Here is a 115,343-nt window from a genome sequence, read left to right on the forward strand (position 1 = left end):
TTAAGCTGATATCTTTACTTTTTCAGAATTTTTTTATTTACCAGTTCCCCATCTTGAAATTGAATCTGAATCATATAAGCTCCTTTGCTTAAGTCGGAAACATCGTTATTATCACTATTTAATTTCTTAAGAAATCTTCCGTCTATGGAAAATAAATTAATAGATTGGACTTTTCTATCTGATATATAATTAAGTTTTGTAGATACTGGATTTTCAACGAAGAAATTTTCGGGTCTTGATTTTTCAACAGTTGATAAAGATGCTACAGTATTGTACTTTGCGACAAATTTTTTGCTATTATTTACATCTGAAAAACTACCTGAAACCAAAATGTTATTAGGATTTACAACCATACTTTCAATAAATTTTAAATTAAGATTAGGCTCTACATAATAACTAAATTTTGAAGATAACTTACCTAGCTGATTAACTGCAGAAATAAATAAACTTTTTAGTTCATTATTATTATCAACTTCAGCACCTCCAATGTAATATAAATCTCCCACTTTATTAATAGTTGTTATAAGTATTGGATGAGATACGAAATCAAAAACAAAATTATTATCAAAATTCCCATCTGAATTAATTTTATATAAAACTCCATCATTTGAACCTGCAGAAAAAATGATATTATCATCATTATCTAAATACGCCTGAAATATACTGTCAAAATTTCTAGAAGTAGTTATATTTAGAATCCCACTAATGCCAAAATTGGTTAATGGTTGTCCATTGTTATCAAATTTTTGAATGGAATATTGATTGTTTGAAACACCTTTCAATCCAACAATATTTTTAGAAGAGTCTATAAAAATCTGATCTGCTATTGTCGAAGCAGAACCATTTAAACCAAAAGAAGAATCAATTGTTCCATCAGAATTTAGTCTAAATATTTTATTATCAGGAATACTTGTATAAACTATTATTTTATCTCCTTGTATCAAAAGATTTTGATTATCAAAGGTTGAGTTCGTCCCACTCCCCATCAAAGTAGTTTTACCATTATTCCCAAATGTTAGATCAACTTGCCCTGTAGGTAAAATCCTCATGATTTTAGTATCGATAACACCTCCTGCAACAATTAATTTACCATCATTTTGCAGTCTCATCGCCAAACCATTATCAGCTACATTATAGCCTAAATTTATTTCACCATTGACTCCAAAGGAAGTATCAATATTTCCGTTAGGAGTTAACTTTGTTATTATATCTTCCTCTTTATTCGTTACTGAATTTGTTCTTTGTCTGATAAAATACAAACTCCCATCATCTAATTGTAATAACTTAGAGTTATCCCATTGTTTAGAAGATTCATTTTGAGTATAAATTCCGTTAATAGCAAAAGTGCCATCCAATGAAGATATTTGTGAAAAAGCAATATTAGAGGAGATTAAAGTAAGAAAAAATATTTTCTTTATCATAATTTATTTCTTTAAGTTAATATAAAAAGTCAATAGTGTCCTAAATATTTAAGTAATTGATTAACAATGAAATTACCTATGTTAAAAATATATAATATGTTAAATATCAATATTTTAAGTATGTGTTAAAAATTTATTTAGGACGCTATTGTGAAAATAGTAATAGCTAAGTAAGGCTGATATTATAGAGTTATAACTGTTCTATCTTATCCGTTAAGTTATTGATGAAGTTTTGAAGTGGCTTCTCTACCATCATTTTGATAAAAGGATTAAATTTTCCTTCAAATAAAAGCTGAACTTCTGTTTGGTTTTCGTTAATAGCGTTCATCATTCCTGTAAGACCAAAGTCTAAGCTAGAACTAGCAGACTTTAATACTACTTTTTCGCCTTCTTTTACTTCGTCTATTTTAAGGGCGATTTCTGGCATACCCTTAAGTCCGAACTTAAAACCATCAGCTACGGTTTCAAATTTTTGTAGTCCTTCAGGCATCAGTTCTTTGTAATCTTCTGGGCGTTTTAACATTTCAGATAACTGTTTTGCTGATTTATTTACGATAATTTTTCTTCCTTCTAAATTCATTTCTTATTTTTGTTAAATTATTAAACTTCCGCAAATGTATAAAGTTTTTATCAATGAAAAAAGATTAATCATCAGTAATCAACCCGAAAGTACGGAGCATAACATAATATTTACTGATGAGAAAAATATAGAAGAAGGGATAGAGCTACTAGAAAAAACTTCTACAAGAGAGGTTTGTGTTTACGCTTCTAATGTAGACGAATTGTGGAAGTGCTTTAAATCTTTATTTCATATTGTAGAAGCGGCAGGAGGTTTGGTAGTAAATAAAGAGGATAAAATTTTATTTATACACAGGCTAGGGAAGTGGGATTTGCCTAAAGGTAAACTAGAGAAAGGCGAGGGTGTAAAAGAAGCTGCTGTAAGAGAGGTAGAAGAAGAAACAGGGATTACAGATTTAGAGCTGTTAGATTTCTTACAAGAAACTTATCACATTTATACCGAAAAAAAGAAAAGAATACTCAAGAAAACCTATTGGTTTACGATGAAATACAACGGCTCTGAAGTGCCTTCTCCACAGATAGAAGAAGGTATAAGCAAAGTAGAGTGGAAGTCGCATAAGGAAATACAAGAGCGTATTTATCCTCAAACATTTAAGAATATACAACTACTAATCAATCTTTATTTTAGATTAAATAATATCGTCTAATATTTTCTCTAGAGCAATACCTCTTGAGCCTTTTAGTAGAATGTTTTTGGTAGTTAGCGGTTGGGTTTTAAGATATTCGGAGAGTTGTTGAGTGTTAAGAAATGCTGTACCTTGTGTATTTACACTAGAGAAATGTTTCCCAACAGTAATGATTTCATCAAAATTAAGAGACTGTGCTTTTTGAAGAATAGTTCTGTGTTCTTCCTCAGAAGCATCGCCTAGTTCTAGCATATCCCCAATGATTACGGTTTTACTGCCATTAAACAAAGCAAAATTCTCTAAAGAAACTGCCATACTACTAGGGTTAGCATTGTAAGTGTCTAACACCAAGGTTTTATCTCCTTTTTGCATAATTTGAGAACGCATATTGGTAGGCGTGTACTTTTGTATGGCTTCTTTAATAAGGTTTTTATCAATGCCAAAATGTAGTCCTAGACTTACAGCTGCTGATATGTTGGTAAAGTTATAAGCTCCTGTAAGTTGCGAAATCATTTTTTCGCCTTCAAAAATAAGTCCCACTCTTTGATTATCATAGAATAATTGGAAATCATAGTCAGATTGAGGTGTTCCAAAACAAATGATTTTAGAGTAGTCTTTTGTTTTTTCTACCTGTATGGTATCGTTGGCATTAACTAAGATTTGTTTATTTTCTTTTTTAAGATAATCATATAATTCTGATTTTCCTTTGATAACACCTTCTACACCTCCGAATCCTTCAAGATGTGCCTTTCCAAAATTGGTAACATAGCCATAGTCAGGCTGAGCTATTTGACATAAAAGTTCAATTTCTTTCTGATGATTAGCACCCATTTCTACCACTGCAATTTCGTGCTCTGGCTTTATAGAAAGTAGAGTAAGAGGAACGCCTATATGGTTATTAAGATTGCCCTTAGTGAATTGTACATTGTATTTCTTGGATAATACCGCAGCTATGAGTTCTTTAGAAGTGGTTTTTCCATTACTTCCTGTAAGAGCAATAATAGGAATGTTAAGTGTATTTCTATGAAAGATAGATAACTCTTGTAAAAATTTTAAAGTAGAAGGAACATAAAAAATATTTTTACCGATATTTTCGTACTCCTTTTGTTCTACTATTACGGCTAAGGCTCCTTTGTTAATAGCATCTTCTGCTAATGTTGCTGCATTGAAATTCTCGCCAGAAAAAGCAAAAAATAAATCACCTTCAGCAATAGTTCTACTATCAATGGAAACTTTATTGCTTTTTAAATATGTTGGATAAAACTGTTCTACATTCATAGCCCAAAAATAAAAAAACCTTTCCAATAAAGAAAGGTTTTTTTAGAGTTTAGGAAGTTGTTTATCTTTTACTTCTTTTGTTCATATTGTCTTTAGCGTCTTGTGCCACACGGAAGCCAACCCAACCGTAAGCTCTTGCTTCATCTCTATATCTTCTTTGCCCTGGGTCTAGCCAATATGCGGTATCTTTCCACGAACCACCTTTAACTACTCTAGAGCTATTAGAAACATTAGAGGTTCTAAACTTTTTATCTTTCTCTAGGATAACTTTCCCTTTGGCATCTACAAAGAATCTTCTCTTAGTAGAGTTATACATATTAAACTCTTTAGATGCAGCACTGTCAAGTTCTCTTCCGTTTCCAGCACCTAGAGAAGACATGAAATCTCCATCACGGAAGTTTCTTTTATCATCAACAATTTCTCTTTCATATTGTCCTGGTAAGCCTCTGTAGACTCTTCTACCATCTGCTAAAGTATCATATTTGATATTATTACCATCAACTTTAGAGAAGGTGCCATCACTATTTTTAACTACTTGTTTATAAACATTACCTCTGTAATAGTTAAAATCACTAGCTTCATCGTCTATAATTGGTCTGTAAACATCAGCTGTCCATTCAGCTACATTGCCATACATACCATAAATACCTAAGTCGTTAGAAGGATATTGTCTTACATCAGCAGTGGTAGGAGAGCCGTCGTTATTCCAACCAGCAGGACCCGAATAATCTCCTCTACCATACTTAAAGTTTTCAAGAAACATACCTCTATTTCTACCTTTGTTACCTCTTAATTTGTCTATTTCTGGAATTTTGCCTGTATAAAGATTGTACTCTCTATTTTTTTGTAAACCTAGAGCTGCAAATTCCCACTCTACTTCGGTAGGAAGACGATATTTAGTAACCACTGCAGGACCATTACCTTTATTGGCAGCTAAGATTCTAGAGTTAGCAGTTTTGATTCCAGACTTTTGTTTCAGTCTTTGCTCATTGATGTAACTCTGCATTTCAGGATCGTTCGCTTTATACTTGTCTAATGTAAAAGAGGATTGCCCTTGGTTATTACTTTCGTTGGTATATAAATCTTTAGAAATAACTCCTTGATCCATTAGTATTCTTTCTCCAACTCTGTCCGTAAGCCATTCACAATACCTGTTAGCTTGTAACCAAGATACCCCAACGACAGGATAATTGTTATAGGCTGGAGAACGGAAATATGTTTCTGAATAATCATTTCTAGATAGTTCGTTATTCCAAACTAAAGTGTCAGGAAGAGCTCCTTTATAAATATCTTTGAAACTAGGGTCAGAAGAAGGGAAAACAAACTTTAACCAAGTTACATAGTTACGGTAATCGTAATTGGTAACTTCGGTTTCGCCAATGAAGAAAGAACTTACTTGCATTCTTCTAGGAGTGTTGTTCCAGTCGTGCATCACATCATCTTTCACTAATCCCATAGTAAAAGTACCGCCTTGTACGAATACCATTCCTGGTTGTCCTTTCTGTTTTTCTTCTTTTCCAGAGAAGAACCAACCTTTTTGGTCGTTTTCTTTCCAGCCTGTAAGGCTTGTAGTTTTACCTGAACCTCCACCTTTTTTGGTATTGCCACTACCACAACTAATTAAGGTTAAAGATGAACCTAAAACACATAATGAAAATAACTTTAGTTTTTTCATTCGATATAATATTTTTCTTTTATTTAAACAATAATGATGAGGACTAACAAAATGTAATCTCAAAACATTTTCAGCTTACAAAGAAAGTTAAATTATTCTACTTTACAAAATAGATTTTAACCTTTTTTGCTAAACGAAAAGAATTAAATTTTATTGTTTTAATTTTTTACTTTTACTTTGCAAAGAAAACAGATTTATTCTAAATATATTAGAAATATTCATTATGAAATTATTACTTAATAAGAATATACTACTAGCAATAGTTTTGGTGTGTAATTTTTTTGGAGCTCAAACCACTCAAATACAATGGCAAGGTAGTACAGAACTAAGTTATGGCACGAATAAATCGGTTAAATTACCTAGTTTTATCAATAAAGAATTAGTATTTGATAATAATCAAATATACCTTCAAAATACCACAAAGGTAGCCCAAGATGAAAGTTATATTGTTACAAATTTGGTGTGGGAAAAACTTCAAGATAGCCAAAGATTTGATTTAGATGCTTCTTTAATAACATCAGAGGAGGAAGCGGAAGTAAATGTGCAAAAAAACTCCTTTGGAGAAGGTTTTCTTCTTAATTTAAGGATTAAAGCTATAAAAAAGGAAGGTAATGAGCTCAAAAAATTAGTTTCATACACTTTAAAAAAAGAGGGTAAAGTTTTAAGAGCTAATAACAATTCGAATAAGATTTTATCCACTTCAGGAACTAGTCCATTAGCTTCAGGAACTTTTTATAAAATAAAGGTAGATAAATCAGGTGTATTTAAAATTACTAGTCAGTTTTTGAGGGATAATGGTATCAATCCGTCTTCCATCAATCCTAAAAATTTCAGAATATATGGTAATGGCGGGCTTATGTTGCCTGAATATAATCTAGATAAATATTATAATACTTTACAAGAGAATGCGATAGAAGTAGTAGGAGAGGAAGATGGACGATGGGACGAAGGAGATTATGCTCTCTTTTATGCTCAAGGTGCAGACGGCTATGCCTTTTATAATAGGAATAATCGTAAGTTTGATACTCGAACAGATAGACCTTCTCACTACAAAAATATCTACGAAGATAACGCTTATTATTTTATCAATTTTGACATAGGGGCTGGTAAGAGGATTAGTACAGTTCAAGATACCCCACCCACAACCGACCTTATCACAGAATACGATGCCTATCAGTTTATCAATGAAGATAAAAATAACCTTAGAGGGATAGGTAGATTATGGGTAGATGATGCTTTTAGTAGTACAAAAGAAGTTACTTTTAATCTAACGGACGCTCCATCGGATTCTAGAGTTAAATTTAGAACAAGATTAATTGCTAAAGATGCTCAAAGTACTAAAATTACTTTAAATATAGGAGGTAATACTTTTGAACAAAGTATTTCTGGACAAGGTGTTTCTGGACAAAGTGTTTCTGGACAAAGTGGATATAATTCTGTTTTATTCCTCTCTTCTATATCTTCAGACACTAATAAAGTAACGTTTAATTATACTCCAAATATAAGTACTAATCCTAATGCTGTATTTTATCTAGACTATGCAGAAATAGAGTACAAACAGCCTTTAAAATTCAATGGTTCTCAATTGATTTTTAGAGATTTTGCACTTATGGAAACCTCAATGCAAAACTATGGTTTTCAAATTAGTAATTCTGAGTCTATTGATAGAGTTTGGGATGTGTCTGATGTAACTAATGTTAAGGGCAAAAAGAATCTCAACTCTGCAAATAACCTTTTTACTTTAGCTTATTTTGCTGATAGTGATATTTTTAATAATGAGTTTGTAGCGTTTAAAATAGATGCCGCTTATACGCCTAGTTTTGTGGGTAGGATAGAAAATCAAAATTTACAGGCTCTTACAGATGTAGATTATCTTATTATTACAAGCTCTGATTTCGCAACAGAAGCCAAGAGATTGGCAGATTATCACACTCAAAAAAATGGATTTAAAACAGCGATTGTAGAACCTAGCAAAATATATAACGAGTATAGTTCAGGTGGACAAGACATTACTGCTATAAGAAACTTTATTTCTTATCTTAAAAATAATGGTAGATTAAAATATGTCCTATTGTTGGGAGATGGTTCTTACGACTATAAAAACCGTACAGGTAGTAATTCTAATATTGTACCTACCTATGAAAGTGAAAGCAGTTTAGATTTTAATAATTCCTATGTTACTGATGATTATTTTGTAATGACTTCGCCACAAAGAAGCACTTCTTTGAGCAATGTTTTACCTGACCTACCTATTGGAAGAATTCTCGCTAAAAATATAACAGAAGCTAAAATAGGGATAGATAAAACTTTAGCATACTACAACGCTTTGCCTAACCAATCTACACCTTTTGGCGAGTGGCGAATGAATATGGATTTTGTTGTAGATGACGATAGAGATGGAGGGGCTCCTTTCCACGATGAAATTAATTCGGCTTTAGTTAATTTGTTTGAAACTAACACTTCAGATAAAAAGGAGTATCATATTAGAAAACTTTACTTAGATTCATTCTCTCCAGAAGCTACTGCAGGAGGGCAGAGGTTTCCTCAAATCACACAGGGGATTAACACAGCTATGGGGAATAGTTTATTTTTGTTCTATTTTGGGCATGGTGGCGTTAATGGTTGGGCTCAAGAGAGAGTGCTTACACTTAATGAAGTTAACCAATTTAACAACTTCAGCAGTACTTATAGTCGTTTTCCACTTGTTTCTACTATTACTTGCGAATTTACCCTTTGGGACGACCCAAATACACCTTCTCTAGGAGAAATTTTATTTAAATTAAAATCGGGAGGTCCAGCTATGATGATTACCTCTAGTAGGGAGTTAGGAGTGTCTTATGGAAGAAGATTTACCAATACATTTTTAGCCTCCATTCTTAAAAAGGAAAATACAGAACGCTTCTATACTTTAGGAGATGCTTTTCTAATGGCAAAGAACAGTTTTGGGGTTCACCCAGACCATTTAAAAGTTAATATGTTAGGAGACCCTGCAATGAGGCTTAGCCGACCAGCTCCTAGAATTGTGATTGACCAAATAGAAAAGCCAACTCAGGAAAGTATAAGAGCTTTGGATTTTGTGAAAATTAAAGGTCATGTTAATGCTATTTCAGGGAATTTAGATGAAACCTTTAATGGTAGAATAGTAGCCAATATATTTGATAAAATACAAGATAAAAAAACACGAAATAATGATGGTGACTTAACTCCGATACTCAACTATAAAGAGGAAGGAAATCCTATTGTTAAAACTTCAGGAACGGTTAAAAATGGGGTTTTTGAGATAGAGTTTTATATGCCTAAAGATATTGATTTTAGCTTAGGGGACGGGAGGCTACTCTTATATGCAAATAATAAAGAGATAGATGTTTACCAGTCCGAAATAGTTAAAATAGGTGGTATTAACCCTAATGGTATTAAGGATAATGAACCTCCTAAGGTTAAATTATACATGAATAATACTAATTTTGTTAATGGAGGTATCACAAATGAAAACCCTGTGCTTTTAGCTTGTGTTACAGATGATACTGGTATTAATGCCACAGGAGCTGGTATAGGGCATGATATCACAGTTACTCTAGATGGAGAAGTTATCAATACCATTGTTCTTAATGACTTCTATACTCCAGGAGAGGAAAATGGGTGTGTAAATCCTAGTCTCAAAGAGTATCAGAAAGGTAGTGTGAGTTATCCATTCAGAAATCTAAAGGCAGGAGAACATCAGTTGGTATTTAAAGTTTGGGATATTAACAATAATTCATCAACTACATCGTTAAATTTCGTAGTGAGGCCTCAGGCGGAGGAAAATTTAGTAGTAAAAAGATTATTAAATTGGCCTAACCCATTTACTAATAAAACTTATATTCAGTTTGAACATAATTGTCCTGATGTTTTAGAAGTAGGAGTTCAGATTTATACTATCACAGGGAAACTTGTTAAAACTCTACGTCAGACGGTAAGTTCGGAGCCTTTTAGAGAAGGATTTAGAACGGGAAGACAACAAATAGAATGGGACGGAACAGATGATTATGGTGCAAATGTGGGAAAAGGTACTTATATTTACAAAGTTTTTGTAAAAAGTGCCAATCAGGAGACTTGCAAAGGCTCTTCTACTCAAATAGAGAAAATGATAATATTAAAATAAAAATATGAAAATTACAAAAAAACTACTTTTAGGATTAGGAGTAACGGCTAGTACCTTAGCATTAGCACAGCAAAAAGGACAAGTGCTTACAGGAGCTCCTTTTCTTAGAATTTCTCCAGATGCAAGAGCAGGAGGTATGGGAGATCAAGGGGTGGCAACTTCTTCAGATGCATTTTCGCAGTTTTGGAACGCAGCAAAATATCCTTTTAGTAAAACTTCTTCGTCTGTAGGCGTAAGTTACACACCTTATATGAGTAAGTTAACTAATGATGTTTTCCTTCTCTATGCTGGGTATCATACCTTTTTAGGAGAAGAAGAGCGTTCTACATTAGGCGCTAGTATCTACTACTTTAATATGGGGCAGGTAGATTTAACCAAATTAGTCGGAAGCCAAGTAACAAAAGAGGGAACTGTAACTCCAAACGAATTTGCGATTGATTTATCTTATGGTTTAAAACTGTCTGATACTTACTCTATGGCGGTTACAGGGCGTTATATTCGTTCAGATTTTGGTAGCTTTAATTCAGATAATACTCTTAAGCCAGCTAATAGTTTCGCGGTAGATGTTTCTGGTTTTTATCAATCTCCTAAACATCAGAGTTTTGGTGACTATGAGGGGCAGGCGAGAGCAGGTTTTGCAATCCAAAATTTAGGTCCTAAGTTAGACTATACAGGAGATGATACTTCTCGTTCTTACTTGCCAACTACTTTTAGAATTGGTGGAGGTTATGATGTATTTTTAGACGATGTTAATAAAGTAGGGCTTAGTGTAGAGGCTTCTAAACTGTTGGTGCCAGGCTCTGAAATTCCTGCAGGTAGTACCACGCCTCAAATTCCTAATGTGGGTGTAATGGAAGGGATAGGGAAGTCTTTTAGCAATCCACAAAGTTTGATGCTAAGTGGAGCGTTAGAATATTCTTATGACAATGCCTTTGCGGTAAGAACGGGTTATTTTAGAGAAAGTCAACTTCAGGGAGGAAGACAGTTTGCTACGGTAGGTATTGGTTTTAATTATCAATCTTTCGGATTAGATATTTCTTATCTTATCAATACATCTAAAGTTAATACGGCTTTAGATAATACATTGCGTTTCGGGCTTACTTGGAACATAGGAGACGATACTTCTAATGCTGACCGCTAACATAGGTTAAAATAGATACAATTTCTTTAGGCTAATCTTTATCATAGGTTAGCCTAAATTTTTATATAAAAATCATATTTCAGAATTAAAAATAAGATAGACTACTGCCCTAAAATCCTTATCTTTGCACTATGCCAGTGATAACACTTACATCTGATTACGGACTTGTAGACCATAGGGTTGGTGCTATTAAAGGGAGTATTTTGGCTCTAAAATCTGATGCTAGGCTTATAGACCTTAGCCACGATGTAGAACCTTATAATCTTCTTCAGGCGGCGTATATCGTTAGGAATGCTTATGCTTATTTCCCTAAGGGTACGGTGCATCTTATCGCAGTAGATAGTTTTTATCATAAAGATAGGAAGGCGGTGGTTTACAAAGTAGACGGACATTATTTTGTAGCGGCAGATAATGGCATTCTTAGTCTAATTTTCTTCAATATCAATCCAGAGGAAGTTTATGAAATTACTTTGAATAATAGATTTGATGACGAAGTTAATTTCACAGCTACTGATGTTTTAGTTCCTGCAGCGGTTCATCTTCATAATGGCGGTTTGCCAGAAGTGATAGGGCGTGTTTATAATGAGCCTAAAAAAATATCTTTCCCTAAGGCGATAGAAACAGATAACCTCATTGTGGGGCAAATTATGTATGTAGATAATTTTGGTAATGCCGTGTCTAACATCAGTAAAGCATTTTTTGAGAAGAAAGCGGCAGCTTATGATGAGTTTGTTGTAAAATTTAGGAGCTATGCTCTGTCAAAAATTTATAATCAGTATACAGATGTTGTAAAAGATTGGGAAAATGAGAGACAATATCATGGTAAGCCTTTAGTCTTATTTAATGATGCAGATTTGCTGGAAATTAGTATTTATAAAGGAACTAAAAATAACGGTGCAAAAACCCTATTAGGCGTAAGTGTGGGCGAAAAAGTGTATGTAGAATTTAACAAAAATTAAATCATAAGTTATGGCATATTTAATCATAAAGGCATTACACATTATATTTATGGTAAGCTATTTTGCGGGGATTTTTTATTTGGTGAGATTGTTTGTGTACTATAAGGATACCGATGATTTTGATGCTCCAAAGCAAACCATTCTTAGAGAACAATATTTGTTTATGATGAGGCGATTATGGAACATTATTACCGTTCCTGCTGGAGTGTTGATGCTTATTTTTGGAGTCATTCTTATCATGATGAATCCTTATCTGATGAAAATGCCTTGGTTTCATCTGAAACTGACTTTTTTAATTGGTTTAGCGGTATATCATTATTGGTGTTGGAAGAAAATTTTAGTGGTAAAAAATCTTAATTTTTCGGAACTTTCTACTCCTAATATTAAATTAAGACAGGCAAATGAAATTGCTACTTTCCTACTGTTTTTAGTAGTATTCACAGTAATTTTAAAAGTTTTTGTGATAGATTATTGGTGGCAGTTGATAGTGGGCTTCATAGTTCTTGTAGTGGTAATTATGCTCACAGTAAAGTTAGTCAATAAAAATAAAAAATAATCGTTTCTAATAAAATGATAGCATTATTTAAAAAAGATTTTAAAGCCTATTTTGGCGGTTGGTCGGCGTGGCTAATTATCGCTGTGTATAGTCTTATTGGAGCTTTGTTTCTGTTTTTCTTTGATAATAGTTTTAATATTTTAGAAATAGGAACTGCCTCTTTGCAAAGCTACTTTGTTTTATCGCCTTGGTTGTTAATGTTCATTATTCCAGCGTTGAGTATGAAATCCTTTGCAGAGGAGCAACAAAACGGCACGCTCTATTGGCTATTTTCTCAACCTTTAAAAACTTTTGAAATTATAGGAGGGAAGTTTTTAGCCGTTTTTTTAGTGGGGATTTTATGTTTGTTGCCATCGTTATTTTATATGTATACGGTCTATACTCTTGGTATGGCGGAAGGTAATTTGGATTTAGGAATGACGCTAGGAGGCTACATCGGATTATCGGTTTTAATTGCAGCGTTTTCTAGTGTGGGTGTTTTGGCATCTACCTTATCGTCTAATCAAATTATGGCGTATCTGTTAGGTGTGTTTGTTAATTTCATATTGTATTTTGGGATTGAACAATTGGCAAGTTATAAACTATTGGGAGCAGCAGATTATTGGCTTCAAAGTTTAGGCTTTTACCATCATTTTATGGCATTTACGAGAGGTTTGATAGATACCAAAGATGTATTTTATTTTCTGTTGATAATAATGATTAGTTTGTCTCTTTCCACATTTTTTATTGATAAAAAGAAGAAGATTTAAGTATGAAAAAATGGCTTCAAAATAATATCACCATTATAGTAGCAGGAATAGTAATTCTATTGGGCGTTTTTGGTATATTTCAAACGAGGTTTGACCTAACAGAAGAAAAACGCTACACACTTAATGAGGCTACCATAAAGACTTTAGAATCGGTTAAGAAACCTTTGGTGATAGATGTTTATTTGGACGGAGATTTCCCTGCATCGTTTAAACAACTCCAAAGCGAAACCAAATTTATGCTAGAAGAGTTTAGGAAAATCAATCCTAAAATTGACTATAAATTCATAGACCCTATTAAGACTAAAATGTCAAAAGATACGCTAATGGCTATGGGAATACAACCGTCTATTCTTCCAGATATGAAAGATGGGAAGGTATCAGAAATTGTGCTGTTTCCCTATGCAGTAATGCGTTATGCAGATTATGGGACTTCCGTTCCGTTGATTATAGATCAAGTAGGGCTAGATGCGAGCACTCAGCTTAATAAATCTATAGAAAATTTAGAGTACAACCTTATTTCTAATATAAAAGCTCTGACTACTGAACATAGAAAAAACATCGGTATCATCGTTAATCATAGTGAGTTAAAGCCTGATGCATTCCAAGGATTTGTGGATATGGCGTTAGAAAACTATAACATAGGAGCTATCATTCCTGAAAAGGAAACAGGGCTTTCTGCTACCGATATGCCTAAACTTAAAAAGATGGACGCTCTTGTGGTTGCCAAACCTAGAAAACCTTTCTCCGATGAAGAAAAAGTAGTGTTAGACCAATACATTATGAATGGTGGGAAGATGCTATGGATGCTAGATGCAGTAAACGCTGAAATGGATACACTTTTCCAAGCAAAAAAGATTATGGCATATCCTGTAGATCTTAATCTTACCGATTTTTTCTTTAATTATGGAGTAAGAATTACGCCAGCTTTAGTGAAAGACTTTAAGAAAACAGCATTTATAAGGCTAGGTGCAGGAGAAATTGCAGGAAATCCTCAATATAAAAACTTCCTTTGGCCTTATTTTCCGTTAGGTATATCAGAAACGCCTCATGTCATTACTAAAAATATCAACCCTGTAAAGTTTGAGTTTCCTACTGCGATAGACACCCTCTCTAGAGAAGGGGTAAAAAAACAGGTTTTGTTTGAGTCTAGTGAAAGAACTTCTAGCAAGGCAGTGCCTAACTATGTGGCTCTCTCCGAAATTGTGAATGCGGACTCTCTAGGAGCAATGGAACGACCTAGCACTCCCAAGATTTTTGCAGTAAGTTTAGAAGGTAAATTTAGGTCTGCTTATGCTAATAGAAGTGAGCGAAGTAGTTTTCCTAATTTTAAAAATCAAAGTGCTGAAAATAAAATGCTTGTAATCGCAGATGGAGATGTAGGTAGGAATCAAATTCTTAAAGGGGAGCCTTTGCCTCTAGGCGTAGATTTGCTGACCAACCAAAAATATGGCAACGAACAATTTTTGAGAAATGCTTTAGATTGGCTTTTGGACGACTCTAACCTTATGAGCCTTAGAAACCGAAACATAGAAGCTCGACTTTTAGATGCTAGAAGAATAGAACAAGAAAGAACCGAATGGCAGTGGTTTAATTTACTATCTCCTTTAGTTCTAATAGCTATATTGAGTGCTTTGTTTTATTGGTGGAGGAAACAGAAGTATGTAAAATAAATCTGTAATTTTATTAGTTTAACAAATTGACATATTGCTTTAAAATCACATCTTTGGAAAACAGAGAGTAGATGTGGTTTCTTATATTTTCTTTAGGATAATCTCCTTGAGATAATACTGACTTTATTTTTTCTGAAAACTCTTTGTGATTTTCTATGTTTGCAACTTCTCCATTTACACCGTGTTTTATAATTTCGTTGATTCCTCCAGGGCAGTTATTGGCAAGGGCATAAGTACCACACGCTCCAGCCTCTAGTAATACATTAGGGAAGCCCTCGTACCTTGAAGAGAGAATAAATAAGTCGGCATACTTTAGAAACTGATAAGGGTTCTTTTGCTTTCCGTGGAATATCACATTAGACAGCCCCAAATCTTCTTTCATTTGGTGGAGAAGCTCTTTATCCTTACCATCGCCTAAAATATGGAGTTTTATCGGTTCATTTTTAAGAAAAGAAAAGACTTTGAGTAGATTATCAAACCCCTTTCTTTCAGATAGATTACCTATGGCAACCACATTTTTAGCCTCGTTTGAGTATAGCTCAGGTCTTTTTGAAATAGAAAACTGTTGGTCTATAAATTCAAAATCAACAGGATTGTTGATTTTGGTAATTTTGTTAGGTTTTATATTGAAATTTTTAATTAAATCTTCCGCCATATCATCACTTTGAGCAATAATAGTATGGAAGTTATTATAAAATTTATAGAAAAATTTAATTTCTTTTCTTGTAACATGTTTAGAAACTACATTGGTCTCCCTAGCGATAAATTTCATCTTAGGAAAAAGTCGTGTAAATATTGATAAATAAGCATTTACCTCGCCAAATCCAGAGAATACAATGTCTGGCTTTCTCCTCCATATTTCTCTCAAAATAGGTTTTAGAGAGTGGCGTATTCTAGGTGTTTTTAAATCTATAACTTCTATATCCTTTTTTAGAAAATCTAAATAACCGCCTTCTTTTCTAAGAAGCATTATTTTAGGAGTGAATTTTTCTCTCGGTAGATGATTAGCAATGGTAGTTACAATTCGTTCTGCGCCACCCATTTCCATATCTGGAAGAATAAAAATAATCTCCTTTTTCTTCATAAAATTAGTTGGCTACATCGCTAATAAACTTAATTCTAAGCAGGCGAACTTCGTCATCACTCAATTCCTCTCCAAACTCCGCTAGAAGCACTTTCATACTATCGCTTTCAGATTCTTTCATAAACTCCATAAAATCATCTACCATTTCCTCGTCAAAATTATCTTCTATGTAGTAATCTATATTAAGTTTTGTACCTTGGTAAACAATACTTTCCATTTCGGAAATGAGTTCGTCCATCGAAAGGTTTTTAGCATTAGCAATATCTTCTAAATCTATCTTTTTATCCGTATTTTGAATGATGAAAACTTTGTGACTAGATTTGTTAGCTACCTTTTTTATCACCATATCATCAGGGCGTTCTATGTTGTTATCTTCAACATATTTTTTGATGAACTCGGCAAACTCTTTTCCAAACTTTTTAGCTTTCCCTTCGCCTACACCATAAACTTTTGCAATTTCTTCTATAGTGATAGGGTATTGCACCGTCATATCCTCTAAACTGGGGTCCATAAATACGGTGTAAGGAGGAATGCCTTGTTTTTGAGCGATTTTCTTTCTTAAATCCTTAAGCTGATTAAATAGAACTTTATCCAATCCACCGCCACTTTGGAGCTGTACTTGGTCAGAGTCTGCTTTAGTCTGAGCCAAATCGTACTCTCTATCTTCAGCAATTAAGAAAGGTTCTTTGTCTTTTCCAGAAATAATATTCTGTCCTTTCTTGCTCACCCTAAGTACTCCATAGGTCTCTATATCTTTAATAATATAGCCTCTTACCGTAGCCTGTCTGATAATAGATTTCCAATAATTATCCGAAGTTTCTTTACCTATACCAAAGAACTCGGATTTTTCTAACTTATAGGATTTGGTAGTTGGTGTTTCTTTGCCTAGAAGAACGGCGATTAAATCTTTTGTTTTAAACTTTTCTTCTAAACTTTTAATGAGATTTATTACCGTTTTAAAATCGTTTGTAACATCTTTTAGCTTAGGTGGATTTACAGAGTTGTCGTCCATTTTGGCACCAGCACCGTTAATTGGGTCAAATTCCTCACCAAAGTAATAAAGTATATATTGCCTTCTACTCATAGAAGTTTCGGCATATCCTACTACTTCGTTTAGCAATTGTAAGCCAACTTCTTTCTCCGAAACAGATTTTTGAGCTAAAAATTTCTCTAGTTTCTCAATATCTTTAGGGTCGTAGAATGCTAAGCAATGTCCTTCGCCGCCGTCTCTACCAGCTCTACCTGTTTCTTGGTAATAACTTTCTAAAGATTTAGGGAAATCATAATGTATCACAAAACGAACATCAGGCTTATCTATCCCCATACCAAAAGCGATAGTAGCTACGATGACATCACATTCTTCCATTAAGAATTTATCTTGATTAGCCACTCTTGTTTTTTGGTCTAATCCAGCGTGATAGGGTAGAGCATTGATGCCATTAACTTGTAAAGTCTGTGCAAATTCTTCTACTTTTTTACGGCTAAGGCAGTAAACTATCCCTGACTTCCCTTTATTTTTATTGATGAATTTTACAATTTCCTTTTCTACATCTACTTTTGGGCGTACTTCGTAAAATAGATTTGGTCGGTTAAAGCTTTCTTTAAAAACTACCGCATCAGACATACCCAATGTTTTCTGAATATCGTCTTGTACTTTAGGAGTAGCTGTTGCTGTGAGAGCAATAACAGGAACATTAGCTATTTTATCTATAATACCTTTTAAATTTCGATATTCTGGACGAAAATCATGTCCCCATTCAGAGATACAATGTGCTTCATCTATGGCTACGAAAGAAATATTAGCTTGTTTTAAAAAATCTAAATAATCTTCTTTTATCAATGATTCGGGAGCGACATATAATAGTTTGGTTCTTCCGCTATTGATATCATTGAAAACTTGCTTTATCTGCGTTTTATTAAGAGAAGAATTAAGTACATGAGCCACTCCTTCCTCAGAGGAAAGCCCATTAACTGCATCTACTTGGTTTTTCATCAGAGCAATAAGTGGAGATACCACAATAGCTGTACCTTCTGAAATAAGTGCAGGGAGCTGATAACAAAGAGATTTACCTCCACCAGTAGGCATAAGTACAAATACATCTTTACCTCCAAGAAGTGTACTGATAATAGCCTCTTGCTGTCCTTTAAAGGTGGAAAATCCAAAATATTTTTTGAGCTCTCCTGCTAAATTGTATGTTTTTTTAGTCATTTTTAGTTTAGTTTACTAAATTTGCAACTTACCAAAGGTAAGAAAAACTTTTGGTTTTAAATTAAATTAGTTAATAAAATAAAACTTTGTTTTCTAATCTAAGTTAGGTTCTGAGGTACGAAAATAAATAAAAAATAATAAATAATGAAATCTACCGCTCTTATAGATATTGCTAAAAAGGCTATTGATACAGAAATAGCAGAATTGGAAAGGCTAAGAGATAATCTGAATGATAGTTTTTTAGATGCGGTAGAACTCATCAATAAATCAAGCGGTAAGTTAATTGTGGTAGGGATAGGTAAGTCTGCTCATGTGGGGAATAAGATTGTGGCAACGCTTAATTCTACGGGAACACCTGCACAGTTTCTGCACGCAGCAGAGGCTATCCATGGAGATTTAGGAGTGGTTCAAAAAAATGATGTTGTTTTATGTATTTCTAATTCTGGTAATTCACCAGAGATAGTTAATCTCGCCCCATATCTTAAGCAATATTCGGCGGGGCTTATAGGTATGACAGGAAATTTAAAATCCAAACTAGCAGAACATTCGGATATTGTGCTTAACACTTTTGTAGAGAAAGAGGCGTGTCCTAATAAATTGGCTCCAACAAGCTCTACCACAGTGCAAATGGCGTTGGGAGATGCTTTGGCTGTGTGTCTTATGGAAATCAATCATTTTAAAGATACCGATTTTGCAAAGTTTCACCCTGGTGGAAGTTTAGGTAAGAATCTTACGGCTAAGGTAGGTCAGTTTTTATCTTCACAAAAGCCTCAAGTTTCAGAGGAGGCTTCCATTAAGGAAGTGATAATTTCCATTAGTGCGTCTACCCACGGAGTTACAGTAGTTACGGAAGGAGAAGCTATAAAAGGTATTATTACTGATGGAGATTTAAGGAGAATGCTCATGAGTAATGATGATATTAAAGAGATTAAAGCTAAAGATATAATGAGTTTAACTCCGAAAACAATAGATAAAGAAGCGTTAGCAAAAGAAGCTATGAAGATACTAAAACAGTATAACATAGGTCAGCTGATTGTAACGGATAAAGGTAACTATTTTGGGATTATAGATTTGCATACTTTGTTAGACGAAGGAATCTTGTAACTTTGTAAAAAATAAAACTAGTGAGTGAAGAAAAAGAAATGTCCTTTTTAGGGCATATAGGAGAGCTTAGAGGGCATTTGGTGCGTTCTATAATAGCCATTGTAGTAGGTGGATTTTTAATTGGCTTTAATATTAATTGGATTATGGATCATATTATCTTCGGTCCTACTCGTCCAGATTTTCTCACTTTTAGAGTGGTTAATTATTTTTCTAGAATGTTTGTGGGCGAAGATGTTATTGTGATGCCGCATTCGTTTCCGATACAAGTAAGGCGACTGTTTGAACAGTTTAATATGATGATGGCTGTTTCTGTAGTTGGAGGGCTTATCATCGCATTTCCCTATGTTATTTGGGAGCTTTGGAAATTTATCAGTCCAGCACTTAAAGAATCCGAAAGAAAAAACTCTATTTTCATCATCAACGGAACTTGGGTGCTATTTGTGATGGGAGCATTATCAGGATACTTTTTGGTAATGCCTTTTGTTATCAATTTTGGTTATTTTTTTAGTATTTCGGATTTTGTAAGGGTAGATATAGATTTATCAAGCTATGTTACCATTTTACTTCAAGTTGTTTTGGGTATGGCGGTAATATTTTTATTCCCGATGATTGTTTATATACTTACTTCTATAGGCATACTTACTCCTATGTTTTTAAGGACTTATAGGAGACACGCTATTGTGGTAATTATGGTGGTGGCGGCTTTTATTACACCCGCAGATATTATCAGTATGTTGGCGGCAGCATTTCCACTAGTAGTTCTTTATGAAATATGCATCTTGATGTCGGCATTAGTTTACCGAAAAATTAAAAAGGAAGAAGCTCTTAATTTACCGTTACCAAAGTAAGTAATGAATTTTATAAAGTAATACCAGGTAATATAAAGACAAGGATAAAAGCAAACTCTCCTTGTCTTTTTCTTTTATAAATAGATGAAAAACATTATTTTCGCACCAAAGTTTAAAAAATATGATGAAGCACTGGAGTTTTAAAAAATGGAACACCATTTTAGGCTGGATAGTTTTTGGGATAGCCTTAATAACCTATCTATCTACCATAGAACCTAATTTTAGCTTTTGGGATTGTGGCGAGTATATTTCCTCTGCCGTGAAATTAGAGGTTACACACGCTCCAGGAGCGGCATTGTTCCAGCTGGTGGGTGCGGTGTTTGCGATGTTCGCCTTTGGTAATGGGGCTTATTATTCTTTGGTTATCAATGCAATGTCAGCCTTGTTTAGTGCCTTTACCATTTTATTTTTATTTTGGACAATCACTCATTTGGTTAGACGACTATTGCATAAAGATTTTGAGGAAGTTACCGAAAACGAGAAATGGGTTATTCTATTTTCAGGATTGATAGGTGCTTTGTGTTTCACTTTTTCGGATACTTTTTGGTTTTCTGCTGTGGAAGGAGAGGTTTACTCTATGGCATCATTATTTATAGCGTTAATCGCTTGGCTTATAACCAAATGGGAGAACGAATATCAATCCTCTGATAACGAGAGATGGATTATCCTTATCTTTTTCCTAATAGGGCTTTCCGTGGGAGTTCATATGATGGTAATGTTGGTAGTGCCATTTATCTGTTTGGTTTATTACTCTAGAAATTATGATTTCTCTTGGAAATCTTTTGCGATAGCCAATGTAATTACATTATTTGTTCTCGCTCTTGTGTTTAAAGGGATTTTTCCTTTTGTGATGACGATGTTTGGTAAGTCGGAGATATTCTTCGTTAATGGTTTAGGATTGCCTTTCCATTCAGGGACTATCTTTGCGTTTTTAGTACTCATTGCTTTAGGGTACTTTGCTATTAACTATGTTCGTTCCAAAGGAAATAGATTGATACAAATGGCGGTGCTATCTATGGTTTATATGATTATTGGTTTTTCTTGTTGGTTGATGATACCTATTCGTGCCAATGCTAATCCACCAATGAACCTTAATAATCCTGATAACGCCATTGGTATGCTTGATTATTATAATCGCGAGCAATATGGAGATTGGCCTACTTTGTATGGACAAAACTATACCGCCCATTTAGACTGGAACGGAATGGAAAAGAATGAAGATGGAAGTTTAAAAACGATAAAAACAGGCGAAACTTACGAAAAGGACGAAACTACAGGACGTTACATTAAAGTAGGAGATAAAACCAATTATGTTTATAACAAGGCACATGTAGGCTTTATGCCAAGAATGTTTGTGCAAGATAAGAATGTAATGTCTAATTACATTTCTATGTATGGTGCTCCAGACTTTGAGTTTAACTATGCCGACGAAGATATAGCAAATAATCCTGAGGCTCATAAGTATTTTGATGAACTTAGAAAAAAATATGATAACGGTACCATTACCGTTGATGATTATCTACAAGCAAAACAGTACCACTTAATCAATCTTAAAAAGCCTACATTTGGACAGAGTTTAGACTACTTCATTACTTTCCAAAATGGACATTATTTTGTAAGATATTTAATGTGGAATTTTGTTGGTCGTCAAAATGATTTGGAAGGTCATATGGAAAACACCAACGGAAATTGGATATCAGGGATTCCTGTGATAGATAATTATCTGTACGGCAGCCAATCGGATATGCCTGAAAAGTATAAAAATGAAAGTACAGTTTATTTCTTTTTCCTTCCGCTTATTTTAGGTTTATTGGGAGCGTTCTTTCAGTATACTAAAGATTTTGGGAGGTTCTATGCTTTGTTATCCCTTTTTGTCCTTACTAGTATTGGAATTGTTTTCTATACAGGTGTAAAACCTTTTGAAGTAAGAGAAAGGGATTATGCTATGGTGGGAGCTTTCTATGCCTTTACGATTTGGATAGGTTTAGGAGCCGCTTTTATCTTACAATTATTGAATCAAAAAGTTAAAAAATCTAGTGCAATTTTAGGTGCCGGAGTTTTACTTTTAGGAGTTCCGTTAATGATGGGCTTCCAAAATTACAATCCACACGATAGAAGTGGAAGATATGCCGCTTATGATTATGCTTATTCTACATTAAAATCACTTCCTAAAGATGGCATTCTCTTCGTATATGGTGATAATGATACTTATCCACTTTGGGCAATACAAGAGACAGAACAGTTTAGAGATGATGTAAAGGTGGTAAACTTTACCCTTTTAGCTACGCCTTGGTATATAGACCAAGTAAAAAGACGTACCTACAACGCAATGCCTGTAGCATCGGCACTTAAACACGAGGAGTATAGAGAAGGTATAAATGAACAAATCTATACTCTAAGCACTGAAGATTGGAAAAATATATTTGCTAATCTGAAAGAAAGCGGTGCTCCTGATAATGTGTTAAAAGGCTTTGAAAAGTATATGACGCAAGATAGTATGACTTTAAAAGAAGCTGTGGCATTCTTAAAGAATAAGTCTCCTGAGAAGGATATGGTACTAAAAATGATTTACGGTGAAGAAAAATACGAACAGTACAATGTTTTACCAGTGTCTAAATTCATACTTCCTGTTAATAAGCAAAATGCAGTTAAGGCTGGTATTATTAAACCTCAAGATGTAGCTTTAGCAGAGGATTATATTGTGATAGACTATAAAAAATCTACACTATTCAAAAATGATTTAATGATGCTAGATATCTTAGCTAATTTTGATTGGAAAAGGTCTATCAACTTCTCTGTTGGAGGTATTTATGATGCGAGTAATATTTTCTTTTTGAAAGATTATTTACAGTATGATGGTTTCAGCTACCGTCTTGTACCTATAAAAACTCCTGAAAAAGAAGATGGAGAGTTAGGTAGAGTAGATGCTGATGACCTTTATAGAATAGTTAAAAACTTTAGATGGGGCAATTTTAAAGATGTTAATGTTCACTTTGATGAAACTTGTACTTCTAATATCATCAGTTATAGAAGTTCTGCAAGTAGAGCTGCAGAGGCTCTAATGGCGAAAGGAGAAAATAAAAAAGCTCAAGAGGTATTAGATTTGGTAAATAAGGAAATACCTGTATCTAAATATAATGACCCTCGTTCACTTAATTCCATTGTTTATGGTTATATTGTGTCTGGACAAGAGAAGAAAGGTTTAGAATTGGCAGAAGAACTTAAAAAGTCTATTTTCAAAGAGTATGATTATTACTTGTCTTTAACACCAGAAAATCAAAGATATGTTAAAAGAGAAATGAGCATTCAGCCATTGCTGTACTCTATGGTAGTAGCTTCTGTGTCTGATGCTTATAAGAAAATAGGACAGGAACAGAAGGCGTATAATTACTTAGTAAGTTCTATAAAACCTATTGATAGTAGATTTAATTCATTTATAAATCAGCTAAAAGCTATGGGGAAAGAAAAGGCATACCAAGAATCTGAAAATGTGCAGAAAATAACACCTTTTTATCAGTATCTTTTTGAGGTAATGAAGCCTTATGATAGTACCTACACTTCAGAAAAAACAAACCAAATTACCGATGCTGTTATAAAAGCAACACAGTAATTTAAGAACTTATAGAATATAGAAAAATAGGCTACCCTAAAAAGAGTAGCCTATTTTCTATTAGGTTTTGCCATAACAATATGATGTACAATTACAGGATTGTAATTCATACCTTTTATTTTGTTAGAATCTTTAATAATGATGATGGATAGATTCTTTTTATTACTAGCCAACTTCACAAATTGCTGTTCCGAAATTTCTCTTTTTTTATACAGAAATACTGTGTTTTTTGAATTGTTTCCCAAACTAAGCTTAATAGAGCTAGGATAGCAATCTACAACCTAATCATTATTTCTATTTATAATATCCCTTATAAACTCATTGGGAGTATTTACACTCAGCAAATATTTTTTCTTAGATGTAGAAATATTCACCATATTTTTTCTATCATTAACAAAAGTTACTGTATCATCCATTAAGACTCCATTAAAGCCAAAAAAACCTTTTGAACTGAATGTAGCTGTAAGATTTGAGAATTCAGTTTTATTAACAGACTTTATATCACCAAGAGGTATCATCTGATAACCTATATTTTTTTGTAAAATAAGGTACTTGTCTGTAATTTTAACTTTCTTTAATGAATTTGCATAAAAGTAAATAGCTACTAGTAAAATTATCAACAAAACTCCGAACTTAAAATAAACATTAACATATTCACCTATATTATTGTAAAATAAGGTAACTATGAGTAAACTTAAAATGATTAAGGTTAATCCTGTTATGATATTTACTTCGGTAGAATTAGAGCTTTTAAAAACTTTCATAAATTTTATTAAATTTTAGTGAGACAATAGTTAAACTCTTCCTATTCTACTAAATTAAACAAAATTTCAGAATTGAAAACTATTTCACCATCTTTTTCTTTCTTTATTTTAGTAATGAAATTTATAAAAAACTGAGAGCTATAAAAACTCTCAGTATTCTATTTTTAAAGTCAAAAAAATATTAGCTTCTTTTAGAAAGCCTCTATTATTTTTGAGAAATCTTCTATATTCAAAGCTGCACCACCTATAAGACCGCCGTCTACATCAGGCTGAGAGAAAATTTCTTTAGCGTTGCTTGGCTTTACAGAACCTCCATAAAGGATAGATACTTCATCTGCCACTTCCTTGCCATATTTTTCTGCTATCATATTTCTAATAAAAGCATGTACCTCTTGTGCTTGTTCTGCGGTGGCAGTTTCTCCTGTGCCTATTGCCCATACAGGCTCGTAAGCTATAACCACTTTCTTTATTTCTGCAGCAGTTAGAGTAAACAAAGCCGTTTGTGTTTGATTTTTGATAACTTCTAAATACTTACCAGACTTTCTTTCTTCCAAATTTTCGCCATTACAATAGATAGGAATAAGTCCTTTATCTAATAAGGCTTTTACTTTTCTATTAGCATGGCTATCGGTTTCTCCGTGGTATTGTCTGCGTTCAGAATGAGCAATAATACTACCATCTAAGTTTACAGAAGCTACCATAGCAGCAGAGATTTCTCCTGTATAAGCTCCAGATTCGTGTTCGGAAATATCCTGAGCATATACTTCTACCTCTTTATTTTTAAAAATATCTTTAGCTGTGGTAAGGTAAAGAGCTGGTGGCGCTATCATTACCTTACAGTTAGGCGTATGCTTGCTAGTATAATCGGATAGTTGTTGCATAAGCTCTTTAGCTTCCGAAAAATTCTTATTCATTTTCCAGTTTCCTGCTACAATGTTTTTTCTCATAATATCAATGCTTTAAGATTAGTCTAATTTCCAAATAGTTTTCATCAGTTTGTAGAACTGATGTTCTCTTTCTGTAACCTCATTATCTGCTTTAATGAGTGTTTTTGCAAACTTTGCAAATTTCTTTCTTTCTGCTTCGGTAGAATCATCTAGGAAACAACGAGCATGAAACTCAAAATGGTCTTTCCACGCTTCTGGTTGTAGTGTTGCAATGACTTCCAATTCGTTATCTAAATTGATTCTGAACGGAAACTCATCAGCAAGGTACTTTTGGATAACGATGCCTTCCTCTGGTTGTACTTCGTAGTCCACGGCAGAGAGAATCATTAACAAATGATAACCTGCTATAGATTTGTTTGATTTTTGCATTTTATTTTTATTGTATAGTTAATTTAATGTTTAGTTGATATAATCTTTTGCACTTTTTTTATCGGTAATTTTCCCATTTTCTAAAACGAGTACGAAAGGATTGCTCCTCGCTATGGTCTTGATGGCTGTGCCGTCCATCATTGCATTTGGTAGCATTTTAAATGTATTTTGTGCCGTAGAAACTCCATAAACTACTGTTTTGCGGTGCTTGGAAACTTTATTTTCTACCGCTTCTAAGAGATTAGTATCTACCTCGGTGGGTTTATAGCTAAATACCAAAACCGTTTTTGGAGCTTGTATAAGGCTATCTGTAATATCATTACCGTGCAGGTCTTCTATTTTAAATTTTACAATTTCAGACGCATAGCCCTCTTTCACTACCTCGGAAGTGGTTTTGTCTTCTTGGATTACCCAATCAGGATTTTGCCAATAGTTTTGGTTGATGTAATCGTCTTGGTTAACTTTTATAATCTCTTTAGTTTTTTTATGTTCAAGGGTATAAAAAGTCTTGTATTCGGACGGATTTTCTTCAATCTTTTTTTTTTCAGACTTTAAATCTGTTCCTATTTTATAATCTCTGAAATCAATAATAGGCTCATGTTTAATCCCGTGAAGCATTATCCATAGAGAAACTATTGTTCCTAAAAACAGTACAGAACCTCTTGTTCTCATGAAAGAAATGGAAATCTTATCTTTGTACGCAAAGTAGAGTAGAAGGAGCAAAGCAAGAAGCACGATATCTTTCCAGAAACTTTGCCAAGGTGTAAATTTAATAGCATCTCCAAAACAACCACAATCTGTAACTACATTAAAATAAGCTGAATAGAAAGTGAGAAAAGCAAAGAATACACACAGCCCAATCAGTGCTAGAAGTACTTTTTTTACTGAAATTTTTAATAGTAATAAAATCCCTAAAATAAGTTCCAAAATCACTACAAAAAAAGCGAGTGGAAGAGCCCAACTCTCTAGTATCTCAATATTAAAGACTTGAGGAGAAAAATATTCTTCTAATTTGAATGAAAACCCCTTAACATCTACTGCTTTAACAAAACCTGAAGCAATAAAAATAAGAGCAACAATAATTCTTAGTAAGCGTTTAAGCATTTTGTTCGTTTATTTTTATAAGACAGAATACAGCGTAATTAAGCATATCAAAATAGTTAGCATCTAGCCCTTCCGACACTAAGGTGTGTCCATTATTGTCTTCTATTTGTTTAGTACGAAGTACCTTTTGATAGATTAAATCTGTAATAGAGGAAATTCTCATACTTCTCCACGCTTCACCATAGTCGTGGTTTTTTCTCTGCATTAGGGCTTTTGCTTCGTTGGTGTAATGTTGATACAAGTTTAAAATTTCTTCAGTATCAGTATCTAAATTCTCTGATAATCCCTTTTCTAACTGAATAAGACCTATAACAGCGTAATTAACTATTGCTATAAACTCTGCTTCCTCCGATTCTTCCACCATTCTTTTTTCGGTCATTTGAAGCGTTCTTATCCTATTGATTTTAATGAAAATTTGATCCGTGATAGAACTTGGGCGTAGCACTCGCCACGCTGCACCGTAATCTTGAAGTTTCTTTCCAAATAAATCTTTACAGAGGTTTATAATTTCGTCGTATTGTTTAGAAGTATCCTGCATATACTGTGTTATTACTCTTCAAAGATAGTGAAAAAAAAGCATATTAGGAATAGGGCTTAACTCTAAATATCATTGCTAATTAACGACAACAATCGGTTACAAATGGTTTTAGTCGAAAGTAAATAATTTTATACCGAGTATTATTCTGGCGATAGCTCATCTTTGTCTTGTGAATGTAAAAGACTTTTAATCGTAGAAACTAAAATATAATTTAAAAATAAATCTATTATGAAAAACAAGGTTCAACTTATTGGTAATGTAGGTAACACACCAGAAATTAAAGAGGTTAATAATACTAAAGTAGCTCATCTTTCTATAGCTACTAACGAAATTTACAAAAATGCACAAGGAGAGAGGGTAGAGCAGACGGAATGGCATAAGGTGGTGGCTTGGGGAGGACTAGCAGAAATTATAGAAAAGTACGTTACTAAAGGTAAAGAGATAGCTGTTGAGGGTAAATTAACCTACCGAAGTTATGATGATAAAGAAGGAAATAAACGCTACGTTACCGAAATTATAGCTAATGATATCCTGCTTTTGGGGAGAGCTAAATAATATGGGAATGAAAAAAGCCAAGAACTAAACTTGGCTTTTTTATTATTACTTTGGGAAAACAGTTTTAATTATGCGTCTATCTTTGCATAAACTGCGTTTTTCTCTATAAACTCTCTTCTTGGAGGAACTTCGTCTCCCATAAGCATAGAGAAGATTCTATCTGCTTCACCCGCATTTTCTATATTCACTTGCTTTAGAATTCTGTTTTCTGGGTTAAGTGTAGTTTCCCAAAGCTGCTCAGGGTTCATTTCCCCAAGACCTTTATATCTTTGTACTTCTACGCCTTTACCATCGGCAGACATTTCTAAGGTTTTTTCTTCTCGCTCTTTTTCGTTCCAAGCATATACCTTTTTGCTACCTTTTTTAAGAAGATATAAAGGTGGAGATGCAATGTAAACATAACCTTGCTCAATAAGTTCCTTCATATAACGGAAGAAGAAGGTAAGTATAAGTGTAGAAATGTGAGAACCATCAATATCGGCATCGGTCATAATGACAATTTTATGATAACGAAGTTTGCTTAGATTAAGAGCCTTGCTATCTTCCTCTGTACCAACGCTTACACCTAAAGCGGTATAGATATTTTTGATTTCCTCGTTTTCGTAAACTTTATGTATCATAGACTTTTCTACATTAAGAATTTTACCTCTCAATGGTAGAATAGCTTGGAAATGTCTATCTCTTCCTTGCTTAGCAGTTCCTCCCGCAGAGTCTCCCTCTACTAGGAATATTTCTGATTCGGCTGGGTCTTTTGATGAACAATCTGAAAGTTTACCAGGTAAGCCTGCTCCTCCCATAGGAGATTTACGCTGTACCATTTCTCTAGCTTTTTTAGCTGCCTGTCTTGCCTTAGCTGCTAGAACTACTTTCTGTACAATCTGTTTAGCTTCGGTTGGGTTTTCTTCTAAGAAGTTGGTAAGCATTTCGCCTACTATTTTATCCACCGCACCAGACACCTCGGAGTTACCAAGTTTTGTTTTGGTTTGTCCTTCAAACTGAGGTTCCATTACTTTTACAGAGATTACGGCTGTAAGTCCTTCACGAAAGTCATCACCTGTAATTTCCACTTTCTCTTTTTGAGGGATACCTAAGTCGTCTGCATATTTTTTCAGAGTTCTTGTAAGAGCTCGTCTAAATCCTGTAAGATGCGTACCTCCTTCGTGAGTATTGATGTTATTAACATACGAGTGTAAGTTTTCCGTGAAAGATGTGTTATATCTCATTGCAACCTCCACAGGAATATCATCTCTTTCTCCTTCCATGAAGATAACATTCTCCATAATGGATTCTCTGTTACCATCTATAAATTCTACAAACTCTTTAAGACCACCTTCGGATAAGAAAGTTTCTGTTAAGAATTCTCCTTTTTCGTCTTTTACTCTCTCGTCTGTAATAGTGATATTGATACCTTTATTGAGAAAAGCTAACTCTCTAAGTCTAGCAGAAAGAGTATCATAGTTATAAACTAATTCATTGAAAATACTGTCATCTGGTTGAAAGAAAACCTCTGTACCTCTATAATCGGTAGTTCCTATTTCTTTAACATCTTCTAAAGCTCTACCCTTAGAATATCTTTGTTGATAAATTTTTCCTTCTCTGTAAACGGTAGCAATGGTACTCGTAGATAAAGCATTAACACACGAAACTCCTACACCGTGAAGTCCACCAGAAACCTTGTAAGAGTCTTTATCAAACTTCCCACCAGCACCTATTTTAGTCATTACTACCTCTAAGGCAGATTTTTGTTCTTTTTCGTGAAAATCTACAGGGATTCCTCGTCCGTTATCCTTTACACTAATAGCATTGCCCTCGTGAATGGTAACTGTAATGGTATCGCAGTATCCTGCTAAAGCTTCGTCTATAGAGTTATCTACAACTTCATATACCAAATGGTGCAAACCTCTTACTCCTACATCTCCAATGTACATAGAGGGTCTTAACCTCACATGTTCAATACCTTCTAAAGATTGGATACTACTAGCTGTATATTGTTTATTACTCATTATTCTTTATAATTTTTTAAAGATTACAAATATACAAATTTTAAAAAAGAGATAAAAATAAAATTCTTGATAATCCTCGTTAAGTTTATTTGAGAACCTCCCTTATTGAGTAAAAATAATTAATGTTTTTCAGTAATCTATTGACATTTAACATTATTTTTTGAGAACAATTTGTACTAACCGAAATTTTGTTCGTATTATTCCAAATGATTTGCTATACATTAGGCCAATCCATTTATTCCAAAATATTCCGTTTTGTTTTTCGTTAAATTTATTCTTAGGTTTAGATAACAATCTCCACCATCGTGTACATGTATTATTTCATTTTCCCAATCACCAGAATAAGAACAAAAACAGAAAACTCTAATAATTTTATCTCCATCTTCATTTGTTGATATTATATATTGCCTAAAATAATACCTTAGGTCAATTTTTTCTTTATCAAAATTCCACTTTACCCCTCTGTTTTCTTTATTCCATTTTGCTAATTTTATTTTTAATTGATCGTTGTACTCGTTTACAGATTTCTCCAAGTTTTTATTAATTATTTTCATTTCATCTTTTGTTAAAACCGATTTTTTCTCAGTTTTTTCATCAAAAATCGCTATGTAATTTGGTTCTGCAAGTGTATCTGACTTTTTTTCTTCAAAATATTCTGGTTGTATATTTTCCAAATCTATTTTCTCCTTTTGATGTTTTGAGCAATTTGAACAACAAATCAAAATTATTATTAGGATTAATTTTTTCATTTGTTTTAGATGCTTTTTTGAATTGTGATAGGCTATATTTCTTGCAGAGCTTAAATGTTATATGCAGTAGGGTTCAATAATGTAGCGAAAATCAAAACTCTATCACTAAATATTTTTTCTACTTCCGTAGTAATATTGGGTAACTCATTTTTAATAAAAATAGTTCTGTCTTCGATAGTTTCAAAAATAAGTAACAGATTAAAATTAGTCCCTTCTTGTAGTCTGTCAGTTTCTACTTCGGAAGCGATATAATGTTTTAAATTTAGGGTTTCTTTGTAATAGTTTATGATACTTTCGTTGAAGTATGTTTTCCATTCGGATATGCTTCCTTGTTCACAATGGAATGTTAAACTTAATATACTCATTTCTAAGTATGTTATAAATAAATTAGTAAAATATCCTGCAAAAATCGGTATTTTTTTGTAAATTAGCCCTTTGATTTTAATGTAAAATTGAAGTAATAATTTATTTAGTATAATAAAAAAGACTTATGCATAAAGAAGGAGAAAGGTTAATACCTATCAATATTGTGGACGAAATGAAGTCCTCTTATATTGACTACTCAATGTCCGTTATTGTATCTCGTGCCTTGCCAGATGTAAGGGATGGGTTAAAGCCTGTACATCGTAGGGTTTTGTATGGTATGTATGGATTGGGAGTTTTTTCAAATAAAAAGTATTTGAAATCTGCCAGAATTGTAGGAGATGTTTTGGGTAAATATCACCCACATGGCGATATCTCTGTTTACGACGCTATGGTGCGTATGGCACAACCATGGAGTTTAAGGTATCCGCAAGTAGATGGTCAGGGTAACTTTGGTTCTATGGATGGCGACCCACCAGCGGCTATGCGTTATACCGAAGCTAGACTGAAAAAAATATCTGATGAAATTCTATCAGACTTAGATAAAGAAACAGTTGATTTCCAAAATAATTTCGATGATAGCTTGCAAGAGCCTACAGTGTTACCTACTAAAATACCTAACCTTTTAGTAAATGGTACTTCTGGTATTGCGGTAGGTATGGCAACTAATATGGCACCTCATAACTTATCGGAATCGGTAGATGCTATCTGTGCTTATATAGATAATAAGGAGATAGAAATAGATGAGTTGATGAAGCACATCATCGCTCCTGACTTCCCTACGGGAGGAATTATCTACGGCTACGACGGGGTTAGAGATGCGTTCCATACAGGAAGAGGGCGAATTGTATTAAGAGCTAAAGTCGCTTTTGAAGAGATTGGAAACCGTAATGCCATTATCGTTACCGAAATCCCTTATTTGGTGAATAAAGCTGAAATGATAGCTAGAACATCAGAGTTGGTAAAAGAGGATAAAATACAGGGTATTCACGAAATTAGAGACGAGTCTGATAGGAGAGGAATGCGTGTGGTTTATGAACTTAAAAACGACGCAATACCTAATGTAGTCCTTAATCTATTATATAAGTACACAGCGTTACAAACATCGTTTAGTGTTAATAATATTGCTTTAGTAAAGGGCAGACCACAACAGCTTAATCTAAAAGATATTATTGTTCACTTTGTGGAGCATCGCCACGAGATTGTAATTCGTAGAACCCAGTATGAGCTTAAAAAAGCTAGAGAAAGAGCTCATATCTTAGAAGGTTTTATGAAGGTTATTGCAACTCAAGATACTTTAGATAAGGCGATTTCTATCATTAGACATTCAGCAACGCCGCAAGCCGCTAAAGAAGGTTTGATTGTAGAGTTTGAACTTTCAGATATACAGGCTCAAGCTATCTTAGATTTAAGATTAGCTAGGCTTACAGGTATGGAGCTAGATAAAATCCGTGATGAATACAAAGCTATTATGGATTTAATTAATGACTTGGAAGATATCCTTGCTAATGAAGCTAGACGCTACCAAATCATTAAAGATGAATTGCTAGAGGTTAAAGAAAAATATGGCGATGAAAGAAGAACGGAAATAGATTACTCTGGAGGAGAAATGTCTATAGAAGACTTCATTCCTAACGAAGAGGTGGTACTTACTATTTCTCACGCTGGATACATCAAGAGAACACTCCTTTCAGAATACAAAACTCAAAGTAGAGGTGGCGTGGGCAACCGTGCAGCATCTACAAGAGACGAAGACTTCTTAGAATATATTGTTTCTGCAACCAACCACCAGTATATGCTATTCTTTACGGAAAAAGGGAAATGCTACTGGTTGAGAGTGTTTGAAATTCCTGAAGGTTCTAAAACGGCTAAAGGTAGAGCGATACAGAACTTAATCAATATAGAACCTGATGATAAAATCAAGGCTTACATTAGAACCAATGATTTAAAAGACTCTGAGTATGTTAAGCAGATGTATGTGGTAATGATTACCAAAAACGGAACTATCAAGAAAACTTCGTTAGAGGCTTATTCTAGACCTAGAACCAACGGTATCCACGCCATAGAAATTAGAGAGGACGACCAGCTTCTAGGAGCAAGACTTACCAACGGTAACTCCGAGATAATGATAGCTACTAAAAATGGTAAATGTATCCGTTTCCCGGAAGAGAAAGCAAGAGCGGTAGGTAGAACTTCCATTGGGGTAAGAGGTATTTCTCTAGAAGACAACGACGAGGTAATTGGTATGATAGTTGTAAACGATATAGAGAATGAAACTGTTTTGGTAGTTTCTGAAAAAGGCTATGGTAAGAGAACTGCAGTAGAAGACTATCGTGTTACCAACCGTGGAGGTAAAGGGGTAATTACTCTTAACATTACTGAAAAAACAGGTCAGCTTATTGCGATACAATCAGTAGTAGATGGTAACGATTTAATGATTATCAATAAATCAGGAGTTGCAATAAGAATGTCGGTAGATAATATGCGTGTTATGGGTAGAAATACCCAAGGTGTAAGGCTAATTAATCTTAAAAACAATGATGAAATAGCGGCCGTAGCGAAAGTGGAGGCAGAGAAAGATGTGGAGGACGAAGAAATGGAAGAATCTAACGATGAAACTGTAAATCCGTCTGAAGGAAATTCAGAGGAATAGTATTCAAAATAAAATAATAAATATATTAAAATAGTATGAAAAAAGTTATTTTAAGTATTGCTGTGTTTTCAACAACACTAGCATTTTCACAAAAAAAGGAAATTCAAAACGCGTTCAAAGCAATAGAGTCAGGTGATATCGCGGCTACTAATGCAGAACTTTCAAAAGCAGAAGTTCTTATCGGTAGCAAATCATATTTAGTAGAGCCTAGTTTATTAGAACAATATTATTACTCTAAAGGAGTAGCTCTTATAAAGTCTGGTAAAACTACAGAAGGAGCTACTTGGCTAGGTAAAATAGGAGATTTAAGTAAGTCTAAAATCTATACAGGTAAAGATGCTGATAAAAACAAAGTTTATTTTGTAGGAAAAGAAGCTGCTGACACTAGTGGTATAGCAGGACTTAAAGAGGAGTCTTATGTATCTAAACTATCAGATAAGTTACCACAGCTAATTAACCCTATGCTAAAAACGGCTGGAGATGAGGCTTATCAAGCATATCAAGCAAAAAATCATATAAAGGCAGCTGCTAAATATTTAGAAGTTTATAACCTTCTAAAAGCAGCAGGTACAGATGATAAGTTATATCAGTACTATGCAGGTCTAAACTATGCACTTGCAAATGATAAATCTAAAGCCATAGAGGTGTACTCTGATTTAATTAAAAGCGGTTACACAGGAGTTACAACCATATATAAGGCTAAAAATAAAAAGACAGGGCAAGATGAAAATCTAGATAAAAATGGTTTTGAAACTTTAAAGAGATTAGGTTCTGCTTCTGATTATACTGATTTTAGAACAGAACAAACGCCTAGTATCGAACAAGAATTATATGAAACTAATGCAGCCTTGCTTATTGATTCTGAAAGATACACAGACGCTTTAAATTTATTGGAGAAGGGTATTAAAAAATTCCCTAAAAGTAGTAAATTATCGGAGTTACAAGGTACAGCTTATTATAAATCAGGAAAAACTAACGAGTTTATCAATAACTTAAGAAATGTAGTTGCTTCTAATCCTAATGATAAAGTAAGTTGGTATAATTTAGGAGTTCTTTTAAGTAAAGATGAAGCTAAATTAAATGAAGCAGAAGGTGCATTTAAAAGAGCTTTAGAAATAGACCCTGATTATGTTCCTGCTATTCAAGGCATATTCTATAATGTTTATATGTTAGGTGATGACGGTAAAGTTATAGAGAAAGCAGAAGCTGCTAGAAAAGCAAAAAAAATGGACGAGTTTAATAAAATCTTACAAGATAGAAGGGATAGATTTGCTAAGGGATTACCTTATTTAGAAAAGTGGTATTCTTTAGAGCCTAAAAATCCTGAAATTGTAAGTTTATTAAAAGGAGTTTATCAAACTTTACGTAAAGAAGATAAAGTAAAGGAAATGAAGGCTGTAGAAGATAGCCTTAAAAAATAAAAGCTAAAATGGTATGATTATTGTTATGATAACCATACCATTTTTAACTTAAATTATTAACCATAAAAAATAAATTATTATGTCAAAAAGAGGAAATAACTCAGTAGGTGTATTAGTAGGTCTTTTAGCAGGAGCAGCTGTAGGTGTAGCTTTGGGAATGCTTTATGCTCCAGAAGAGGGAAAAAGAACAAGAAAAAAGCTGAAAAGAAAAGCTGAAGATTTAAAAGATCAAGCAGAGAGAGAATATAAAAGAGCTTACGAGAAAGTAAAAGACCAGTATCAAGATTTATCAGAGAAAACTAAATCTAATGTAGATAAAGTGGTTTCTAATGTTAAAGAAACTTATGATAAATACAAAGGTCAAGTAGTAGATAAAGCTAATGAAGTAGCTAAAGATGTAGAGTCAGAATTAGATGGCTTGAAGTAAAAAATACACAAATAAAAAAAGGAACTTGAAATACAGTTCCTTTTTCATAAAAATTAGACAAAAATAAGATTGATGATAAACTTCTTTAAGAATTACGCACAAAAAAGGCTTGATTTAATAAAAATGGAAGCTACCGAAAAAATGTCTATTAAAGCAGGTAATATAGCTTTCTTAGTTATTTTAAGTATTTTCTTCTTATTTTTATTTATATTTCTCAATATAGGGTTGGCTATACTAATAGGCTATTATATACAAAATATGGCTTATGGTTTTCTAATAATCTCTGGGATATACTTATTTTTAATAATTCTACTTTTACTACTCAAAAATTCTATAAAAGAGGGGATTGCTAATATAATTATAAAATCTATAAACAAATAATATGGGTACTAAATATAGAAGTCTTTCTGAATTAAGAGCTCAAAAATCCTTGTTGAAAAATGAAATTTCTGATATGGAAAAAGTAATTACCTTCAAAAATCCTAAAAGTTCTTTGAGCTTAATAACTAAAGGGTTTACTGACAAGTTTGTAGAAGAGAGAAGTAACGAAGGTGGCGCTAACAAAATTTCTATAAATACAGGTAATATTGTAAAAGAGGTAACCAAAGAAATTAAAAATAGAGTATCTAATAGAAACTCAGACTCTTCACTTTTAACATTGAAAAATGAAGGGTTAGCAGAAAGTGTAGTAGATGGCTTTCTCAAAGTTGGCTTAGTAGGTACAGTCAGCAACTATGCTAAAAATAATCTTAAAAACCCTAATTGGAAGAAAAGAGCTATAGGTTTACTTCTTGTTTATGTAGCACCGCTAGTTATTAGGCAGTTAAGAACATTCCTAGACGATTATCAACGAAAACAAACTGCCAAGAGTATCAATAGATTGATATAATCTATTTTTATTGAAGGATAAGTCTTATTTATTCAAACTTAGACTGAATATTAGAATTAAGTATCAAATAAAAAATCCGTATCTTTGCAGAAATTTTATAATATTTAATGAATTTATTTAGCGAGTCCAATTTAAGTCCTGAAATTCTTAAGGCAGTTGGCGAAATGGGGTTTGAAACTCCTACGGAGATCCAAAAACAAAGTATTCCTTTTATTTTATCAGATGTTAGAGATCTGATAGCACTAGCGCAAACAGGAACAGGGAAGACAGCAGCGTTTTCATTACCTATCTTAGATATGATAGATGACACTAGTAGAAAAATCCAACTTTTGGTACTTTGTCCTACTAGAGAGCTTTGCTTACAAATAGCAAAAGACATAAAAAATTACTCCAAATATCAACCTAATATTAAATCTGTAGCAGTTTACGGTGGTAGTAGTATTACAGACCAAATTCGTAGCCTTAGAGATAAGCCTCAGATTATTGTAGGAACACCAGGTAGAGTGATAGATCTAATTAACAGAAAGGCATTAGATTTTTCAAGCATCCATTGGTTGGTATTAGATGAAGCTGATGAGATGCTTTCTATGGGCTTTAAAGACGATTTAGAAACCATTCTAAACGAAACACCTGAAACTAAACAAACTTTACTATTTTCAGCTACGATGAATAAAGAGGTTGAAAGGATTTCTAAAAGTTACCTTACCAATCCTCATCGTATATCTGTAGGTTCTATCAATGCTGTTAAAAAGAATATCAGCCACGAGTATTATGTGGTAAATTACAGACAGAAAAAAGAAGCACTTAAGCGTCTTATAGATGCTAATCCTAACCAATATTCCATTATTTTCTGCCGTACAAGAATGGAAGCCAAAGAAGTGGCAGATTATCTAATGCAGAACGGCTATGCCGCTGATGCTTTACACGGAGATTTATCTCAAGCACAGAGAGATACAGTGATGCTGAAGTTTAGACTTAAAAATATTGATATTTTAGTAGCTACAGATGTGGCGGCGAGAGGATTAGATGTAGATTCACTTACCCATGTGATTCATTATTCGTTACCTGATGACCCTGAAGTTTTTGTTCATAGAAGTGGTAGAACGGGGCGTGCAGGGAAAGATGGTATTTCTATGGCTCTTATAAAGCCTGAAGAAACAAGAAAGCTGAAGCATATTAAAGTTCAAACTCAGATAGAACTTAAAGAGAAGGCAATCCCTAAAGGAGAAGATATCATTAAAGCTCAAGTAGCAGGAGTATTTGAGCATTTGTTTACAGAACATGAAACTTATTTTGATTTTGATGATAGTCTTATTCCTGATTTATCGCAGTTTTCAAAAGAGGAATTGGTGCATCAGTTGTTACAATTTCAGTTGAGAGATTTAGCTTTATACTATAAAAATAGGAACGACTTATCAGACCAAAAACTAAAAAAAGAAGGTGATATCAAGGAAAGTCGTAGAGAGGGAAGACGAGATAAGGGAGAAAGAAGTAGAGACAGAGGAGGAAGGAAAAGTAAAAAATCTAATTCTGACATGGTGAGATTTTTCTTTAATTTAGGCAAAAGAGACCAATTAAAGAAAGTAGATATGTTGGATATTATTAACAAATCAACTAAAAAATCTAAAAAAAGAGCTGATATTGGGGATATTGAAATTTTGGATAAGTTTACTTTCTTTGAAGTAGAGAAATCATTCAAGAATGAAATCCTTAACAACATTTCTTCTATGAAATTTAAAGGTAAAGAAATGAGAGCCGAAGTAGCTAACTAAGAAAATATTATCAAAAAAAGGGATATTCGTTTGAATATCCTTTTTTGTAGATTATTGAGAACTGCTTTTATTCTAGATATAGTCTATTATTATATACAGACAAAATCCAAGAGTAAACTCTTGGATTCTTTGTTAAATTAAATTTAAAATAGTTATTTAGCTGTAAAACTTACTTGTAAGTCCATATTGTCTTTAATAACCATGTCTTTCATAGTAGATTGGTAAGCAATTCCCCATTTTTGTCTATCGATAGAAAATTTATCTGAAGTTAGGGTTACTACGCCATTAGTTACACCTATTTTCGCAGGGAAAGTTACAGCATTAGTCTTTCCTTTTACAGTAAGTGCTCCTGTAACTAGGTAATTATAGTCTGCTTTTCCAGTCTTTTTAAGAGAGGTAATTTTAAAATTAGCTGTAGGATATTTCTCTACTTCAAAAAAATCTCCATTTTTTAGATGATTATTGAGTTTTGTTTGATATTCTCCTGTGAGGTCTGTGGCATTGATACTTGTCATATCCAATACGAAAGTACCTCCAGCTAACTGGTTATTTTTTAAGACTACAGAGCCATTTTTTAAACCTAATGTCCCATTATGAGATGAAGCGTCTGATTTTACTACCTTATAACCCCACCAGTTAATGTTGGAATTGTCTACTTTTAGATTTTTGGTTTGAGCTGTTAATAGCCCACCTGCCATAACGAATAATAATGCTATTTTTTTCATTGTTTAATTATTTTACTAATGCAAAAGTACATTTATTCTAATTCTAAATTATTGATCTATGTTAAGAAATTTAGAAATTAAGGTTCATAATATCCAATCCAATTTGTATTCCGTTTTTAGAAGGAATAAGAGCTTCATCGTTGAATATTGGAGTGAAGTCTTTTTTAATGAAAAGATTAAACCCACCATAACTTAGACTAAATTTAGCTCCGAATAGAAACGAATTTACGCCATAATCTACTTTGTTTTGGTATTTTTTGAACTTTCCGTCTTCGTTGTAATATTTCACTTTGATTAAACTTCTTAGGTTGATACCTCCGTAAGCTCCAAAGCCTATACGCCATTGTTTTTTACTATTATCTAGATAAGACTTCCCTTTGTATTCTGTATAACTAGGATTCAGCACATACTGAAACTCTATAGGAAATGTAAGATAGACATGGCGAAGTTTAGAGCGTTTTAAAGAGCCTTCTTGGAATTCTGATAGTTGGAGGTGTCTATTTTCTTGTTGAAAAACCAAAGGGCGTTTTGGCATATAGGTGTCTGATCTATACGCTAATCCGTAGCGGATGAATAACGGACTGGTGGTATTGCCTATTTGTCTTTCCTTTCTAGCTTGTACCTCAAAACTGTGTGAGTTGCCTATACGCATATTAGAGGCTGTTTCAAATGGATTAAGGCTTCCTGCATTTTCAGTTAAGTTGAGAAAGGCGTAGGAGACAGATAGCCCAGATTTTTTAAGCAATGAAGCTGGGGTTTTCTTTTTGCTAGATCTAATATCTATGCTGTTTTTTCTTATAACGAAAAACCCTCTTATAGTATCATTTTCGGGGGAAAGTACTCTGTGTCTTACCTGTTCTTTGGTGAATTCTTCTAGAGTTTTTTTCTCTTCTTGGATTTTGGTGTTAATGCGTTGTTCGTACTTACGGGCAATTTCTGATTTTTGGTTTAAAAGGTTTTCGTGTGAAAGTTTTTTATCAGAATAAAGAATTTCTAACGAATCTATTTCTTTATTCATAAGTTGTTTTTCTGATAGTACAATGCTATCTACTTTTTTGCTGTAAGTTTTCAGTTTGTTTTCTTGAGCAGACACCATAAACGAGCCTACTACAATACTAAATAATAAAATTTGAGTTTTCATAGTGTGATAAGTTTTTAATCTAATTTTATATATTATTTTTCTTTTGAATACACTTTTACACCAAGCACTTCCACTTCTTTAGGTTCTTTAATTTCAATAGGGAACATATTTTCTTTAGTATCCTTTTTATCTACTTTCCCAAGTTTAGATTTACTTTCTGATTGATTTCTCTTTTCTTTGCCTATTTCTCTACCAAAGAGTAGTTGGTCAGCTGTTACGTAAGTTTCTTCCTTTTTTTGTTCAGTTGATTTAGCCAAAACTTCAGAATTAGATGGAGTATTTTCTAAATTTTTAATTCTTAAGCTATCTTTATGTGCAAAGTTGTTTTTAGCAATGATTTGATGGCTACTTTTTTCTACTTTTAATTGAGGTTTAATTTCTGTTTCAAAATTTCCTTCTATTAGTAAATTTTCTTGTGGAGTGGTGCTTTCCACTGGTGTTTTTGTAGTGGTAGTTTGATTAGAAACAATAGCATTGCTATGTTCGGGAATGCTAGGTGTATTTAATTTCCATAATAAACTTCCAAGGCTGACTAAAACTAAAAATACAGCAGCATATCTCATTATTTTTTTGATGCTGAAAATAGGCGTCGCTTTTTCGTTTGTTTCTAATTTTTCTTCTAGCTTTTCCCATAACATAGGAGAGGGCTTTTCGGAAAGATTTTCGTAGCTATGCTTTAAATTTTTATTTTCCATAAGATTGTTTTTGGGTGATAAATTCTTTGAGCCACTTTTTAGCTTTATTAAATTGACTTTTGCTAGTTCCTTCTTTTATATTGAGGATTTCTGCAATCTCGGAGTGTTTTTTTTCTTCAAATACATACAGGTTAAACACAAGTTTGTAGCCCAATGGCATTTCTGATAACAACTCTTCTATCGGAATATCCAATAAATGATTTTGTGTTTCTGTATCTTCTAGTTCGTCTTGCAGGTCATCATTTATGTCTTTTTCTATATATAAAATGTGTTTCTGTTTTCGTACGATACTAATGGCTTCATTTATAACTATTCTTCTTAACCAAAAAGGAAAAAACTCTGCCCCTTTACAAGTGTCTATTTTTGTAAAAACAGTATAAAAAGCCTTTAATAAAGCATCTTCTGCATCGGACAAATTGTTAGTGTAAGATTTCGCTATAGCTAACATTTTACCCGAAAAAGCATCATAAACTTGCTTTTGTACCAGTCGGTTATTTTGTTTTAATAAGTCAAAAGTCTCTTTTGAAATCACAGTTATTAGTTTCTTCTATTCATAAGACGGCAAAATAATAAAAAGGTTGCCTCATCTGAAAATTAAAAATAAAAAAAGTCATCAAAAATTTTTGATGACTTCTATTGATTAAAAATAAAACTAAGAAAATATTATTTTCTCACTTTCTTTTTTGTAGTCGTTTTAGTTGCTTTTGGCGTTTCTGACTTCTGAGTAGCTTTGTAGAAGTTATTGTAAGCATATTCTGCAGCTTTGTAAGTATCTATAACGCCACCAGCTCTAGAAATTAAATCAAAACGATTGTTAGTATTTGAGTTAGTCATAGCATTTACGGTAGATTTATTAGCCGTTTTTACTAATGACTCTATAATTTGCTCTGGAGTAAGGTTAGGCATATAAGCCAAAAGTACCGCTGCTGCACCTGCTACTACTGGCGAAGCCATAGAAGTTCCTTGTAGGTATTCGTATTTACCATCTGGAACGGTAGAGTAGATTTTATCTCCAGGAGCAAATACATCTACCATTTTACCATTATAGTTAGAGAAACCAGCTCTTAGAAACTCATTGTCATTTGTACTAGCTCCCACCACTATCATATTATTTATGAAAGGTTTTTCATCAGTTGGTTTGTAGAAGTTAGTAGGGTAGTACACATTTTCTTCTATGTTTTCGTTTTCGTTACCTGCAGCTTTTACAAGGAGTACTCCTTTTTCTTGAGCATATTTAAAAGCGTCCCAAACATATTTTTTACCTGGAGAAACAGGTTTCCCAAAGCTCATGTTTAAGATTTTAGCTCCATTATCTACAGCGTATCTAATAGCATTAGCCACATCTTTATCTCTTTCGTCTCCGTCTGGTACCGCTCTTACGGTCATTATCTTAGCTACCTTAGATGCTACACCATACTGCACTTCTTTACCATGAGGATATCCAGCAATAATACCAGCCACGTGAGTTCCGTGCTGAGCATCAGGACCTTCGTAATGGTTGTTACCGTAGTATTTTTCAGAATAATCTTCATAGTTATCTCCTACGATTTCTTGTCTTGTATCAAAATCTAGATTATATTGCTTGGTGGCCTGCGTTTCAAAATGCTTTAAAGCATCGTTAATCTCTTTGTTTAAAGTTTCTTCTACCTCTTTAGAAGTTTTGCCTTGCATTTCTTTAGATGCTGCCATTTGGTTGAGTATCTGCAGATACATTGCTTCCTCTTGAGAAGTAGGTTTTATAGTTGCTAAATTTTCTGCAGTTAGAGTTTTATTTCCTAGAACTTTCGCAATGGCAGAAATTCTAGATTTAAACTGAGAGTAGTATTGGAAACTTTGCTGAGCTTCAATTCCTTTTTTATTGAAAATCTCTTTGGATTTCATATACATTTCAAACTCTTCAGGCATTTGAGCTTGATTGGCTTTGTTTTTAGAAGAATCATCGCCTTCAAATATAGGCTTGTATTTTTTCACTACTCTAGTTACTTCTAGATTATCTACATCTACATCAGCAGTTTTTCCTCCCATAAAATTCCAACCGTGGATATCGTCTATGTAGCCGTTACCATCATCATCTATTCCGTTATTAGGAACTTCGTTAGGGTTTTTCCACATATTTTTTGCCAATCCTGGGTGGTCTACTTCTACACCACTATCTAATACACCTACAACCACAGTCTTAGGCTTTAAACCTTTAGATTCTAAAAATTTATAGGCATTGTTAGTATTTACTCCATAAACATTAGTCGTGGAGAAATCTTTGTGATACCAAGTTTCTGCGTCTTTATCTCTTTTTTCTTGTGCTAAAGTTAAATTCAGTCCTGCTAGAAATAAAGCAGCAATCATTATTTTCTTCATTATTTTTTATTTTTTAAGACTTAATATAATACCGACTTTCAAGTATTATACCATTTTATTTTTTTAGTTTAACATTTCTGATATAAGTTGTGGCTTCTGGACCAATGTTACAGATTAAATCTAAAATAGATAAATCTTCTAAAAAGCCCAACTTATCAGAAAAGGTTTGATAATATTCGTTTACATCATAAGACGTAGGTTGCTTGGCAGAAAAGCAGTCTCTATAATCTTCTCCTTCAATTTCTTTCTCGTAGCTTTCGGAAAGTTGAAAGGTTTTATCTGTCTTTAAAATATCTTGAATTATATCTAAAGCCTTTAAATTAAAATCTTTTAAGTAGGTTTCTTTAGATTGAAATATTTTTTCCAGCTTAGACTCATAAAACTCAAAATAAGGCGAAGTCTGGTAAGCTATTTTTATAGATTTCCAATGCAAACTCTGCCAATTTTCGTCATAGGAAATCTCTAAATCTTTCAACGCTCTTTTCCCATTATGTTTTATTGGAATGCTAAGGGATAGTTTACCATTCGCACCATAAATATTAGCTCTATTTCTATAAGTTTGCTTTGGAAAGTTTTCGTATTGTTCTAGAATTACAGATTCTTCCGACAAAAATTCTGACCACCAAGAAATAGGAGGGAGGTAAAACAAAGGTAATAGTTTCATCTAGTCGTCTTTTTTCTTTTTGAATAATTTAGAAATATACTCCCAACCGAAAAATAATCCAAGAATGATAGCAGCTATCCACCAATAAGAAGTTTTGTGAGCCTCTCCTGTATTAGTAGCCTTAAACATTCTGTCCCATCTTATTTTTTTAGGTCCTTCATCAAAGACACCTTGTAAGCTCATCCAAGTAAACATTGGTTTTCCCACAATGTATTCTTCTGGTACAAATCCGAAAAATCTTGCGTCTAATGAAGCATCACGGTTATCACCCATCATAAAGTAATAATCTTGTTTGATGGTGTACTCATTAGCCTCTTTACCATTGATGTAGATTTTTCCGTTTTTGTTTTCTAGTTTATTGTGTTCATATTTAGAAATAATCCATTGGTATTCAGGAAGTGTTTCTTGATTGATTTTTACCACATCTCCTTTTTTAGGAATTCTGATAGGTCCATACCAATCCTGATTCCAATTTTTATTGATTGGGAAAATGGTATTAGTGGTATCAATTTTAGTCTGCTGAGGATTAAGGTAAGAAATTGTTTTTTCACCTTTTTCAGAAAGTATTTCTTCCGCTTTTACAAATTCAGGGAGTTGCTTAATATCTGCTAACAACTTATCTGTAAGCCCTTGGAAATGGTAAACATAACCATCAGCAGTAGCTCCTTCCTGTAAAGGTAAATATCCCAAACGATTCCAAAGTTGATTAACATCTATCTGCTGAGAAGTATATACAAGATAAGAAACTTGATTCTCTTGGTCGCCCAGAATAACCTCTGGCTTACCATTGATGAAAAGCCTTCCTTTTCTAACTTCTAAGACATCACCGCCTACAGCCACACACCTTTTTACATAAGCATCTTTTCTATCTATAGCTGTATGTACAGAATCTTGCGGATAGTTAAATACTACAATATCTCTACGCTCCACTTTCTCCCAACCAGGTAGTCTAAAATAAGGTAGCTTAACGGCTTCTACATAAGATTTAGGGTCGTCTTTTGGATTTTTAGGCTCTCCTGTATCCATTATTGTTCCTTGCAAAAATGGGATAGCTAAAGGTCTCATTGGCATTCTATAGCCGTAGTTGAGTTTATTAACAAACAAGAAATCTCCCACCAACAGAGTACGCTCCATAGACCCTGTAGGAATACCAAATGGCTGAGTGATAAAAGTATGTATAACCGTAGCAAACACCGCCGCAAAGGTAATAGACCCTAAGAAAGATTCTTTTTTCTCTTCCTTTTCTTCTCCACTTAGATAGAAGGTATCTTTTTCTTCAATTTCCGTTTTAGGGTTGTAATTAACCGTTGCCATATAGATAAATGGCAATACTACCGTAAGAATTTGACTTACAATATCTGTTTTCCCAAATTTCTTCATAAGATGTAAGTGAAAAACAGACATCATAATAGGACCTACAATAGGGAAGTAGGATAATACTACCCACCATTTCGGCTGTTCGGTTTCTTTTAAAACTATAAAATAGTTATAAAATGGTATAAAAGCAAAAATAGGATTGTATCCCATTTTCTTAAATAGTTTCCATGTAGAAACACCCATTAGTACAGAAAGAATGAGTACAAAAACGGTATATTTTAATATATAATCCATTGGTTTATTTTTTATTGAATATAATCATTATTTATTGAAACAAAACATCTTTCATACTGAAGTTTCCTTGTTTGCCAATAATCCATTCGGAAGCAATTACGGCTCCTAGGGCAAATCCGTTTCGGTTAAAAGCGGTATGTTTTATTTCAATTTCATCTACTTCGGAACGATAGAATACACTATGAGTACCAGGTACCTCGTCTTCTCTTATGGCTGTAATGCCTAAGGTTTTATCTTTAGTTTCATCTAACTTCCAACTATCAAAATCAGTATGTTTTATAATGCCTTCTGCTAGAGTAATTGCCGTTCCGCTAGGAGCATCTTTTTTGTGGGTGTGATGAATTTCCTCTAACTGACAACCATATTCTCCAAAGTTATTCATTAGCTGAGCAAGTCTTTCATTTAGTTCAAAAAATAAATTAACTCCAAGACTAAAGTTAGACCCATATAAAAAAGCGGTTTTGTTAGCTTCTGCTATTTTTTCTATTTCAGGCTTTCTTTCTAACCACCCTGTTGTACCACAAACCACAGGAATATTAAGTTCAAGACAAGTTTTGATATTTTCGAAAGCGACTTCTGGATTAGAAAATTCTATTACCACATCGGGCTGATTAAGATTTTCTAGGGTAGGAGATTCATTAAGCCTAGCAACCACTTGATGTCCTCTTTGGGTAGCTATTTGGTCTATAATTTTCCCCATTTTACCATATCCTACTAGTGCAATTTTCATAAGTTTTGTTTTTTTAAAATCTATAATTGAGTGAGAACCCTAATTTTCCGTTTTGTAAGCCCCATTGGTCACTGAGTAGAGTAGGAGCAATGGCTAAATCTGGGTCGTTTCTTTGTTCGTGTAAATGAGCGTCCACAACGGCATCAATAATATTGAGCAAATAAATTCCTGCCGAAATGGCGATGGCATAATCTCTTTGGCGTTTCATTCGGTCTTGTGTATTTCCAAGAACGGTAGCATCTACACCGCTAATGCCAGAAAATTCGTGTGGCTGATTGTTAAGCTCTGCTACAAAAGCTTTTCGGTAGCGTTCATAATTGTTTTGATTCCAAATGGCAATGCCCACGCTGGTACCTACAGCACCCCATACAATAGGGATTTTCCAATATTTTTTGTTATAATACTGTCCTAAACCCGGTAATACAGCAGAATAAAGCCCTGCAAGTGTGGGGTTGTAAGTCTTAATAATGGGGTTAGCATTAGCTTTTTCTATTTCTTGTATTACTTCAGTCTCTGTTTTGGAAATATCAGTTGTGTCTACACCAGTATTTTGAGCAAACCCTAGTGAAACGAACAATAAAGCTAAAAAACTAAAAGCCTTAGACATTAATCTATTTTTCAAAAGCGTTTAAAATTCTTTCTAACTCTTCTTCATTATTGAAATCAAAAACTATTTTTCCTTTTTTTCCGTTGGCAGAAGCCTTAATGTCTACTTTTATGTCTAGCAAATCAGAAAGGGATTTTTGAGTTCTTTTTAAATGATTAGGAAGTTCTTTTTCTACTTTATTTCTTTTCTCCTTAGGGTTTTTCAGTCCAGCCGCTACGGCTTCAGCTTGGCGGACATTAAGCTGTTCTTTGATAATTTTATCAAATAACTCTTGTTGTAGCTTTTCGTCTTGAAGGCTTATAATGGCTCTTCCGTGTCCCGCTGAAATAGCTCCAGTTCTAATAGCTCCTTGTACTTCTGGACTTAATCTTAGAAGGCGGATATAATTAGTAATCGTACTTCTTTCTTTACCAATACGCTGACTTAGGTTTTCCTGCGTCATACCTATTTCTTCAAGTAATCTTTGATAGGTTAGAGCAATTTCGATAGCATCTAAATCTTCTCTTTGAATATTTTCCACAAGAGCCATTTCCAAAAGCTCCTGGTCGTTTACTAAACGAATATAGGCAGGTATAGTCTTTAATCCTGCAATTTGAGAAGCACGGTATCTACGTTCCCCTGAAATAATTTCAAACTTAGCACCGTCTTTTCTAAGCGTGATGGGTTGTATTACACCTAGATTTTTGATAGATTGTGCTAATTGATTAAGAGCGTCTTCGTCAAAGTAAGTTCTAGGCTGGTTAGGGTTTGGATAAATATCTTCTATGTTAATCTCTACGATACTCCCCATAATCTGTTTCGCACCTTCGTCTGTTGCAGTATTTATGGTTGCCTTTTTTTCGGCATTTAATATCGCTCCTAGACCTCGCCCCATGGCTCTTTTTTTATCTTTCATTTAACAATGATTTAGATTTAATATTTTTAGTTTGATACTTTTTCTTCATTTTTGAGTAAAACTTCCTCAGCAAGTTGTATGTACTGTATAGCACCTTTACTCTCGGCATCGTACATTAGGATACTTTCTCCAAAGCTAGGAGCTTCGCTAAGCCTTACATTACGATTGATAACGGTTTCAAAAACCATATCTGGAAAGTGGGTATTTACTTCTTCTACCACTTGGTTGGAAAGCCTAAGTCTTCCATCATACATTGTTAGGAGAAGCCCCTCTATATCCAAACTAGGATTGTGTATATTTTGGACATTTTTGATGGTATTAAGTAATTTGCCTAAACCTTCTAGAGCATAATATTCACACTGGATAGGAATAATAACAGAGTCGGCCGAAGTAAGTGCATTAACTGTGATAAGACCTAAGCTAGGAGCACAGTCTATAATGATGTAGTCATAATCGTCCTTTACTTCTTCTAGAGCTTGTTTTAGCATGTACTCTCTGTTGTCTCTATCTACAAGTTCTATCTCTGCAGCAACCAAATCTATGTGAGACGGAATGATGTCTAAATTAGGAGAGCTAGTTGGTACAATACATTCTTTCGCGGTAACGCTATGTTCCAAAAGATTGTAAGTAGAATATTGCACTTCCTCTATGCCTAGCCCAGAAGTGGCATTAGCCTGAGGGTCTGCATCTATAATCAAAACTTTTTTCTCCAAAACGCCTAATGCCGCAGCCAAATTAACGGAAGTTGTAGTTTTCCCTACACCACCTTTCTGATTAGCAACACCTATTATTTTACCCATATTTTTGATTTAAGTCCCAAAAATACAATTTTTTTAATGCAGTCTCAATTTTCAAAATATAAAAATATGTTAATTTGTTTGTAATGAATGCTTTAAACTTATAAAAAATTATCCACAATTTTAAGGTAATTGTGGATAATTAATTGGTCAAAAATTGTAATTATTTATCATTCAAACTTTATAGATACAGGAATTTTGAAGTAAGAACGCACTGCCTCTCCTTTAATTTTAGCTGGAGTCCATTTACCTCTGACAGATTTTATGGCTTTTTCTGCTTCCTTATTAAACATATTGTTTTGCCCCTCCGCTTTTACATTGGTAATAGTACCATCTTTTTCTACCACAAATGTTACCATTGCCTTTACAAGACCTTCCTCTCCAACCATTGCTTCATAATCAAAATTCTCACCTACTTTAGCTCTAAAAGAATCTATACCTCCCATAAATACAGCATCTTCGTCCACTACGGTTTCTATAACATTATTGGGTTTAATTATTTCTGGCGTTGTATTATTAGTAACTGTTCCATTTCCAATGTTAGGTTTAGTAGGTACAATACTAGTGGTAGATATAGTTCCTTCTTTGTTCTCTAAACCAGATGCCGCTGTTTGTAGAGTTTTAACACTTGGCAGAGGTGTTTCTATAGGAGGATTAGCCATAGGTGTAGGGACACGAGTATCCACTGTTTTAACTTCTACCGTTTTTTCAACTTTCTTAACCGATTGTACTTTTGGTACGATGGGTTTTACTATTTTTTTATCTTCTTTTTTTATAGGCTCAACAGGTTTTAGCTCTATTTCTACGCCTTTATTGGTAGTAATATGCACTTTTTTTGTTTGCAAATAAGCATAGGTCCCTCCAATGAAAACCCCGAATAAAGCTACTCCTGAAAATAAAGCTTTTTTAAGATAATAATCAGCTTCTGCTCTAAGAGAATAGGCTCCATAGGCTTTATTTCTACCTGCAAATAAGAGCTCATCTAGAGCTTTTTGTTCGTTTTGATTTTGTGAAAAAGTTATCATTTGTCATAAAATTTAAAATTAATACTAAATAAATCTACAAATGATTATTAGTTTTGAGGCTTTTTGCAAAAAGTAATTTGAAACAAACAATTTTCTTGCCAAATTCTCTTATTTCTAAAAAAAAGTCGGATTATGAAGATAATGTTAATTTTTTGTAATAAAAGTTATGAAATCTAATTTATTTAAAAACTTTATTTAAAGTAACAACGAATAATTTAGGTTGATTAACATTTTTTAATATCTTTGTGCGTAAGAAAATATAATAAATATTATGGGATTTATCAAAGAATTTAAAGAATTTGCTCTTAGAGGCAATGTTATTGACTTAGCTGTCGGTGTAATTATAGGGGGTGCTTTCGGAAAGATTGTAAACTCTTTTGTAGAAGATGTTATTACTCCAGCACTACTTAGTCCAGCATTAGAAAAGCTTGGGGCAGAAAATATAGCTCAACTAACTTGGAATGGTATTAAATATGGAAGTTTCCTTTCTGCTGTTATCAGTTTCTTATGTATAGCTTTTGTTTTGTTTGTAATGATTAAAGGTATTAACAAAATGAAGAAAGAAGAAAAATTAGAAGAAGCTCCAGCAGGACCTACACAAGAAGAGCTTTTAGCAGAAATAAGAGATTTACTAAAAAAATAATTTCAACAATATTTTTTCAACCGCCATATGGCGGTTTTTTTTATTTTTGCTCAATATTGTTATAATCTTGTGTTATGTCTATAGAAACTAATTATACCCAACTTGTATCACAAATTCCTAAAACTGTAAATCTTGTAGCGGTTTCTAAAACTTATCCCGTTGAAGATATACAAAAAGTTTACAATTTGGGGCATAAAGTATTTGGAGAAAACAAAGTACAAGAGTTGGTTGCCAAACATACTGAGTTGCCAAGTGATATACAGTGGCATCTTATAGGGCATCTACAAACCAATAAGGTTAAATATATTGCTCCTTTTGTCCACACTATACAAAGTGTGGATTCGGAAAAGCTATTACACGAAATAGATAAACAAGCAGGAAAACACAAGAGAATCATCAATATTTTGCTTCAAGTTAAAATTGCAGAAGAAGATACTAAAACAGGTATGGAAATTAATGAAGTAAAAGAGTTATGTGTTAAAATAAAACAAGGCGAATTTCCTAATATCAAATTACAAGGATTGATGGGAATGGCGACTTTTACCGATGATGAAACCCAAATCAGAAGAGAATTTTCTTTTCTGAAGCAGTTATATGATTATCTTTCAGATTCTCATCAGTTAAATACTCTATCTATGGGTATGAGTGGCGATTTTCCGTTGGCAATAGAATGCGGAGCTAATTCTATTAGAGTTGGGTCTGCCATATTTGGTGTGAGAAATTATCAATAATTTAGAATTTAATTTAAATATAACTATCTTTGTTCTATGCAAAAAATATTAATTGTAGAAGACGAAAAAGCCATTTCAGGCTTGCTTAAAAATATTCTTTCTGAGGAAGTTAAGGATTATGAAATTTTAGTAGCAGATGACGGATTAGAGGCTTATAAACTAATAGAAAAAGAAGATTTTTCTCTAGTAATATCCGATATAAAAATGCCTAAAGTATCAGGTACAGAGCTTTTACAAAAAGCTTTAGAAATAAAACCAGATACTGCTTTTGTGATGATTTCTGCCCACGGAGATATCAATACAGCGGTACAATGTCTTAAACAGGGTGCTTATGACTTTATAGAGAAGCCTATAGACCTCAACAGACTTATCACGAGCGTGAGAAATACTTTGGAGCGAAAGGAACTCAAAGCTTCTAATCAAATCTTAAAGAAGGAGAATACTCAGCTTAAGAAAAAAGTAAATAAAAAATACCAAATGATTGGTAGCTCGGAAGCCCTTAAGAAAATCCAAGATATGATAGATAAAGTGGCTCCGTCTGATGCTAGAGTTCTAATTACTGGTCCCAATGGTGCAGGTAAGGAACTAGTGGCTCACGCTTTACATTCTCAAAGCGAACGCTCCAAAGGACCTATGGTAGAAGTAAACTGTGCTGCAATACCTTCAGAATTGATAGAGAGCGAATTGTTCGGACATATGAAGGGCTCTTTTACAGGTGCTGTTAAGGATAAGTCTGGTAAATTTGAGCAAGCTAATGGAGGAACGATATTTTTAGACGAAATAGGTGATATGAGTTTGGTGGCACAAGCCAAAGTGCTCAGAGCCTTACAAGAACATAAAGTATCTCCTGTGGGAAGTGATAAAGAAATAAAAATAGATGTAAGAGTCTTAGCAGCAACTAATAAAAACTTACAAAAAGAGATAGAGGAAGGACGATTTAGGGAAGATTTATACCACCGACTTTCGGTAATAGAAATACAGGTTCCTGCCCTTAACGATAGAAAAGAAGATATACCTCTACTTGTGGAACATTTTGCACAAAATATAGCTTCTGAGAATGGTAGTCCTGTAAAAGAATTTAGTAAGGAAGCTCTAAAAGCTCTTCAAAACTATGATTGGACAGGTAACATTCGTGAGTTAAGAAATGTCGTTGAAAGGCTAACTATATTAGGCGAAAATCCTGTAAGCGAGAATGATATTTCCAACTTTGTTAAAAAATAACAAGAGAAATATTAGCCTTATAAACTTATCATAATGTTATGTCTTTCTTAGATACGGTTTATATCAAACGACTTATGAAACTTGCCTTACCCGTGATGCTAACACAGGTAGGGCAAGTTTCCGTTAATTTATTTGACAATATTATTGTAGGAAACTTACTAGGAGCCGACGCACTGGCTTCGGTTTCTTTAGCAAACGGCATATTTTTCTCTATTTTTGTAGTAGCTTTGGGATTTTCTTTAGCAATTCCACCTTTGGTATCAGAAGCTCAAACTAGAGGAGACCATCAACAGATTAACCAAGTTTTTAGTCACGGACTTATTGTAAATGTTAGTATTGGGATTCTTCTCATTCTGCTGATTTTTGGTATTAGTCCATTGATGTATCATCTTGACCAGCCTCCTCACATAATGCCAGATGCCGAAACCTACCTTAAAATAGTTGTGGTAAGTATTTTTCCTTTTATGATATTTCAAACTATGCGAGAGGTTTCAGAAGGACTTTCATTTACTATTGGAGTTACCAAGGCAACCATTATTGCTAATATCATTAATATTATTTTAAATTATATTTTGATAAAAGGCTTTTGGATTATCCCGAGTTTTGGAGTTGCTGGCTCGGCGTATGCCACACTCATTGCGAGAATATTCATGATGTTTTTTCTATTTTTCGTAATGAAAAAAGAGAAAGTGACTCGCCGATATATGGAAGACTTTAGTTTAAAACTAAGCTTACTTAAGAAACAAATGTTTATCAAACTCCTTAGATTAGGATTTCCGATGTCTTTACAAATGTTTTTTGAGGTTACTGCATTTGCTGCAGCTGCTTTTATTTGTGGTAAAGTAAGTGCTAGAGATATTGCCGCTCATCAAATTGCGTTGAGTATGGCTTCTTTCACTTTTAATCTTTGTATAGGGTTTAGTGTAGCTTCTACCATTATGGTAGGTAATAAAGTAGGAGAAAAAAACTTTATCGAAGTAAGAAAAGTAGGCATTAACAACCTGAAAATAGTATTTTTATTTATGCTAATCTGCGGTATGATATTCATACTTGGTCGAGAAATCCTTCCTACTTTCTTTACTAAAAAAGAAGATGTAGAGGTATTATTTTTAGCCTCTCAACTGATGATTATTGCCGCCCTTTTTCAACTTTCAGATGGTATCCAAGTTACAGCGTTAGGGCTTTTGAGAGGATTGCAAGATGTTAAAATTCCTAGTTTTATTACATTCATAGCCTATTGGCTGATTACCTTACCACTGGGATATTATTTATGCATCAAACTAAATATGGGTGCTTTTGGAATGTGGATAGCTCTTGGTATTGGTTTAACAATTTCTGCTCTGTTACTAGTAAGACGTTTTTTAGTTAATAAAACATTGATGAAACTATAAGCCAATTTTTTTGTTTAGTATCAGTGTATATTTTTTTATTAAAAAATGTTGGTATCGGTAAGATGACAAAAAACAATGTTTATTCATCTTTTTTGTTTACCTTAGCTATAATTTTGATAACAAATAATTTATAAAAATGACAACAGTAAACATCTATTTAAATTTTAATGGAAATTGTGAAGAAGCATTTAATTTCTATAAATCAGTGTTTGGGGGAGAATTTACCTATGTAGGGAGATTTGGTGATATGCCTCCACAAGAGGGAATGCCACCAATGAGTGAGGTGGATAAAAATAAAATTATGCACATAGGGCTTCCTATAGGAAATACCGTTTTAATGGGAAGTGATACAGGTGGAGAATGGGCACCGTCTTTTCAGCAAGGTAATAATTTTTCAATAAATATTACACCTGAAAGCAAAGAGGCCGCAGATAAACTATTTAATGGACTTTCTGCGGGAGGAAAGGTAACAATGCCGATGGCGGACACTTTTTGGGGAGCTTATTTTGGTATGTTTACAGATAAGTTTGGTATTAATTGGATGATAAATTTTGAATCTCAGAATAATCAATAAATTTGTAAAAGAAATGTTGCCAAAAGTTTTTCTATCTTTTGGCAATTTTTTTATTAGTATTATGTGTAAAATTTATCGACTTAAAAAAGCAATTCTACTAGTTTTAATTTCTGTAATAACCTGCAAAGCACAAACGACTTTAGATGTTTTAAAAGAAAAAGCACTACATAATCAGAATCCCAATAAGTGGAATGCCGAACTTTTTGAAATGGATAAAAAGTGGTTGAAAGATGCAGATTCTCAACCATTAAAATCTCTTGCTTTTCCAGTGGAAAAGTATGACTACTATGTTTTTAATATGCCTTTTAATTTTGAGATTAAAAATGAAAAATTTTCGGGTATAGTATTGGGTGAAAATATTGGAGGTAAGGAAGATAAATTTATATATAAACCTGAAGTTACACTTATTTTTTATGCAAGGACTCAATATACAGAGTTAAATGCGGATGTTTCCTCTAGAAACTATCCATATTTGACTATGCAAGGAAGAGTTAAAATCGTTAATAATTTTGATTTTGTGGGGGTTAAAAGTCCTGACGATTCGGGATATTTAATTGTAAATTTAAAAGTATTTGACCTACGATTTGGTAATACAATAATAATTTTTCCTAGAAAAGATAACTCATTTTATTATCTTCAAAGTGAAGAGAAATTTAAAGAAAATGAAGATATAGATAGATATATTGATAGAATTAAACAAGACCGAAGAATTATTGAAATGATAAATCTTTCAAATCAGTAATAAAGATATGTTTTGTGTGTAAAGTGTTTTCACTTTTTCATTAGTTTATTTTAAATTAGCAATATTGAAATTTGATATGCTGTTTTTTTAGAGAAAGCTAAAAAGATGAAGATATAACTTTTAATAAAATTAAAATAAATGAATTTTTCTAAAATATTTTATGGGCTTGTTCTTGGGGGAGCACCACTATTCGTAAATGCCCAAGATATAAAAGAAAAAATAGTTATTGAAGGAGGTTATACCTATTTTAATAGAAGTTTTGCTGATGTTGGAGTAAAGTTTTTATTTAACAAAGAATCTATAATTGTAGGTGGAAATGCACTAGTAGGTGCTTCTAATGGTAAGCTTTTAGTTATTCCAGAGATTAATGCAACGAAATATTTTTTCAATAAAGGTAATTTACCATTCACTTTTGTAAGGTTTAATGTTTCTCCAAAAACAGTTTCTCCTCAAGTTGGATTTAGCTATTTCTTCATAGAGTTTGGTGTGGGATATGGTTTTAGTTTTGATAAGTCTATCCACTATAGAACAGAAGGATTTAGAACACAACTGAATATCAATATTCCTTTAAAATTCAACATGAGAATAATGTAGAAGGAACAAAACGGTAGATTAAAAAGATCATTCTGAATAGCGGTAATTTTTAATGAAAGCAACAAAAGCAAGAGCCTTTATATAAATTTAACTCTTATGAAAAAAATACTATTAGCCCTGTTTTTAATTTTTAGTTTTTCCGATGGATTCGCCCAGTTTGCTGTCGTAAATGATAAGGACGGCTGGGTGAACATAAGAAACAGAGAGCAAAAGGGTAAAATTATAGATACTTTACCCAATGGACACCTGATTTATTGGTATGGTCCCAGTGAACCTAACGAGGAGAATTGGGGTTTTGTTCAATATGTTAAAAATGGAAAAGACCTTGAAGGAGACCTTTACAAAGATCGATATAAGTGGATTTCGGACTTTTCATCATTGAAAATTTCAAAGAAAACAGCTAACTCTGTAACTCTAAAGCAAGAGGCTGTTACTGTAACTGTTACAAAGTCCAACTTTGATAAGAAGAAGCATAAATTCACCTATTTTAAGGATAACCCCACCATTCTATCTCATATTGATGGTAAGGCTCCTTGGGGGACCGATGGCAACCTACCGAAAGCACAATATGAAAAAATTAGCGTCCGTATTGGGGATAAAACGCTTATCTTACCAAAAGCAGCTTTAGAAAACGTGTATGACCCTTATCTTGATGGTGTAGAAGCTAATTATGATAAACAGAATGATACCCTGTATATTCAAGCAATAAATGGGGATGGTGCGGGCACCTGTCTTATTATTTGGAAAATTGAAAAAGGAGTTTATAAGGATCGACTAATTGTTAACGGATTTTGAATGAAAATAACAGCTTTGCAAAAGGTGGGGTTTAGGGAATGATAGAGAATTTTGTGCTATTTAGTCTTTTTTGTTTTTCTCATTATTGTATTTTTTAATATTAGAAATTCGATGAAAAAATTTTTGTTGTTTTTTGTAGTATGTTTTATTTCCTGTCAGAATTCTAAATTCGTTAACAAAGGTAAACCTACTTCGGTTAAAGAAATTAGATCTTCCGAAAAGGAGAAGGAAATGCAAACCGTTATCATCAATATTATTAAAGCCTATCAGAATAAAGATGAAAAGGCTTTAAATAAACTTATCCATAAGAAGTTTGGGATCATCTTTCTGTTTCGTATGGGAGCTCAGGATAATATCGCTAATGTTAAAAAGATTTCTTTTGTTAAGCCCGTTCCCAATTATTTGCCTTTTGACCCTAATATCATAACTGACTATAAAATTACCCAAGAAAAACTACCGATATATAGTTGTGAAACCGAAGGCTGGAATAAACCTGCGGGAATTTATATCGACCTTAATCAAAAAGAATCGTTATTTTCTGAAATTGCAAAGTTTGAAAATGCTAACTTTGACGAGAAACCATGGTCCGATAGTGAGGTTAAAAAACTGGAAACCATAGAGAGAAACAGTCATAAAGTCATTGTGATTGGGCAAAACCAAAAGGAATTTATTTTCTATATTGGCTATTTCGATAATATATGGTATTTAACGGCTATCGACCGATTTGAGGTTTGCTCCGCATAAAATCAACACAATAAATTGGAGGTGAAATGAATGATTTTAAATTGCTAATCGCTTTTGTATTATTTGTATTGTTATCGTGTCATACAACCGAGAGTAAAATAGAAGAAAAGCAAATACCAACAGAAGGTGCATCGGAAAAATTAGAAAAGAAGGAAACCTTTGAAATTTCGTACGAAAAACTTTCAGATAAAGCAATTCCTCAGGGGCTTTCTTTTGAGGGAAAGGTAAAAGAGGTTGTTAGAGTAGAGGATTTACAGGGAGAGCATATAATCCTGTTAACAGAAACGGGTATTGTTCCCAGCAAAAAGGTGGTCAACGCAGACTATGAAAAAGAGGCAAAAATTTTCGTGTACGATTATCTTTACGATAAAAACGAAAATAAATATAAATTAAACTGGAAAGTTCAGGATTTTATTTTGAATTGCGAGTTTGATTTATCTATGAATTTCGTTAAAGATACTTTTAAAATCACGGATTTAAACCATAATGGTATCGCCGAAATTTGGACGATGTATTCCATGTTGTGTACTTCGGACATTAGTCCAGATGTCATGAAAATCATTATGTATGAGGGCAAACAGAAATATGCTTTAAGGGGACACGCTACTCTAATGGCGGGCGAAGACAAGCTTGAGGAGGGCGAGTATCAATTCGACGAAAATTTATCAAAAGCCCCAAAAGAAATCAAAGACTTTGCTTTAAAAATGTGGCGAAATAATAGCATACAGAAATTAAACTAAAAGTATAGCCACTGAGTAAGAAAGAAAAAACCCTAGAAATTCTAGGGTTTTATGTTTTATCATTTTATTTATTTTCTAGCTAGAACTTCGTCTATCATTCCGAATTCTTTAGCTTCTTCAGAGGTCATCCAGTAATCTCTATCAGAAGATTTTTCAACCCATTCATAAGATTGTCCAGAATGTTCAGAGATAATATCATAAAGCTCTTTCTTTAGCTTAAGCATTTCTCTAAGATTGATTTCCATATCGCTAGCCACACCTTGAGCTCCGCCACTAGGCTGGTGTATCATTACTCTAGAATGTTTAAGAGCAGAGCGTTTACCCTTTTCACCCGCTACAAGAAGTACAGCTCCCATAGAAGCAGCCATACCTGTACAGATAGTAGCTACATCAGGCTTAATGATTTGCATCGTGTCATAAATTCCCAACCCTGCATATACACTTCCGCCAGGAGAGTTAATGTAAATCTGAATGTCTTTAGAAGGGTCTGCACTCTCTAAAAATAGAAGCTGAGCCGTTACAATATTAGCAACTTGGTCGTCTATACCAGTGCCTAGAAAGATAATTCTATCCATCATCAATCTAGAAAAAACGTCCATTTGTGCTACATTCATACGGCGTTCCTCCATAATGTATGGCGTAAGGTTGGTTGGGTTAAAAGTCCCCATATATTGGTCGGTAGCTAGTCCATTATTTCCTAAGTGCTTTACCGAAAAATCTCTAAATTCCTTTTTAATATCCATATTGTGTTATATTTTATTTTCAAATTCAAATACCAATATTGTACCCGAAGTTTTTTGAGCGGTAAAAATAGTCATTCTGTCATAAAACACGAAACAATTTTTGGTCTATGGTGTTTTTTAACATCGTTAGTTTGATTATTTTTTGGTAAATCTCTGTTTTATCTTCAGCTTCTGTATTTTTCAAATCCTCTATCATTTTCATAATATACTCTCGTTTGTAGCGATAGATGGTATCGGTAACCAATTTGTTGATAGATTTTTCTTTTGGTAGAAGGTAAATGTTGTGTTTTTTCCAATCACTTAGTTGGTAAGGTTCTACTAAAGCATTGGCTACTTTATTAGTAATTTCTTCATCCATTAAGGTAATGAAAAAACGCTCCGACCTCAGTTCATTGGTTTGGATACCTTGTTTTATTTCGTTGATGATTTTCTTGTTGGTTTCAGATTGTATTTCACAATTATCCTCTTCCATTCTACATATCACCTCTTCAATAACGGTGGTTTGGTAAACTTTATCTTCGGCATCTTTCATTTCAATAATGTAATCTCCATACTTTAACATCAGTTCTACCATTTGCTCTTCCAAATAGAGTAGGGCGGTGTTGGCTTTAGTAAAGTCCGAAGTAATAATCTCCAGCTTAGGTTGTGTCTGAGGTGTAGCTTTTTTAGGCGTTAAATGTTGCTGTTCTTTAACCTGTTGTTGTATGCCTAGCTCGTTAAATAAACTCTGTTCCGAAAGCCCAAACTTGTTAGAAATTTCCTTGAGGTAAATCTCCTGTTTTAACACATTCCCGACAAATGCCACCGATTTTACAATATCTCTAATGGCTTCGGATTTTTTTATAGGGTCGTGTTCTACATCTTTGAGTAGAATTTCTGCTTTAAAATTGATGAAATCTTGGGCGTTATTTTGTATAAAATCTTCTACAAACTCCTTTGGGTGTTTCCTAGAAAATGAGTCTGGGTCGTCCCCGTCAGGGAAAAGCAATACTCTGATATTCATTCCTTCGGAAAGGAGCATATCTATACTTCTAAAGCTGGCTTTAATCCCTGCGGCATCTCCATCAAAAAGTATGGTTACATTTTCTGTAAGTCTTTTAATGAGTTTAATTTGCTCAGTGGTAAGTGCCGTCCCAGAACTCGCTACCACATGCTCTATCCCTGCTTGATGCAGAGCTATCACATCCATATAACCCTCTACAAGTAAACATAAATTTTGCTTAGAAATGGCTTGTTTACTTTGGTTAAGTCCGTAGAGAACATTAGATTTATGATAAATTTCTGTCTCAGGAGAATTGAGATACTTGGCAGTTTTAACATTAGATTTTAAAATTCTAGCTCCAAACCCCAATACTCTTCCAGAAAAACTATGGATAGGAAATATAACCCTTTCTCTAAAACGGTCTACGCCATCAGGAGCGTAATCTGTGAAGATGGATAATCCTGATTTTTCTAAAATCTCTTTGGTGTAGCCTTTAGAAATAGCATATTCTGTGAAGGCATTTTTTTGAATAGGAGAGTAGCCTAGCTGGAATTTTTTTATAATATCTTCTCGTAGTTCTCTCTCTTTGAAATAAGATAAACCAATACTTTTACCTTCTTCGGTTTCCCAAATTTGTTCTTGATAGTAGTGATTGGCTACTTCGTGTATTTTATAGAGTAAATCTTTTTCGGTTTGAGCTGTTTTTTCTTCTTCGGTAAGCTCTCTTTGGTGCTCTTCAATTTCAATACCGTATTTTTTTGCGGCAAATCTGAGGGCTTCGGGATAGCTGAAATTCTCTATCTCCATTAAAAAAGAAATGGCAGTACCTCCTTTTCCAGAGGAAAAATCCTTCCAAATTTGCTTGGAAGGAGACACAATAAAACTAGGTGTTTTTTCATCTACAAAAGGGCTGAGTCCTTTATAATTAGACCCAGCTCTTTTGAGTTGAACATATTCACCCACAATTTCTTCCACTCGTATGGCGGAAAAAATTTTGTCTATCGTCTCTTTAGTTATCAAATTTTTATGATGAAATTAGATGCTATCTTGCTTCTTATCTTTTCCGAAAAACATTTTAATAATTACAGGTGCTGTTGTAATGACTACAATAAACAGTATTATTATTTCTAAATGTCTTTTTAAATCTATATCAAACTGGTCCAAAAATAATTTATCCAAATAATGCCCTGCAAAAATAAGTGAAAATGACCACGCAATAGCTCCAATGATGTTGTAAAGCATAAATTTACCTTTCTCCATTCCCACAATACCAGCTACAATAGGTGCAAAAGTTCTCACGATGGGTAAAAATCTAGCTGCTATAATGGCTATTCTACCGTGTTCTTCATAAAAATCGTGAGCTTTAAAAAGATATTTTTTCTTGAAAAGGAAAGAATCTGGTCTTTCGTATAAAGTAGGTCCACTTTTTCTACCAAACCAATAGCCAACCATATTTCCTAAAATAGCAGCAATGGCAATGGCACTAGCCAGTATAACGGTGCTTAAGAAATCACTTTTAATGATGCCAAAAGTTTCCGTAATCATAGGAACGGCATAGATACCAGAGATGAAAAGTAAACTATCTCCTGGTAAGAAAAAGCCTACAAAAAGTCCTGTTTCTGCAAATATGATAAATAACACTAACCAAAATCCTCCCATTTTGATATAAAACTCAGGATTTAGGAGGTCTTTCCAACTTTCAAAATGATCCATACTTATTTTTTACTTGATGCACAAAAATACTTAATTAAATTCTTTTTAGTCCTATCTATAAAGAGATTTAACAAATTTTATAATTCTAAATCGTTATCGGTAGCGGCTGTGCCGTCTGCCATAAGGTAGGCTTTTAGAAAAGGCGTGATTTCTCCATTCATTACAGCGTCTACATCAGAAGTCTCGTGTCCTGACCTTACATCTTTTACCAATTTATAAGGGTGCATTACATAGTTTCTGATTTGGCTGCCCCATTCTATTTTCATTTTATTGGCTTCTATTTCGTTTCTAGCTTTCATTCGCTCTTCAAGTTCTATCTCGTAAAGCCTAGACTTGAGGAGTTGTAAAGCTTTTTCTTTATTTTGTAACTGAGATCGACTTTCGGAGTTTTCTATGATAATTCCCGTTGGAGCGTGTCTTAGTCTTACGGCAGTTTCTACTTTATTTACATTCTGTCCACCTGCTCCAGAGGCTCTCATGGTTTCAAAGCTAATATCGGCTGGGTTGATGTTAATTTCTATTGAATCATCTACTAGAGGATAAACATATACTGATACAAAGCTAGTGTGTCTTTTAGCATTACTATCAAATGGAGAAATTCTTACCAAACGATGCACTCCATTTTCTCCTTTAAGATATCCAAAAGCATATTCTCCTTCTATTTCTAATGTTACGGTTTTTACACCAGCCACATCACCTTCTTGGAAGTTGAGTTCCTTTACTTTGTATCCGTTTTTATCTGCCCACATTAGATACATTCTCATCAGCATACTTGCCCAATCGCAAGACTCTGTGCCACCCGCTCCAGCTGTAATTTGGAGTACAGCAGAAAGTTCGTCGCCTTCGTTTGAAAGCATATTTTTAAACTCTAAATTTTCTACTTTTTCTAGTAGAGTAGGGTAGGTGGTTTCTAGTTCTTGTGCACTGTCGGGGTCTTCTTTAGCGAACTCAAGTAAAACTTGTAAATCTTCCAATCCTGTATGGATTTCTTCGTAATCTTCCACCCATTTTTTTTTAGACCTAAGTTGTTTCAAAAAAACTTCTGCTTCTTTTGGATTGTCCCAAAATTCTGGAGCAGCAGTTTTTTCGTCATCATTGGTAATTTCTAACTTTTTTTTATCAATTTGAAGATATTTATGAAGGTCTGATACTCTTTGATTGATGTTTTTTACTTGCTCTAATGTAACCACTTTTACGAAAATTTCCACAAAAATAACGAAAATCCGTTAAATCAAAATAGGCTTTAATAAAACCTTAGAATCAACCTGATTTTCTTTTCTATGAATATTGCAAGTGGTATTTCTTTTAAGATTAAAAGAATACTTAAACAGATATAGACATAGACTTACGTTATTTTCTGATTTTAAATCGTTTTGATATAAACATAATGGCTACTCCGGCTATCATAAATGGGATAGATAAAATTTGACCTGTGTTAAGCCCTGCAAACTGAATAAACTCGTCACCTTGTGGTTCTTTCCAAAATTCTACAGTAAATCTTATTGCCCACAATAGAGCCAAAAATAAACCGAATAACCACCCTTGTTGATATTTCTTTTGGGTTTTAAAATATAAGAAAATGAGCAACATAAATAGACATAGGTAGCCGAAAGACTCGAATAATTGTGTAGGGTATCTAGGGACAATTGCACCGTATTCCATACTTTGTTGAGGGAATAATACTGCAAAAGAAGAACCTTCTGGAGCTGGTTTTCCGATGATTTCTGAATTGAAAAAGTTTCCTATCCTAATGAAAACACCAGCTAAGGCAATTACAATACCTAGTCTATCATATACCCAAAACGGATTTTTTTTGATGATTTTTAAACTATAATAGAGCGTGGTAAGTATAAGTGCAATGGCAGCTCCGTGGCTTGCAAGTCCAGAAAAACCTGTAAAGGCAAAGCTAGGCTGTGTACGAATAGGCAGAAAAACTGACCAAAAATCTTCCTTAAAAAGTTCAGGTTGATAAAAAATAACATGTCCTAACCTCGCCCCAAAGATAGTACCGACTAAAGTCCATGTGAATAGAGGTTCTAAATATTTTTCATCTACACCATCTATTTTGAAAAACTTTTTCATAATTAAAAAGCCTAAGCCGAATGCTAAAACAAACATTAGACTGTAATAGTGAATAGTGAAAAAATTGCCTAATTCTATTCCTTTAGATGGGTCCCATGTGGTGTATAAAAATTGTGTCATTATGCTTTTAGTTTATTTTGTGTTTCTTTTCAGGTACAGGGTCATAGCCACTTCCTCCCCACGGATGGCATCGCCCAATTCTTTTTATGCCTAGCCAGAATCCATTTAGCAGTCCGTGTTTTCTTAGAGCTTGTAGCATATAATGTGAACAGGTGGGCTGATAGCGACAATTATTTCCCAACCAAGGAGAAATGGCATTTTGGTAAAACTTGATGAGAATTACCAAAGGGAAAATCAATATGTTATTAAAATTTACTTTCAAAACATTGCAAAAATAGACTAAAAAAATGAAAATTAGTTTAATTTTGTTTCTAGTTTAAATAATTTTAATACCTCATACTTTGAATTCAAATATCCCTTTAGCAGAGAAATTACGCCCCAAAACTTTAGATGAAATGCTTGGGCAAGAGCATCTTACAGGTAAAGACGGGACTATAAGAAAAATGTTGGATACCGACCGACTTAATTCTCTGATTTTATGGGGACCTCCAGGAACGGGTAAAACTACCTTAGCAGAAATTCTTTCGGAGCAATCGGGACGAAAATTTTTTAAACTTTCTGCGGTTTCTAGTGGGGTAAAAGAGGTAAGAGAAGTGATAGACGATGCCAAGAAACAACACTTATTTTCTGGTAAATCTCCTATTTTGTTTATAGATGAAATTCATAGATTTAATAAATCACAACAAGATTCTTTGCTTCACGCTGTGGAAAAAGGTTGGGTAGTTTTGATAGGAGCAACGACTGAAAATCCTAGTTTTGAAGTGGTTTCGGCATTATTATCTCGCTCCCAAGTTTATGTTTTGAAACCATTGAGTTACGAAAAATTGGAAGAATTGGCTACCATTGCGGTCGCTCGTTTCAATCAAGATGAAAATACAGATTTTGTTATCGAAGATAATCAAGGGTTTATACAATATTCGGGTGGTGATGCTAGAAAACTCATCAATTCGGTAGAGTGGGTGCTTAATCAGTTTAAAGGCTCTAGACAAAATCAGTTATCTAGTGAGGCTATTTTGAAAATTTTACAAGAAACCGTACCTGTTTATGATAAAAATGGAGAACAACATTATGATGTAATTTCAGCTTTTATAAAATCTATTAGAGGGAGTGATGTTAATGCTGCTTTGTATTGGTTAGGGAGAATGCTCGTAGGAGGTGAAGATATTAAATTTATTGCAAGGCGGCTTTTGATATTGGCGGCAGAAGATATAGGTTTGGCTAACCCTAACGCTCTCACGATGGCTAACAGTTGTTTTCAATCGGTTAATGTTATAGGTTATCCCGAATCTCGTATTATCCTTAGCGAATGTGTGATTTATTTAGCGGCCTCACCTAAGAGTAATTCAGCGTATCAAGCTATCAATGAGGCGATGGCGTTGGCGAAAAAAACAGCTCATTTGCCTGTGCCGTTGCACCTAAGAAATGCACCTACAAAACTGATGAAAGAGCTAGATTATGGTAAAGATTACCGTTACGCTCACGTTTATGAGGGAAATTTTGTGCCACAAGAATTTCTTCCTGAAGAATTATCAGGAGTTTCTTTTTATCGTTCAGGAGATAATGCTACCGAAAGAAAAATAAAAGAACAAATTTCTAAAAAGTGGGGTGATAAATATTAGAGTTCGCCCTTACCTTGTCTAATGATTTCTGCAACGCCAGAAGTTAAATCTACAATAGTAGAAGCCACATTATCACCATAGCCTGAATCAATTACAATATCTACCAAGTGGTCGTATTTTTCAGCAATCAATTCTGGGTCTGTAGAATATTCTATAATTTCATCATCATCTTTTATAGAGGTTGAAGCAATAGGACGACCTAATTTTTCTACAATAAGTTGCGGAATAGGGTGATCAGGCACTCTAATACCAACGGTTTTATGACCTTTATAAGCAAGAGGTAAATTCTTATTAGCTTCTAGAATAAAGGTAAACGGTCCTGGAATATGACTTTTTAATAATCTAAAAACAGAATTGTCAATAGGTTTGGTGAAAGATGAAAGATGACTTAAATCGTTACAAATAATAGAAAAATGAGCTTTCTCTAGTTTTGTTTTCTTTAGAGAAGCTAGTTTTTCCATAGCTTTGATGTTATTGATGTCGCACCCCAAGGCGTAAACAGTATCAGAAGGATAGATAATAAGTCCCCCATTATCTAAGGTTTTTATCACTTCTTTTATAAGGTTTTCCTGAGGATTTTCAGGGTAAATTTTAATGACCTTCGCCATGGTTTTCTTCTTGTTTTCGTTTTAGTTCTTCGTCGTATTCGTGGAGAATATTATGCTCTGGAGTTTGCTCTATGGCTTCCATTATTTTTTGTAAAATCTCTTGTGCAGATTCGTTTTCATAATCAATATCAAGAGCGGGTTTAAATTCCATAGTTGGTTCTACACCTGTTACTTTAATTTTAAGACCTTTTTTATCGAAAGCTCTTCTAAATCCATTGATTTTGATAGGTATCACAATAGGGCGTTGTTGTTTTACCAATTTGGCAGTTCCTTTTCTTCCTTGTGCAAATGCCGAAGTAGTACCTTGTGGGAAGGTAATTACCCAGCCATTATCTAAGGCTTTAATGATGTTTTCCACCTCGCTCATATCCACCATACGGTTAACATTTTTGCCTTCGGCACGCCAAGTCCTTTTTACTGTTACTGCACCTGCAAGTTTGAAAATTCGGGCAAGGATACCTTTGTTCATTGTTTCTTCTGCAGCTACATAGTAGAAATCTACTTTAGGATTAAGGAGGTAAACAGGATTTTTTATCGTGTTATGATAACCGTTATTTACGGCACAAAAGGCATGATACATAGCTGCCACATCAGCAAAATAGGTCTGATGGTTAGATACAAACAAAACATTTCTTTCAGGTAAATCTACCAAATGTTCAGTACCTGATATTTTAAGTTTATTAAATCCGTTGAACCTTCTGTAAGATATTAGTCCTAAAATGAAAATAATAAATCTTTTAAGAAAGTATAAATTCCCGAATGAATCGGTAAATATTGTTTTTTTTGCCATTGGTTACGCCTATGTTTAGCGTGCAAATTTACATATTTTTTAACAACTGGCTAAACTCGTACAAAATCATAGAAGTAGCACCCCAAATATTGTGGTTTTTATATTGTATTACAGGGACTTCTGTGTTTTTGTTAAGCGATATTTTAGAGGGATGTTCTGGCAGTTCTAAAAGTAAGGATAAAGGTAATTCTATCAACTCTTGAGCTTCAGACTCTTGCAATGTGAATTTTGGATTTTTTTTAGTGTACGAAACATAAGTATGAACATAAAAATTACTAGGTGGAATGTATAATGGGCTTAAACTTCGTATCAATCTCAGGTAAGGCCGAATAATGCCTAGTTCCTCTGTAGTTTCACGCAGAGCGGTGTGGGCAAATGTTTCATCGGAAATTTCTTTTTTTCCTCCAGGTAAAGAGATTTGTCCACTATGTTTGTCATTAACATTGGCCGTTCTCACCATAAGTGGGATATGCCATTGGTTACCTTTAAGGTAGAGTAAAATATTAACAGCAGCTAACTTTGGTTTTTTAGCGAGTATTTCATCATAAGAGTAGAGAGGTCTTTGGGGAGGAGCGTAGACTTTATGAGCATTCTCTCCTTCCAAAGGAGCGATTTTAATTCGTTTAATTAAATCTCTACCAAGTTTCATTTTTTAATCCATTTTCTGTTTTAAAAAAACTTTTAAATCTTTATTAGAACCATAAATTACTAGTATATCGTTGGCTTCTAGTAGAGTATCCGTAGCTGCCACACCTAGTACTTTGTTTTCTGTTTTGGTTTTGCCTAGAAGGCTTTTAACTTCTACTTTCCTTATAATGGTAAGAACGGCTAAGTTGTATTTTTGGCGGAAATCTATCTCACGAATGGTCTTTCCAATATATTCCTCTGGTACTTTCGCTTCTATGATACTGTACTCTTGATTTAGTTCAAAAGAATCTACAACATTGCTTAGACATAGTTTTTTTGCCCATCTTTCAGCTGTTTCTTCTTCTGGGTGTACTATTTCATCAACGCCAATGGCTTGTAATACTTTTTCGTGCAGAGGATTGATGGCACGGCTGATGAGGCGTTTTACTTGTAAGTTTTTAAGTAGAGCAGTAGTCATCACATTAGCACCTTGGTCTTCGCCAATGGCAACCACGAAAATATCTGTCTCTTTGATGGGAAGTCCCGAAACGGTAAATTCATCGGTAGAATCCATACAGATGGTATGCGATATTTTTTCTTTATAGGCATCTACTTTGGCGGCACTATTATCTATCCCGATAACTTCGTTGCCTTGAGCCGTTAGTTTTTGAGCTAAAGAAGCTCCAAAGTTTCCTAATCCTACTATAATATATTTCATTTTGCTTTTAATTTATGGTTATTTCTTCTTTTGGATAGCTGTAATTTTTATACTTAGATTTTTTAACGATAGCAATGGCTAAAGATAACATACTGATACGCCCCACAAACATAATGCCTATGAGTACCATTTTAGAGGCTTCACTTAGAGAGGCGGTAATGCCTAAGCTTAGTCCTACGGTACTATAAGCAGAGAAACATTCAAAAGAAATATCTAGAAGGTTTTTGTCTGGGTCAAAAAAAGTAATGAGCATCACGCCCAACCCTATCGCCATAAGAGATAAAGTCATAATAGCAAAGGCTCTTCGTATAGAAATATCAGCGATTTCTCTTCGGAAAATTTCTACTTTAGATTTGCCTTTGGCAAGGCTTAACACATTGAGGAACGCTATGGCAAAAGTATTTGTTTTAATACCACCACCGGTAGATTGTGGCGAAGCTCCTACCCACATAAGTAAAAATATAACCATAATGGTAGGGAAGGACATAGAAGCGTTGTTAATGGTGTTAAAACCAGCCGTTCTAGGCGTAGTAGCACCAAATAAAGCAGTTACAAACTTTCCAAAACCTTCGTGTTCTGCTAAAGTGTTGTGATATTCTAAAATGTAAAAAATAATAGTACCAACTATCGTGAGAGATACGGTGGTTACCAAAGTAATGCGGCTATCTAAGGTTAATACCCAAGGTCTGTATCTTCTTTTTTGTTCGGAGAATGGGCTTATATGGGCGATTTTGTATTTAATATAATTGATGATATTCACTACGATAGGGAAGCCTAAACCTCCGAAAACAAAAGTGAAAATAACAACTAAATGTAGATAATAGTTGTATTTGTAAGCACTATCATAAAGATTAGCATCTAGAGTAGAAAACCCTGCATTACAAAAGGCAGATACAGAATGGAAAATAGAAAAAAAGATGTGCTGAAATTCCGAGGTGAACAGAGTGGAGTTGACGCTGGTATATATCAAAATTCCAGAGAAAAGTTCTATTCCAAAAGTAATAAGAATAATGTTTTTTAGGGTAGAGAATACATCGCCGAGTTTTTTTGAACTCGTCATATCGCTTAGAGCCAATTGGTTTTCGTAAGAGGTGCCACCTTTGAAAAAGTAACTGAAATAACTTGCGAAAGTTAAAATCCCTAAACCTCCAATCTGAATTAAAATAATAATGATAAGTTTACCAAAAGTTGTAAAATCACTACCCGTATTCAGTACCGATAAGCCCGTAACACAAACCGCACTAGTAGAGGTAAACAAAGCATCTAAAAACGAAATCCCGTGTGTGGTAGCTTTGGGGAGCGTGAGCAGAAAAGCTCCCATTAGTATAATCACAATAAAACTACTGATGAATAATTGGGCTGGATTGAGTATCGTCCTTTTAAAATTGATTTTCAAATCCGAAAACTCTCTTATAAAAGTAAATACCACTGCCATAATAACCCAATATCTACTTTCAAAAAAACGGTCTAGGCTACCGTACAATGGGCTTAAAAAATGAAAGTAGAAAATAACCACCGTAAATATTACTGTAGCTAAATCAAAAATAAAGGCTTTCCGATTAACAGAAGTTCTTTTCTCATAATATCTGGCAGCAGTGGAGATGAGTCCTATGGCAATAGCGAAGTGGTAGTAGCCATCAAACATCATTCTAGAATCTTTAGATTGGTTAAAACCAAAATCGCCAAAGAAAGCAACAATCCCTAGGGTGCTGATGATAAAGGAAAATATATAGAGAAGTTTAAAGTTAATAATCATTATTAAAAATTTATTTCAAAATACCTCTTATTCTGTTGGCATTTTTGATGAGTTCTTCTAGGAAATCATAATTTTCTTTCTCTAATGCGGCTTTAAATTTTCTTAATTGAGAAATATGCTCATTAAGTACATCTAGTACATTCTCTTTATTTTGTTTAAAGATAGGAACCCACATTTCGGGGTGAGATTTTGCTAACCTTACCGTGCTAGAAAATCCCGAACTGGCTAACTGGAAAATAGTATCTTCTTCCTTCTCTTTTTCTAAAACCGTATTGGCTAGAGCATAAGAGGTAATGTGTGAAATGTGCGAAATATAAGCCGTGTGTATATCGTGCTGTTCGGAAGTCATTTCCACGAGGTTCATTTCCAAAAGTTGGTAAACTTCGGATACCTTTTCCACAGCGTCTTTTGCAGAATCTTCAGCATCGCAAAGGACAGCTACTCTGCCAGAAAAAGACTCTAGTTGAGCCGATTGAGGTCCACTATTTTCCGTTCCCCACATAGGGTGAGAAGCTACGAAACGATTTCTATTTCTATGATTTTTGATAGCATTTACAATCCCTAACTTTGTAGAACCAGTATCCATCACAGTTTGGTGTTGGTCTAGTAAATCTAATACTTTAGGCAGTACCTTTTGAGTGGCATCTACAGGAATTGCTATAATAATGAGGTCAGATTTTTTTACGGTATTCTCTAAATCATCAGCTTCATCTATAATGCCTAATGCTAAGGCTTCATTGAGGTGGTTTGTGGAGTTATCTGTACCACATATTTTTATTGAGGTATTTTTACTTTTCAGCTTTAAAGCCATTGAACCACCAATTAACCCAACGCCAATTAGTCCTACAACCATTATTTTAAAGATTTAAGATTAAAGAAACGAGCTTCTTTCTCACATTTTTCAAAGCTGATTTCGTACATCGGATTTTTCTTTGGATAGTATAACAGGTAAGAAGGGCAAGGCTTTTTTTGAGCATTACTCTTTTGGAAATCTATTTCACCGTGGGTAATAAGGCTATCTTTTAAAAAACTTTCAGTAATGTTTAGGCTTTGCATCTGTGTTTTAAACTCCTCGGAATAGCTGAACTCTTTAGATAGTGTTTCTGCAATTACACGGCTGTTAGGAAGGTAGCCACTGCAACTAACTCCTTTCTGATTAAGAACAAAAAATACAATAATAAACCCTGGGATAAGCCCTATTAAATAAAATTTGAGTTTTCTCATTAGAAGGTTAATAAATTTATATCGTGATAGTTTAATCCAAATTTTTCACAAATAATTTTCTTTGTATGTCTGCCTTTGTACATGTATATAGAATCTTTGCTGCTGGTATTTTTTAGAAGCATAGTTTCTAATCCTCCTTCATGGTCAGATTGTAATAAGTAACTTAGGAAGAAGTTGCTAATAGCTTTAGTTGTAGTTCTAGGCGTTTTAGAAGTCAGGTTTGGAATTCCAGAGTGAACCACCTCGTGTTTTATAATTGTAGGATTTTCTTGGGTGGTAAGTTCTGCCGTTTCAATAGACTTTCCGTAATCAATAGTAAGGTCAATAATTACGCTGCCTTTTTTCATGAGCTGTACCATCTCTTCCGTTACAACAGGAGGAAGGTTGTGTCTTTGCAAAGCACCTATTACAATATCGGCTCTTCTGAGGCTTTTCGTTAGTTCTTTAGGGTCTATAATTGAGGTAGAAACCCTATTGTTTATAAAATTATGTAATCTTCTTAATTTGGCTAAAGAATTATCAAAAACCCTAACATTAGCACCTAGACCAATAGCTGTTTTTGTAGCAAACTCGCCCACAATACCTGCCCCTAAAACCACTACTTCGGTAGGTCTTACACCTGTAATACCGCCAAGCATTAAGCCGTTAGACTGAGCTAAAAGTTCTGAAGCATAAAGGATAGAAACATTACCTGCAATCTCTCCAATAAGCCTTACTAAAGCTAATTGTTGATATTCATCTTTAATAAATTCAAAAGCAATAGCAGTGATTTTTCTTTCGGCTAATTTTTTAAAATAATGAGGCGTCTGAAGATTAACTTGTAGTGCTGAAATTAAAAAAGATGAAGGCTTTAAATAATCAATCTCTTCCTCTGTAGGTGGGTTTATCTTTAGTATAAGTTGCTGTCCAAAAGCTTCTTTAGGGTCGTTAGTGATGATAGCTCCAGCTTCGGAGTATTGTAAATCTGTAAAAAATGAACCTTTTCCTGCTCCACTTTCTACGACTACTTGGTGACCACTCTGTGTGAGAACTTGTACTGCATCAGGAGTTAGGCAGAGTCTTTTTTCGTTTAGGCAAGTTTCTTTAGGAACACCGATAAAAAGTCTTTGTCCTTTTTTTATAATTTCTAATCTTTCTTCTTTTGGTAGAAGCTGCTCTTCTTTAAACGGAGTAAATATAGTGCTACTCATAGTTATTAGGGATTATTCAGTATATGAAAAATATAAGCAAATATAAGAATCATTTAAACACAATATGCCTTTCTCCGTCTATATTTTCTATTTTCATTTCGTGGTAGTGGAGTCCCTCAAGTTCAGTTTCGTAGATTTCTGGCCATTCTATAATAGACAAAAACCCTGTTTCCAGATATTCTTCAATACCGATGTCAAAGGCTTCATCGGCAGATTTCATTCGATATAAATCAAAGTGATAAATGTTGCCTTTCGGGCAAGCATACTCATTCACAATAGCATAAGTAGGAGAAGAAACCTCATCGGTACTGCCAAGTGCCTTTAGTAAAAATTGAGTGAAAGAAGTTTTACCAACCCCCAAGTTACCCTTCAATAAAAGGATAGGGTGTTTCAGTTGAGGCAAAATCTGGCGGATAACTTCCTGCCACTCTTCTATGGTAGAGATTGTAAATTCCATTTTTTTAGGGAGCAAAGTTAAGCTATATTTATGAAATTAAATAAAAAACAGGGAGATTATGGGGGGAGGAGCTAGGGGATTTTTCTGATTCGTGACAGGATTAAAACTAAAAATAAAGCAAGACAATAGTAACGAGGTAGCATTTGATAATTATTTTAAGTTTATTTCTTACAGATTTACAGAAAAATTTTTATCTTTAACGCAACTAATAAGCAGATAACCAATACTTCAATATAAAAATAAAGTCTAACCGAGCAGATACAGAAACCAACTAGGCAGATATAGAAACTAACCAGGTAGAAATAGAAACCAACGATGGATAATTCAAAAAACAGATAGAAAAATTATAAAATCATTAAAAATAGAAGAATATGAGCAAGTATATCAGCGAACAGAAGAGTTTACAAAACATTGGTATTTTATTTAACAATCTCACAGAAGGCACTCCTCTTGCCACCGAATTGGCGGAATATGGCTACACCAAAGATGAAATAGAAAAAGGAAAAGCCCTTTACACACAAGCCTAAAATCTCTACCAAACTAACATTAGAGAGGGGCAGGAAGAAACCCAAGCCTACGCCAACTTTAAGCAAGAGCTAGACCTACTTAATGCAACCTATGCTACCGACCGAAAGAAGGCACGCATCATCTACAAAGAAAACCCAGAGGTGCTGAATAACTTACGTCTTAAAGGGCGTCCGCCTTATGCCCTTGCCTCTTTGCTAGAAAACATTGGGGTATTCTATAACACACTAAAGGCAGAAGAAAGCCTCCGCACTCCGCTCCAAAGGCTCAAAGTTACAGAAACTACCATTGAGGCACAATTAGCACAGCTCACTAAAACCGAAAAAGCCTATGCTGCCTACATTCAAGAAAAAGGCGAAAGCCAACAAGCCACCAAAGATAAAAACGAAGCACTAACAAAGGTGGATAAGTGGGTGAGAGAGTTTTATAGCATTGCCAAGATTGCCTTAGAGGATAAACCACAATTATTAGAAAGTTTGGCAAAATTCGTCAGAAGCTAGTCGTAGTTTGATTTGCTAAATACACGAGAAATATGAAACTAAAGCCTAACATATTTTGAATGGAAACTCTTTTTGAGAGGTATGTTTGTAGTCTTTAAGTATTATAGCTGAAAGAATGTATAATCCCAGTTATTTCCTTCTAAGAATAACTCCTAAAAAAACAAAGCTACCTTTTTAGGTAGCTTTAGTTTTTATATTTTCATAATATCCACTTCTTTATGTTTGTAGTGGTCGTCTATTGTACTAATGTACTTATCTGTAAGCTGCTGAACCTCGTTTTCGGTATCTTTAATAATATCTTCGGATACCCCATCTAGCTTCTTAAGGTCTTTCATTGCATCTTGTCTTGCATTTCTTACAGTTACTTTAGTCTGTTCCGCTTCCGCTTTAGCTTGCTTTGCAAGGTCTTTTCTTCTCTCTTCAGTTAGCGGGGGTACATTTAGGATAATAGTATCACCATTGTTAGACGGAGCAAACCCTAAGTTAGAGTTAATAATCCCCTTCTCTACATCCTTAATAGCCGACCTGTCCCAAGGTTGGATAGCAATAGTCATCGCATCAGGGATAGAAACATTCGCAACTTGGTTAAGAGGAGTAGGGCTACCATAGTATTCCACCATTACATCTTGTACCATAGCCGTAGAAGCACGCCCAGCTCTAATCTTTAAGAAAGCGTGTTCTAGGTGTTTAATCGCAGCGTCCATTTCCTGACGAGCATTGTCTAATATCAACTGTATCTCTTCCATTTTATTTAATGATTATTTTTTTAATTATATAAAACTCTTAATTTCTTACCACCGTTCCCACTTCTTCGCCCTGAACTACCTTTAGAAGGTTACCTTCCTTATTCATATCAAAAACAATGATAGGAAGTTTGTTTTCTTGGCTAAGAGTAAAGGCAGTCATATCCATTACCTTTAAATTCTTTTCATAAACTTCATCAAACGAAAGGCTGTTGAATTTCACAGCATCTTTATTCTTTTCAGGGTCGCTGTCGTAGATGCCATCTACACGAGTACCTTTAAGGATAACATCAGCCCCTATTTCTATGGCTCTTAGCGTAGCCGCAGTATCCGTAGTAAAGTAAGGGTTGCCCGTACCAGCTCCGAAGATAACTACTCGCCCTTTTTCTAAGTGTCTAGTTGCTCTTCTTTTAATAAAAGGCTCGGCTACCTTATCCATTTCAATGGCAGATTGTAGTCTTGTTTTAATGCCGATGTCTTCCAAAGCACCTTGTAGAGCCATACCATTGATGACGGTTGCCAGCATTCCCATATAGTCGCCTTGCACTCTATCCATTCCTTTAGCAGCACCTGCTAACCCTCTGAAAATATTGCCTCCTCCTATCACGATAGCGACCTCACAACCTTGGTCTACTACTTTCTTAATCTCTGTGGCATATTCCTTTAGTCTGTCGTTATCTATACCATATTGTAGGTTTCCCATAAGTGCTTCACCACTAAGTTTTAGAAGGATTCTTTTATATTTCATAGGTGTAATTTTAATTAAATCAATACTTACTTTGGACGAAAATTTCCTTTGCAAATATAAGTATTACGACAGAATTAACTCTCATTTGATTTAATTAAATATTAAAAAAGTATTTCTATTAAGCTAAGTTAATTTTATGAATAAACTTTTGATGATGCTAATGAGTAAAACTTAATTGTTATTTTTGTAGCAGAGAATATAGAAGTAATGACATTAGAAGAAATACAAGCTGGACAGGTATTTTTGGTAGATAAGCCTTTGGATTGGACTTCCTTTCAGGCGGTTAATAAGATGAAATTCAAACTGAAAAGAGAGTTTAAACTAAAGAAGATTAAAATTGGTCATGCAGGGACATTAGACCCTAGAGCCACAGGGCTTTTGGTGGTTTGCACAGGCAAAGCTACCAAGACTATCCCAGAAATACAAAATGCTCCAAAAGAGTACCACGCCGAAATAAAAATTGGAGTTCAGACGGCTTCTTATGACACCGAAGAACCAGAAATATTACCCCAAGATATTAGTACTATCACTAAAGAGCAAATTTTAGAAACTTTAGATAACTTTGTGGGAGAGATAGACCAAACTCCACCTATATTTTCTGCGATTAAGGTAGATGGCGAAAGAGCATACAATCTTGCCAGAGCAGGAGAGGAAGTAGAATTAAAGAAGAGGAAAACCACTATTTATTTTATAGATAATATAGAGATTGATTTGCCTTTTGTGAGGTTTAGCGTTGGCTGTTCCAAAGGGACTTATATCCGAAGCTTAGCACACGATATAGGTCAGGCTTTAGGTGTGGGAGCCTACCTTACACAACTGAGAAGAACTAAGATTGGTGATTTTTCTGTAGAACAGGCTTCGGAACAATTTTTAACAAATGAGTTTAGTTTTACCAATAATATTTAATGATATGGATAAAATTTTTGTATTCTGTTTTGCACTTACTTTTTTAGGTAGCTTTGCTCAAGAACAAAAATCTGATAAGTTGGGAATATTCACAGGAATAAATGCTAATGTAGGGTTAGATTTAGCCTCTATTCTTAGAGGAAATAATACCAATACAAATAATAATACACTGAATAATAGCCGAAGCGATGAAAAATTTGCTTATGGGTTTGCTTCTGAATTGGGCGTACAACCTTTTAATTGGTTGGCTATTTCGGGAGGGATTAAGTATAGCTATGTTTCGGATAATTATCATTTATTGTATTACACCATCAACCCGTATATATTTGTTACCAAAGCCGAAGACCACGATTTTGGTTACATTGGACTGAAATTAGGTAAACAGTTCAATCGTTCCGCAGCCAGTGATACAGCGTATTGGGGACTAAGTGTTGGTAAGTTTGATGCTTCTATTTATCGTAATTTAGGGCAAAAGTTTGAGCTGTCTTTAGAAGGGTACAGTATGGGGAATTGGTTCATAGGTTTCTCTTATGGTATTGTATTTTATAGTAATAAAAATTTATAGTTGGTGGAAAAGGTTAGAATCAATAAATATTTATCGGAAGTAGGCTTTTGTTCTCGTAGAGAAGCAGATAAAATATTGGAACAAGGGAGAATTACCATCAATGGTAAAATACCAGAATTAGGGACTAAAGTAAGTGCAGAAGACGAGATAAAGGTAGATGGGAAGCTTATTACCGAGCCAAAGGAAGAGTATGTTTATATTGCATTTAATAAGCCAGTGGGCATTGTTTGTACAACGGATACTAAACGAGAAAAGAATAATATTATTGATTACATCAAATATCCCAAACGCATCTTCCCGATAGGAAGATTGGATAAACCTAGTGAGGGTTTAATATTGCTGACTTCGGACGGTGATATTGTTAATAAAATATTAAGGGCAAGAAACAACCACGAAAAGGAATATATTGTAAGGGTAGATAAGCCTATTACCAATAAATTTTTAGAACAGATGAGAGCGGGAGTGCCGATACTAGGCACAGTTACCAGAAAGTGCGAAGTGGAGCAGCTGGATAAAATGCAATTTAGGATTGTACTCACCCAGGGTCTGAATAGACAAATCCGCCGTATGTGCGAATATTTAGGATACGAAGTGAAGAAGCTAAAGCGTATCAGAATTATGAATATCCATTTAGATTTACCAATAGGAAAGTGGCGAGAGCTAACACCCAACGAGATGAAAACCCTCAACCATCTGATTAAAGATTCAGCGAAAACCTATGATTAGTATTTTTCTATAAGATAATGATAGGCTTTTAGATATTTATTAAATCTTTTTAAATCTTTCTCTGTGAGAGGCTTGTTTACTCTCTTTAAGTCCATATTGTCGGTTAAATCATTTATTTTGACGGCAATGGCTAGTGGCGACTGTTCTATGCGTTTAATAAAATCGTCATAACTTTCCTCTGGATTGGTCTTAGAAAGACATTCTATAGCGAATAATATTTCATCTGGAAAGCCTTGTTTTTTTAGATATTCTATGCTGTATTCAGGGCAATCTTCTACAACATCGTGTAGTACACCTACTATTTTTTCGTCTAGAGTTTTACCGTAATTCATCACCCTCATCACATGCCCTATGTAAGGAGCTTTGTATTTGTCGGTTTGTCCACGGTGGGCATTTTGGGCAATTCTAATGGCTTTGTGCAACAATTCTTCTTTCATCATTTTGTCTGTCATCTGATAATTCTAATAACAAAAAAGAATTAAACTATTTTTAGTGATAGATTAGTCAAGTATTTTAACTGGTTTTTTGTTCTCATCTATGGCAACGAGAGTGAAATCACCAAATACTGCTTTTTCTCTTGTGTTAGCATACATTTCTTCAATAAAAACCTCCACACTTACTTTTAAGCTGGTATTTCCTACGGATTTTACCTTCCCTACTAGCTCTACTAAAGTATCTGCAGGAATAGGTTTTTTAAAATCAATTTGGTCGCAACTCACTGTTACAATGGTTTTCCTAGAAAATCTAGTTGCAGTAATGAAGGCAACTTCGTCCATTATTTTCATAATAGTACCACCAAACATAGTATTATGGTGGTTAGTAGTGTCAGGAAATACTACCTTAAAAGTGTGCGTTTCAGATTGTTTTATTCTTTCTTCGTAAGTCATTTTAATTAAGTGTTTCTAGTCATCTTACAAATATAATCTTTTTTGACTTATTGTTGTACTCTAAGTTTACTGTTTTTGTAGCCATAACCAAAGTAAACTACCAAACCAATCCCAAACCAAACAACAAACCAGAACCAGTTTTCGTGAGTCATTCCCGTAAGGAGATAAAGGCAAGAACTTAATCCTAATAGTGGAATAAGAGATAGGTTTTTAACAAAAGCTAATAGAGACAAAACTAGGTTAATGATTAGATAAATAAATATGGCCAATCTAAATTCTCCTTCTTCAGGGTCGTTCCAATCCATCAAAGTACTGAAAAATTCAGGAATGAGATTATAGAAGAAAACGACTCCACTGATAAATAAAACTGGGAAAATATATTTAGCATTGATGTAAGGCATTTGGAAACGACCTTCTACTTTTTCTTTTCTTGGTAAAAGTAGAACGCCACCACACACCAAAACAAAGGCAAATATAGTACCGATACTAGTAAAGTCTAAGATGAAAGATTTATCCGTAAACAGTATAGGAATACCTACTACAAACCCTGTAATGATAGTAGCAAAAGAAGGGGTTTTTCTTGTAGGGTGTATTTGCTGGAATTTTTTAGGAAGCAGTCCATCACGGCTCATAGAGTACCATATTCTAGGTTGCCCCATTTGAAATACGAGAAGAACACTGGTTATCGCAATAATTGCAGTAACAGAAACTACAAGTTCCATCCACGCGACATTGGCGTTAGAAGGTTCAAAAATAAATGAAAGTGGGTCACCCACACCATCAAATTTTCTATAATCTACCATACCTGTAAGTACTAGTGTAAGTACCATATAGATGGCTGTACAAAGTATTAAAGCGATTATCATACCTTTTGGAAGAGTTTTTTGAGGGTCTTTGGTTTCTTCGGATAAAACACTCAAAGCATCAAAACCTATATAGGCGAAAAATACGCCAGAAACGGCACTCATCACTCCAATAAATCCGTTAGGCATCATTGTAGGCTGGTGAGTAATATTGCTTATAGGAGTCCAATTATCTGTATTGATGTAAAATACACCTACAGCTATCACTAATATAACAACAGCAAGTTTTAAGATTACCAATAAGTTGTTAAAGTTTTTACTTTCTTTTATTCCAATGTAGCATACCCAAGTAATTAATCCATTGATAACTAAGGCAGGAATATCTACAATAAGTTTTAACCCGCCAATAACAGGAGCGTTTTTCCAAGCCGAAATAAGGGCAGGGTGAGTAGACCCTTTGAAGAAGGCTTTTTTAGCTTCGGAGTAGCTACAGGTGAGGTAATCAGGTATATTAATTCCTATTCTAGAAAGAAACGAAGTAAAGTAATCTGACCAAGAAAAGGCAACATAAATATTTCCAAAAGAATATTCCATAATTAGAGCCCAGCCTATTATCCAAGCTATAAGCTCGCCAAAACTTGCATAGGCATAGGTGTAGGCAGAACCAGCGGCGGGAATTCTACTGGCGAACTCGGCATAACATAGAGCCGTGAAACCACAAGCTACTCCACAGATAATATAAAGTGTAATAACTCCAGGACCTCCTCTAAAGATAGCTTCGCCTAGACTACTAAAACTACCAGCGCCTATAATAGCAGCAATCCCAAAGAATACAATGTCCCAAACCCCTAAGGTTCTCACAAAGGAGCCTCCTAGGTCATTAGGGTTATATGATTTTGTTTTAAATAGTTGTTTCATACCTTATAAAGATGAACATTAAAAAGGAAACAAATGTAAAAGTTTTTTTCTTAAAAATGCTACTTGTTTATTTTTTTCGTATTTAAAGCAGTAGAGTTGTTTATAAATTTTGCAAATTTGTAAGATGAAAAAGTTAATACTTGTCTACTTATTCCTTTGGAGTTCTGTTTTTTTTAGTCAAATAATTATAAATACTGCTGATAATACAGCTTTGCCAGCGACGGTACACTATTGTGAAGGCAGTATTTATAATCTAACTTTGAATGCTAAATCTATAAGTACAGGAGATTATAGTATTACCGAAACTACTTTAAACATAGCTAATCCGTATACTTTTGTTCCTTTTGATGCAAGAAATGAAAATAATAAATTTTCTAAAGCCATAGATATTGGCTTTTCTTTTAGTTTTTATGGCAAATCCTATACTAAATTGGTTGTGGGTTCTAATGGTAGATTGGTTTTTGGTGATAATGCTGATTTAGAGAATTTATATCAAAGCAATTATCAGGATAAAGTTTATAGCGGTAATGGTACGGAGGCTAATCGTCAGTTGCCTAGTATAATTTATAATCAGGTAGATACATCAAACCCTTCGAGGATTTTAAACCTAGCTAATTTATTTTTAGGGTTTACAGATATGAATTATTCAACCTCTAATACTGTGGATTATAGTAAGATAACTTATTCTAGAACCACTTATAATGGTAGAAGAGGACTGCTAATTTCATTTGAAAATGTTACCGAATTTCATTCAAATTACAGTAGAACAATTAGTTCCAAAGTATTATTGTTAGAAGATAATTCTTTTATTGTTAGAGTAGTTAAAGGGTTGGGGCAAAACGCTATTCTAGGAATTCAAAATTCAGATTCAAGTAAATATAAACTAGTTAGAGAAGTCTACAACAACACCAACTGGACTGAAAATGGGAATACAGCCTATTTATTTACGCCTAACCACACGCTTACACCAAGTGCAAAATGGTTTGTAGATGGTGTAGAACGCTCTACAGATAGAAATTTCACCTATCTACCTGTAAATGATACAGAAAGATTAAAAGCTGAAATCACTTTTTCAGACGGTACCACGCCTGTAGGGAATCCCATTTCTCAAGAGGTTGAGTTTAAAAAAGTATTAAAACCAAATATTAGCTCTGAAAGACAAACAGGTTGTGCTGCGGGTTATAAACTTTCTGTACAAAACCCTATTACGGGTATCGTATACCAATGGTACAAAGAAGGAGAATCTTCTGCAGTGACAACAGGCAATTCTTTTATAGCGACTACAAACGGTAATTACTATGTTAAAGCCAATGGTTGCCAAGAATCGGCTAGAACAACGGTAGATATTAGTTCTGATTTACCACCTATAGGTTTTTTAGAAAATCAGATTTTTACAGAGTGTGATGCTTTAGAGAATAATCAAAAAGAAATTAACCTTTTGGAGAAGGTAGGTTATCCATCTAGAGCAGGATACAGAGTGGTGTTTTTAGATGAACAAGGTCATGAGGTGGCTACAGAAGCCAATGGTTATAAATATACCATTGCTACAGGAGCGGAAAAAACATTGCAAATGAAAGTATCTTCCAGCAACTGTACGGAAACTAGGAGTTTTAAATTAAGTTATCTATCTTTACCTAAAGCCTCAATGGTGGAGCAAGTGTGTTTTGATACAACTGCTTATAACCTTAGAGAAAGTTTTGAAAATGTTTATTTCGGAGGTCGAGGTTATACCTTCCTTTATTCGGTAGATGGTGGCAATACTTATAGTGCTTTGCAAGAGGTGAATCCTAGAGTAAACACACAATTTATGGTTAAAATAAAACACCCTAATTTTAGTTGTGAAAGCGTTATAAACCTAAATTTTGAGTTTTTGGACGAAGTTAGAATAATGCCTATAACCCCTTTTCCTGAACATTGTTTCAGTTCTACAGAATATTTTGACCTTAACCAAACTAAAAGAGAATTAGAATATAGTCCAGATATTGAAGCTACATTTTATACAGATGTTGCTTTAACACAACCAATTCGTAATCTTAACTATAGAGGTAGTGGCATTATTTACGTTAAAATAAAGAATACAGCCACAGGGTGTACTGCTTCTTTAGTACCTACATTAGAGCTCAAAATCTATCGTAAACCATCTATATATACTAATTTGTTAGAGCAAAAAATATCTGTTTGTGGTTCTTCTATTTTTGATTTAACCATTACAAACACAGACCGATTTATTAGAAATAGAGGACAATGGAATGGCGATTTAGTGATAGAGTATTATGATAGTAATAACCAAAGGCTTACAGAAACTGAATGGAAAAACTATAACCTAAGCACTCGTGGCAGACCGTATGCTATTTTTGTTTTTAATACTACTAATAATAGAGAGTGTTTAGATAGAATTGACTACGATTTGGTAGAACTAATAAAGCCACAAGCGATAAGTAATCAGATTTTAATCTGTACTGAAAGTAGCTATACTTTAGATAATTTTAAATCAAAGGTTATCGGTAATCCTAGCAACTATACATTTTTAGACGAAAATGGAAATCCACTCACTTCGGACTTTTCTTGGAGTGCTTTGCCTTATGTAGTGAAATTCTATATCAAAAATAATGAAACAGGTTGTATGTCTGATTTGCAACAGGTTTCATTTGTGCAAAATACATCTGTAACGGTTAATAATACTATCAATACATTTGAAATATGTGATACTAACTTTGACGGAATAGCCACCTTTAACCTTAACGATTGGAAATCTCAAATTACGTCAGACAACGCTGCTACACTTGAGTTTTATAGAGATGCATCAAGAACAGATTTAATAAATAATCCACAAAATTATCAAAATCAAACCGCTTTTGGAGAGAGAGTTTATGGTATTGCTAAAAAAATAGGACAATGCCCAAATCATTTTGAATTTGATTTAAAAGTTAAAGTTCCAACCGAAATATCGCCTATTAGCGATATGTATTTGTGCTATGGTGAGTCTTTGTTAGTTTCGGTATCCAATGCGTCTGCTTTTACTTCTATTAAATGGAAATTGCCAGATGGTACTACTAAAACAGGTGTAAGCCTTAATTTAAATTACTCTGAAGTTCAGTGGGGAGTTTACACGGTAGAAACGGTTAATGCTGTGGGTTGTCCGTCAATAATAACTTTCAAAGTAACAGACGAACATCAGCCTAAAATTGTAAATGTTATAACTAATAATGATAGAATAGAAGTTACTGCCGAAGGAGGCGTTCAGCCGTATACCTACATTTTTAACGGAGTCCCACAGCAGTTCAATATACTTTTGAACCCAGCGGATAGCCAATATACCATACAAGTAAGGTCGGCAAATGGATGTTTAGGTGTACCTTTGTCCGTCTATTTTCTGAAATTTACTAATGTGATAACGCCTAACGGAGATGGTAAAAATGATGTTTGGATAGTGGAACATTTGGATAAAATGAAAGAAGTAAGTATGGTTATAATGGATCGCTATGGGAAACCTGTTTTTAAAGCCGAATCTGGTGATAATTTGGTTTGGGACGGTACAGAGAAAGGAAGAGAATTACCGAGCGCCACTTATTGGTATATTGTAAAATGGTATAACCCAGCTACCCAAAGAAGTGAAGCTAAACAAGGTTGGATTTTGCTTAAAAACTATTGATACTAAATCTTTACTAAACTTAAATATAATTGTAATGAACATTATTTTAGCATCTACCTCTACCTTATACGGAGGAAAATATTTAGAGTATTTAAAAGACGAAATTATAAATCTTTATCAAGGGATAGATGAAGTTTTGTTTATTCCGTATGCTCGCCCAAATGGTATTTCTCACGAGGAATATACTTCTACAGCAAGAACTTTTTTTGAAAGCATAGGCATAAAGATAAAAGGACTTCACGAGTTTGAAAATGTTAAAGAAGCATTACAAAATGCAAAAGCTTATTTTACAGGTGGCGGGAATACTTTTTTACTTGTAAAAACTTTACACGAATTGGATTTGATGATTATCTTGAAAGAGCAAGTGCAAAGTGGAAAGCCTTATCTAGGAACAAGTGCAGGGAGCAATATAGGTGGACTTAATATGAAAAATACTAATGATATGCCGATTGTATTCACACCTAGTTTTGAGTGTATGGGATTGGTTCCGTTCAATATTAACCCGCACTATTTAGACCCTGACCCTAATTTAAAACATAATGGCGAAACTAGAGAAACAAGAATTAAAGAGTTCCTCTCCCAAAACAATACGAAAGTAGTAGGGCTTAGAGAAGGTAATTGGATACGCAGGATAGGAGATAGGATAACCGTAGAAGGCTCTCATCTTACTAGGATATTTGAAGTAGGAAAAGAACCTTACGAAATAGAAAGTGGCACTGAACTTTAATCTTTGATAATTAAAAATAAGGTTTCATTAAATCTAATAGAAAATCAGGGCAGGGCATTATTCGCCCTGTCTTTGCATTTAGGAAGAAAAGCGTGGTGGAAGCCTCCGTTATTTTTTCTCCTTTAGGGTTGTAGATTTCATAGTCAAAAATAATCCTTACACCATCAGGAAGTTTTTTAATAAATGTATGAATTTCTAAAACTTCATCATAACGAGCGGGTTTCAAATACTTGGTATGATATTCGGACACAGGAAGCCAAATGCCTCTGTTTTCTATCTCATCATAAGCAATCCCAATACTGCGAAATAATTCTACTCGTGCGACTTCAAAATATTCAGCATAATTTCCGTAGTAAACATATTTCATAGGGTCGGTTTCGCCATATCTTACTCGTACTGAGTGTACTGTGTGTATCATATCAAGTTTTTCTATTTATACATACAAATATATTTCTAAAAAATCAAGAGTGCAAATACTTTTTTTTGAAATTAAAAACTCAGATATTTGCCCTCCGATTAAGGTCAAAAATTAACTAATAATATTAAATAACAACATGGAGCAAGATTTATTCATTATTTGGGATAGATGCCTACAATTTATGAAGGATAATCTTAATGCTATGGAGCAAGGAGATGCTATGGGCAAGCTAGGTAGCTCATTCCATTTGTTGTTTGATAGAGTACAACCAATATCATTAGTTAATAATAATTTGACCATAGGCGTCCCTAGTGATTTCTATAAAGAATATATAGAAGAAAACTACTTGCCATTATTGTCGGCAGCTCTTAGAAAAAATATAGGTAAAGGTGTTAAGCTATGGTATTCTGTGTTAGATAAAAAATCTCAAGAAAATCAACAGGTACAACAGCCAACTGCTTATATAAAAGGTATGAGTACACCAGCACCAAAACCACAGGAAATTATGCCACCGTCTTTGTCTGGCAAAATACAAAATCCTTTGGTAGTACCTGGTTTAAAAAAGATAAGCGTAGAGTCTAACCTCAATCCAGTACATTCGTTTGATAACTTTGTAGAAGGAGAAAGTAATAAATTCGCTTTTTCTGCTGCCAAAATCATCGCTAAAAGACCTGGAGAAACTTCTTTTAACCCAATGTTTATCTACGGTGGTGTAGGTGTAGGAAAAACACATATTGCCCAAGCAATTGGTTTAGAAATTAAAAATACATATCCAGATAAAGTTGTACATTATTTATCATCTGAGAAATTTATACAACAGTTTATAAAGGCGGCTAACTCTAACAGAGGTAATGCTAATAGCAGAGAGGACTTTGCTAACTTCTATAAGATGTTAGATGTTCTTATTGTAGATGATATTCAGTTTTTATCTGGTAAGAAGGCAACACAAGACTCATTCTTCCATATTTTTGATTATTTGCACCAAAATGGAAAGCAGATTATCCTTACTTCGGATAAGGCTCCGGCAGATATTATGGATATTGAGGAAAGGGTGGTGTCTCGTTTCAAATGGGGACTTACAGCGGAAATTAAATCACCTGATTACGACACTAGAAGAAAAATTATAGTGGATAAACTCCATAGAGATGGTATTGCTCTTAGTGAGGATATGATAGATTTTTTAGCGGGCGAGGTACAATCTAATGTTAGAGAATTGATTGGAGTTATCAATGCGGTTATTGCTTATTCTACTATTTATAAATCCGATTTGACTTTGGATTTGCTAAAAGAAACGATTAACAAAATATCCGCTAATCAAAAGAAAGACATTAGTATTCCTTACATACAAGAGGTAGTTTGCGATTATTTTGGTATTAAAAGAGAGCAACTTTTATCTAAAACTAGGAAGAGGGATATTGCTTTACCAAGGCAGTTGGCGATGTATTTTGCAAAAGAATTTACAGATGCTACTTTTGCAAAGATAGGCAAGGAGATGGGAGGTAAGGACCACACCACAGTAATGTACGCTTGTGATACGGTTAAAAATACCGCAGAGGTGGACAAACAGATGCGAAAGTATATAAAAGAACTGAAAGAAAAAATAAGAAAATAATTTTGATTTTTTAGGTTAGTATTAGAAAAGGGATTATCTTAGAGCGTTCGTGGTTTTAGGGTAATCCTTTTCAATTTAGTAAAAATATTGGTTATGAAAATTTTAATGCTTTGTTTAGGTAATATATGCAGAAGTCCTTTAGCAGAAGGTATTCTAAGGGCTAAAATATCAGAAGAATATTTTATAGATTCAGCAGGGACGAGTGGCTATCACGAAGGAGCTAAGGCTGATCCAAGGTCTATACAAACGGCAGATTTTCACGGTATTGATATTAACGCCCATAGGTCTCGCCCTTTAGTAAAGGAAGATTTTGAAATTTTTGACCGAATTTACTGTATGGATAAGCAAAACTACAAAGATGCTATGGCTTTAGCAGAAAATGAGGAGCAACGCCAAAAACTAGTACTCATTCTAGAAAATAATGCCGAAGTACCAGACCCTTATTATGGTGGTGTAGGTGGCTTTGAAAAGGTGTATCATATGTTGGATAAGGCTTGTGATAGAATAGTTTTAGAACTTAATTTAAAACCTCGTTTATAATGTTATTTCTTATACCTGCCTATTTATCAGAAGAAAGTCCAAAGGAATACTTTGCTCCTATTATAAAGGACTATATCTTAAAGACTGATTATTTTTTTGTAGAGAATGAAAAAACAGCAAGAAAGATAATTAAGTTTTTTTGCCCTGAAAAAAAACAGTCAGAACTCAAGCTATTTTTACTCAATAAACACTCCGAAGAGAAAGATTTACAGGAAGCAGTGCTCTTAATGAAACAAGGAGTGGATTTTGGACTTTTATCAGAAGCTGGGCTACCATGTATTGCCGACCCTGGTAATATTATGGTAAAATGGGCTCATCAAAATAATATTCAGGTAGTACCTATTAGTGGACCTTCATCTATTATTTTGGCTCTTATTTCAAGTGGATTTAATGGACAAAATTTCACTTTTAATGGCTATCTTCCTATAGATAAAGTGGAGCGAAAAAAACAAATTTTGTTTTTGGAACAGCAGGTTCAAAAGAAAGGATATACACAAATTTTTATGGAAACACCTTATAGAAACAACCAACTTTTGGAAGATCTGTGTAAGTTTTTAAACCCTAATACTAAGCTCTGTATTGCTGCTAATGTTACTCACCCTAGTGAAGAGTTTATTAAAACAAAAGAAATTAAAAACTGGAAAAAGGAAAAACCTGATTTACACAAAATTCCAGCTGTATTTGTTATTGGTGCTACTAGATAAAAATCTAAATTTTTAGCCAAGCTAAACCTTGTTCTGTCTTTAAAGCTAAATCGTAGAGAGAGTAACTTTTAGTAATGTGTTCTAGCTTATTTTTTACTTCTCTAAAATCGTTATGTACAGGGCAAGGATTTACAGATGAACATTCTTTTAGTCCTAGTCCACACTTGGTAAAAAGTCCACTTCCATCTATAGCGACAATAATATCGTAGATTTTAATTTCTTTTAATCTTTCGGTATCAATAGAAAATCCACCTTGTTGCCCTCTTACAGACTCTATGATGTTAGCTTTACAGAGCTGTTGTAGTATTTTGGCAATAAAAGCTACAGGGGCATCAATAGACGCTGAAACTTCTTTTACATTAACCCTTTGATTGTTTAGCCTTTTTTGGGCAATGCAAATGGCAGACCTTATGGCATATTCGCACGCTTTAGAAAACATAACTAGATGGATTATTTAAAATATTGCCACTTAGGGATAATCATCAATAGACCTAATCCTACATATAAAAATAGATTGGTAACATCTGTGTATAGGAAGGTAGAAAGATAAAACTGATGTAGAATAAAATGGGCTATTACAGCTAAAGGAAATAAAAAGACACCTATTTTTCTAAACAATACGATAAGGAAAAGCCCAACTAATGCTAATAAATCTACTCCGAATATAAGGTAAAAATACCAAGTAGGTATATTGATACTTTCGTGCTGAGAGAATTCATCTATATCAATACCTAACCCCATAAGAGTAAATGTAGCTAAAATTCCGATAGCTATATAAAAGCTACTAGTTTTTTTAGGCTCATCATTAAAGTAGTTTCTGTCTTCCATTCTGTAAAATTAAAAAAAGCCTTTGATAAAACAAAGGCTTCTATACAAAAAAATAAGTTATTAAGCTTTAACAGCTTGTATTAGTCTGTTTTTATCACTTAGATACTCTTCCATAGAAATCATACTTTCTGTTCTAGTAACATCTTCAATATCATCTATTCTATAGATAACATTTTTAGCATCTTCTGTGTTTTTAGCTTTCATTTTACAGAAAATGTTGTATTTACCAGATACTACACTAGTTTCTATAATGTTAGGTATCTCTTCTAACTGTTTAAGAACCTCTTGAGTTCTGTTAGATTTAGTTAACAAAATACCAATAAATGCGGTAAAAGTATAGTCTAGCTTTTCGTAATCTATTTTAAGAGAAGAACCTAGTATGATACCAGCGTCTTCCATTTTTTTTACTCTTACATGTATAGTTCCTGCAGAAACATTAAGATTTTTTGCTATTTCTGTAAAAGGCATTCTAGTATTTTGTACTAAATAATCTAAAATACTTTTGTCTATTTCGTCCAAACGGTAATCCATAGTTCTAATGTTTTTATTTTATTGTCAAAATTTAAGTTTAATTTTTACAAAACTACAAAAAAAGTTTCAATACTATGGCTGTTAATTTTTGATATTTTTTGTTAATTTTTTTGAGAAAAATTTAACAGTGCTATTTAGTTTTTATACTATCAGCGGTATCTTTAACTTTTATACTGTCTTTTTTCTTTTTAGTGAAAAAACGATTAAAGCTCTTACTATAAACTACACCTCCTCCCCAAGATTGGTTAGCTCCTGCGTTCTGTCCCACAATATTGGATATGTTAGAAGGTTTAGAGTAAACTCTCAGGATACGGCTGCCATCATTACCTTTAGACCAATCATACTCTATGATACCTTCTCCTGAAAGGAAATTAGCTTCTGTATTTTGATTTCTAGAAATAGGAACTCCCAAACCAGTTTTGATATTAACTCTAGGAGAAAGAGTTAAACTTATTCTACCAGAAGCTCTATCAGAAGTGTTGGTGACTTGGTCTCCTCGGATATAGTCTAAGTCTATTTGAAACTGATTACTAATGGTATTAAGTACAGAGCCAAGCTGTTTCATTAGGAGTGCATACCCTTGAGAGGTTACAGTGCTCCCTACGTCAAATGTGAAGCCTCCCGTGTTGGTGACATTAAAATTATTAAGTGCTAGAATAGAGCCAAACTGAATGATTTTTTCATCAGGGTTACTCATTCTAAAGGCAAGGGCTTCTTTAATCTGACTAGAAACATCGGGTGTTTTTATATCAAACTGAATATCAGGGTTAGATAATGATTGTGTGATTTTAGTTTCTAGCATTACATTTACAGGAGGAAGTTTTCCTGTATTAAGATACTCTCCCAAATTGGTTACAGTTCTATAATAGTTTGCCGAAATATTGAGTGCTGGATTCATCACATTATTATCCCAAGAAATACTACTTGCTTTTGCAATTTGAAAAGAGCGTTCTAGTATTGCTTTTGAAACATATGTACCATTATCTACTATATATGTTCCGTTCATAGACATTTGCCCGTTTCTGTTCATTCTGAACCTCAGATTTTCTGCAGTTCCTCTCACACTAATATCTCCTATATCATCTCCTACTAATACATTTACGGTAGAGCCTCTATCTACATCTAGGGCTAAGTCTATATTCATATTTGCTCCAGATTTTTCTCTTTTGGCTACAGTGAGTTGCCCGTCTTCATTTCGCTCTACAAAACGAAGCATTTTAAATTCATCTACCGAAGTTGCCGAGTTACTATTAAGTGTAAATACACTGTTATTCAAAACTTTTGTTCTAGCATTGATGTTAAGAGCTGTAACAGCACCATCTACAAATATATCTCCTGTACCGTAAACTCTTCCCCAAAAAACATCAAAATCTCTTTGAGTGGTATTAAGAAGCATCAAATTATCCGTTCTAATAATGAGGTTGAGCCCCATAGACGCAATATTATCAAACTGGATAGCTCCAGAAACACTACCTTTAGAACTAGTTCTACCATCACTTATTCCAATATTATTGAGGGTAGCAAAACCTTTTGATAAAGGGATAACAGTGTCATCAAAGTAATAATCTACACCTGAGAAATTGAGTTTAAAACCAAATTTAGATAAGGCTATATCTCCACTATAATTGATGTCGTCTACAGTACCATTTATCTTAAGTTGCCCACTGGCATTACCTCTAAAGTTACTAAATACAGCTTTCACAAACTCTTGTACAAACGCTAAATCAAATTTATTTAAATCAGCGGTGAGGTCTAAACTAGGAGAAGGGGTATTATTGTCTACCTTTCCAAATATTCTGAGTTTATCATTTCCAAAAATCTCCGAAGAAGTCACTTTAACATCTATATCAAATACATTTGGACGCTCTGTTTTTTCTGCATTTATGAGTAAATCACCTAAGTTTTTGTCATGTATAGAGAAACCACCTACTTTTAAATCTACAATAGGTTCTATATTATTTTTGAGGATGGCTAGTTTTATAGTTCCGTTAGCGCTACCTTTAATATTTAAGTCGGAGCTACCTTCTTTTAAAGCTAATACTTTAGAGAGGTTAACATTTTTAACATCAATATTAGCATTGATATTTTTACTATCCTTGTACGTTCCATTGACCAAAATTTCGCTTTCGTCAGAATAGAGTTTAAGATTTTCAATGTCTATAAATCCTGTTTTTTTTCTGTAAGTAATAGAGTGATTGAGCTCTGGTGAAGTGTCTACATTCCACACAAAACTATTGAGTTTAACCTCGGTAGGCTCAAACCTTATAATATAATCACCGTTTGCATTAGTCGTTTGATTAAGATTAACCGCGTAAGATTTCATAGCATCTTCCTTCTCATCTTTATCGGTGCCATGTAAAAACCTTATGGCAAGATGTAGATGTTCTCCATCAGGATTTTTGCCTATAATGCTGGCATTTTTAAGGATATTTTTATTGTATTCAGCACGGTTCATTTCCAAAGAGAAATTATCTTCTATACTTTTGGTATCTATTTTAAGTGCTAATCCATCAATCATAATGCTGTCTTTTTTAGCAGGAGATTTTATATTATACCTAACATCTGTTTCTGCTAAAATTTGGTTTACCTTTTCAGTTTCTTTTTTACCAATGATATATTTTAAATAGCTAGTATCTGCATTTAATAGTAAATCATTACTATTGCCGTCATAACTTCCAGATACAGAGAGTATGTTACTTACTCTCAAATTCGGTTCAAAAAAGTTGATAAGTCCTTGTGAAATTTTGAAGTCTAAATCTAAATATTGTCCTCTATATAGGCGTTTAGGCTGATTAGTAACCAGTAGTTTGCTTATACTATTTTGTACCATACCACCGATGTCTCCCAGATTGAATTTTCCTGCAACTTTACCTTCTACTACATTAGGTGCGTTTACGGATACAATTCTCTTTCCGTCCTCAAAATAAGCTTTAACATCTCCTATTGGAAGAGCTATTTTTTGGTCTTTGGATAAAACTTTAACATCTCTAAGATGAGCGTTTAGTTGCATATCGTTAATGTTCTTCATAGATACTTCTGTATCTACATATCCACTTATAACTTGTCTTTCAGAACTTCCAGAGAAGTAGCTGGCGTTCAAATGGTTGATGTCTGCTGTTACATTAACATATAATCTAGGAGTACTAAAATCAAAAATACCTTTAACATTTGCTTGGGCATTTTCATCATTTATGTTTACGATGCCTTCATAGCGTTTTTTGTTAAGATATCCGTCTAAAACTAAATTATTGAGGGTTTTATCTAACAGCTCTATACGCCTGATGTTAGACTTAGTTCTGAGTTTCATTTGATTGATATCAAAGCTTTCTCCATCTAAATCAAATCGACCAGAAATAAGCCCAATCTGTGGATTTTTGGTGATGGTGGCTACATTCAGATTAGTAACTTCTAATAAGCCACTATACTTAGGAACTTTACTATATTCTCTTAGAGTAAAACGGTCTATTTTTGCCTGTCCAATACCTGAAATTAAATTTCCTCTAAGAGCAATTTGTTCAGGGTTGGCTTTTAGCATACCATTATATTTTATTCTACCAAAATCATCAGCCACATTACCCATTTTTTTTGAAATAAAACTAGGGAATAAACTTTTTAGCCCTTTATAAGTAAGGTCTGTAGAGATGCTATTGGTTTCTACGGAGAAACTTTTATCTAGTATTTTGGCAATCTTTATAGATGATGAAACTATTTTGGAGTCATTATCACCTATGGCAAATTGGTTTAGAGTAAAGTTATTAAGTACGCCAGTCATATTTCCTGAGGTACTGATGGGCTTGTAGTTGTCCCAATCTTTCACAAAGTAACTGATATCATAGCCACTTATTTGGCTACCTTTTTTCAGTTGCATATCCCATTTTACTTTGTTACCAAAGTCCGCCCAAGTACCATTATTAAGATTAAATTTTAAACTTCCGTGTAGTAAGCTATGGTCAGTATTGATGAGTAAATCGTCTAAGAAAAGAGCCTCTTTGGTTAGAGAAAAATCCGTAGAGAAAGTATCCAAAAAGTGCTTTTTGCCCCATCTTTTGGTCGTCATTCTAAGTTGATTTACTTTAGCATTGACTTCTTTACCTTTAACTTTTAACTCTGGAATTATCAAGTTTAAATTTTCGGCATCTAGCCATTTTCCTTCATCTCCTAGGTGATTCTGATTGACGATGGAAAGTTTGGAATCCTCAATAATTACACGAGTTTTAAGTTGAAATGGAGGTTTATTTGGGTCTGGTTTTTTGCCATTGTCGAAAAGCTCTACAAAACGGATAAAGTTAGGAATGCTATCACCTTTGTAGGTAATCACTTTCATATCCAAGTTTTTGATAGATAGTGATTGGAACTTGATATGTCTAGAATTTGCTAAAATAGAAAACCAATCCGAATCTGCGTACAATTCTTTAGCTTTAATAAATTGGTAGCCTCTATGGTCTTTTACAGTTACTTTATGTAGTGTAACATCTCCAAAATAATTAAGGTCTATTTTTTCAAAAGCGATTTGGGTATTAAGATCTTGGTTGAGTTTCTTTACCACCTTTTGGGTAAGCCAATTTTTGGTAATAGGTAGGTTAATAGCAATAAATCCAATAGCAAATAAAGATAAGAGCGTCCAAAAAAGTACTAGTAAAAGTTTAGCCCACCAAGAGTAGCTAGTAACATCTTTAGCGGCTTGTTTTGCAAATTCTTCGGCGGTTTCTTTAGGGTTTTCTATAGCATCTTTTAAAAACTCTTTGGTTTCTTGTACTTTCTTTTCTATATGCTGTTCCGCCTCATTTATTTTATTAGAAATAGGATTATCTTTTTTGTTATCGTTATTATTATTTAAATTTGCCATAATTATGAAACAATCTATTATCTTAGGTATAGAATCCTCTTGTGATGATACTTCTGCCGCTATTATTTCTGGTAGAAAAATTCTTTCCAATGTAGCTGCTACTCAAGCCATTCATAATGAATATGGTGGCGTGGTGCCAGAGTTAGCCTCTAGGGCACATCAGCAAAATATCATTCCTGTGGTAGAGCAATCCATACAAAAAGCAAATATACAACAAAATGAGATTTGTGCCATAGGTTTTACGAGAGGTCCTGGACTTTTGGGCTCTTTACTTGTAGGGACTTCCTTTGCGAAGTCTTTAGCGATGAGTTTAGAAGTTCCATTGATAGAGGTTAATCACCTTCAGGCTCATATTTTGGCTCATTTTATAGAAGATGCCAATCCTAATCCGCCCAAGTTTCCTTTTTTATGTCTTACAGTAAGTGGTGGGCATACAATGATTGTCTTGGTTAAAGACTATTTTGATATGGAAATTATTGGGAAAACCATAGATGATGCCGCAGGTGAAGCGTTTGATAAAATAGGAAAAATATTTGATTTAGATTATCCTGCTGGACCTATCATAGATAAGAAATCTCAAAATGGAAATCCTAGTGCATTTACATTTAATAAACCTAAACTAGAGGGCTACGACTATTCTTTTAGTGGAATTAAAACTTCGGTGTTGTACTTTATACAAAAAGAATTAAAGAAAAATCCTCAGTTTGTCGACGAAAATATAGACGATTTGTGTGCATCTGTTCAGAAAAATATTATTGAAATATTGATGACGAAACTAGAGAAAGCCGCTAGTGATTTAGGCATTAAAGAAATAGCGATAGCTGGTGGCGTTTCGGCTAACTCTGCGTTGAGACAAGCTATGAGAGAAAACGAACAAAAGTTAGGTTGGAATATCTATATTCCCAAATTTGAATATACTACGGATAATGCTGCAATGATAGCAATGGTAGCCCAACTAAAATACGAAAGGGGAGAGTTTGCCAACCTTTCTACAACGGCTACTGCAAGATATGAGTTAAATGCAAAGTAAAACCTTTTGATATGAAATTATTTTTTGGAGAAATTTTAAATGATAAAGTAATAATTGATAGTGATGAACAACATCATATATCAAAGGTTTTGAGGATGAAGGAAGGGGAGATGCTTTATGTAACCGATGGTAAAGGGAATGTGGCAAAAGGCAACCTCATACTTGAAGGGAAAAAAGTAGAGTTAGATATTTTAGAAATCCAAACGAAGACGCCTCCATTTTCGCCTTATTTGCATATTGCAATAGCTCCTACTAAAAATATAGACCGTATAGAGTTTTTTGTAGAAAAAGCTACCGAAATGGGAATTTCCGAAATTTCATTTTTATTAACGGAGAAGTCCGAACGCAAACACCTCAATATAGATAAAATTCAGAAAAAAGTTATAGCGGCATCTAAACAAAGTTTGAGGTATCATTTCCCAAAGGTTAATGATTTACAGAAATTCACTAGCTTTATGCAAACTCAAACTGCCGAAAATACTTTTGTAGCTCATTGTGATAAAGCATTTAAGCGAGTATCATTATCTGAAATTCCTTTAGTTGATAAAGTTTGTTTTTTAATTGGTCCCGAAGGCGATTTTAGTCTATCAGAGATAGAATTATTACTAGAAAAAGGTGTACAAGCGATATCATTAGGCAACCAAAGATTAAGAACGGAAACAGCAGGAGTCTTCGTTGCTGCGTGGAACTATCATAAAATGTTATAAAAAAAATTATAATTGAGTTTTAGAAAATTATTCATTTTTCCATATAAAAAAAACGACTGTCTTATTAAGACAGTCGTTAATATAAGCTAAAGTATAATTAATTTACTCCACAGCTACGGCATCGTCGCCTCTGCTATCTGCTACGGCAGTGATATTACCATTTTTATCCTTCAGAATAATTTCTGTTTTACCAATACTTCCTCGTTCTTTAAAGGTGTAGCCTTTTTGTTCTAAAGATTTTATTGTAGCTTTAGAGAAATCTTTTTCAACTGCGATATTTTCTGGTAGCCATTGATGATGGAACTTCGGCAAGTTAATCGCTAAGTTTGGACTTAATTTAAAATCTACAACATTTACAATGGCTTGAAATACAGAAGTAGGTATCGTAGTTCCACCAGGTGTTCCTACCACCATTACAGGCTTATTATCTTTTAATAAAATACTTGGCGTCATAGAAGACAACATTCTTTTACCAGCTTTAATAGCGTTAGCTTCTCCACCTACTGCTCCAAATAAGTTAGGAACTCCAGGTTTAATGGAGAAATCGTCCATCTCGTTATTTAAAAAGAAACCAGCACCAGAAACTACCACTTTGCTACCATAGTATCCATTAAGCGTCGTAGTTACAGAAACCGCATTTCCTTCTTTATCTAAAATAGAAATATGGGTCGTTTGGGTACTTTCTTGATTAGGATTAACTATCTTACCAACCTCTGCACTAGGCGTTGCTTTAGACATATTAAACGACGCCCAGCGTTTCTTAAGATAGGCATCCGAAAGTAGCATTTCCGTTTTATCCTCAATAAAATCTGGGTCGCCCATATATTCTGCTCTGTCTGCATAGGCACGGCGTTCTGCTTCTACCATAATCTGAACTGCTTCTGGAGAGGCATATTGATATTGAGCAAGATTTTCATAAGCCGACATTTTCAACATCTGAGCTAACAATATCCCACCACTTGACGGTAAGGGCATAGAAACTACTTGGTGTCCTTTGTAATCAAAAGTTAAAGGTTTACGATTTTTAACTTGATAAATTTTTAAATCTTCTAAACTAATAATACCGTTACCTCTCTTCATTTCTTCAACTATTAGTTGAGCTGTTTTACCTTCGTAGAAGCCTTTTTTACCAAATTTTTGTATTCTCTTAAGTGTTTCTGCTAGGTCTTTTTGTACCAATACATCTCCTGCCTTCCAAGGTTGCTCTTTTACGAAAACAATGGAGTTTTTATTATGTTTTACAAAATCTTTTTGACATTCATTAAGTAGATTGGCTTCTTTTTCCGTGATAGCAAAGCCTTTTTCCGCTAAATCTATGGCAGGTTGTATCAGCACCTCCATTGGGAGAGAAGCGTATTTTAGAGTTTCATAGAATCCTGCTACCGAGCCTGGTATTCCTACCGCCAATCGTCCGTTTTGTGATAAATCTGTACTGGCAACCCCTTTTTTATCCAAGTACATATCTCTATGTGCCTTGGCTGGTGCGGTTTCTCTAAAGTCTATGGCTATTTTTTCTCCGTTAGATTTTACCGCTACTAAAAAACCACCACCACCTATGTTACCTGCCTGAGGATAAACCACAGCCAAAGCATACTGTGTAGCAATGGCAGCATCAAAGGCATTACCGCCTTTTCTTAATACTAAAGCACCTGCTTCACTGGCAAGAGGGTGAGCCGAAACCACCACACTTTTATTGTGAGTTTTAACTTCTTTTACTATATCATAATCTGTAAATTGGGCAGAAATTACCACGGACCATAATGTAAATACTACAAATTTTATCTTTTTCATACGTTAATTGAATATTTATGGGGAGCTTTTTAATTCTACCAAATCATTTTGTTAGATTCTAGCAGCTAAATTAAACAAATTAGTGGAAGTAAAATATTTTTTTGGAATAAAATATGGCTACCTTTTATAAAAACTATATTAGTTGTTACACCTTTATTTTTTTGTGAGTTTTTCTATTTCATCTAATGTATATTTTTTAGAATAATCTATTCCCATAGATTTAGCGTAATCTTCTATAGACGTTTTTATATTCATTGACTTTCTTAACTCATTAACATTTTCGGGATTTTTAATTGGCCAAATAAAATTTACCCACTCTTCTTTTTTAGTCTCAGGATCTATAAACAGTTGAGTTCCGTAAATTTGTTCTTTTCCTTGATACATTAGCATTCTGTCTTTCATCATCGCAATATGTTGTTTTCCTAAATCTCCATTTTCACTTGCTTTTATCATTAATGGATAATATTTTTCAATTATAGATAGTTTTGAATGTTGAATTACATACCAAGCCGCAGTATTTAATTTTTCTCCTACAAGTTTTTTTCCTGGATAGCCGTATTTCTTTATTATTTTTTCAACTTTGATTAAATTTACGCTATCATTTTTTGTGGTTAAATTCCAAGCTAATTTTTGAAATTTATCTTCAGAAATATTATAGGATTTTAGGATTTCACTTTTCCTTTCAGGTTTCAAATCAGGTGTAAAAAGTTCTCTTAATTCTTGGTCGGACTTTAAAATTAGAGATAGTTCATTTTTAAGATTTTCTTTTTGCTTTTGTGTTACAGAACAAGAAGTTAATAATAGTAAAGTTAAAATTAATGAAAAACGTTTCATATACGTATGTGGAATTTTTGGTGCAATAGCAAATACTTTTTTTAAATTATATATACTAACTGTAATTATATTTTTCTAAATATTTTGTGTATAAGTTCATTGTTTAGTCATTTATTTCTACATCGTTTTTTGTAATTGTACTTTGGGCTACACAAAAATAGCAAAACACTAAGATTTAATACTTTGTATAAAATGTTTAGCTTTTTCTTTCCAATCCGGTTCTTCTAAAAGAATTTTCACAAATGCAGTCCCTATAATACCGCCATCGGCTTGTTCGGTAACTGTGGTAAAGTCGGTTTTATTTTTAATTCCAAAGCCTATCATTAGTGGATTTTTCAGCGGTAATGAGGCTAATCGATTAAGGTAATCTTCGTTTTTCAATGTTTTGGACTGGTTGCCTGTTGTGGACGAAGAACTCACCGCATACAAAAATCCAGAGCTTAGGCTATCCAAATACAAAATCCGCTCATCAGATGTTTCTGGCGTTACCAGAAAGGTAAAGTTTAGATTAAACTTTTTGAGAATAGCTTGGTGTTTTTTTTCAAATTCAATAGGAGGGAGGTCGGGGATAATCAATCCATTAACGCCTGTCTCTTGGCATTTCTGACAAAACTTCTCAAAGCCATAAGAAAGCACAGGATTGATGTAGCCCATCAAGATTATTGGAATGTGAATTTCTCCTTTAATTTTTGCTAACTGTTCAAAAAGTTTCTCTATTGACATTCCGTTTTCTAAGGCTTTAATATGAGCTTGTTGTATCACCTCACCATCGGCAACAGGGTCGCTATAAGGCATACCAATCTCCATCATATCAGCTCCTGCTTCTTGAATTATTTTAATGATTTCCGCAGTATCTTCCAGCTGAGGAATACCTGCTGTAAAGTATATATTTAATTTTTTCATTTAGAGTATTTTAAGGTAAAAGAGTACAAATTAAAAATAGTATAGCTAAACAACCAATTATAATAAGATTGATATTTCTTTTCACTATTTTCTTTTTCTTATTTAGTATGATAGCTTCTATAATCATTGCAATAAACCATAGAAATGAAAACAAAGTAATAAGAAAAATAATAACTCCTGCGTCTCCCGTGCCACAACGCCTGTCAGGAGCCGTGTAATCTAAATAAGAAAAAGCCATAGGAAGGGCTAAAATCCAAGATAAAATTAGAATGACTATTCTTACCACAATATGGATAATATTACTTTTCATAGATTAAATATTTAGATATTTTAAATAAGTTTCCATATCCTTATCGCCTCTACCGCTTAGGCAGATGACAACGATGTCTTCTTTTTCAAACTTCTTTTTATCCAAAACCGCTAAGGCGTGGGCACTTTCTAACGCTGGAATAATACCTTCCGTTTTAGTCAGATTGAATGCGGATTTTAGAGCTTCATCATCGTTGATGCTTAAAAATTCGGCTCGTTTTTGTTGGTAAAGATTGGCGTGCATCGGTCCAATCCCTGGATAGTCCAACCCCGCAGAAATAGAGTAGGGCTCAATCACTTGTCCATCTTTGGTCTGAATAACCAAACTCTGACTGCCGTGCAAAACGCCAATGCTCCCCAAAGCCGTTGTTGCAGCAGTTTCTCCGGAATGAACGCCCAAACCACCGGCTTCTGCCGCAATGATATTGACTTTCTCATTATTCACAAAATGATAAAAAGTCCCTGCGGCATTACTACCACCGCCCACACACGCAATGAGGTGGTCGGGATAATCTCTACCTTCCTGTTCTTGTAACTGTACCTTAATTTCCTCTGAAATAACAGATTGAAACCTTGCCACCAAATCAGGGAAAGGGTGAGGACCAACCACGCTACCTATAATATAATGGGTGGTTGTAGGATTATTTATCCAATCTCTTAAAGCCTCGTTTACAGCGTCTTTTAAAGTTTTAGAACCCGAAGTTGCTGGAACGACTTTAGCCCCCAACATTTTCATTCTGGCCACATTAGGAGCTTGTCGGGCAATATCTATTTCGCCCATATAAACAATACACTCCAAACCGAGCAAAGCACACGCCGTAGCAGTGGCAACGCCGTGCTGTCCAGCACCTGTTTCGGCTATGATACGCTGTTTGCCCAACTTTTTTGCTAAAAGAGCTTGTCCCAAAGCATTATTGATTTTGTGGGCTCCTGTATGGTTTAAATCTTCTCTTTTAAGGTAAATTTTAGTACCATATTGTCGGCTCAAATTGGGTGCAAAATACAATGGTGTTTCTCGCCCCACGTAGTTTTTTAATAAATCTTTAAACTCCTTTTGAAAATCTTCCGAATAAATGATTTCGAAATACTTATCTTGTAGTTCTTTAACATTAGGGTAGAGCATTTCGGCAATAAAAGCACCGCCAAATTCACCGTAATACCCTTCTTTATCTGGATTTTGATAATTCATTTTAATCTATTTCTATTGATACAAACTTAATTTAAAATTTTTAATAAGCTCCACATCTTTGTTGCCTGCGGAAATTTCAAACTTACTATTGAGGTCTAAAGCGATTGGTTTTTGTTTAATAATTGAGATTTTACCAATGTTCTCGTTAGAAATACCACCGCTTAAAAAATAAGGTTTTGTAAGGTTTAACTCATTTAATAGTTGCCAATCAAATCGTTTGCCTGTTCCGCCAAAGGCTTTGCTATCCGTGTCAAAAAGTAAAAAGTCTATTTCAGATAGTTCTGAAAATCCCGAAATGTCAGGCATAGTTTCTCCCACCCGTATCACTTTTATAATTTGCGTTTCTTGTGGGAGTTTACTCTTTAAATCACTAATAAAATCAGAGGTTTCATCGCCGTGCAGTTGAACTAAATTAAGTTGAGCTTCCGTAACGGTTTGCACTATTTTTTCGGTGGTTTCATTTACGAAAACGCCCACTTTTTGCTTGTGATTTAGCGAAGCAATTTCCTTTGGTGCTAAATGATTCAACACATATCTTGGCGATTTTTCATAAAATATAAAGCCGAGATAATCTATTTTTAAATCTATAATTTCCCGAATTTGATTAAAATCGGTAAGTCCACAAACTTTTATTTTAGGTGTAAGTTTCATTTTTTTATTTTATTTCTTCAATAAAAGATTGTAAAGCCATTCCAACATTATTTTGCTTCATAAAATATTCTCCCATGAGAAAAGCATCAAAGCCACTGTTTTTTAGTTTTTTATAAATTTCAGGACTATAAATGGCACTTTCAGCAACGCTTAAAGTCCCTTCAGGCAATTGGTTTCGCATTCTAATGGCGTGTTCGTAATCCACTTCAAAAGTATTGAGGTTTCGGTTGTTAATGCCTACCATTTTTAATTTGGAATAATATTTATCAAAATCTTCACCGCTATAAAATTCCAATAAGACATCTAATCCCAAGTGGTGTGCTGTATCCGTAAGGTCTTCAATCTGAGATTTAGACAAAATATTGGCTATAAGTAAAATACAGTCTGCACCGTAGGCTTTAGCTTGATAAATTTGATAATCATCGACAATAAAGTCTTTCCTTAGCAAAGGGATATTGTAAACATTGGCTTCCTCCAAATCGGTTAAACTTCCTCCGAAGAAAGGCGTATCCGTCAATACAGACACGCAAGCTGCCCCATATTCCTTATATAGCGGTAAAATCGCTTGGATTTTAGCCTCTATGTTGATGTTATTTTTAGAGGGTGATTTCCTTTTAAACTCGGCTATAATTCCATACGGATTGGATTTTAAATTCTTAATAAAACCTCGTGTAGGCTGATGGAAAAACGGAGTGTCCTTGAGTTTTTCTAATGGCGTCTGCTTTTTGGCTTGCTGAATTTCGTCTAGTTTACAATCTACTATTTTGTCTAAAATGGTCATTTAATTTAGGTTTTTAGGGTGTTTGTAACAAGTTTGCACATGGTCGTTTACCATACCGATGGCTTGCATAAAGGCATAAATAATGGTAGTCCCTACGAATTTAAACCCTCGCTTTTTTAAGTCTTTGGATATTTTATCCGATAGCGGTGTGGAGGCGGGTACTTCCAATAGGTTTTTAAACTCATTTCTAATTGGCTGATGTTCCACAAAACGCCATATATACTGGGAAAAAGTGCCAAACTCTTCTCTAACTTTTATAAAAGCCTTAGCGTTTTTAACCGAAGATTCTATCTTTAATCTGTTGCGGATAATCTCTGTATTGCAGAGTAGTTCTTCGAGTTTAGTTTGGTTGTAAGTGGCGATTTTGGTATAGTTAAAATTATCAAAGGCTTGTCTAAAATTTTCTCTTTTTTTCAAAATAGTTATCCAACTCAATCCTGCCTGAAACCCTTCTAACAAAAGCATTTCAAAGAGTTTTTTATCTTCAAAAACAGGCTCGCCCCATTCTGTATCGTGGTAATTGATGTAAATTTCATCATTGGTTACCCAGCCGCATCTTTCTTTGTTTTTTAGTTCCATTAAGCGGTTATTTTATTTAGACAATCTTTAGCTTTTCCTTCCAATAGACTTTTCTTCGCTAACTCAAAACAGTTTTGATAATTACCATAATTTTGAGTATTATAAAGTGCCATTGCTGCATTGGCTAAAACGACGGCGTTTTGTTCTGGAGTGCCTTTGCCGTCTAATATATTAAGGAATATAGCTGCGGCTTCCTCTTTTGTCTCGCCACCGTAAATTTGGGCTTCTGAAATATTTTTAAACCCTAATTCTTCGGCGGAATAAATGTACTCTCCGTTTTTATCAAAAACTTTGGTGTCTTGAGTAAGGCTGATTTCATCATAGCCATCTAAGGCGTGGACAAGCATAAATTCGGCATTTTCCCTTTGTAATAGATATTGATAAAGCCTTGCTATCTCTAAATTGTAAACGCCTATCATACTGTATTTGGGCTGAACAGGATTAACTAAAGGTCCTAATAAATTGAAGAAAGTCCTAAGTCCCAACGCTTTTCTAAGTGGTGCTACCGATTTTAAAGCGGGATGAAACAACGGCGCGTGAAGAAAACAGATATTCCCTTTTTCTAAATCTGATTTTAATCCCTTTGAATTATTTTTAAATTGGTATCCTAAAAGTTCCAACACATTAGACGAACCACTTACCGAAGAAACCCCATAATTACCATGTTTCGCCACTTTTTGTCCAGCTCCTGCAACGATAAAAGAAGCTAAGGTAGAAATGTTAAAGGTATTTTTGCCATCGCCTCCTGTGCCTACAATATCCACTAAGTCTCGAGTTCCTAAATCTACCGGAGTAGCCAGATTGAGCAGGGCTTCTCTAAACCCCATCAACTCATCTAAAGTGATGGCTCTCATCATAAAAACACTTATAAACGCAGTGGCTTCGGTCTCATTAAATTTATTTTGAGCCAATTCTATCATAATAGACTTCGCCTCCGATTTACTAAGCGTCTGATGATTAAATAGATAGTTTAATATTTGTTTCATAATTTATTTTTTACAAATAGCTCCTACTAAGCATTTAGAAAGTTACTTAAAATCGTTCTCCCTAAAGGGGTTAAAATACTCTCAGGATGAAACTGAACGGCGTGTACATCGTAAGTTTTGTGTTGAAGAGCCATAATCATACCTTCCTCATCAACGGCCGTTATTTCTAATTCAGAAGGAAAATCCTCAAGATTTACAGCCCAAGAATGATACCTGCCTATTTCTATATTTTTCGGCATATTTTGAAACAGAAGGGCATCTGGCCTTATAATTTCGGCTTGTGTAGCCACACCATGATAAATTTTATCTAAATTAACTAAACTTCCTCCAAAAGCCTCTGCAATAGCTTGTTGCCCAAGACAAACTCCCAAAATAGATTTGGTAGGTGCATAAGTTTTAATCACATCTAACAATCGTCCTGCCTCGCTGGGAACACCAGGTCCTGGGGACAATATTATTTTATCATATTGCTCTATATCTTCTAACGGAATTTTATCATTTCTAAAAACATCTACCTCATTACCTGTAATTTGCTCTATCATTTGAACTAAATTATAGGTAAAACTATCGTAATTATCAAATACTAATATTTTCATTTTCTTGTCTTTAAATTTTAAGCTCTATTTAGAGTTTCTGCTTTTTTAATGGCTTTTTTCAGTGCATTTAGTTTGTTATTAACCTCTTGTAGTTCGCTTTCTGGAGAAGATTTTGCTACAACTCCCGCTCCTGCCTGATAATAAAGATGATTATTCTTGGCTAAAAAAGTTCTAATCATAATCGCTTGGTTGCAAGTCCCATCGAAACCTACAAAACCGATACAACCTCCATAATATCCTCTCGAAGTAAGTTCGTACAAATCAATAAGTTCCATAGCCTTGTATTTAGGAGCACCACTCAATGTGCCCTGTGGAAAGGTAGTCGCTATCATTTCGTATGGATTGATATTGTCGCTTAATTCGGCTGTTACTTCGCTTACCATATGTATCACTGATGAAAAAAACTGGATTTCCTTTAGTTTAGAAACACTAACATTTTTTCCCAATTTACTAAGGTCATTTCGTGCCAAATCTACCAACATCGTATGTTCTGCATTTTCTTTTGGGTCGGCTTTCAAGTCTTCTGTCGATGCTAAATCTTCCTGAATATTTCCTGTTCTCTTAAAAGTACCCGCGATAGGGTGAATAATGGCTTTTTTATTTTTGATAATCAACTGACTTTCAGGGCTAGAACCCATTAGTTTATAATCTCCATAATCGAAGAAAAATAGATATGGTGAAGGATTGATATTTCTTAAAGCTCTATACACTTGGAACTCATCTCCTCTGTATTTTTGCTGAAATCTACGGCTAAGTACCATTTGGAAAGTATCTCCTCTAAAAGCGTGTTTTTGAGCCTGTTTTACCATTTCTAGATATTCTGCATCTTCAAGATTAGAGGTTTCTTGTTCCATGCTTTCAAACGGATATACTGCTACAGATTTATGATTGATAATATCTTCCAAATAAGATATTTCTGAATTTAACCCCTCTATCTTATTCTCTATAATTCTCATTTCATCATTGGTATGATTAAAAGCAATGATGTACTGATAAAATCTATATCTAAGAATTGGAATTTCCGTTTCTTTGCTTTGAGGTTTAAACTTAATAGACTCAAAAAAAGGAATAGCTTCATAACTTGTATAGCCAAAAAAGCCCTGAGCCATTTTATCAATAGCACTTTCCACTTCTTCACATTTGAAATTTTCCGCAAACCCTTGGAGAACATCTGTTAGGAGGACACCCTCTTGAAAGTTTAATTTTTGGGGTGGCTGGTTGGGAAATTTAATTTCATAATTTTCATAATTATTAACCTCTATACCAGCAATCGCATTTACTCCTATAAAAGAGTAACTTCCATTATCCGAATTATGTTCTGTACTTTCCAAAAGAATAGTATCCCTAAATACATCGCGAAGTTTCAGATAAGTTCCCATAGGTGTGTGTAAATCTCCCATAAGAACTTTGGACTCTGTTTTAATTCTAACCATTTTTAAAATTCAATTTAAAATAAAAAAACTCCTACGATAATCCGCAGAAGTCTTTATTGTTTATACTATCCTTAAATTTGTTTTCTTACCAAAAAAGCTAAATACGATAGAAGTTCAGACCCTGCTTGAGAGTTTGACACCACCATTCCTGTATTACACCGTTTGTTTTCATTTAGCAAATGTAATATTTTTTTATTAAAAAACAAGTGTTTAATGCTTCAAACTTGAAAATTTTTAAGAAAACTGTTTACTTTGAATAAATTCTAAACTTCATTAGAGACTTATATATAAATTTGAAGTAATATATTTTTATGATAAAAAACTTTTTATAACTTTGTATTCTTTTTAAAATATATTGTAATAATGGTAAAAATCACACTCCCTGACGGAAGTATCAGAGAATTTGAAGGAGTAGTAACTCCTTTAGAAGTAGCAAAGTCTATTAGTGAAGGGTTGGCTAGAAATACCATTTCAGCCATGGTAAATAACAAACAAGTGGAGGTAACCACCCCAATAACCGAAGATGCTACGGTACAACTTCTTACATGGAATGATGATATGGGAAAGAAGGCTTTTTGGCATTCTTCTGCTCACCTTTTAGCACAAGCGATATTGGCGTATTATCCAAATGCTAAACTTACCATTGGTCCTGCTATAGAGAATGGTTTCTACTATGATGTAGATTTTGGAGAGGAAACTTTATCTGAAAAAGATTTTGAAAAGATAGAGCAAAAAATGCTAGAAAATGCAAAGAAAGACTCTACTTTTAAACTTTATGCCATTTCTAAAGCAGAGGCTTTAAAAGAATATGCTGACAACCCATATAAAACAGAATTGATAGAAAATCTTAATGATGGAGAAATCACTTTCTGCTCTCATGATGATTTTACAGATTTATGTAGAGGTGGGCATATACCTTCTACTGGGATTGTTAAAGCGGTTAAGATACTTAACGCTGCAGGAGCTTATTGGCGTGGTGATGAGAAAAACCCACAATTAACGAGAGTTTACGGAATATCTTTCCCTAAACAAAAAGACCTTAAAGAATACCTAGAAAGACTAGAAGAGGCTAAGCGTAGAGACCATAGAAAACTAGGGAAAGAGCTAGGCTTATTTACTTTTTCTGAAAAGGTAGGTGCAGGGTTACCTTTATGGTTACCTAAAGGAGCTGCTCTTAGAAAAAAATTAGAAAGCTTCCTTTCAGAAGCACAAAGAAAAGGCGGTTACGAATTTGTAATGACTCCACATATCGGAAACATAGAATTGTACAAAACATCTGGACATTACGAAAAATATGGAGCAGACAGCTTCCAACCAATAAAAACGCCACATGTAGGAGAGGAGTTTTTATTAAAGCCAATGAACTGTCCGCATCACTGCGAAGTTTATAAAGCACAACAATGGTCTTATAAAGATTTACCTAAAAGATATGCAGAGTTCGGTACAGTATATCGTTATGAACAAAGTGGTGAATTACACGGACTTACTAGAGTAAGAGGATTTACTCAAGATGATGCCCATTTATTCTGTACACCAGACCAACTATTAGAAGAATTTGAAAAAGTAATAGATTTGGTACTCTATGTGTTTAAATCTTTAGGATTTGAAGACTTTATAGCACAGGTATCATTAAGAGATAAAGAGAACAGAGCTAAATATATCGGTTCTGAAGAAAACTGGGAGAAAGCAGAATCTGCGATTATTACGGCAGCTAAGAACAAGGGGCTCAACACTGTTGTAGAATATGGTGAAGCTGCGTTTTATGGACCTAAATTAGATTTTATGGTTAAAGATGCTTTGGGTAGAAGTTGGCAGCTTGGAACTATACAGGTAGATTACAACCTTCCTGAAAGATTTGATTTAACCTATGTAGGTAGTGATAACGAGAGACATCGTCCTATTATGATTCACCGTGCACCTTTTGGTTCTATGGAAAGATTTATTGCTATTTTAATTGAAAATACAGCAGGTGATTTCCCACTTTGGCTAAATCCAGACCAATATATACTACTCCCAATCAGTGAAAAATATACAGATTACGCTAAAAAAGTTTCACAATTATTAGAAAATCACGATATTTGCGGACTGGTAGACGAGAGAAATGAAAAAACGGGTAAAAAAATCCGTGATGCAGAAATGAAAAAAATACCATTTATGCTCATTGTAGGAGAGAATGAAGCAGGCAACCAAACGGTATCTGTAAGAAAAAGAGGAGAAGGAGATTTAGGAGAAATGAGTATAGAAAGCTTTGTGGAATACTTTAAAAATGAAGCAAAGATTATAAAGTAAGATTTAACAATTAAAAATATAAAGCCATAGCAATTAGAAAAAAAATTAACAGGTCAGCACCGCGTCGCCAGCAGGAGGATGCGCACATGATTAATGAAAAAATCCGTGCTAAAGAGGTTCGCCTTGTAGGGGATAATGTAGAACCAGGTATATATCCGCTAGCCAAAGCTAGAGAATTAGCAGAAGAACAAGAACTAGACTTGGTAGTTATATCTGATAAAGCAGAGCCTTTCATTGCTCGTATTATGGATTATAAAAAGTTCCTTTATGAGCAAAAGAAGAAACAAAAAGAGCTTAAAGCTAAACAAGTAAAAGTAGTAGTAAAAGAGATTCGTTTTGGACCTCAAACCGATGACCACGACTACGAATTCAAGAAAAAACATGCCGAAAAGTTCTTAGAAGAAGGTTCTAAACTTAAGACCTATGTGTTTTTTAAAGGGCGTTCTATTGTTTTCAAAGATCAAGGAGAAATACTTTTACTAAAACTTGCTCAGGATTTGGAGCATGTAGGGAAAGTAGATCAGCTACCTAAACTAGAGGGCAAAAGAATGATTATGATGATGAGTCCTAAGAAAACAAAATAAACATATATTGATAACAAAACGATAAAAAAGCAAAAAAATGCCAAAATTAAAAACGAAATCAGGAGCTAAGAAGCGTTTTGCTCTTACCGGAACTGGTAAAATCAAAAGAAAAAATGCTTACAAAAGTCACATCTTGACTAAGAAGGAAACTAAGCAAAAGAGAAATCTTACGCAAACTTCTTATGTTCATCCATCTGACGAGAAAAGCGTTTTGAAGCAATTAGCTATCAAGTAGTTTTTATAAATCAGTTATTCGGTTTATAAGAATTCAAAAAATTCAAACAAGTTTAACCCTGAAATGGTGCCACTAAGAAAGCGTTAAAACTTCGCCCATTTCAAAAAAACAAATTATTAAATTATGCCAAGATCAGTAAATTCTGTAGCGTCAAGAGCACGCAGAAAAAAAGTAATGAAACAAGCTAAAGGTTTTTTCGGTAGAAGAAAAAACGTTTGGACTGTTGCTAAAAATGCCGTGGAAAAGGCAATGCAATATGCCTACCGTGGTAGAAAAGAGAAGAAAAGAAATTTCAGAAGTCTTTGGATTATGCGTATCAACGCAGGATGCAGAGAGTACGGAATGTCTTACTCTCAGTTTATGGGAGCTCTTAAAAAGAACAACATCGAATTGAACAGAAAAGTTCTTGCAGACCTTGCAATGAACCACCCTGAAGCATTCAAAGCTGTTGTAGATCAAGTAAAATAAATGTTTAATTTTTTTGTTATCAATATTAAAGAGAGAGTTTTAGTTACTCTCTCTTTTTTATTATTTGTGCCTATCGGAATTTTATATTATTTTTAGTGGATAAATTTATAATTAAATAAAAATGAAAAATATTGTAGTAATCGGAGCTGGGACAATGGGGAATGGGATAGCTCATACCTTTGCTCAAAATGGTTTTAAGGTAAATTTAGTAGATATTTCGCAGGAAGCTCTAGATAAAGGTGTTGATACTATTTCTAAAAATTTAGATAGAATTGTTTCTAAAGGACATCTTACCGAAGCTCAAAAAGAAGAAACACTAAATAATATTACTAAAAATACTTCCTTAGAAAGCGCTGTTAAAGATGCAGATCTGATTGTAGAAGCCGCAACTGAAAATACAGAATTAAAGTTGAATATCTTTAAACAAATAGATACTTTAGCTCCAGAGCATTGCATTCTCGCCACCAATACATCATCTATATCCATTACTCAGATTGCGGCGGTAACACAAAGACCTGATAAAGTCATCGGAATGCATTTTATGAATCCTGTTCCTATTATGAAATTGGTAGAAATTATCAAAGGTTACTCTACTTCTAAAGAAACTTTTGATGTGGTTTATAAAATATCAAAAGACTTGTCAAAAGTCCCTGTGGAAGTTAATGATTATCCTGGGTTTGTAGCCAATAGAATCCTGATGCCAATGATAAACGAAGCTATAGAAACTTTATACAATAATGTAGCTGGAGTAGAGGAAATAGATACCGTGATGAAGTTAGGTATGGCACATCCTATGGGACCGCTACAACTAGCGGATTTTATAGGTCTAGATGTTTGTTTAGCTATCCTTAATGTTATGTATGATGGTTTTAAAAATCCAAAGTACGCCCCATGTCCACTATTGGTAAATATGGTAATGGCAGGGAAATTAGGAGTAAAATCAGGAGAAGGTTTCTATGACTATACCGAAACAAAAAAGGCTGAAAAAGTAGCCCGTATGTTTTCTAAAAATTAACAAAATTTAATTCAGATTAACAGAAATAATTGTTTATATTTGCAGAACAAGATTCTAACACTAGAATATTAAAATTTTAAAACCAATGAAATTACCTAAATTTTTATTAGCGGACAACACAGAGTTTCCAGAAGACTTATTCGTAGTTCACACTGAGTACCCTAGATTCATTCTTAATGTAGAGGAGGAAGAAGTAGAGTGGTTAGATGATTTAGAAGGAGATGATGAAGAGAGCATTGCAGATGAAGCTACTAAAGCTGTAGAAGCTGCTTTCAAGTGGTGTGATGCTGAGTTAGAAAAATATGATGACGAAGATTTAGACTAAAAATGACTTAAATTCGTTATTAACATAAAAGGCTGTTATTGGGGTGTCCAGTAGCGGCTTTTTTTGTGATATTTTTTACAGAAGTCGTAAAATAGTCAGCTTTATATTCTGAATAAAATCAAAAATTGAGTATTTTTGGAACGCTCTAATTTTTGAAAAATAAAATCTAAAAAATCTAATAATGAGTAAAAGAATTTACATAGAAAAAAGAGGGATTTTTGATGTAGAAAGTCCTAAAATTTTTGATGAAATAAAGAATATATTACCTCACATCAAACAGGTAAAGGTTTATAATATCTATGATGTTTTTGGACTTAATGATACTGATTTTGATAAAGTAGTATATAATGTATTTGCAGACCCTGTAACCGATGTTTTGCATTATGAAAATCCTGCTAAGAGTTCATCTTTTGCTATGGAGTTTCTACCAGGTCAATATGACCAAAGGGCAGATTCTGCGCAGCAATGTATTGTATTGCTAACAGAAAATACCCAAGCTAAAGTAAGAAGCGGGAAGCTAGTAGAAATAGAGGGTATCAACAAAGAAGGACTACAAAAAGTAAAAGATTTACTCATCAATAGAGTAGAGTCACAAGAGAAAGACCTTTCTAAATTGGAAATTCCAGAAGAGGAAACCCCGAAAGATGTAGTAATCTATCACGATTTTATAACTTTAAACGAATCACAACTAAAGGAGTTCTATACAGAGCAAAACTTCGCCTTTGGGTTAGACGATTTAGCTTATATACAAGATTATTTTAAGTCAGAACAGAGAAATCCAACAGAAACAGAGCTTAAAGTTTTAGATACTTATTGGAGTGACCATTGCCGACACACTACCTTTGAAACAGAACTTAAAGACATTCGTTTTGAGGGACAGTTTAAGGCTACTTTAGAACATATTTTTAAAGATTATTTAGAAAAAAGAGCGTTTTTAGGACGAGAAGCTAAACCTGTTTCGTTAATGGATTTAGCTACTGTTTGTGCTAAATATTTCCATAAAACGGGAAAACTAGATAATCTTGTGGTTTCAGACGAAATCAATGCTTGTACTATCAAAATAGATGCTGAATTTGATGGTAAAAAAGAGCCTTGGTATCTTTTATTTAAAAATGAAACTCACAATCACCCTACGGAAATAGAACCTTTTGGTGGTGCATCTACTTGTTTAGGTGGTGCTATCAGAGACCCGTTATCTGGGCGTTCGTTTGTGTATCAGGCGATGCGTCTTTCGGGAGCGGCAGATGTATTAGAGCCTATGGAAAACACGCTCAAAGGTAAACTGCCTCAAAGAACAATTACCAAACAAGCCGCTAATGGCTATTCGTCCTACGGAAATCAAATTGGTTTAGCGACGACACAAGTTTCCGAAATTTATCACGAGGGCTATCGTGCTAAGAGGATGGAAGTTGGTTTTGTGGTAGGAGCTGTACCCGTAGATTGGGTAAAAAGAGAGCAACCTAAGGCAGGAGATTTAGTCATTATTTTAGGTGGTGCTACAGGTAGAGACGGTGTAGGAGGTGCTACAGGAAGTTCTAAAGAGCAAGACGAAACTTCTATCCATGCACTATCTACCGAGGTACAAAAGGGTAATGCTGTAGAGGAGAGAAAAATACAAAGGCTTTTCAGAAATCCAGAGGTTACAAAGTTAATTAAAAAATCAAATGATTTTGGTGCTGGAGGGGTTTCGGTAGCAATAGGCGAAATAGCTGAAAGTTTGGAGGTTAATCTTGATGTTCTTCCTTTAAAATACGAAGGGCTTAACGGAACCGAATTAGCCATATCCGAATCTCAAGAGAGAATGGCGGTGGTAATAGATGCCAACGATAAAGATAAATTCATCAGCTTTTGTAAGACAGAGAATATTTTGGCAGTAGAAGTTGCTAAAGTTACAGATTCTGGCAGAATGCAAATGTTTTGGAGAGGTGAGAAAATTGTGGATTTGAGCCGAGCGTTTTTAGATACCAATGGCTGTTCTAAAACACAAAAAGCATTAGTTAATCATCTTCAAGAAGTACAGGCAGAAAGGTTAGAATTTAACGAAACTAACTTTAAAAAATTATTAGCCGACAAAAATGTAGCCTCTCAAAAAGGGTTATTAGAAATGTTTGACTCTAGCGTGGGAGCAACTACGGTAGCGATGCCTCTAGGTGGAAAACATCAATTAACACCAATGGAGGGAAGCGTTCAAACTTTACCAATTATGGAGGCTAAGGATATAGAAACTGTTTCTTTAGCCAGTTGGGGATTTGATGCTGCCATTTCGGGACAAAACTCAATGGTGGGAGCGGCTAATGCCGTAGTGGAAAGTGTGGCTAAAATTGTAGCGATGGGTGGAGATTTCCGCAAAATTCGTTTGAGTTTCCAAGAATATTTTGAAAAACTTGGACAAAATCCTGATAAATGGGGGAAACCATTAGCATCATTGCTAGGAGCTTATCATGCTCAGATGAACTTTGAGTTAGCCGCTATTGGCGGAAAAGACTCTATGTCTGGCACTTATCAAGACATCAATGTACCGCCTACACTTATTTCGTTTGCGTGTGCAGATGGTCAGAAATCAAATATCATTTCGCCTGAATTTAAAAAAGCAGGAAATTTAATTTATCATTTCTATCATCAATCTCAAGAAACAGAAGAAGCTAAAGGACTTCCTAACTATAACGATTTGAAAGAAATATACACCTATATTTTTAGTCAAATTAAAGATAAAAAAATTGTTTCTGTAAAAACTATAAAAGAAGGTGGTATCGCTGTGGGATTAGCCAAAATGGCTTTTGGAAATGGGCTAGGTGCAATAGTTAATACCAATGATACAGCTTTATTAGAAAAAAACATTGGTGGATTGCTTATTGAAAGTACAGAGCCTTTATCTCACCAATTACTACAAAAGATAGGTGAAGTTAGCAATGATAAAAAATTAGTAATCAACAATGATAGTTTTGATATAGACGATTTGAAGAAGGTCTATTGCCAAACTTTTGAAACGCTTTTCCCAACAAAGGAAAAACAAAAAATAGAGCTAGAATTGGACACCGAACTCAATTCTATTGAACCTAGAACGATTATTATTAAAAAACATCATATTACCAAACCAAAGGTATTCACTCCTGTTTTCCCAGGTACTAATTGCGAATACGAAACACTTAATGCTTTCCGAAAAGAAGGAGCAGAGGTTTCTATGAAGCCATTGGTTAATCTTAACCACACTGCTTTGCAAGAGAGTATCAAAGCGTGGGCTAAGGAGATAGACCAATCTCAGATTTTGGCTTTTTCGGGTGGTTTCTCTGCTGGAGACGAACCAGATGGCTCTGCCAAATTCATCGTAAATGTGCTTAAGAATGATATAATGTGTGAGGCTGTACACCGACTTTTGGAAAGAGATGGTATGATTATCGGTATCTGTAATGGCTTCCAAGCATTGGTAAAATCGGGTCTATTACCTTATGGTGAGATTAGAGATTTAGACCAAAATTCCCCTACTTTGGCTCATAACAGTATCGGCAGACATATTTCTCAAATGGTAAATGTGAAGGTGGTTAATGAGGATAGCCCTTGGCTTAAAGGTATGAAAGGGGAGATTTATACCATTCCTATTTCCCACGGAGAGGGACGATTTATGGCATCAGAAGAAGTGATTACTCAATTATACAAGAATGGACAAATTGCGACACAATATGTAGATTTAGACGGAGCTATTGCTCACGGTATGCCATACAATCCTAACAATTCTCTATTTGCGATTGAGGGTATTACCAGCCCTTGCGGTAAGATATTCGGTAGAATGGGACACCCTGAACGCTATGCAGAAGGATTGATGAAGAATATCCCAACGGCAAACTATCATAATATATTTAAGAACGGGGTTTCTTATTTCAGAGATTAAATTGAGTGAATGTTTTAGAAAAATAATAAATAAATAAAAAGTATAAAAATGAGTCAAAAAGGAGCTATGCTTTACGAAGGTAAGGCGAAACAGGTATTCGCTACGGATAAAGCAGAAGAGGTGATTGTTCGTTTTAAAGATGATGCTACAGCATTTAATGCTCAAAAAAAAGGACAAGTAGATAAGAAAGGGCAAATGAATAACGCCATTACAACGCTTATTTTTCAATATCTTAATGAGAAGGGAATTCCTACCCATTTTATTAAACAACTAGACGACAGAGAGCAGTTGGTGAAAAAAGTGGATATTATTCCGTTGGAAATGGTAGTGAGAAACTATTCTGCGGGAAGTATGGCACAGCGTTTAGGTATGGAAGAAGGTATCAAATCTCCTATTACTATTTTTGATATTTGCTATAAAAAAGATGAGTTGGGAGACCCACTAATCAACGATTATCACGCCATATTTCTAGGAGCTGCTACGAGAGAAGAACTAGACGAGATGTATTCCTTAACGGATAAAATCAACCAAATTCTAATTGAGTTATTTGATAAAATGAATATCATCTTAGTGGATTTCAAAATAGAGCTTGGTAAAACATCGGACGGACAAATCATTTTAGCTGATGAAATTTCTCCTGATACTTGCCGACTTTGGGATAAAGATACAATGAAAAAACTGGATAAAGACCGTTTTAGAAGGGATTTAGGTGGTGTTACAGAGGCATACGAGGAAATTTACGAAAGACTAAAAAAAGTGTTAGCATAACTAACCCATATTTAGGATATATTAACTAATGAAAAACTTAACTGAACATAAGGAAACTTATCTAAAGCAGTTTCAACATCGTCCGTATGGGAGAAATCTGTTGAGAACGAAACAAGAAGAGGCTTTAGACGCTCCACAAGAAGAGTGTGGTATCTTTGGACTGTATTCGGAAGAAAATTTGGATACCTTTTCATTGTCTCAATTTGGGCTTTTTGCTCTTCAGCACAGAGGTCAAGAGGCTTGTGGTATTTCTGTAAGTAACAGCGGAAAAATCATCAATATTAAAGATGAAGGGCTTGTTTTAGATGTCTATAAAGAAATTAAAGACCCCGAAGATTTTATGGGGAATGCCGTAATAGGGCATACCAGATATACCACTGCTGGGGATAAGAAAAAATACAACTATCAGCCGTTTTTCGCTAAAAATGAGTACGACCAAATTATCCTATCCATAGCTCATAATGGCAACCTAACCAATGCTATGGAACTAAAGCAAGAGTTAGAAGCAGAGGGGGTGGTTTTTAGAGCAACTTCCGACTCTGAAGTTATCCT

110 protein-coding genes and 1 pseudogene (1 of these 111 cut by a window edge) are annotated in these 115,343 nt (G+C 34.1%); 48 read left to right on the forward strand and 63 right to left on the reverse strand.

What is annotated here, in order from left to right:
• Positions 1–14: 14 nt before the first annotated feature.
• Together D1J36_RS08530 and D1J36_RS08535 are read right to left on the reverse strand one after the other, a co-directional pair.
• Positions 15–1,421, reverse strand: coding sequence for a T9SS type A sorting domain-containing protein (locus D1J36_RS08530; protein WP_154136755.1), 1,407 nt, complete (start codon positions 1,419–1,421; stop codon positions 15–17).
• Positions 1,422–1,611: 190 nt separating this feature from the next.
• Positions 1,612–2,001 carry a hypothetical protein gene (locus D1J36_RS08535; RefSeq protein WP_004919176.1) on the reverse strand — a complete coding sequence of 130 codons (390 nt, stop codon included), beginning with the start codon at positions 1,999–2,001 and terminating at the stop codon, positions 1,612–1,614.
• Between the two features lie 34 nt (positions 2,002–2,035).
• Here D1J36_RS08535 and D1J36_RS08540 point away from each other — a divergent pair, with 34 nt between their 5' ends.
• A complete protein-coding gene (locus D1J36_RS08540) occupies positions 2,036–2,647 on the forward strand; it encodes an NUDIX hydrolase (RefSeq protein WP_154136756.1) in 612 nt (203 codons plus the stop codon).
• On the opposite strand, the gene D1J36_RS08545 is transcribed toward D1J36_RS08540, so the two are convergent.
• Positions 2,630–3,904 (reverse strand): UDP-N-acetylmuramoyl-tripeptide--D-alanyl-D-alanine ligase, encoded by a 1,275-nt coding sequence (locus D1J36_RS08545; protein ID WP_154136757.1) that lies wholly within the window; start codon positions 3,902–3,904, stop codon positions 2,630–2,632. The genes D1J36_RS08540 and D1J36_RS08545 overlap by 18 nt on opposite strands.
• A gap of 61 nt (positions 3,905–3,965) precedes the next feature.
• Positions 3,966–5,579 (reverse strand): gliding motility lipoprotein GldJ, encoded by a 1,614-nt coding sequence (gene gldJ, locus D1J36_RS08550; RefSeq protein ID WP_154136758.1) that lies wholly within the window; start codon positions 5,577–5,579, stop codon positions 3,966–3,968.
• Between the two features lie 223 nt (positions 5,580–5,802).
• Here gldJ and porU point away from each other — a divergent pair, with 223 nt between their 5' ends.
• The 6 genes from porU (at position 5,803) to gldG (ending at position 14,795) form a co-directional block, all read left to right on the forward strand.
• Positions 5,803–9,720 carry a type IX secretion system sortase PorU gene (porU, locus tag D1J36_RS08555; protein WP_154136759.1) on the forward strand — a complete coding sequence of 1,306 codons (3,918 nt, stop codon included), beginning with the start codon at positions 5,803–5,805 and terminating at the stop codon, positions 9,718–9,720.
• A gap of 4 nt (positions 9,721–9,724) precedes the next feature.
• Entirely contained in the window at positions 9,725–10,861 is a 1,137-nt protein-coding gene (gene porV / locus D1J36_RS08560) for a type IX secretion system outer membrane channel protein PorV (RefSeq protein WP_154136760.1), read from the forward strand.
• A 131-nt stretch (positions 10,862–10,992) separates the two neighbouring features.
• Entirely contained in the window at positions 10,993–11,820 is an 828-nt protein-coding gene (locus D1J36_RS08565) for an SAM hydrolase/SAM-dependent halogenase family protein (RefSeq protein ID WP_154136761.1), read from the forward strand.
• Positions 11,821–11,830: 10 nt separating this feature from the next.
• Positions 11,831–12,376, forward strand: coding sequence for a CopD family protein (locus D1J36_RS08570; protein WP_154136762.1), 546 nt, complete (start codon positions 11,831–11,833; stop codon positions 12,374–12,376).
• A gap of 14 nt (positions 12,377–12,390) precedes the next feature.
• Positions 12,391–13,125 (forward strand): ABC transporter permease subunit, encoded by a 735-nt coding sequence (locus D1J36_RS08575; RefSeq protein ID WP_154136763.1) that lies wholly within the window; start codon positions 12,391–12,393, stop codon positions 13,123–13,125.
• A 2-nt stretch (positions 13,126–13,127) separates the two neighbouring features.
• A complete protein-coding gene (gldG, locus tag D1J36_RS08580) occupies positions 13,128–14,795 on the forward strand; it encodes a gliding motility-associated ABC transporter substrate-binding protein GldG (RefSeq protein WP_154136764.1) in 1,668 nt (555 codons plus the stop codon).
• A gap of 13 nt (positions 14,796–14,808) precedes the next feature.
• Here gldG and D1J36_RS08585 read toward each other — a convergent pair whose 3' ends face one another.
• Positions 14,809–15,879 (reverse strand): glycosyltransferase, encoded by a 1,071-nt coding sequence (locus D1J36_RS08585; RefSeq protein ID WP_154136765.1) that lies wholly within the window; start codon positions 15,877–15,879, stop codon positions 14,809–14,811.
• Between the two features lie 4 nt (positions 15,880–15,883).
• A complete protein-coding gene (gene recQ / locus D1J36_RS08590) occupies positions 15,884–18,088 on the reverse strand; it encodes a DNA helicase RecQ (RefSeq protein ID WP_154136766.1) in 2,205 nt (734 codons plus the stop codon).
• 144 nt (positions 18,089–18,232) lie between these two features.
• Between recQ and D1J36_RS08595 the strand changes: the two genes are divergently transcribed.
• The 3 genes from D1J36_RS08595 (at position 18,233) to D1J36_RS08605 (ending at position 23,650) form a co-directional block, all read left to right on the forward strand.
• Entirely contained in the window at positions 18,233–19,192 is a 960-nt protein-coding gene (locus D1J36_RS08595) for a KpsF/GutQ family sugar-phosphate isomerase (RefSeq protein ID WP_154136767.1), read from the forward strand.
• A gap of 20 nt (positions 19,193–19,212) precedes the next feature.
• Positions 19,213–20,040 carry a twin-arginine translocase subunit TatC gene (gene tatC / locus D1J36_RS08600; protein ID WP_252339387.1) on the forward strand — a complete coding sequence of 276 codons (828 nt, stop codon included), beginning with the start codon at positions 19,213–19,215 and terminating at the stop codon, positions 20,038–20,040.
• 124 nt (positions 20,041–20,164) lie between these two features.
• Positions 20,165–23,650, forward strand: a complete 3,486-nt coding sequence (locus D1J36_RS08605) for a protein O-mannosyl-transferase family (RefSeq protein WP_185147736.1) — start codon at positions 20,165–20,167, stop codon at positions 23,648–23,650.
• Positions 23,651–23,700: 50 nt separating this feature from the next.
• Here D1J36_RS08605 and D1J36_RS08610 read toward each other — a convergent pair whose 3' ends face one another.
• From D1J36_RS08610 to D1J36_RS08635, 6 genes are all read right to left on the reverse strand, one after another.
• Complete coding sequence (locus D1J36_RS08610) at positions 23,701–23,895, reverse strand: hypothetical protein (RefSeq protein ID WP_154136769.1); 195 nt, start codon at positions 23,893–23,895, stop codon at positions 23,701–23,703.
• 36 nt (positions 23,896–23,931) lie between these two features.
• A complete protein-coding gene (locus D1J36_RS08615; protein ID WP_154136770.1) occupies positions 23,932–24,414 on the reverse strand; it encodes a PH domain-containing protein in 483 nt (160 codons plus the stop codon).
• Positions 24,415–24,605: 191 nt separating this feature from the next.
• A complete protein-coding gene (tpiA, locus tag D1J36_RS08620; protein ID WP_154136771.1) occupies positions 24,606–25,361 on the reverse strand; it encodes a triose-phosphate isomerase in 756 nt (251 codons plus the stop codon).
• An 18-nt stretch (positions 25,362–25,379) separates the two neighbouring features.
• Positions 25,380–25,730: a hypothetical protein gene (locus tag D1J36_RS08625; RefSeq protein WP_004918936.1), complete on the reverse strand. Its 351-nt coding sequence runs from the start codon at positions 25,728–25,730 to the stop codon at positions 25,380–25,382.
• 30 nt (positions 25,731–25,760) lie between these two features.
• On the reverse strand, positions 25,761–26,834 hold the full coding sequence (locus D1J36_RS08630; RefSeq protein ID WP_154136772.1) for a BT_3928 family protein: 1,074 nt from the start codon (positions 26,832–26,834) through the stop codon (positions 25,761–25,763).
• A complete protein-coding gene (locus D1J36_RS08635) occupies positions 26,827–27,372 on the reverse strand; it encodes a DUF1599 domain-containing protein (RefSeq protein WP_154136773.1) in 546 nt (181 codons plus the stop codon). The genes D1J36_RS08630 and D1J36_RS08635 overlap by 8 nt, the downstream gene beginning before the upstream one ends.
• 228 nt (positions 27,373–27,600) lie before the next feature.
• Between D1J36_RS08635 and D1J36_RS08640 the strand changes: the two genes are divergently transcribed.
• Positions 27,601–27,927, forward strand: coding sequence for a single-stranded DNA-binding protein (locus D1J36_RS08640; protein WP_052910838.1), 327 nt, complete (start codon positions 27,601–27,603; stop codon positions 27,925–27,927).
• A 68-nt stretch (positions 27,928–27,995) separates the two neighbouring features.
• Here the strand turns inward: D1J36_RS08640 and gyrB are convergent, their stop codons facing one another.
• From gyrB to D1J36_RS08655, 3 genes are all read right to left on the reverse strand, one after another.
• On the reverse strand, positions 27,996–29,930 hold the full coding sequence (gene gyrB, locus D1J36_RS08645; RefSeq protein ID WP_154136774.1) for a DNA topoisomerase (ATP-hydrolyzing) subunit B: 1,935 nt from the start codon (positions 29,928–29,930) through the stop codon (positions 27,996–27,998).
• 221 nt (positions 29,931–30,151) lie between these two features.
• On the reverse strand, positions 30,152–30,679 hold the full coding sequence (locus D1J36_RS08650) for a hypothetical protein (protein WP_109475018.1): 528 nt from the start codon (positions 30,677–30,679) through the stop codon (positions 30,152–30,154).
• Between the two features lie 50 nt (positions 30,680–30,729).
• On the reverse strand, positions 30,730–31,044 hold the full coding sequence (locus D1J36_RS08655; RefSeq protein ID WP_154136775.1) for a DUF4286 family protein: 315 nt from the start codon (positions 31,042–31,044) through the stop codon (positions 30,730–30,732).
• 125 nt (positions 31,045–31,169) lie between these two features.
• Here D1J36_RS08655 and gyrA point away from each other — a divergent pair, with 125 nt between their 5' ends.
• The 6 genes from gyrA to D1J36_RS08685 all read left to right on the forward strand — a co-directional run bounded on the left by gyrA (position 31,170) and on the right by D1J36_RS08685 (position 38,204).
• Positions 31,170–33,695 (forward strand): DNA gyrase subunit A, encoded by a 2,526-nt coding sequence (gene gyrA, locus D1J36_RS08660; RefSeq protein WP_154136776.1) that lies wholly within the window; start codon positions 31,170–31,172, stop codon positions 33,693–33,695.
• Between the two features lie 35 nt (positions 33,696–33,730).
• A complete protein-coding gene (locus tag D1J36_RS08665; protein ID WP_154136777.1) occupies positions 33,731–35,116 on the forward strand; it encodes a tetratricopeptide repeat protein in 1,386 nt (461 codons plus the stop codon).
• A 79-nt stretch (positions 35,117–35,195) separates the two neighbouring features.
• Positions 35,196–35,543, forward strand: a complete 348-nt coding sequence (locus D1J36_RS08670; RefSeq protein WP_154136778.1) for a YtxH domain-containing protein — start codon at positions 35,196–35,198, stop codon at positions 35,541–35,543.
• A gap of 72 nt (positions 35,544–35,615) precedes the next feature.
• Positions 35,616–35,924: a phage holin family protein gene (locus D1J36_RS08675; protein WP_154136779.1), complete on the forward strand. Its 309-nt coding sequence runs from the start codon at positions 35,616–35,618 to the stop codon at positions 35,922–35,924.
• A gap of 1 nt (position 35,925) precedes the next feature.
• Positions 35,926–36,432, forward strand: coding sequence for a hypothetical protein (locus D1J36_RS08680; RefSeq protein WP_154136780.1), 507 nt, complete (start codon positions 35,926–35,928; stop codon positions 36,430–36,432).
• 107 nt (positions 36,433–36,539) lie between these two features.
• Entirely contained in the window at positions 36,540–38,204 is a 1,665-nt protein-coding gene (locus D1J36_RS08685; protein WP_154136781.1) for a DEAD/DEAH box helicase, read from the forward strand.
• 152 nt (positions 38,205–38,356) lie between these two features.
• Here the strand turns inward: D1J36_RS08685 and D1J36_RS08690 are convergent, their stop codons facing one another.
• The 12 genes from D1J36_RS08690 to D1J36_RS08745 all read right to left on the reverse strand — a co-directional run bounded on the left by D1J36_RS08690 (position 38,357) and on the right by D1J36_RS08745 (position 49,449).
• A complete protein-coding gene (locus tag D1J36_RS08690; RefSeq protein WP_154136782.1) occupies positions 38,357–38,929 on the reverse strand; it encodes a YceI family protein in 573 nt (190 codons plus the stop codon).
• 70 nt (positions 38,930–38,999) lie between these two features.
• Complete coding sequence (locus tag D1J36_RS08695; RefSeq protein ID WP_154136783.1) at positions 39,000–40,070, reverse strand: hypothetical protein; 1,071 nt, start codon at positions 40,068–40,070, stop codon at positions 39,000–39,002.
• 32 nt (positions 40,071–40,102) lie between these two features.
• On the reverse strand, positions 40,103–40,765 hold the full coding sequence (locus D1J36_RS08700; RefSeq protein WP_154136784.1) for a hypothetical protein: 663 nt from the start codon (positions 40,763–40,765) through the stop codon (positions 40,103–40,105).
• Positions 40,755–41,297, reverse strand: coding sequence for an RNA polymerase sigma factor (locus tag D1J36_RS08705; protein WP_252339388.1), 543 nt, complete (start codon positions 41,295–41,297; stop codon positions 40,755–40,757). The genes D1J36_RS08700 and D1J36_RS08705 overlap by 11 nt, the downstream gene beginning before the upstream one ends.
• 131 nt (positions 41,298–41,428) lie before the next feature.
• Positions 41,429–43,120, reverse strand: a complete 1,692-nt coding sequence (locus tag D1J36_RS08710; protein ID WP_154136785.1) for a S8 family serine peptidase — start codon at positions 43,118–43,120, stop codon at positions 41,429–41,431.
• Between the two features lie 55 nt (positions 43,121–43,175).
• Positions 43,176–43,784 (reverse strand): WbqC family protein, encoded by a 609-nt coding sequence (locus tag D1J36_RS08715; protein ID WP_154136786.1) that lies wholly within the window; start codon positions 43,782–43,784, stop codon positions 43,176–43,178.
• Positions 43,785–45,395 carry a signal peptidase I gene (gene lepB / locus D1J36_RS08720; RefSeq protein WP_154136787.1) on the reverse strand — a complete coding sequence of 537 codons (1,611 nt, stop codon included), beginning with the start codon at positions 45,393–45,395 and terminating at the stop codon, positions 43,785–43,787.
• Positions 45,396–45,426: 31 nt separating this feature from the next.
• On the reverse strand, positions 45,427–46,125 hold the full coding sequence (gene dapB, locus D1J36_RS08725; protein ID WP_154136788.1) for a 4-hydroxy-tetrahydrodipicolinate reductase: 699 nt from the start codon (positions 46,123–46,125) through the stop codon (positions 45,427–45,429).
• A 13-nt stretch (positions 46,126–46,138) separates the two neighbouring features.
• Complete coding sequence (locus D1J36_RS08730) at positions 46,139–46,732, reverse strand: DUF5683 domain-containing protein (RefSeq protein ID WP_154136789.1); 594 nt, start codon at positions 46,730–46,732, stop codon at positions 46,139–46,141.
• Positions 46,733–46,736: 4 nt separating this feature from the next.
• A complete protein-coding gene (locus D1J36_RS08735; RefSeq protein WP_052911137.1) occupies positions 46,737–47,627 on the reverse strand; it encodes a ParB/RepB/Spo0J family partition protein in 891 nt (296 codons plus the stop codon).
• A 26-nt stretch (positions 47,628–47,653) separates the two neighbouring features.
• Entirely contained in the window at positions 47,654–48,427 is a 774-nt protein-coding gene (locus D1J36_RS08740; RefSeq protein WP_154136791.1) for a ParA family protein, read from the reverse strand.
• A 167-nt stretch (positions 48,428–48,594) separates the two neighbouring features.
• Entirely contained in the window at positions 48,595–49,449 is an 855-nt protein-coding gene (locus D1J36_RS08745) for an energy transducer TonB (protein ID WP_154136793.1), read from the reverse strand.
• A 271-nt stretch (positions 49,450–49,720) separates the two neighbouring features.
• On the opposite strand from D1J36_RS08745, the gene mscL reads away from it, so the two are divergent.
• The 10 genes from mscL (at position 49,721) to D1J36_RS08795 (ending at position 57,624) form a co-directional block, all read left to right on the forward strand.
• Positions 49,721–50,092, forward strand: a complete 372-nt coding sequence (gene mscL / locus D1J36_RS08750; RefSeq protein WP_154136795.1) for a large conductance mechanosensitive channel protein MscL — start codon at positions 49,721–49,723, stop codon at positions 50,090–50,092.
• A 74-nt stretch (positions 50,093–50,166) separates the two neighbouring features.
• Positions 50,167–50,823 carry a YggS family pyridoxal phosphate-dependent enzyme gene (locus D1J36_RS08755; protein WP_154136796.1) on the forward strand — a complete coding sequence of 219 codons (657 nt, stop codon included), beginning with the start codon at positions 50,167–50,169 and terminating at the stop codon, positions 50,821–50,823.
• Between the two features lie 36 nt (positions 50,824–50,859).
• On the forward strand, positions 50,860–52,044 hold the full coding sequence (locus D1J36_RS08760; RefSeq protein ID WP_154136797.1) for a sigma-54-dependent transcriptional regulator: 1,185 nt from the start codon (positions 50,860–50,862) through the stop codon (positions 52,042–52,044).
• A 38-nt stretch (positions 52,045–52,082) separates the two neighbouring features.
• Entirely contained in the window at positions 52,083–53,435 is a 1,353-nt protein-coding gene (locus D1J36_RS08765) for an MATE family efflux transporter (protein ID WP_154136799.1), read from the forward strand.
• A gap of 136 nt (positions 53,436–53,571) precedes the next feature.
• Positions 53,572–54,009 (forward strand): VOC family protein, encoded by a 438-nt coding sequence (locus D1J36_RS08770; protein WP_154136800.1) that lies wholly within the window; start codon positions 53,572–53,574, stop codon positions 54,007–54,009.
• 13 nt (positions 54,010–54,022) lie between these two features.
• Positions 54,023–54,751 (forward strand): hypothetical protein, encoded by a 729-nt coding sequence (locus tag D1J36_RS08775; protein ID WP_154136802.1) that lies wholly within the window; start codon positions 54,023–54,025, stop codon positions 54,749–54,751.
• A gap of 138 nt (positions 54,752–54,889) precedes the next feature.
• Positions 54,890–55,345: a hypothetical protein gene (locus D1J36_RS08780; RefSeq protein WP_154136803.1), complete on the forward strand. Its 456-nt coding sequence runs from the start codon at positions 54,890–54,892 to the stop codon at positions 55,343–55,345.
• A 96-nt stretch (positions 55,346–55,441) separates the two neighbouring features.
• Positions 55,442–56,140 (forward strand): hypothetical protein, encoded by a 699-nt coding sequence (locus tag D1J36_RS08785; protein WP_154136804.1) that lies wholly within the window; start codon positions 55,442–55,444, stop codon positions 56,138–56,140.
• A 111-nt stretch (positions 56,141–56,251) separates the two neighbouring features.
• Positions 56,252–56,884, forward strand: a complete 633-nt coding sequence (locus tag D1J36_RS08790) for a hypothetical protein (RefSeq protein WP_154136805.1) — start codon at positions 56,252–56,254, stop codon at positions 56,882–56,884.
• 26 nt (positions 56,885–56,910) lie between these two features.
• Entirely contained in the window at positions 56,911–57,624 is a 714-nt protein-coding gene (locus D1J36_RS08795; protein WP_154136806.1) for a M949_RS01915 family surface polysaccharide biosynthesis protein, read from the forward strand.
• A 68-nt stretch (positions 57,625–57,692) separates the two neighbouring features.
• On the opposite strand, the gene clpP is transcribed toward D1J36_RS08795, so the two are convergent.
• From clpP to yidD, 6 genes are all read right to left on the reverse strand, one after another.
• Positions 57,693–58,367: an ATP-dependent Clp endopeptidase proteolytic subunit ClpP gene (gene clpP / locus D1J36_RS08800; protein WP_052911268.1), complete on the reverse strand. Its 675-nt coding sequence runs from the start codon at positions 58,365–58,367 to the stop codon at positions 57,693–57,695.
• Between the two features lie 79 nt (positions 58,368–58,446).
• Positions 58,447–60,369 carry a DNA primase gene (gene dnaG / locus D1J36_RS08805; RefSeq protein WP_154136807.1) on the reverse strand — a complete coding sequence of 641 codons (1,923 nt, stop codon included), beginning with the start codon at positions 60,367–60,369 and terminating at the stop codon, positions 58,447–58,449.
• A 15-nt stretch (positions 60,370–60,384) separates the two neighbouring features.
• Positions 60,385–61,062 carry a DedA family protein gene (locus D1J36_RS08810; RefSeq protein ID WP_153935313.1) on the reverse strand — a complete coding sequence of 226 codons (678 nt, stop codon included), beginning with the start codon at positions 61,060–61,062 and terminating at the stop codon, positions 60,385–60,387.
• Between the two features lie 77 nt (positions 61,063–61,139).
• Complete coding sequence (gene prfB, locus D1J36_RS08815) at positions 61,140–62,252, reverse strand: peptide chain release factor 2 (protein WP_252339438.1); 1,113 nt, start codon at positions 62,250–62,252, stop codon at positions 61,140–61,142.
• A gap of 160 nt (positions 62,253–62,412) precedes the next feature.
• A complete protein-coding gene (lgt, locus tag D1J36_RS08820) occupies positions 62,413–63,264 on the reverse strand; it encodes a prolipoprotein diacylglyceryl transferase (protein WP_154136808.1) in 852 nt (283 codons plus the stop codon).
• Positions 63,265–63,271: 7 nt separating this feature from the next.
• Positions 63,272–63,526, reverse strand: coding sequence for a membrane protein insertion efficiency factor YidD (gene yidD / locus D1J36_RS08825; RefSeq protein ID WP_154136809.1), 255 nt, complete (start codon positions 63,524–63,526; stop codon positions 63,272–63,274).
• A gap of 79 nt (positions 63,527–63,605) precedes the next feature.
• Between yidD and D1J36_RS08830 the strand changes: the two genes are divergently transcribed.
• On the forward strand, positions 63,606–64,883 hold the full coding sequence (locus D1J36_RS08830; RefSeq protein WP_154136810.1) for a replication-associated recombination protein A: 1,278 nt from the start codon (positions 63,606–63,608) through the stop codon (positions 64,881–64,883).
• Here the strand turns inward: D1J36_RS08830 and D1J36_RS08835 are convergent.
• From D1J36_RS08835 to tsaE, 9 genes are read right to left on the reverse strand one after another with little or no spacing between them, the layout of a single operon-like run.
• A complete protein-coding gene (locus D1J36_RS08835; protein WP_154136811.1) occupies positions 64,880–65,491 on the reverse strand; it encodes an L-threonylcarbamoyladenylate synthase in 612 nt (203 codons plus the stop codon). The two genes, D1J36_RS08830 and D1J36_RS08835, sit on opposite strands and share 4 nt — an antisense overlap.
• Positions 65,475–66,281 (reverse strand): lysophospholipid acyltransferase family protein, encoded by an 807-nt coding sequence (locus tag D1J36_RS08840; protein ID WP_154136812.1) that lies wholly within the window; start codon positions 66,279–66,281, stop codon positions 65,475–65,477. The genes D1J36_RS08835 and D1J36_RS08840 overlap by 17 nt, the downstream gene beginning before the upstream one ends.
• A 28-nt stretch (positions 66,282–66,309) precedes the next feature.
• Complete coding sequence (locus D1J36_RS08845) at positions 66,310–66,930, reverse strand: NUDIX hydrolase (RefSeq protein WP_154136813.1); 621 nt, start codon at positions 66,928–66,930, stop codon at positions 66,310–66,312.
• Positions 66,931–66,933: 3 nt separating this feature from the next.
• Positions 66,934–67,626: a potassium channel family protein gene (locus tag D1J36_RS08850; protein ID WP_154136814.1), complete on the reverse strand. Its 693-nt coding sequence runs from the start codon at positions 67,624–67,626 to the stop codon at positions 66,934–66,936.
• 7 nt (positions 67,627–67,633) lie between these two features.
• On the reverse strand, positions 67,634–69,382 hold the full coding sequence (locus D1J36_RS08855; RefSeq protein WP_154136815.1) for a TrkH family potassium uptake protein: 1,749 nt from the start codon (positions 69,380–69,382) through the stop codon (positions 67,634–67,636).
• A 10-nt stretch (positions 69,383–69,392) separates the two neighbouring features.
• Entirely contained in the window at positions 69,393–70,235 is an 843-nt protein-coding gene (locus D1J36_RS08860; protein WP_154136816.1) for a prephenate dehydrogenase, read from the reverse strand.
• Positions 70,235–70,606, reverse strand: coding sequence for a DUF4258 domain-containing protein (locus D1J36_RS08865; protein WP_154136817.1), 372 nt, complete (start codon positions 70,604–70,606; stop codon positions 70,235–70,237). Before D1J36_RS08865 ends, D1J36_RS08860 begins: the two co-directional genes overlap by 1 nt.
• A complete protein-coding gene (locus D1J36_RS08870) occupies positions 70,606–71,796 on the reverse strand; it encodes an alanine dehydrogenase (RefSeq protein WP_154136818.1) in 1,191 nt (396 codons plus the stop codon). The genes D1J36_RS08865 and D1J36_RS08870 overlap by 1 nt, the downstream gene beginning before the upstream one ends.
• Positions 71,797–71,845: 49 nt before the next feature.
• Complete coding sequence (gene tsaE, locus D1J36_RS08875; RefSeq protein ID WP_014938995.1) at positions 71,846–72,253, reverse strand: tRNA (adenosine(37)-N6)-threonylcarbamoyltransferase complex ATPase subunit type 1 TsaE; 408 nt, start codon at positions 72,251–72,253, stop codon at positions 71,846–71,848.
• A gap of 371 nt (positions 72,254–72,624) precedes the next feature.
• On the opposite strand from tsaE, the pseudogene D1J36_RS08880 reads away from it, so the two are divergent.
• A pseudogene (locus tag D1J36_RS08880) lies at positions 72,625–73,278 on the forward strand (hypothetical protein).
• A 191-nt stretch (positions 73,279–73,469) separates the two neighbouring features.
• On the opposite strand, the gene frr reads toward D1J36_RS08880, so the two are convergent.
• Positions 73,470–74,024 (reverse strand): ribosome recycling factor, encoded by a 555-nt coding sequence (frr, locus tag D1J36_RS08885; protein ID WP_014938951.1) that lies wholly within the window; start codon positions 74,022–74,024, stop codon positions 73,470–73,472.
• Between the two features lie 37 nt (positions 74,025–74,061).
• Positions 74,062–74,769: a UMP kinase gene (pyrH, locus tag D1J36_RS08890; protein ID WP_004917986.1), complete on the reverse strand. Its 708-nt coding sequence runs from the start codon at positions 74,767–74,769 to the stop codon at positions 74,062–74,064.
• Between the two features lie 207 nt (positions 74,770–74,976).
• Between pyrH and truB the strand changes: the two genes are divergently transcribed.
• Genes truB through rluF form a run of 3 tightly spaced genes read left to right on the forward strand, consistent with a single transcriptional unit; the run spans position 74,977 to position 76,966 of the window.
• The gene (gene truB / locus D1J36_RS08895; RefSeq protein ID WP_154136819.1) at positions 74,977–75,675 is read left to right on the forward strand and encodes a tRNA pseudouridine(55) synthase TruB; all 699 of its coding nucleotides are present in this window, start codon (positions 74,977–74,979) and stop codon (positions 75,673–75,675) included.
• Positions 75,676–75,679: 4 nt separating this feature from the next.
• On the forward strand, positions 75,680–76,240 hold the full coding sequence (locus tag D1J36_RS08900) for a hypothetical protein (RefSeq protein WP_185147726.1): 561 nt from the start codon (positions 75,680–75,682) through the stop codon (positions 76,238–76,240).
• 3 nt (positions 76,241–76,243) lie between these two features.
• Positions 76,244–76,966, forward strand: a complete 723-nt coding sequence (gene rluF / locus D1J36_RS08905) for a 23S rRNA pseudouridine(2604) synthase RluF (protein ID WP_252339390.1) — start codon at positions 76,244–76,246, stop codon at positions 76,964–76,966.
• Here the strand turns inward: rluF and D1J36_RS08910 are convergent.
• Genes D1J36_RS08910 through D1J36_RS08920 form a run of 3 tightly spaced genes read right to left on the reverse strand, consistent with a single transcriptional unit; the run spans position 76,963 to position 79,574 of the window.
• A complete protein-coding gene (locus D1J36_RS08910; protein ID WP_154136822.1) occupies positions 76,963–77,418 on the reverse strand; it encodes a phosphohydrolase in 456 nt (151 codons plus the stop codon). The genes rluF and D1J36_RS08910 overlap by 4 nt on opposite strands.
• A gap of 48 nt (positions 77,419–77,466) precedes the next feature.
• Positions 77,467–77,853, reverse strand: coding sequence for an acyl-CoA thioesterase (locus D1J36_RS08915; RefSeq protein ID WP_004917996.1), 387 nt, complete (start codon positions 77,851–77,853; stop codon positions 77,467–77,469).
• Between the two features lie 47 nt (positions 77,854–77,900).
• Positions 77,901–79,574 carry an APC family permease gene (locus tag D1J36_RS08920; protein WP_154136823.1) on the reverse strand — a complete coding sequence of 558 codons (1,674 nt, stop codon included), beginning with the start codon at positions 79,572–79,574 and terminating at the stop codon, positions 77,901–77,903.
• A gap of 124 nt (positions 79,575–79,698) precedes the next feature.
• On the opposite strand from D1J36_RS08920, the gene D1J36_RS08925 reads away from it, so the two are divergent.
• The gene (locus tag D1J36_RS08925) at positions 79,699–83,226 is read left to right on the forward strand and encodes a T9SS type B sorting domain-containing protein (RefSeq protein ID WP_154136824.1); all 3,528 of its coding nucleotides are present in this window, start codon (positions 79,699–79,701) and stop codon (positions 83,224–83,226) included.
• A gap of 34 nt (positions 83,227–83,260) precedes the next feature.
• Positions 83,261–83,953, forward strand: a complete 693-nt coding sequence (gene pepE, locus D1J36_RS08930) for a dipeptidase PepE (protein WP_154136825.1) — start codon at positions 83,261–83,263, stop codon at positions 83,951–83,953.
• Positions 83,954–83,963: 10 nt separating this feature from the next.
• Here the strand turns inward: pepE and D1J36_RS08935 are convergent, their stop codons facing one another.
• Positions 83,964–84,371 carry an acyl-CoA thioesterase gene (locus tag D1J36_RS08935; RefSeq protein WP_154136826.1) on the reverse strand — a complete coding sequence of 136 codons (408 nt, stop codon included), beginning with the start codon at positions 84,369–84,371 and terminating at the stop codon, positions 83,964–83,966.
• 136 nt (positions 84,372–84,507) lie between these two features.
• Here D1J36_RS08935 and dnaA point away from each other — a divergent pair, with 136 nt between their 5' ends.
• The 3 genes from dnaA to D1J36_RS08950 all read left to right on the forward strand — a co-directional run bounded on the left by dnaA (position 84,508) and on the right by D1J36_RS08950 (position 87,227).
• The gene (dnaA, locus tag D1J36_RS08940; protein ID WP_154136827.1) at positions 84,508–85,983 is read left to right on the forward strand and encodes a chromosomal replication initiator protein DnaA; all 1,476 of its coding nucleotides are present in this window, start codon (positions 84,508–84,510) and stop codon (positions 85,981–85,983) included.
• A gap of 93 nt (positions 85,984–86,076) precedes the next feature.
• Positions 86,077–86,523 (forward strand): low molecular weight protein-tyrosine-phosphatase, encoded by a 447-nt coding sequence (locus D1J36_RS08945; RefSeq protein ID WP_154136828.1) that lies wholly within the window; start codon positions 86,077–86,079, stop codon positions 86,521–86,523.
• Positions 86,523–87,227, forward strand: a complete 705-nt coding sequence (locus tag D1J36_RS08950) for an SAM-dependent methyltransferase (RefSeq protein ID WP_154136829.1) — start codon at positions 86,523–86,525, stop codon at positions 87,225–87,227. Before D1J36_RS08945 ends, D1J36_RS08950 begins: the two co-directional genes overlap by 1 nt.
• Positions 87,228–87,231: 4 nt before the next feature.
• On the opposite strand, the gene D1J36_RS08955 is transcribed toward D1J36_RS08950, so the two are convergent.
• The 4 genes from D1J36_RS08955 to D1J36_RS08970 form a co-directional block, all read right to left on the reverse strand.
• Positions 87,232–87,666, reverse strand: coding sequence for an RrF2 family transcriptional regulator (locus D1J36_RS08955; RefSeq protein WP_052911214.1), 435 nt, complete (start codon positions 87,664–87,666; stop codon positions 87,232–87,234).
• A gap of 11 nt (positions 87,667–87,677) precedes the next feature.
• Positions 87,678–88,055 carry a hypothetical protein gene (locus D1J36_RS08960; RefSeq protein WP_154136830.1) on the reverse strand — a complete coding sequence of 126 codons (378 nt, stop codon included), beginning with the start codon at positions 88,053–88,055 and terminating at the stop codon, positions 87,678–87,680.
• Between the two features lie 60 nt (positions 88,056–88,115).
• The gene (locus tag D1J36_RS08965) at positions 88,116–88,586 is read right to left on the reverse strand and encodes an Lrp/AsnC family transcriptional regulator (protein WP_064970791.1); all 471 of its coding nucleotides are present in this window, start codon (positions 88,584–88,586) and stop codon (positions 88,116–88,118) included.
• Between the two features lie 130 nt (positions 88,587–88,716).
• Positions 88,717–93,432 (reverse strand): translocation/assembly module TamB domain-containing protein, encoded by a 4,716-nt coding sequence (locus D1J36_RS08970; RefSeq protein WP_154136831.1) that lies wholly within the window; start codon positions 93,430–93,432, stop codon positions 88,717–88,719.
• Positions 93,433–93,436: 4 nt separating this feature from the next.
• Between D1J36_RS08970 and tsaD the strand changes: the two genes are divergently transcribed.
• Complete coding sequence (tsaD, locus tag D1J36_RS08975) at positions 93,437–94,462, forward strand: tRNA (adenosine(37)-N6)-threonylcarbamoyltransferase complex transferase subunit TsaD (RefSeq protein WP_154136832.1); 1,026 nt, start codon at positions 93,437–93,439, stop codon at positions 94,460–94,462.
• Between the two features lie 11 nt (positions 94,463–94,473).
• Entirely contained in the window at positions 94,474–95,169 is a 696-nt protein-coding gene (locus tag D1J36_RS08980) for an RsmE family RNA methyltransferase (protein ID WP_154136833.1), read from the forward strand.
• 102 nt (positions 95,170–95,271) lie between these two features.
• Here the strand turns inward: D1J36_RS08980 and ggt are convergent, their stop codons facing one another.
• The 11 genes from ggt to D1J36_RS09035 all read right to left on the reverse strand — a co-directional run bounded on the left by ggt (position 95,272) and on the right by D1J36_RS09035 (position 105,221).
• The gene (gene ggt, locus D1J36_RS08985) at positions 95,272–96,960 is read right to left on the reverse strand and encodes a gamma-glutamyltransferase (protein ID WP_154136834.1); all 1,689 of its coding nucleotides are present in this window, start codon (positions 96,958–96,960) and stop codon (positions 95,272–95,274) included.
• Positions 96,961–97,113: 153 nt separating this feature from the next.
• On the reverse strand, positions 97,114–97,794 hold the full coding sequence (locus D1J36_RS08990; RefSeq protein WP_154136835.1) for a DUF6624 domain-containing protein: 681 nt from the start codon (positions 97,792–97,794) through the stop codon (positions 97,114–97,116).
• A 168-nt stretch (positions 97,795–97,962) separates the two neighbouring features.
• On the reverse strand, positions 97,963–98,697 hold the full coding sequence (trpA, locus tag D1J36_RS08995; RefSeq protein ID WP_154136836.1) for a tryptophan synthase subunit alpha: 735 nt from the start codon (positions 98,695–98,697) through the stop codon (positions 97,963–97,965).
• Between the two features lie 10 nt (positions 98,698–98,707).
• Entirely contained in the window at positions 98,708–99,007 is a 300-nt protein-coding gene (locus tag D1J36_RS09000; RefSeq protein ID WP_154136837.1) for a hypothetical protein, read from the reverse strand.
• A gap of 3 nt (positions 99,008–99,010) precedes the next feature.
• Positions 99,011–100,195 (reverse strand): tryptophan synthase subunit beta, encoded by a 1,185-nt coding sequence (trpB, locus tag D1J36_RS09005; protein ID WP_154136838.1) that lies wholly within the window; start codon positions 100,193–100,195, stop codon positions 99,011–99,013.
• 12 nt (positions 100,196–100,207) lie between these two features.
• The gene (locus D1J36_RS09010; protein WP_154136839.1) at positions 100,208–100,846 is read right to left on the reverse strand and encodes a phosphoribosylanthranilate isomerase; all 639 of its coding nucleotides are present in this window, start codon (positions 100,844–100,846) and stop codon (positions 100,208–100,210) included.
• Positions 100,847–100,850: 4 nt separating this feature from the next.
• On the reverse strand, positions 100,851–101,627 hold the full coding sequence (gene trpC / locus D1J36_RS09015) for an indole-3-glycerol phosphate synthase TrpC (protein WP_154136840.1): 777 nt from the start codon (positions 101,625–101,627) through the stop codon (positions 100,851–100,853).
• Positions 101,628–102,206 carry a DNA-3-methyladenine glycosylase I gene (locus D1J36_RS09020; protein ID WP_154136841.1) on the reverse strand — a complete coding sequence of 193 codons (579 nt, stop codon included), beginning with the start codon at positions 102,204–102,206 and terminating at the stop codon, positions 101,628–101,630.
• Entirely contained in the window at positions 102,206–103,192 is a 987-nt protein-coding gene (gene trpD, locus D1J36_RS09025; protein ID WP_154136842.1) for an anthranilate phosphoribosyltransferase, read from the reverse strand. Before trpD ends, D1J36_RS09020 begins: the two co-directional genes overlap by 1 nt.
• A 26-nt stretch (positions 103,193–103,218) precedes the next feature.
• On the reverse strand, positions 103,219–103,788 hold the full coding sequence (locus D1J36_RS09030; RefSeq protein WP_154136843.1) for an anthranilate synthase component II: 570 nt from the start codon (positions 103,786–103,788) through the stop codon (positions 103,219–103,221).
• A gap of 17 nt (positions 103,789–103,805) precedes the next feature.
• Positions 103,806–105,221 carry an anthranilate synthase component I family protein gene (locus D1J36_RS09035; protein WP_154136844.1) on the reverse strand — a complete coding sequence of 472 codons (1,416 nt, stop codon included), beginning with the start codon at positions 105,219–105,221 and terminating at the stop codon, positions 103,806–103,808.
• Positions 105,222–105,584: 363 nt separating this feature from the next.
• On the opposite strand from D1J36_RS09035, the gene thrS reads away from it, so the two are divergent.
• From thrS to purF, 9 genes are all read left to right on the forward strand, one after another.
• Positions 105,585–107,510 (forward strand): threonine--tRNA ligase, encoded by a 1,926-nt coding sequence (thrS, locus tag D1J36_RS09040; RefSeq protein ID WP_154136845.1) that lies wholly within the window; start codon positions 105,585–105,587, stop codon positions 107,508–107,510.
• Positions 107,511–107,596: 86 nt separating this feature from the next.
• Positions 107,597–108,094, forward strand: a complete 498-nt coding sequence (gene infC / locus D1J36_RS09045) for a translation initiation factor IF-3 (RefSeq protein WP_052911051.1) — start codon at positions 107,597–107,599, stop codon at positions 108,092–108,094.
• Positions 108,095–108,131: 37 nt separating this feature from the next.
• Positions 108,132–108,329 (forward strand): 50S ribosomal protein L35, encoded by a 198-nt coding sequence (gene rpmI, locus D1J36_RS09050; RefSeq protein WP_154136846.1) that lies wholly within the window; start codon positions 108,132–108,134, stop codon positions 108,327–108,329.
• A 123-nt stretch (positions 108,330–108,452) separates the two neighbouring features.
• Positions 108,453–108,797, forward strand: a complete 345-nt coding sequence (rplT, locus tag D1J36_RS09055) for a 50S ribosomal protein L20 (RefSeq protein WP_004918977.1) — start codon at positions 108,453–108,455, stop codon at positions 108,795–108,797.
• A 121-nt stretch (positions 108,798–108,918) separates the two neighbouring features.
• Positions 108,919–109,812 carry a 3-hydroxybutyryl-CoA dehydrogenase gene (locus tag D1J36_RS09060; protein ID WP_154136847.1) on the forward strand — a complete coding sequence of 298 codons (894 nt, stop codon included), beginning with the start codon at positions 108,919–108,921 and terminating at the stop codon, positions 109,810–109,812.
• Positions 109,813–109,897: 85 nt separating this feature from the next.
• Positions 109,898–110,137 (forward strand): hypothetical protein, encoded by a 240-nt coding sequence (locus D1J36_RS09065; RefSeq protein ID WP_004918972.1) that lies wholly within the window; start codon positions 109,898–109,900, stop codon positions 110,135–110,137.
• 181 nt (positions 110,138–110,318) lie between these two features.
• On the forward strand, positions 110,319–114,023 hold the full coding sequence (locus tag D1J36_RS09070; protein WP_154136848.1) for a phosphoribosylformylglycinamidine synthase: 3,705 nt from the start codon (positions 110,319–110,321) through the stop codon (positions 114,021–114,023).
• A 48-nt stretch (positions 114,024–114,071) separates the two neighbouring features.
• A complete protein-coding gene (purC, locus tag D1J36_RS09075) occupies positions 114,072–114,791 on the forward strand; it encodes a phosphoribosylaminoimidazolesuccinocarboxamide synthase (RefSeq protein ID WP_154136849.1) in 720 nt (239 codons plus the stop codon).
• A gap of 28 nt (positions 114,792–114,819) precedes the next feature.
• On the forward strand, positions 114,820–115,343 hold the beginning of the coding sequence (gene purF, locus D1J36_RS09080; RefSeq protein ID WP_154136850.1) for an amidophosphoribosyltransferase. The gene runs 952 nt beyond the window's last position; the window shows 524 of its 1,476 coding nt (coding positions 1–524); the start codon lies at positions 114,820–114,822; the stop codon falls past the right edge of the window.

Source organism: Riemerella anatipestifer, from assembly GCF_009670965.2.
Classification (GTDB): Bacteria; Bacteroidota; Bacteroidia; order Flavobacteriales; family Weeksellaceae; genus Riemerella; species Riemerella anatipestifer_B.

What these genes read in the sequence shown, in the direction of transcription:
- D1J36_RS08870 (WP_154136818.1), bottom strand. Translation starts at nt 71,796, where the DNA reads ATGAGTAGCACTATATTTACTCCGTTTAAAGAAGAGCAGCTTCTACCA.
- D1J36_RS08700 (WP_154136784.1), bottom strand. Translation starts at nt 40,765, where the DNA reads ATGGAAAATAAAAATTTAAAGCATAGCTACGAAAATCTTTCCGAAAAG.
- D1J36_RS08770 (WP_154136800.1), top strand. Translation starts at nt 53,572, where the DNA reads ATGACAACAGTAAACATCTATTTAAATTTTAATGGAAATTGTGAAGAA.
- D1J36_RS08760 (WP_154136797.1), top strand. Translation starts at nt 50,860, where the DNA reads ATGCAAAAAATATTAATTGTAGAAGACGAAAAAGCCATTTCAGGCTTG.
- D1J36_RS08970 (WP_154136831.1), bottom strand. Translation starts at nt 93,432, where the DNA reads ATGGCAAATTTAAATAATAATAACGATAACAAAAAAGATAATCCTATT.
- D1J36_RS08530 (WP_154136755.1), bottom strand. Translation starts at nt 1,421, where the DNA reads ATGATAAAGAAAATATTTTTTCTTACTTTAATCTCCTCTAATATTGCT.
- D1J36_RS08775 (WP_154136802.1), top strand. Translation starts at nt 54,023, where the DNA reads ATGTTGCCAAAAGTTTTTCTATCTTTTGGCAATTTTTTTATTAGTATT.
- D1J36_RS08655 (WP_154136775.1), bottom strand. Translation starts at nt 31,044, where the DNA reads ATGAGTATATTAAGTTTAACATTCCATTGTGAACAAGGAAGCATATCC.
- D1J36_RS08845 (WP_154136813.1), bottom strand. Translation starts at nt 66,930, where the DNA reads ATGAAACTTGGTAGAGATTTAATTAAACGAATTAAAATCGCTCCTTTG.
- porV (WP_154136760.1), top strand. Translation starts at nt 9,725, where the DNA reads ATGAAAATTACAAAAAAACTACTTTTAGGATTAGGAGTAACGGCTAGT.
- purC (WP_154136849.1), top strand. Translation starts at nt 114,072, where the DNA reads ATGAGTCAAAAAGGAGCTATGCTTTACGAAGGTAAGGCGAAACAGGTA.
- D1J36_RS08810 (WP_153935313.1), bottom strand. Translation starts at nt 61,062, where the DNA reads ATGGATCATTTTGAAAGTTGGAAAGACCTCCTAAATCCTGAGTTTTAT.
- D1J36_RS09030 (WP_154136843.1), bottom strand. Translation starts at nt 103,788, where the DNA reads ATGAAAATATTAGTATTTGATAATTACGATAGTTTTACCTATAATTTA.
- D1J36_RS09065 (WP_004918972.1), top strand. Translation starts at nt 109,898, where the DNA reads ATGAAATTACCTAAATTTTTATTAGCGGACAACACAGAGTTTCCAGAA.
- rpmI (WP_154136846.1), top strand. Translation starts at nt 108,132, where the DNA reads ATGCCAAAATTAAAAACGAAATCAGGAGCTAAGAAGCGTTTTGCTCTT.
- pepE (WP_154136825.1), top strand. Translation starts at nt 83,261, where the DNA reads ATGAACATTATTTTAGCATCTACCTCTACCTTATACGGAGGAAAATAT.
- gyrA (WP_154136776.1), top strand. Translation starts at nt 31,170, where the DNA reads ATGCATAAAGAAGGAGAAAGGTTAATACCTATCAATATTGTGGACGAA.
- D1J36_RS08670 (WP_154136778.1), top strand. Translation starts at nt 35,196, where the DNA reads ATGTCAAAAAGAGGAAATAACTCAGTAGGTGTATTAGTAGGTCTTTTA.
- mscL (WP_154136795.1), top strand. Translation starts at nt 49,721, where the DNA reads ATGGGATTTATCAAAGAATTTAAAGAATTTGCTCTTAGAGGCAATGTT.
- D1J36_RS08650 (WP_109475018.1), bottom strand. Translation starts at nt 30,679, where the DNA reads ATGAAAAAATTAATCCTAATAATAATTTTGATTTGTTGTTCAAATTGC.
- D1J36_RS08585 (WP_154136765.1), bottom strand. Translation starts at nt 15,879, where the DNA reads ATGAAGAAAAAGGAGATTATTTTTATTCTTCCAGATATGGAAATGGGT.
- frr (WP_014938951.1), bottom strand. Translation starts at nt 74,024, where the DNA reads ATGGAAGAGATACAGTTGATATTAGACAATGCTCGTCAGGAAATGGAC.
- D1J36_RS09070 (WP_154136848.1), top strand. Translation starts at nt 110,319, where the DNA reads ATGAGTAAAAGAATTTACATAGAAAAAAGAGGGATTTTTGATGTAGAA.
- D1J36_RS08665 (WP_154136777.1), top strand. Translation starts at nt 33,731, where the DNA reads ATGAAAAAAGTTATTTTAAGTATTGCTGTGTTTTCAACAACACTAGCA.
- tsaD (WP_154136832.1), top strand. Translation starts at nt 93,437, where the DNA reads ATGAAACAATCTATTATCTTAGGTATAGAATCCTCTTGTGATGATACT.
- D1J36_RS08755 (WP_154136796.1), top strand. Translation starts at nt 50,167, where the DNA reads ATGTCTATAGAAACTAATTATACCCAACTTGTATCACAAATTCCTAAA.
- porU (WP_154136759.1), top strand. Translation starts at nt 5,803, where the DNA reads ATGAAATTATTACTTAATAAGAATATACTACTAGCAATAGTTTTGGTG.
- gldG (WP_154136764.1), top strand. Translation starts at nt 13,128, where the DNA reads ATGAAAAAATGGCTTCAAAATAATATCACCATTATAGTAGCAGGAATA.
- pyrH (WP_004917986.1), bottom strand. Translation starts at nt 74,769, where the DNA reads ATGAAATATAAAAGAATCCTTCTAAAACTTAGTGGTGAAGCACTTATG.
- dapB (WP_154136788.1), bottom strand. Translation starts at nt 46,125, where the DNA reads ATGAAAATTGCACTAGTAGGATATGGTAAAATGGGGAAAATTATAGAC.
- D1J36_RS08865 (WP_154136817.1), bottom strand. Translation starts at nt 70,606, where the DNA reads ATGAGAAAACTCAAATTTTATTTAATAGGGCTTATCCCAGGGTTTATT.
- D1J36_RS08730 (WP_154136789.1), bottom strand. Translation starts at nt 46,732, where the DNA reads ATGTCTAAGGCTTTTAGTTTTTTAGCTTTATTGTTCGTTTCACTAGGG.
- clpP (WP_052911268.1), bottom strand. Translation starts at nt 58,367, where the DNA reads ATGGATATTAAAAAGGAATTTAGAGATTTTTCGGTAAAGCACTTAGGA.
- gyrB (WP_154136774.1), bottom strand. Translation starts at nt 29,930, where the DNA reads ATGAGTAATAAACAATATACAGCTAGTAGTATCCAATCTTTAGAAGGT.
- D1J36_RS08980 (WP_154136833.1), top strand. Translation starts at nt 94,474, where the DNA reads ATGAAATTATTTTTTGGAGAAATTTTAAATGATAAAGTAATAATTGAT.
- D1J36_RS08745 (WP_154136793.1), bottom strand. Translation starts at nt 49,449, where the DNA reads ATGATAACTTTTTCACAAAATCAAAACGAACAAAAAGCTCTAGATGAG.
- D1J36_RS08675 (WP_154136779.1), top strand. Translation starts at nt 35,616, where the DNA reads ATGATAAACTTCTTTAAGAATTACGCACAAAAAAGGCTTGATTTAATA.
- D1J36_RS08735 (WP_052911137.1), bottom strand. Translation starts at nt 47,627, where the DNA reads ATGAAAGATAAAAAAAGAGCCATGGGGCGAGGTCTAGGAGCGATATTA.
- D1J36_RS08690 (WP_154136782.1), bottom strand. Translation starts at nt 38,929, where the DNA reads ATGAAAAAAATAGCATTATTATTCGTTATGGCAGGTGGGCTATTAACA.
- D1J36_RS08640 (WP_052910838.1), top strand. Translation starts at nt 27,601, where the DNA reads ATGAAAAACAAGGTTCAACTTATTGGTAATGTAGGTAACACACCAGAA.
- D1J36_RS08960 (WP_154136830.1), bottom strand. Translation starts at nt 88,055, where the DNA reads ATGGAAGACAGAAACTACTTTAATGATGAGCCTAAAAAAACTAGTAGC.
- gldJ (WP_154136758.1), bottom strand. Translation starts at nt 5,579, where the DNA reads ATGAAAAAACTAAAGTTATTTTCATTATGTGTTTTAGGTTCATCTTTA.
- trpB (WP_154136838.1), bottom strand. Translation starts at nt 100,195, where the DNA reads ATGAATTATCAAAATCCAGATAAAGAAGGGTATTACGGTGAATTTGGC.
- D1J36_RS08715 (WP_154136786.1), bottom strand. Translation starts at nt 43,784, where the DNA reads ATGAAACTATTACCTTTGTTTTACCTCCCTCCTATTTCTTGGTGGTCA.
- D1J36_RS08605 (WP_185147736.1), top strand. Translation starts at nt 20,165, where the DNA reads ATGAAGCACTGGAGTTTTAAAAAATGGAACACCATTTTAGGCTGGATA.
- D1J36_RS08795 (WP_154136806.1), top strand. Translation starts at nt 56,911, where the DNA reads ATGAATGATTTTAAATTGCTAATCGCTTTTGTATTATTTGTATTGTTA.
- recQ (WP_154136766.1), bottom strand. Translation starts at nt 18,088, where the DNA reads ATGACTAAAAAAACATACAATTTAGCAGGAGAGCTCAAAAAATATTTT.
- D1J36_RS08965 (WP_064970791.1), bottom strand. Translation starts at nt 88,586, where the DNA reads ATGGATTACCGTTTGGACGAAATAGACAAAAGTATTTTAGATTATTTA.
- D1J36_RS08710 (WP_154136785.1), bottom strand. Translation starts at nt 43,120, where the DNA reads ATGAAGAAAATAATGATTGCTGCTTTATTTCTAGCAGGACTGAATTTA.
- D1J36_RS08840 (WP_154136812.1), bottom strand. Translation starts at nt 66,281, where the DNA reads ATGGCAAAAAAAACAATATTTACCGATTCATTCGGGAATTTATACTTT.
- D1J36_RS08860 (WP_154136816.1), bottom strand. Translation starts at nt 70,235, where the DNA reads ATGGTTGTAGGACTAATTGGCGTTGGGTTAATTGGTGGTTCAATGGCT.
- lgt (WP_154136808.1), bottom strand. Translation starts at nt 63,264, where the DNA reads ATGACACAATTTTTATACACCACATGGGACCCATCTAAAGGAATAGAA.
- D1J36_RS08595 (WP_154136767.1), top strand. Translation starts at nt 18,233, where the DNA reads ATGAAATCTACCGCTCTTATAGATATTGCTAAAAAGGCTATTGATACA.
- D1J36_RS08695 (WP_154136783.1), bottom strand. Translation starts at nt 40,070, where the DNA reads ATGAAAACTCAAATTTTATTATTTAGTATTGTAGTAGGCTCGTTTATG.
- D1J36_RS09035 (WP_154136844.1), bottom strand. Translation starts at nt 105,221, where the DNA reads ATGGTTAGAATTAAAACAGAGTCCAAAGTTCTTATGGGAGATTTACAC.
- D1J36_RS08900 (WP_185147726.1), top strand. Translation starts at nt 75,680, where the DNA reads ATGGATAAAATTTTTGTATTCTGTTTTGCACTTACTTTTTTAGGTAGC.
- D1J36_RS08790 (WP_154136805.1), top strand. Translation starts at nt 56,252, where the DNA reads ATGAAAAAATTTTTGTTGTTTTTTGTAGTATGTTTTATTTCCTGTCAG.
- D1J36_RS08680 (WP_154136780.1), top strand. Translation starts at nt 35,926, where the DNA reads ATGGGTACTAAATATAGAAGTCTTTCTGAATTAAGAGCTCAAAAATCC.
- dnaA (WP_154136827.1), top strand. Translation starts at nt 84,508, where the DNA reads ATGGAGCAAGATTTATTCATTATTTGGGATAGATGCCTACAATTTATG.
- D1J36_RS08635 (WP_154136773.1), bottom strand. Translation starts at nt 27,372, where the DNA reads ATGCAGGATACTTCTAAACAATACGACGAAATTATAAACCTCTGTAAA.
- D1J36_RS08915 (WP_004917996.1), bottom strand. Translation starts at nt 77,853, where the DNA reads ATGACTTACGAAGAAAGAATAAAACAATCTGAAACGCACACTTTTAAG.
- D1J36_RS08780 (WP_154136803.1), top strand. Translation starts at nt 54,890, where the DNA reads ATGAATTTTTCTAAAATATTTTATGGGCTTGTTCTTGGGGGAGCACCA.
- D1J36_RS08575 (WP_154136763.1), top strand. Translation starts at nt 12,391, where the DNA reads ATGATAGCATTATTTAAAAAAGATTTTAAAGCCTATTTTGGCGGTTGG.
- truB (WP_154136819.1), top strand. Translation starts at nt 74,977, where the DNA reads ATGACATTAGAAGAAATACAAGCTGGACAGGTATTTTTGGTAGATAAG.
- D1J36_RS08935 (WP_154136826.1), bottom strand. Translation starts at nt 84,371, where the DNA reads ATGATACACACAGTACACTCAGTACGAGTAAGATATGGCGAAACCGAC.
- tsaE (WP_014938995.1), bottom strand. Translation starts at nt 72,253, where the DNA reads ATGGAATTTACAATCTCTACCATAGAAGAGTGGCAGGAAGTTATCCGC.
- D1J36_RS08855 (WP_154136815.1), bottom strand. Translation starts at nt 69,382, where the DNA reads ATGATTATTAACTTTAAACTTCTCTATATATTTTCCTTTATCATCAGC.
- D1J36_RS08910 (WP_154136822.1), bottom strand. Translation starts at nt 77,418, where the DNA reads ATGACAGACAAAATGATGAAAGAAGAATTGTTGCACAAAGCCATTAGA.
- D1J36_RS08565 (WP_154136761.1), top strand. Translation starts at nt 10,993, where the DNA reads ATGCCAGTGATAACACTTACATCTGATTACGGACTTGTAGACCATAGG.
- D1J36_RS08945 (WP_154136828.1), top strand. Translation starts at nt 86,077, where the DNA reads ATGAAAATTTTAATGCTTTGTTTAGGTAATATATGCAGAAGTCCTTTA.
- D1J36_RS08955 (WP_052911214.1), bottom strand. Translation starts at nt 87,666, where the DNA reads ATGTTTTCTAAAGCGTGCGAATATGCCATAAGGTCTGCCATTTGCATT.
- tpiA (WP_154136771.1), bottom strand. Translation starts at nt 25,361, where the DNA reads ATGAGAAAAAACATTGTAGCAGGAAACTGGAAAATGAATAAGAATTTT.
- D1J36_RS08740 (WP_154136791.1), bottom strand. Translation starts at nt 48,427, where the DNA reads ATGGGTAAAATAATAGGTGTTGCTAATCAGAAAGGTGGTGTAGGGAAA.
- D1J36_RS08765 (WP_154136799.1), top strand. Translation starts at nt 52,083, where the DNA reads ATGTCTTTCTTAGATACGGTTTATATCAAACGACTTATGAAACTTGCC.
- D1J36_RS08685 (WP_154136781.1), top strand. Translation starts at nt 36,540, where the DNA reads ATGAATTTATTTAGCGAGTCCAATTTAAGTCCTGAAATTCTTAAGGCA.
- D1J36_RS08920 (WP_154136823.1), bottom strand. Translation starts at nt 79,574, where the DNA reads ATGAAACAACTATTTAAAACAAAATCATATAACCCTAATGACCTAGGA.
- D1J36_RS09020 (WP_154136841.1), bottom strand. Translation starts at nt 102,206, where the DNA reads ATGGAACTAAAAAACAAAGAAAGATGCGGCTGGGTAACCAATGATGAA.
- D1J36_RS08540 (WP_154136756.1), top strand. Translation starts at nt 2,036, where the DNA reads ATGTATAAAGTTTTTATCAATGAAAAAAGATTAATCATCAGTAATCAA.
- D1J36_RS09060 (WP_154136847.1), top strand. Translation starts at nt 108,919, where the DNA reads ATGAAAAATATTGTAGTAATCGGAGCTGGGACAATGGGGAATGGGATA.
- lepB (WP_154136787.1), bottom strand. Translation starts at nt 45,395, where the DNA reads ATGGATTATATATTAAAATATACCGTTTTTGTACTCATTCTTTCTGTA.
- D1J36_RS08785 (WP_154136804.1), top strand. Translation starts at nt 55,442, where the DNA reads ATGAAAAAAATACTATTAGCCCTGTTTTTAATTTTTAGTTTTTCCGAT.
- trpD (WP_154136842.1), bottom strand. Translation starts at nt 103,192, where the DNA reads ATGAAACAAATATTAAACTATCTATTTAATCATCAGACGCTTAGTAAA.
- trpC (WP_154136840.1), bottom strand. Translation starts at nt 101,627, where the DNA reads ATGACCATTTTAGACAAAATAGTAGATTGTAAACTAGACGAAATTCAG.
- trpA (WP_154136836.1), bottom strand. Translation starts at nt 98,697, where the DNA reads ATGAAAAAATTAAATATATACTTTACAGCAGGTATTCCTCAGCTGGAA.
- infC (WP_052911051.1), top strand. Translation starts at nt 107,597, where the DNA reads ATGATTAATGAAAAAATCCGTGCTAAAGAGGTTCGCCTTGTAGGGGAT.
- D1J36_RS08850 (WP_154136814.1), bottom strand. Translation starts at nt 67,626, where the DNA reads ATGAAATATATTATAGTAGGATTAGGAAACTTTGGAGCTTCTTTAGCT.
- D1J36_RS09000 (WP_154136837.1), bottom strand. Translation starts at nt 99,007, where the DNA reads ATGAAAAGTAATATTATCCATATTGTGGTAAGAATAGTCATTCTAATT.
- D1J36_RS08990 (WP_154136835.1), bottom strand. Translation starts at nt 97,794, where the DNA reads ATGAAACGTTTTTCATTAATTTTAACTTTACTATTATTAACTTCTTGT.
- D1J36_RS08925 (WP_154136824.1), top strand. Translation starts at nt 79,699, where the DNA reads ATGAAAAAGTTAATACTTGTCTACTTATTCCTTTGGAGTTCTGTTTTT.
- D1J36_RS08950 (WP_154136829.1), top strand. Translation starts at nt 86,523, where the DNA reads ATGTTATTTCTTATACCTGCCTATTTATCAGAAGAAAGTCCAAAGGAA.
- D1J36_RS08535 (WP_004919176.1), bottom strand. Translation starts at nt 2,001, where the DNA reads ATGAATTTAGAAGGAAGAAAAATTATCGTAAATAAATCAGCAAAACAG.
- D1J36_RS08615 (WP_154136770.1), bottom strand. Translation starts at nt 24,414, where the DNA reads ATGAAAGTTTTTAAAAGCTCTAATTCTACCGAAGTAAATATCATAACA.
- ggt (WP_154136834.1), bottom strand. Translation starts at nt 96,960, where the DNA reads ATGAAAAAGATAAAATTTGTAGTATTTACATTATGGTCCGTGGTAATT.
- thrS (WP_154136845.1), top strand. Translation starts at nt 105,585, where the DNA reads ATGGTAAAAATCACACTCCCTGACGGAAGTATCAGAGAATTTGAAGGA.
- D1J36_RS09010 (WP_154136839.1), bottom strand. Translation starts at nt 100,846, where the DNA reads ATGAAACTTACACCTAAAATAAAAGTTTGTGGACTTACCGATTTTAAT.
- rplT (WP_004918977.1), top strand. Translation starts at nt 108,453, where the DNA reads ATGCCAAGATCAGTAAATTCTGTAGCGTCAAGAGCACGCAGAAAAAAA.
- D1J36_RS08835 (WP_154136811.1), bottom strand. Translation starts at nt 65,491, where the DNA reads ATGGCGAAGGTCATTAAAATTTACCCTGAAAATCCTCAGGAAAACCTT.
- D1J36_RS08545 (WP_154136757.1), bottom strand. Translation starts at nt 3,904, where the DNA reads ATGAATGTAGAACAGTTTTATCCAACATATTTAAAAAGCAATAAAGTT.
- D1J36_RS08630 (WP_154136772.1), bottom strand. Translation starts at nt 26,834, where the DNA reads ATGCTTAAACGCTTACTAAGAATTATTGTTGCTCTTATTTTTATTGCT.
- D1J36_RS08625 (WP_004918936.1), bottom strand. Translation starts at nt 25,730, where the DNA reads ATGCAAAAATCAAACAAATCTATAGCAGGTTATCATTTGTTAATGATT.
- D1J36_RS08570 (WP_154136762.1), top strand. Translation starts at nt 11,831, where the DNA reads ATGGCATATTTAATCATAAAGGCATTACACATTATATTTATGGTAAGC.